The organism is Streptomyces sp. NPDC050546 (genome assembly GCF_044457425.1).
GTDB lineage: Bacteria > Actinomycetota > Actinomycetes > Streptomycetales > Streptomycetaceae > Streptomyces.
Genome location: NZ_JBITGX010000018.1, coordinates 112,642 through 195,533, shown reverse-complemented (window position 1 = coordinate 195,533; position 82,892 = coordinate 112,642). Strand labels below are relative to the sequence as shown.

Below are 82,892 nucleotides of genomic sequence, written 5' to 3'. Positions count from 1 at the left end.
CGGGCCTGGGCCCCCCCCTGGTCCGCCGCCCGCCTCAACACACCCCGCGCGCCCCCCCCCCCCCCCCCCACCCACCCCCCCCCCCCCCCCCCCCGGGGGGGGGCGGGCCCGGGGGGGGGGCGTGCGCCGCGCAACCACCCGCCACGGGCGATGCGCCCGCGGGACGACCGGGGTTCGCTGAGGTCCACCCGCACCACCCACGCAGCCGTGCGGCACCGCCCGGGCGGCTCGGAACGGGGGTACCTGCCATGTGCCGCTGGCTCGCCTACTCGGGCACCCCCGTGCTGCTCGACGACGTCCTCTACCGGCCGCAGCACTCGCTGATCGACCAGAGCCTGCACGCGCGGATGGGTGTCGAGACCACCAACGGCGACGGCTTCGGGATCGGCTGGTACGCGTGGCACCTGCGGACGCCCGCCGTCATCCGCGACACCGGTCCGGCATGGAGCAACCGCAATCTGCGGGAGATCGCCGACCATGTCCGCTCGTCGCTGTTCTTCGCCCATGTGCGCGCCTCCACCGGGACGACCGTGCAGCAGACCAACTGCCATCCCTTCCGCCACGGACGCTGGCTGTGGATGCACAACGGGGCGATCTCCGGGTTCCACGACCTGCGCCGGGATCTCATGCTGACCGTGGACCCGGCGCTGTTCCCGGCGCTGGAGGGCACGACGGACTCCGAGGTGATGTTCCACGTGGCCCTCACGTTCGGGCTCGACAGCGACCCGCCGGGCGCGGTGGCCCGGATGGCGGGGCTCGTCGAGCGGCTCGGACACGAGCACGGGGTGCCGCAGCCGCTGCAGATGACGATCGCGGTGACCGACGGCGAACGGGTGTGGTTCTTCCGGTACTCCAGCGGCGGGGACTCGCGGTCGCTGTACTACAGCAGCCGGGTGGACGACGTGCGTGCCCTCCACCCCGACCTCGCGTTCCTGAGGCATGTCTCCGAGGAGACCCGGCTGGTCGTGTCGGAGCCGCTGGGCGATCTGCCCGGGGTCTGGAACGCCGTACCGGAGAGCAGCTACGGCGTGGTCCAGCCGGGCCGGGACCTGCTGCGGCACTTCGAGCCCGAGCCGGTCTGAATGCGCGGGTGCCTCAGCGGAGCCGCGCGGCGAACACCTCGTACGCCGGGGCGTCGAAGAGGACGAACCGGACCTCCTCGACATCGGTCCGCGCGGTGCGCACCGTGTCCACCGCGATTCCCGCGGCCTCCTCCATCGGATAGCCGTAGACGCCGGTGGAGATCGCCGGGAAGGCGACGGTGCGGGCGCCGAGTCCGTCGGCGACGCGGAGGGACTCGCGTTGACGCCCTCTCCTGCCCGAGGGCAGGAGATTCCGGTCCGTACCGCTACGCGGTACCACCATGGGTTCCTGTTTCACGGGCCACCGCCGACCGGTGAGGGTCGGTCTTACACGGCCTCCGCAGGCCTGACTTCCCGCCCGTCCGGCGGTAGGTCCGACAACTCTGTTGTCGGACAAAGCGATCCTAGCCATACCGCTGCGCCTCTCCAGGCCACTACGGGCAGGATGCCCTGCACCTCCGCCCTGAAGAGTGGAGCACTGAGCAAGTGTTCGGCATTGGGTCATGACTGCCTCAGTCGCCTCCAGACCGCCTTCGCCGCGTTGTGCCCGGACATGCCGTGCACCCCGGGGCCGGGCGGGGTCGCCGACGAGCAGATGAAGACGGCCGGGTGAGGCGTGTGGTACGGGAACGGGGTCACTTTGGGGCGCAGTAGGAGCTGGAGTCCGGAGACCGCGCCGGAGGCGATGTCTCCGCCTACGTAATTGGCGTTGCGGGCGGCGAGTTCGCGCGGGCCGGCGGTGGCGCGGGCCAGGACACGGTCGCGGAACCCTGGGGCGAAGCGCTCCAGTTGGCGTTCGATGGCGTCGGTGAGGTCGCCGGTCCAGCCGTGCGGGACATGGCCGTAGGCCCAGAAGACGTGCTTGCCCGCGGGGGCCCGGGTGGGGTCGACGACGCTCGGCTGGACCGTGATCAGGAACGGTTTGGCGGGGGCCCGGCCCTCCCGGGACGCCGCGCGCAGTGCGGCGCCGATCTCCGCGCTGTTCGCGCCGATCTGGACCGTGCCGGCGACGCGGGCCTCCTTCGCGGTCCACGGCACGGGCCCGTCCAGCGCGTAGTCGATCTTGAAGACGCCCGGGCCGTAGCGGTAGTCGGCGTAGTAGTCGCCGAAACCGGCGATGCGGGCCAGGGCGGTGGGCGAGGTGTCGAAGACGTACGCCCGGGCCGGGGGCAGGTCGTCGAGGCGCTTGACCTCGTAGTCGGTGTGGACGCTGCCGCCGAGGTCGCGCAGATAGGCGGCGAGGGCGTCGGAGAGGGTCTGGGAGCCGCCGCGGGCGACGGGCCAGCCGCGGGCGTGCGCCGCGAGGGCGAAGACCAGGCCGATGGCGCCGGTGGCGAAGCCGCCGAGCGGTGCCATGACATGGGCGACGAGCCCGGCGAACAGCGTCCTGGCCGGCTCGTCGCGGAAGCGGCGCGTCAGCAGGGTCGACGGGGGCAGGCCCACGAGCCCGAAGCGGGCGAGGGTGACCGGGTCGCGGGGCAGCGCGGTGAGCGGCAGGGACATGAAGTCCCGGGCCAGGGTGTCCCACTTGGGCAGGAAGGGCTCGACGAGCCTGCGGTACGCCCCGGCGTCGCGCGGCCCGAAGGAGGCGGCCGTCTCGCCCACCGACCGGGACAGCACGGCCGCCGTGCCGTCCGGGAAGGGGTGCGCCATGGGCAGCTCGGCGTGCAGCCACTCCAGGCCGTATCTCTCGAGCGGCAGGGCGCGGAACGCCGGTGAGTTGATGCCCAGCGGGTGCGCCGCCGAGCACGGGTCGTGCCGGAAGCCGGGCAGGGTGAGCTCCTCGGTGCGGGCTCCGCCGCCCACGGTGCCCCGGGCCTCGAAGACGGCCACGGAGAAACCGCGGCGGGCCAGCTCCACGGCCGCGGTCAGTCCGTTCGGCCCCGCACCCACTACGACGGCATCGAGCATCGACGGCACCTCGGACCCCTTCGTCAGCCGACGGCCACTGAAGGTCAGGATATGCCCGGGGACTGACAGTCACCGGCCGCGGGTGATTTCCGGCCAGGACAACGCCTGGGAGACGCCCGGAGGACGCCTGGAGGGCGTCTGGAGCGCCTGTCGAGCGACCAGCCGTGTACGGTCGGTGACCGTCACGCCCCGCCCGACAGCAGTCCCGCCACATGGCGGGCGGTGGCCGCGTCGCGGGCCGCGGTGAAGGGAAGGTCGTTGCCGCCGGTGATGCGGAACGGCTCGCCCGTGCGGGTCAGGTGGGTGCCGCCCGCCTCCTCGACCAGGAGCAGCCCGGCGGCGTGGTCCCAGGCGGCTTCCCAGGAGAAGGCCGTGGCGTCCAACTCGCCGCGGGCGATGGCGAGGTACTCCAGTCCGGCCGAGCCGCACGGGCGCGGCGCCACACCGTCGGCACGCAGGCCGAGCAGGGCGTGCTTCTGTTCGTCCGTCGTGTAGTACGGGTGGGAGGTGGCCACGCGGAGGTCGCGGCCGGGCTCCGGCACACCGGCGAACAGCCGCTCGCCGTCGAGGTAGGCGCCCTTGCCGCGCCGGGCGGTGGCGAACTGCTCGCGGGCGGGGGCGTAGGTCCAGGAGGCGAGCACGGTGCCGCCGTGCGCCAGCGCGACCAGGGTGCAGAACCCGGCGTCGCCGTGCACGAACTGCCGTGTCCCGTCGACCGGGTCGACGATCCAGACCGGGGCGTCGCCGCGTATCGCCTCGTACGACGCCGGGTTGGCGTGGACCGCCTCCTCGCCGACCACGACCGAGCCGGGCAGCAGGTCGGCCAGAACGTCGGTCAGGTACAGCTCGGCCTTGCGGTCGGCGTCCGTCACCAGGTCGTGCGGGCCGTTCTTCTCGTCGACCTCGTGCGCGGCGAGCCGGCGCCAGCGGGGCATGATCTCGGTGGCGGCGGCCTTGCGGATCGCCTCCTCGACGTCGGAGGCGATGTCTACGAGAAACTCTTCGATGGTTTCGTTGCTGTCGATCACCCCTCCATGACAACACGTGCCACTGACAGCCCCCACCCTCCGGGTGCACCCCGGATGGCATCGCGATGAACGATGAACAGCGGCGGGTCCGTGCGGACCGGACGGCGCCGGGCCCTCCGGGTCACCTGCCGACGGCGTAGCCCTGCATGCCGCGCGGGTTCGCCGCCGCCGACAGGACGCCGGTCTCCGGGTCCCGCGCGACCGCGCACAGCCGGCCCTCCGACCAGGGGCCGCCGACGGTCACCTCGTGGCCGCGCCGCCGCAGCTCCGCGACGACCTCCGGGTCGAAGCGGGACTCCACGGTGAGGCTCCCCGGGCGCATGCCGCGCGGGTAGAAGGAACCGGGGAAGCTGTCGTTGTGCCAGTTGGGGGCGTCGATCGCGCCTTGCAGGTCGAGGCCGCCGCGGACCCGGGCGCGCAGGGCGACGGCGAGGAGGAAGTGCAGCTGCCACTGGTCCTGCTGGTCCCCGCCCGGGGTGCCGAACGCCATCACGGGCACGCCCTCGCGCAGGGCGATCGAGGGCGTCAGCGTGGTGCGGGGGCGACGGCCGGGAGTGAGGGAGTCGGGCAGTCCCTCCTCCAGCCAGGTCATCTGGAGCCGGGTGCCGAGCGGGAAGCCCAGTTCGGGCACGACGGGGTTGGACTGGAGCCAGCCGCCGCTGGGCGTGGCCGAGACCATGTTGCCCCAGCGGTCGACGACGTCGAGGTGGCAGGTGTCGCCCCGGGTGGTCCCGTCGCCGAGGATCTCCGGTTCGCCCGGCACGGGGGACGCCGGGCTCTTGGCGACGGTCGGTTCGCCGGCGCCCAGGGCGTCGAAGCCCTCCTGGGCGGCGGCCGCCACGCGCGCGTGCGCGCACAGCCTGGGGGTGCGTCCGCCGGGGCCGCCGGGCCGCAGGTCGTGGTCGGCCCGCTCGCCGACGAGGGCACGCCGGGCGGTGTTGTACTCGTCGGACAGCAGGTCGTCGAGCGGCACGTCGGCGGCGTCCCCGTACCAGGCCTCCCGGTCGGCCATGGCGAGTTTGCAGTTCTCGACCAGGAGGTGGACGTAGTCGGCCGAGCCGTACGGGGGCAGCTCGGGCGGGAGCAGGGCGAGCTGCTGGAGGAGGACCGGGCCCTGGCTCCAGGGGCCGGGCTTGCACACGGTCCAGCCGTTCCAGTCGTACGTCGTCGGCGTCTCGTAGGTCGCGGACCAGGAGGCGAGGTCGGCGGCCGTGAGGGTGCCGGTGTGGTGGGTGCCGCTGGTGTCCAGGGTGGGGCGCGCGGCCTGGCGGGCGAGGGCCTCGGCGATGAATCCGGTGCGCCACACCTGCCGCGCGGCCTCGATCCGGGTCTCCCGGTCGCCGGCCCCGGCGGTCTCGCCGAGCAGCCGCTTCCAGGTGGCGGCGAGCGCGGGGTTGCCGAAGAGCTCGCCGGGGCGGGGTGCCTTCCCACCGGGCAGGTACACGTCGGCCGACGAGGTCCACTCCGTCTCGAACAGCTCGCGCACGGTCTCGACGGTCTCCCCGACGCGCTCCACGGGCGCGTGCCCGTGCTCGGCGTACCCGATGGCGTACTTCAGGACGTCGGCGAGGGACTTGGTGCCGTGGTCGCGCAGCAGCAGCATCCAGGCGTCGAAAGCTCCCGGTACGGCGGCGGCGAGCGGCCCGGTGCCGGGCACGAGGTCCAAGCCGAGGCCCCGGTAGTGCGCGACGGTCGCCCCCGCCGGTGCGACGCCCTGCCCGCACAGCACCCGCACCTCGCCGCCGGCCGGGGCCAGCAGGATCGGCACCTCGCCGGCCGGACCGTTGAGGTGCGGCTCCACGACATGCAGCACGAACGCGCCCGCCACGGCCGCGTCGTAGGCGTTGCCGCCGTCCTCCAGCACGGCCATCGCCGACTGCGAGGCGAGCCAGTGGGTGGAGGACACCATGCCGAAGGTGCCGCTCAGCGTGGGACGAGTCGTGAATTGCATACCTGACCTCGGTGTTTGTGTACGTCGACGGGCCTACGCGAGAGCGAAATGGGCCCGCGGGGAGAATCTGGGGAGAACGAGCGCGAGACCATCTCCTCCAGGTAGCCCTATCTCCACCGCCAGCTGGGGCAGACTGTCGATGTCGGCCACTGCCGCACGCAGCGTAGATGCGCGCTACCGACCGACACCACCCTTCTCACCAGGCCGAATAGATCCCCGGGTAAGCAGCAGGACCGCCTCGCACACGGGCCACCTCCATGAGAGCGGCGCTGTGTTCATCGCCTACTCGCGATGCTCCGCACCCGTGCGACCGAAACAATGGTGGAGGACAACGGGCTTCGTCTCCTCCAGGTCGGCATCGGTTGCGACCTCGTACGCCATTGGCGCCGGACAGCCGGTGTCGCCGCCTACCGCTCGGTGCAAAGACGCTGCGACCGGCTCCGGTCCTCAGCTCGACCGCCCTTCACCTCTCGAGCACGACGGCGAGACCTTGGCCGACGCCGATGCAGATCGCCACGACTGCGATACGACCACCCCGGCGGGCGAGTTCGTGGGCCGCGCGACCGATGATGCGCCCTCCGGACGCTCCGAGCGGATGCCCCATCGCGATCGCACCTCCGTACGCGTTCACCTTCTGTGGGTCGAGGTCGCTCCACAGCCGCAGACAGGCGAGCGACTGCGCAGCGAATGCTTCGTTCAGCTCGACCAAGTCGACGTCGGCCCATGTGCGCCCGGCACGGGCGAGTGCCCGGTTGGCCGCCTCGACGGGAGCGACTCCGAAGACGTCAGGGTCATTGCCGAAGGCCGCGCGGCCGGCGATGCGGGCGAGGGGTTCACCGTCGAGCACACCCTCGCGGGCGACGAGCACGGCGGAGGCGCCGTCGTTGATGGGTGACGAGTTCCCGGCGGTCACCGTGCCATGGGCGGAGAACGCCGGGCGCAGGTCGGCGAGTACTTCGACAGTCGATTCGTCGCGGATGCTTTCGTCGCGGGCGAGGTGGTGGCCGTCGACCTGGACGATCTCGCGGTCGAAGATGCCGTCCGCCCATGCTCGGGCGGCCAGACGATGGCTGCGCGCCGCGAACGCGTCCTGCTCCTCACGTGAGATCCGGTGGATTCCGGCAAGCTTCTCGGCACTCTCGCCGTTGGAGATCGTCCATTCCTTCGGCAAGCGAGGGTTGACCATGCGCCATCCGATCGACGTGTTCCACATCGTCTGGTTACCTGCGGGGAACGGCTTGGTGCTCTTCTCGACGACGTACGGCGCGCGGCTCATCGACTCCACGCCGCCCGCGAGCACGATGTCGGCGTCTCCGGCCTCGACGGCTCGTGACGCCTGGATGACGGCTTCGACCGAGGACCCGCACAGGCGGTTGACGGTGACTCCCGGGACGGAGGTGGGGAAGTCGGCGAGCAGCGCGCCGAAGCGTGCCACGTCGCGGTTGTCCTCGCCTGCCTGGTTCGCATCACCGAAGATCACGTCGTCGATGCGCACGGGATCAAGGCCCGTGCGCTCGGCGGTCGCGCGCATGACGATCGCGGCGAGGTCGTCGGGGCGCACGTCGGCGAGGGCTTTGCCGTACCGTCCGAAGGGGGTGCGAACGGCGTCGTACACGAAGCTCGCAGGCATGTCAGATGCCTTCCAGGGATGCCGCAGCGTCGGTGACGTCGGCGAGGTTGAGGCCGGTCAGGGCGGCCAGGGAGTCCACCGTGTTGTCGCCGAACGTCTCGCGCACGCGCAGTCCGTCGGGCGTGACATCGAACACCGCGTGATCGGTGTAGACGCGGGTCACGCAGCGCACTCCGGTCAGCGGGTAGGTGCAGGCGGCGACGAGTTTCGGCGTGCCCTGTTTGGTGAGCAGGTCGGTCATCACGTAGACCGACTTCGCGCCGATCGCGAGATCCATCGCTCCGCCGACGGCGGGAATCGCGCCGGGCTCGCCGGTCGACCAGTTCGCGAGATCGCCGGTTTCTGATACTTGGAACGCGCCGAGCACGCATACGTCCAAGTGGCCGCCGCGCATCATCGCGAAGGAGTCGGCGTGGTGGAAGTACGCCGCCCCCTTGAGCGCGGTGACTGGCTGCTTGCCGGCGTTGATCAGGTCGGGGTCGACGGTTTCGGGCTCGGGTGCGGGCCCCATGCCGAGCATTCCGTTCTCGGTGTGCAGAACGACCTCCGTGTCGTCCGGCAGGTAGTTGGCCACCAGGGTGGGGGCGCCGATACCGAGGTTCACGACCGATCCCTCGGGGATGTCGGCCGCGATGCGACGAGCGAGGTCGGTGCGGCTGATGCGCGTGCTCATCGGCTCTCCTCCTGTGCCAGCGGGCTCCCCTCGATGCCGACGCCGCCGACGAACACGCCTTCGTCGAGCCAGCGGCGCTCTCCCACCGCGACGACGTGGTCGATGAAGATGCCGGGCGTCACAACGGTCTCGGGGTCGATGTCCCCGAGCGGCACGATCTGGTCGACCTGGGCGATGGTGGTGGCCGCCGCGGCCGCCATGATCGGGCCGAAGTTGCGGGCGGTCTCGCGGTAGACGAGGTTGCCCCAGCGGTCGTCCCGCAGGGCGCTGATCAAGGCGACATCAGCTCGGATCGGGTACTCGAGCACATAGCCGCGGCCGTCGATCGTGCGCACCTCCTTGCCCTCCGCGAGCTGCGTGCCGACGCCCGTGGGCGAGAAGAAGGCGCCGATGCCGGCGCCCGCGGCGCGGATGCGTTCGGCGAGGTTCCCCTGTGGCACGAGCTCCAGCTCGATTTCTCCGGCGCGGTAGAGGCCGTCGAACACCCACGAGTCGCTCTGCCTCGGGAACGAGCAGATGATCTTCCGTACCCGTCGCGCCGCGAGAAGCGCGGCAAGACCCGTGTCGCCGTTGCCCGCGTTGTTGTTGACGACGGTCAGGTCGCGTGCGCCGTGGGAAATGAGTGCGTCGATCAGCTCCACCGGCTGGCCCGCGCGGCCGAACCCACCGATCATCACGGTGGCGCCATCACGGATCCCCGAGACGGCGGCTGCGGTGTCCTCGACGGTCTTGTCGATCATTGTTCCTCCACGCGTTCGGGCATCGCGCGACCTCTCAAGCGATTTCACATGGCCGGCCCGCATGGTGACAGTGCACGACGATCGACACCATCTAACGTAGGCATAACCTCTATGCTTACGTCATACCACACCACGGTCGCCTCGGGCAGGCTCAATGAGCGTGGAGTGCAGCGCCCCCGCTCTTACCGTCACCGCGCGGTGCCGCACACCCGCCGGCGCGTCGAACGCACGGCATCGCCGTTAGGGTCTCTTCAGCGGCGATCCCGCTCTCCTCGCCAATGAAGACTGGAGCTAATAAGCTATGCCTATGTCTGAACTCGCGAGCGAGCGCTACACCGACCGCATCGCCACCGGACCGCTCATCCTCGTCCAGGAGGTGCTGAACACTCGCGCCGCCGGCAAGCCCGCGCTCGAGGACCTGCTCTCGACGCCGGAATTTGCGACGTCATGGCTCACCAGCGCACTGGACGAATGGAGTCGACGTACCGGGGCGGAGGCGCCGGCGATCGAGGTCGATGAACCGGGGCTGGTGCGGCTTCAGCAGCTACGCGCGTCGCTGCAGATGACGGTGTCGGGTGCGGTGCGCGACGCTCCGGTCCGACCCGCGCCGAAGGGGGTGAGCGGCACGCTCGAGGTGCGGATCGACGCCGATGGCGTCTTCTCGCTGGCGCCGCGCGGCAAGGATGTCGGGTGGGTAGTCGCGGCCGTGCTAAACGAGATCACGAACGCGCAACTGACGGGTACGTGGCGCCGTCTGAAGATGTGCCGTAACCGGGTCTGCTCAGTCGCGTTCTATGACGGCACGAACCCCAACAACGGCGTCTGGCATGACGTGCGCATCTGCGGTAACGCCGTGAACCTGCGGGCCTCGCGGCAGCGTCGGGCGGCCGCGCGCGCGTAGCGCGCCGCAGGCCGCCCGCCCGACGCTCCGCCTGCTCAGCCTTTCGCTGCCCGGCAGGAGCCCCACAGCGCACCGGGATTGATGCGCGACGGGTGACGCTCCAGCATGTACTCGTAGAGTTCGAGGGTGCTGCCGGTGCGGCGCACCCCGCTGTTGAAATCGAGGATGTAGCGGCGGGTCTCCTCGATATGACGGGGATCGTCATCGGCGGTCTGATCCTTGTGCCCCGCGACGATCGCGGTCGGCGCCAGCGCCTCGACCGTGTCGAGGGCCCTCAGCCACTCGTCTCGCCCGTCTGCGTCCGATGCCGCGAGCATGAGGTGCACGTTGTTGTAGATCACGTCGCCCGCGACGACCAGCCCCAGGTCGGGGACGTGCAGGCAGGTGGTGTTGTCGCTGTCGGTGTGTCCCAGGCGGACCGGGCGGACCTCCGCCCCGCCCACGGTCAGGACTTCACCCTCAAGCGGTTCGGCGAGCACCAGTTGCTCAGGGATCTGCTCGGGGAACCATGCGCGCCAGACCGCCTTGAGGACCTCGGGCGAGGACTGGTAGGCCATGTCCTCGACGACCTCGGGCAGCGCGTAGGCGCGCGCGCCGGGGTACTGCTGCAGAACGGCTCCGAGACCGAACCAGTGGTCTCCGTGGCCGTGTGTGACGTACACGCTCGTCAGCGGAGCGTCACGCTCGCTGAGCCACTGCAGCAGGCGCTCCGACTGCGCGATCGTGAAGAGCGGATCCACCAGCAGCGCCTCTCCCCCGTTCGAGACGAGGGTGCTCGACGTCGGCGACCAGGAACGCTCGGTGAGATCGGGCGGCACGTCGGAGTTGGTGGTCGGCATGCCGTCCGCGATGTGCACGGCGTAAGTCAATGCGTTCGACGTCATTGGTGGACTCCTCGGAATCTCGGATGGTCGCTCCCACTCCGGCCGGAACGCAGAGGAAGCCGGCAGGCCCGGGCCTCGTTCCGTCGATCACAGAGCGATGACATTGACGCAAGCATAGACCCTATGCTTACGTCATAGAGCTCGCGTCGGCCAAGAATCTCGAGAGCCACTGGCTCCGATTCGTCGCCGCAGGAGAGCGATCGTCAAAGGAGACACGAGATGAACAGCCCAGCGACGCAGGCACCGACCGCGGTACTCGTCCACGGATACCTGGACGACAGCGCCATCTGGAACAGCGTCCGCACAGTCCTCGATGAGCGGTCGATCCGCTCGATCACGTTCGAGCTCGCCGGCATGGGGGCGCGCGCCTCGGATCAAGGGCCGTTCACGCTCGCCCGCTGGGCCGATGACCTCGAGAGCGTCGTGCGCGCGACGGAGGGCCCCGTCGTGCTCGTCGGCCACAGTATGGGAAGCCAGATCGCCGAGCTCGTCGCCGCCCGCCTGGCCGATCAGGTGCGCTCGCTCGTCCTGGTCAATCCGATCCCGCTGGCGGGCACTCACCTGCCCCCGGAGCAGATCGCCCCCTTCCAGGCACCGGATCTCGGACTCGACGCACAGCGCGCCTTCCGCAGTGCGCTCGCCACCGCGTTCCCGCCCGAGGAGAACGACCGGCTCGCCCAAGTGACGCTGCATATCGCCCCGTCGACGATCTCCGACACGGCGACGGCGTGGAACAACGGCCATCCGGACGGGCAGCAGCCCAGCAAGTTCCACGGGAGTGTCACCGTCCTGCGCGGCGAGAACGACCCCTTCGTCACGGAAGAGATCGTCTCCGCGTATGTCGCGCCCCGCTTCCCCGGCGCCGCCTCGCAGACGATCGCCGGTGCGGGTCACTGGGCGCACGTCGAGAACCCGGCGGCGGTCGCCGCCGTCATCACCACGGTCGTCGAGGAGATCGCGTCGGAATCCGCCGACGGCCGCTCTGCCAAGGCCTGGACGGCCGCGTTCGAGCAGCGCACCCAGGACTCCTTCGCGGCGGCGCTCTCGCCGAACGTGCGGATGGAGGCGAGCGCACTCGTCAAGCCGGTCGAGCGCAAGGAGCACGTCGAGGCCCTCATGGCCGCGGTGAGCTCCGTGTACGAACGGCTCGAGTTCGTCCGGAAGGTGCAGGACGGCCCGCGGACGTATCTGGAGTGGGAGGCCGCCGCGTTCGGCGGGTTCGAGATGAAGGGGATCACGATCCTCACGCGTGATGACGAAGGGCTCATCACAGAGATCGCCATCCACCACCGGCCCCTCGGTGCCGTGGTGCAGATCAACGCGAAGGTCGGGGGACCACTCATCGAGGCCGGCCTCATCCCCGCCGAGTACTTCAGCTTCACGGAAGGCGAATAACCATGACAGAACGCATCGACGTAGAGTTCACGGCGGACGGGGGCGTGACTCTGCGCGGCTGGCTCTTCCTGCCGGACGCCGAGGGCCCGCGCCCGGCGATCACGATGGCGCACGGATTCGGCGGCAACCGCGAGATGGGCCTCGCCCCGTACGCGCGCAAGTTCGCCGACGCCGGGTTCGTGGTGCTCGTCCACGATCACCGCACGTTTGGCGCCAGCGACGGCGAGCCCCGCAACGACATCGAGCCGTGGCGTCAGATCGCGGACTGGCGCCGCGCGATCAGCTTCCTGGAGGCCCGGCCGGAGGTCGACGCGGACCGCATCGGGGTGTGGGGCACGAGCTTCGCGGGCGGTCATGCGATCGTGCTCGGCGCTACCGACGTGCGGATCAAGGCCGTGGTGTCGCAGGTGCCCACCATCAGCGGATTCGAGCAGTGGCAGCGCAAGGTCCCGCCGGAGCGAATCGCCGCCTTCGAGCTCGCCCAGGCCGAGGACGAACGCGCCCTGGCCGCCGGCGGCGAACTGCGATACCAGACCTCCATCGGCGACGACCCGGCCGACCCGGCCCTGTACACCAGCCCGGACGCGCTGCGGTTCTACCGTGACCTGGTTCCGCCGGGCCGCGAGAACAACACGGTGACGGCGCGCTCCAGCCGGGCCGCGCGGCTGTACGAGCCGGGCGTATGGATCACTCGGGTCTCGCCCAAGCCGCTCATGATGATCGTCGGGACCGGTGAGACGGTCATCCCGGCCGACATCCAGCTGGCCGCGTTCGAGCGGGCGCTGGCCCCGAAGGAGCTGGTGCTGCTGCCCGGTGGGCACTTCGACGCCTACAAGGTGCACTTCGAGGAATCCAGCGGCGCCGCGCTCTCATGGTTCCGCACCCACCTCGACCCGGACGCGGCCTCGACCGGCTTGTGAAATAGAGGCGGTTCCGGCTGCTGCTGGAACCGCCTCCCCAGGCGGGTGACCGCGACCTGTCACGGTCGGTTACACCACCGAGGTGCCGCAGTCTGGACGCGGTACCCGCCGTCGACCGGGTGGTCGTCGGGCAGTACGTGGCCGTCGTACAGGGGGCACCGGTATCCGGTCGAGGTGATCTCCCACTGCGCATGGTGTACCACCGCATCCCGCTCAGCTTCCGCTACGTCGAGGGGCTGATGCGACTTCTGCCCTCATGATCGTCGGCCACGACGACCACCTCATCCCCCACCGACCTCGCGCTGACGTCCCACGAACGAGCCCTGGAACCCGAGCGGCTGACGTTCATCGGCGGTGGCCACTACGCCCCGCGCAGCACGCAGTCCCCCATCGCCGCGCAGTCCGCCCTGGACTGGTCCGGCAAGCACCTCACCTGACTGACAGCGACCCCGTCCGCACTGTCCCGAGCCAAGGAAGTCCCATGTCCGTACTCACCCACTCCCTCGACGGCGACGTCGCCACGATCGTCCTCGACAACCCCCCGCAGAACCGCTTCGCGCCCGAGTTCACCCGGGAACTAAGCGACACCGTCGACGCCATCACCCGCAGCCCGGCCCGCGCCGTCGTACTGCGGGCCGAGGGGCCCGACTTCAGTCACGGCGGCGACTTCCGCCCCTGGGTCGGCGCCGACCGCGCCGGCCTGCAGGCCGATTTCGACCACGCCCTGGCGGTGATCAACCGGTTCGAACAGCTTCCGATCCCGGTCGTGGCCGCGGTGCAGGGGCTGTGCTATGGCGGCGGCTTCGAGCTCGCGCTGCGGGCCGACATCATCCTCGCCGGTGAAAGCGCCCGCTTCGGCCATCCCGAGCAGTCGCTCGGCATCGTCACGATCCTCGGCGGGATCCAGCGTGTCGCCGAGCGGGCCGGCCGGGCCCGCGCCTACGAATGGGCACTGACCTCCGAGCAGGTACCCGCCACGGTCATGGCCGAGGCCGGCGTCATCAACCGCATCGTCCCGGACGACGAACTCCGCGCCGAAGCCGAGTCCTTCGCCCGCAAGATCGCCGCAGGCCCCACCCGGGCGCACGTGGCGCACAAGGCGCTGCTGCGCTCCTGGACCACGGGCGGCATCCCGGCCGCCGACCAGCAACTGTCCGACCTCGCCGTCCCGCTCTTCGAGACCGAGGACGTCAAGGACGGCCTGGACTCCGCCGCCAAGGCCCTCAAGGAGGGCCGCCCCCGCCCCGTACTGCCCTTCAAGGGCCGCTGACCCGCAACTCTCCCCCTACACTCACCGCCAAGGGACACCACATGATCATCGACTCGGCCGACCTGGACGCGAAGTCCGCCTACAAGCTGCTCATCGGCAGTGTCATTCCTCGCCCCATCGCGTGGGTGAGCACCCTGTCCACCGAAGGCGTGGGCAACCTGGCCCCCGTCTCCTTCTTCACGGTCGTCGGGCGCAAACCGCCCCGGATCTCCCTGTCGTTCCAGCCTCGCTCGGACGGGGCCACACTCAAGGACAGTTTCGTCAACATCCGTGACACCGGCGAGTTCGTCACCAACATGGCCACTCTGCCGCAGATCGAGGGACTGAACCGCAGCGCCTTCGAGTTCGAGCCCGATGTGGACGAGTTCGACGCGGTCGGGCTGGAAAAGGTGCCGTCCGAAGCCGTTAGTCCGCCGCGTATCAAGGGCGCGCCCATCGCGTTCGAGTGCACCGTCGAGCACATCTTCTCGTCGCCCGACGGCCTCAACAACGTCGTCTGGGGCAACGTGGTGCGCTTCTACGTCCGTGACGACCTCTATGTGGGCGGCCGGATCGACTTCGGTGCCATCGCTCCGGTGGGACGACTCGCCGCCGAATACACCGTCGTGGACAACGCGTTCGAGACGCCGCTCGACGCGGAAGTGGTCCAGGAGCGCGCCAGTCGCCGAATGCTGCGTCTGGATCGCAAGGACGCGTACTACTCGCCGATCGACACGCCCGCCTGGTCGCCGTCCGGCTCCACAACGACACTCGACTAAACCGTCAGGACGTGACGAGGTGACACCCCTCACGGGTCCGGCAGACCGCCTGTCCGGCACCCCGAGTCCGGTGCGGACCGCGCCCACCCGCCGGTGTGTCACCTCGCACCCGTCCGCTCGATAAGGAGAGTTGAAGCCCTACTACGACCAGGCCCGGCGCATGCTCGCATGGTTTGAGGTCAACTCAGCTCCAACCAAAGAAAACCGATCGGTTTCCGGTGTGGAGCTCGGGCGACGGCGGGTGCCGAACATCATGACCGAAGGGCATCCCAGCCCGAGCGAGGCTTCGGCGGCGGCTGCGTGAGCACCGCCGCAGAACCCTTGGGGTGTGCACGCCTCCCGTCCCCACGCAGCGACGCGCACCAAGGGCCGCTCTGCACAATGGCCCCGTCTGGTGTGCGTGAGTACGGTCCGCTACGCCTTGACGGCAGGTTCCTTGTGCTGCGTCTCCGCGGGGGTACGGTGCAGCCCCTTGCGGTCGTACCAGCCCGTCATGCCGAAGCCGAACAGTGCGGCTGCCGCGAGGCCGGCGGCCATCATGACCCAGCCCCGGGTCAAGCCCGCGTCGCCCTGTGCGTCGTAGTAGAGGATCGAGCGGACTCCGCCGACGATCTGGCGCATCGGCTCGAACTCCGCGAGGAAGCGGTAGAAGCCGGGCAGCGACTCGATCGGGGTGGTAGCGCCGGCCGTCGGCACGGCCATCGCAATGAAGACCAGCGTGACCACCAGCATGCCGGGGGTGCCGAAGACGGCGAGCAGGGCAAGGGCGCCGATCCCGGAGACGGCGATGGCGGCCACCGAGTACAACCACAGCAGCGGCAGGTGGGAGGCGTCCATCTCCATGATGCCGATCGTTCCCACCATGACCAGGGTGCCCATCAGCAGGGACAGGGCCGCCATGAGGGTGCTGCTCATGGCTAGGCTCTGCACGCGCGTGGCCTTGATCAGCGGGCGGTGGATGCGCAGCGGGCCCATGTCGTTGTGGGTGTAACCGAGGGCGTGGTCGACCTGACCGCTGATGACGTTGGCGGAGAGCATGCCGCAGACCACGAGGACGAGCGCGTAGTAGAACGCCGACAGGCCCAGGCCACTGTGTGAGTAGAGTGGATGCCCGTCCTTGACGGTCACCGCGGCCGGATCGGCCAGCAGGACGCGGGCCGCCGTCGGCGACTTGACCTGCTGAGCTTGGGTCTGCGCGGTCAACTGCTTGCCCAGTTGGAGCGAGGTGCCCTGGGCCGCCGTCGTCGTCGCCTGCCGGGCGACGTTGGAGCCTATGCTGCCTGCGGACTGGTTGGTAAGCACCGTCAGCTGCGGACGGACCGGATTATCGGCTGCCGAGGATCCGGTCAGCGAGGCGACGGAGGAGGTGAAGTCAGCGGGGACGACCAGCGCGCCGTACAGCTTGCCTTTGCCGAGTTCCTCCGTCACCTCCTTCTCGTCCATCACCCTCCAGTCGATCTTGCCGCCACTCGCGGTGGACGTCTTGATCGACCCGGTGATCTGCGCCCCGAGATTGACCTGCTTGCCGCCAACACTGGCCCCCTTGTCGGAGTTGACCAGGCCGACCGGCAGATTCTTCGTATGTCCGGCCGGATCGATATTGGGGCCGACGTAGAAGATGCCGAACAGGATCGCGAGGACACCTGTGATGACGCCGCTTGCCATCCAGAGGGGTCTGGCACGCAGCACGCGGAAGGGGTGGATTCCATTCATGACTTACTCCGGTCTGGACAGCACAGTTACATCAGTGAGGTGACCGGACGGCGCCATTGCAGGCCCGGGAGCTCTCTGGGGTTCAAGCCTCGGTTTGCACAACCGCAGGGGAACACGGTGACCACTCGGCAACCCCCTGGATCACTGTCGTGACCGCCCCCTGTGGGGAACCAGCCGGTCGCCCGTGGTCAGGTCGCGGTCTCGCCGATGCGGCAGAAGTCGGGGCCCTCCAATTGACAGTGGTCCGGAGAGTGTCAGTGATTAGGCCGACGCGAGCGCATCTGCCACTGGGTCATCGCGCCGAAGGCCAAAACGTTGGCTCGGCGGGTGGTGAAGCGCGAGGTCAGGGTCATCACCCAGTTGAAGGTGCCGGAGACGACGCTGGGCGGCGGGTTGCGCCGGTCCAGCGTGCGCAGTGCGGTGGTGACCACCTGACGCGGGGTCTGCAGCCGGACACCGCGGGCCATGTCGTCGGAGCCGGCCGTGTCGAAGAACTCGGTGCGGGTCGGGCCCGGGGAGAGGGCGAGCACGCGCAGGCCGGTTCCTCGCGATTCCTGCCACAGCGCCTCGGTGAAGTTCAGCACGAACGCCTTGGTCGCCCCGTAGACGGCGGCATTCGGCCACGGCTGGTACCCGAGGGAGCTGGCGACGTTGACCAGGACACCGGTCAGCTGGTCGATGAACGCCCTGGTGACGTCGACCAGGCTGGCCACGTTCAGGCCGATCTCCTGCTGGACGCGTGCCGGGTCCTCCTGGCGGAACGGGCTGTGGGTGCCGAAGCCGGCGTTGTTGACGAGGCTGGTGACGGTGATCCCGCGCCGGGCCACCTCCTTGGCCAGCGCTTCACCCGCGGCCGGCGCGGTGAGGTCGAAGGGCACCACCGTGGCAGTGATCTGGTACTTTGCGGACAGTTCGTCGGCCAGGGCCTGAAGCCGGTCCGCGCGGCGGGCGACCAGCACGAGGTTCGAGCCGCGCTCGGCGAACTGGCGGGCGAACTCCGCGCCGAGGCCGGCACTCGCGCCGGTGATCAATGTGGTCTGGGTGCGGTAGTCGATCTTGTTCATGGCGGTCGGGGACACGGTGCCCTTGCAGGTACCTCCTCCCCTTCTCCTTTCAATTTTGCGACGGTTGGCAACCGTCATCGGGTGCTCATCTGTTGCCGAGGCGAGCTCGGAGCCCGGCTGGGCGATGGTCGTGACGATTGAGGTGCCCCCGGCGACGACCTCGGCGCCCCATGCCCGCACCTCGGCCGCGCGGTCGTCCTCACGGCGAATCCACGCGGACCGGCACGTTCTTGGCGCACAGCCGCTCGGTGACGAGGCGGTCTATGCCGCCGGCGACGTGACGAGAACGAGGTCATGATCAGCCATCGGTGGCCTCCTTGCGGAGGTGTGCATCTCGGCCAGGCCCTGCCGCTGCACGGGCGGTCGTGCGTCCTGGTGCTCGACGTTGCCGCTCGGGGTGAACCCCTTCCCGCCGATCCTCTGATCGGTCTCGACAAAGGGGCGGCCGCACCTGCGTGTAGGGGGCTCAGGGGTGGCGGGCGCCTGCTGCCCCCATTTACCGGAGCAGGAAGTTAAGGAGGGTTTCGGTGCGCTTGTTGAAGGGTGCGCGCAGCAGGCGGGTGGCGTTCCAGCGCCCTTGGACGTAGATGCCCTTGGGGTGGCTGAGCGTGCGGAATCCCTCGATGCCGTGGTACTTGCCCATCCCGGAGGCGCCGACGCCGCCGAAGGGGAGGTCGTCCTGCGCGACGTGCATGATGGTGCCGTTGATGGTGACGTTTCCGGAGGTCGTGCGGTCAAGGACCTTGCGCCGCTCTGGGCCGTTGTCTCCGAAGTAGTAGAGCGCGAGCGGCCGCGGTCGTGCGTTGACGTAGTTGATGGCGTCGTCGATGTCGCGGTAACCAAAGATCGGCAGGATGGGACCGAAGATCTCCTCATGGGCGATGCGCATGTCGTCGGTGACGCCGAGCACGACGGTCGGTGCGAGGGTGTGCGGACGGCGGGCCGCGTCGCCCGGCCGGTGTCCGACCTCGATGATCCGCGCTCCGTGAGCGCGGGCGTCATCTATCAGGCCGGTGAGGATCTTGTACTGCTTGTCGTCGATGATCGAGGTGTAATCGTCGCTGGTGGGACCGTCGGGGTAGGCGGTCTTCACGAGTCTGTCGTAGGTGGCAATGAAGGCGTCGATCTCGGATTCGTGCACCAGAGCGTAGTCGGGCGCGATGCAGGTTTGCCCGCCGCTGAGAAGCTTGCCGAAGACGATGTCGGACACGGCCTGGTCCCGGACGTGTCCCTTGGCCACGATGGTCGGCGACTTGCCGCCGAGTTCCAGCGTGACGGGGACGAGGTTGTCGCCGGCCGCCTTCATCACGGCTCGCCCGACCTCGGTGCTGCCGGTGAAGACGAGATGGTCGAACGGCAGAGAGGAGAACGCGGAGCCGTCGCCGCTGACCATCGTGACCTGCTCCGGCGGGAAGAGTTCGCTGAGTATTGACGCGAGCACCGCGTTTGTCGCCGGGGTCAGCTTCGACGGCTTGAGCATCACGCGGTTGCCGGCCGCGATCGCGGTGACGACAGGCATCAGCGACAGGTTGACGGGATAGTTCCATGGCGAGATGACGCCGACCACACCGAGCGGCTGGTACTCGATGCGGTTGCTGCCGAAACGCAGCAGCAGCTCGATGTGGCGGCGGGTCGGACGCATGAACCGCCGAAGGTTGCGCTGCAGGTAGTCGATGCCCTGCACGACGCCCACGACTTCCATCAGCGCGCTCTCGTGTCGCGAGCGATGTCCGAAGTCGGCGTTGATCGCCTCCTCGATGGCGCCGCGCCGGGCGATCAGCGCCGCCCTGAACCTGGTCAGATCGCTGCGCCGCGCCTCCAGGGAGGGCGCTCCGTCGCGGAGGTAGGCGGCGCGCTGAGTATGGAGGATGTGAAGGAAGCGCTCCGCGTCGGTGGGCTGGCTGGTGACGTCGGTGATGGTCATGATCGTGTTCCTTAGCTGTTGACGAGGGCGGCGGGCGCGGGGTGCTGCGGGCGCTGGCGGCGGTCCATCCAGCCCATGAGCCGGACCATCGAGCGGCGCGACAGGAGCCTTCCGAGGAGAGCGACCGGCCGGCCGTTGGTGACCACCGACGGGGGCGCGGATCGGCGGTCGAGCGTGTCGAGGGCGATCTTCACGACCTGCTCGGGGGTGGCCCGCTTCGTGCCGTAGTCGGCGGTGCTGCCGGCGACGTCGTAGAACTCGGTCCGGGTCGCGCCGGGGTTCACGGCCAGGACGCGCAGGTTGGTGCCGCGGGTCTCCTCCCACAGCGATTCGGTGAAGTTGAGGACGAAGGCCTTGGTGGCGCCGTAGACACCCATGTACGGGGTCGGCTGGAAGCCCAGCAGGCTCGCGACGTTGATCAGGACGCCGGTGTCGGCGGAGGTCAGCGGGTCGATGTAGGCACGGGTGAGGTCGACCAGCGCGCTGACGTTCAGCGCGATCATGCTTTGCAGGCGGTCGGGATCCTCGTCGGTGAACGCGTCGTGGGTGCCGAAGCCGGCGTTGTTGACCAGGCCGGTGGCGTAGATGCCGCGGGACTCGAGTTCGGCGCGCAGGGTGCGGCCGGCGTCGGGCCGGCCGAGGTCGCGGGCGACGGCGGTCACCGTGATGCCGTGGGCGCGGGTGAGTTCGGCGGCCAGGCTCTCCAGCCGGTCCGCCCGGCGGGCCACGAGTACGAGGTTCGCGCCACGGCGGGCCAGCTGGCGGGCGAATTCGGCGCCGAGGCCGGAGCTGGCGCCGGTGACGATGACGGTCTGTCGGTGGTAGTCGATTTTGCTCATGGGTTCACTCTACGCACGCTTTTGCACTGAGTGCAAGTGGCTGCATCAAGTGCGACGAAGTACCATTGGTGCATGCCTCAGAAACCAGCCCCCATCCGGGAACAGACCCGCTCCGTGGTCCGGTCACTGCTCGCCCGTACCGCTATCGAGCTGTTCGGCGCCAAGGGCTTCGACAACACGACCCTCGATGAGGTCGCCGCTGCCGCGGGCGTCTCCCGGCGGACCCTGTTCAACTACTTCCGCAACAAGGAAGACCTCGCACTCAGCGGCCTGGACGAACAGGGCGAACTGATCGCCGCGCGCCTCGCCGAGCGCCCGGCCGACGAGGATGCCTGGGCGGCGCTGCGCGCGGCGTTCCAGGTGCTCGAGGAGATCGACATAACGGCCGAAGGGCGCCTGGAGTTCATCACGCTGCTCTTCGGCAACGACTCCCTGCGTGCCGGACACGCCGAGAAGCAAGCCCGCTGGCAAGACCTGTTCGCTCCGCTGATCGAGCGGCGCCTGCCCGACTCCGACCGGCGCACCCTGCAGGCCCGCGCGATCGCGGCCGCAGCGATCGTCTGCATGCAGGCGGCCAACGAGGAATGGGTACGCCTGGGCGGACAGGTCGACATGTTCGACCTCTACGACACCGCCGTGCAGGCCATCCGTCGCACCACCTGAATACGGCCGCATCCAGCTCCACCACGCTCGTCGGCGTGGGGATCACGGCCCCGAACCGCCTGACCACGCCGGCAAGACCGAACAATGCGGCCTGGGTGCCGTAAAAGGGTTGACGTTGGCGTGGCGGCTGGGCCAGATGTGTGCCAGCAGGTCGTCACCAACAGGTCGGCCGGCCCGGCGCAGCGCGGTGACTGCGAGGCCGTAGTGCTCGGTGGTCCAGGTGACGATCGCGGCGGAGGCCACCATCAGGCACCACATCTGCTCGGATCGCTGCTCGCAGTGCTGGCGCCGGACCCGCACCCTCTCCGACGTAGGCGAATTCCCGGTGCAGGACGTGCAGGTTCTCGCCCTTGTTCAGCTGCCGGGCGATTCGCCGCCGATACGACTCGCCGCAGGCCGACAGCGATCGGCCGGATCCTCCCCAGCCGCTCTCCCTGGGGAGCGGCTGGGGAGTTTCTCGTCCCTCGGGGAGGCTCTGGGGAGTTTGAGCGACACAAGCCAGAACCCCTCTGAAAGACGCCGAAAGACACGTTCCCACAGGTCAGAGACTCAATAGGTTCCGAAAGCCCAGGTCAGCGCCCGAACCCCGGGGCCTCCATGCCGAAGGTGCCCTGGAGGGTGGGGCGGGTCGTGAACATACGGGCTGTCACCTCTCGTGGTCGTACACCACCCGTCCCCTCCCCCTGTCGTGGTCCCGCCAAAACTCAGCCGCCGCTCGGCACGCTGCGTACTCACCCCGCCTGGGCAAATCGCCCACCCGATACCGAACCAACCGATACTCAGGCGGCGAACAGTGAGGCACCGTCACCACGTGAGCACGGAGCGAGTTCGCACTTCCGCCCCACAGGGAGTCGTGTGACACTGTCGTCCGTCCGCCGTGCGGGCCCGCTCCGCACCGTCCGTCCCCCACAGAAGGGCGCCGTGCGTTCCCTACCTCTGCCCCTGGCCCTGACCGCACGCCTGTCCCCGGTGGTCGTGCTCGCGACCATGGGCTGGGCGCTGTCGTCCGGTCCGCTCGCCGCGCCGCAGGCCCCCGAGCACACGTCGGCCGACGAGAAGACCGAGACCCAGTCCGCGTCCGGCCCGTCGACGGAGACGGTGTCGAAGGCGTACTCGGCCGCGCCCGCGCCGTGCGAGAGCGTCGCCAAGAAGACGGTCGAGTCGCTGGTGCCGGGCGCCAAGACGGCCGGCAAGGAGATCCCGTCCACGGACTCGGAACTGCGCCGCACCTGCTCCTGGAACGCGCTCGACGGGTACGACTACCGCTGGCTCGATGTGTCCTACGAGGTCATGGCGTCGGACGAGGCGGCGCAGAAGGCCTACAAGAAGCACACCGAGGAGAAGAGCGGCGGCGGCGCCGTCCCGGGCCTCGGCGACACCGCGTACTCCATCGTCAACCTCGCCACCGAGGACAAGCAGGAGACCCGCGAGGGCCAGGTGTTCGTCAGCGCCTCCAACGCGCTGGTGACCATCACGTACAACGGCAGTGACTTCGAGTCGAAGAAGGCGCCCAGCACGGAAACGATCAACAAGGGCGCCATCAAGGCCGCCAAGGAAGCGGTGGCCGCGCTGGAGGCCGAGGGCGGCAAGGACTGATCGCCCTCCAGCGCACCCACCCGGGTCAGACCGTGGTGCGGTGCCGGCCCCGTGGCGCCATCAGCACCAGGTACAGCACCATCGACGTCCCCAGGCCCACCGCCCAGCCGTAGTCGGCCAGGTCGGCGAGCGCCGGGATCGGGCGGCCGTCGATCAGCGGCTTGAAGCTCGCGCCGCCGACGGCCAGGATGCCGCCTGCCGCGAAGGCGACCACGGCCCGCCAGTTCCAGCCGCCCTCGTACCAGTAGCGGCCGCCCGTGCGGTACAGGTCGGCCAGGTCCAGCCGGGCGCGGCGCAGGATCCAGTAGTCGGCGATGAGGATGCCCGCGACGGTGCCGAGCAGTCCGCCGACCAGGCCGAGCCAGGTGAAGATGTAGCCCTGCGGGTCGGAGTACAGCTTCCACGGGAAGATCAGCACACCGAGGACGCAGGTGGCGAGGGCACCGGCCCGGAAGCTGATCCTGCGGGGCGCGATGTTGGAGAAGTCGAAGGCCGGTGAGACCAGGTTGGCCGCGACGTTGACGGACAGGGTCGCCACCAGGACGGTGACCAGCGCGAAGAGCAGGCCCACCGTGTTGTCCGTCTTGGCCGCGAGCTGTACCGGGTCCCAGATCGCCTCTCCGTAGACGGCCTGCGAGCCCGAGGTGACCATCACGGACAGGAACGCGAAGAGCGTCATGGTCGTGGGCAGACCGAGCGCCTGGCCCCGGGTCTGCGCCTTCTGGCTCCTGCCGTAGCGGGTGAAGTCGGGGATGTTCAGCGACAGCGTGGACCAGAAGCCGATCATGCCCATCAGGGCGGGGGCGAAGAGCTTCCAGAAGTCGGCGCCCCAGCCGAGCTTGGAGGGCTGGTCGAACAGCGGGCCGAAGCCGCCCGCCTTGTCGCTCATCCACCACAGCATCACGAACGCGCCGACGAGCACGAAGGGCGCCGCCCAGTTCTCGAAGCGGCGGATCGTCTCCATGCCCCGGTAGATGATGACGACCTGCAGCGCCCAGAAGATCGCGAACGACAGCCACATGGTCCAGGCGTAGCCGCCGACCTTGGCGGCGTCCGTCCAGCCGCTCCCGATGAGCTTGCCGGCCAGGAAGTAGATGGCCTCGCCGCCGATCCAGGTCTGGATCCCGAACCAGCCGCACGCCACCAACGCCCTCACGACGGCAGGCAGGTTGGCCCCGCGGATGCCGAAGGAGGCACGGGCGAAGACCGGGAAGGGTATGCCGTACTTCGGCCCGGCGTGCCCGGTGAGCAGCATCGGTATCAGCACGATGACGTTGGCCAGGGCGATGGTGAGCACCGCCTGCTTCCAGTCCATGCCGACGGCTATGAGCCCGGAGGCCAGGGTCCAGGAGGCCGTGTTGTGGGCCATGCCGACCCACAGCGCGGAGAAGTTGTACGTGGTCCAGGTGCGCTTCTCGACGGGGACCGGCAGCAGGTCCTCGTTGGCGTAGGGACCGGTCGGTGCGGGGGCGCCCGGGGCGATCTCCACCCGGCCGTCGGCGAGGGTGACTTGGGAGGTCGGCGGTGGGGCCGTGGGAGCGGTATCGGTCATGTGCCAGGCCAATCAGGGGAGGTGGGACGGGAAAGGCCATGCGGGTGACGCCGATGGGGGGGTGCGCTCGGGAGCGTCCTGGGCCCCCTTCCCGGGCCGCCGGGAAGGGGGAGTTCGAGGAGAGATGGTGCCGGGCGGGTGCGTCAGGAGTTGACGGCCGGGATGACCCGCGTCCCGTACGCGTCGATCACGGCCTCCTGCGCGTCGTGCATGTCGTAGACGGCGAACTGGTCCACGCCCAGCGCGCGCAGCGCGTTCAGCTTCTCGATGTGCCGCTCGGGCGGGCCGATCAGGCAGAACCGGTCGACGATCTCGTCGGGCACGAACTGGGTGTCGGGGTTTCCGCTGCGCCCGTGGTGGGAGTAGTCGTAGCCCTGGCGCGCCTTGATGTAGTCGGTGAGTTCCTCGGGCACCTGGGAGGAGTGCTCGCCGTACTTGGAGACCAGGTCGGCGACGTGGTTGCCGACCATGCCGCCGAACCACCGGCACTGCTCCCGCGCGTGGGCGAGCGCCTCGGGCGAGTCGTCCTCGGTGACATAGGCCGGGGCGGCCACGCAGATGGTCACCGCGTCGGGGTCCCGGCCGGCGGCGACGGCCGCGTCCTTCACTGCCTTGACCATGTACTCGGTGAGATACAGGTCGGCCAGCTGGAGGATGAACCCGTCCGCCTCCTCGCCGGTCATCTTCAGGGCCTTGGGGCCGTACGCGGCCATCCACACGGGCAGTTCGGCACCCGGCTGGATCCACGGGAAGCGGACGACGGTGCCGCCGCCGAGATCGGCCTCCTGGCCACTGCCCAGGGCCCGGATGACCTTCATGGCCTCGCTGATCCGGGCCAGGGTGTTGGGCTTGCGGCCGGCCACGCGCATCGCGGAGTCGCCGCGGCCGATGCCGCAGACGGTGCGGTTGCCGAACATGTCGTTGAGGGTGGCGAAGGTGGAGGCGGTGACCTCCCAGGTACGGGTGCCCGGGTTGGTCACCATCGGCCCGACCTTCAGTTTCGTCGTGTTGGCCAGGATCTGGCTGTAGATCACGAACGGTTCCTGCCACAGCACGGCGGAGTCGAAGGTCCAGCCGTACGAGAAGCCGTTGCGCTCCGCGCGTTTCATCAGGCTGATCACCCGCGAGGCCGGCGGGTCGGTCTGCAGGACGAGTCCGAAGTCCATCCGCACCACTCCCTAGTTGAGGTACTGACAGGTGGAACGCGGGGTGAAGACGCCGTGCCCGGCGTGTCCGGTGTACTCCCGCTCGGTGATGACGAGTTCGCCGCGCGAGAGGACCGTCTCGACCCGGCCGGTGGTGCGCTTGCCCTCGTACGCCGAGTAGTCGACGTTCATGTGGTGCGTCTCGGCCGACATGACCTGCTCGGCGTGCGGGTCGTAGATGACGACGTCGGCGTCGGCGCCCGGCGCGATGGTGCCCTTCTTCGGGTACATGCCGAACATCCGGGCCGGGGAGGCGCAGGCGATCTCGATCCAGCGGCGGCGGGAGATGTGCCCGTCGAGCACCGCCTGGTGGAGCAGGTCCATTCGGTTCTCCACGCCCGGGAGGCCGTTGGGGATCTTGGAGAAGTCGCCGCGGCCGAGTTCCTTCTGGCCCACGAAGCAGAAGGGGCAGTGGTCCGTCGAGACGACCTGGAGGTCGTTCGTGCGCAGGCCCCGCCACAGCGCGGCCTGGTGCTCCCGGGGCCTGAGCGGTGTGCTGCACACGTACTTGGCGCCCTCGAAGTCCGGCTCGGCGAGGTTGTCCGTGGACAGGAACAGATACTGCGGGCAGGTCTCGCCGAAGACGGGCAGCCCCTCGTCGCGGGCCCGGGCCAGCTCGGCGACCGCCTCCGTCGCCGAGACGTGCACGACGTACAGGGGCGCGCCGGCCACCTGCGCGAGCTTGATGGCGCGGTGGGTGGCCTCGGCCTCCAGCAGGGCCTTGCGGACCTCGCCGTGGTAGCGCGGGTCGGTCTCGCCGCGGGCCAGGGCCTGTTCGACCAGGACGTCGATCGCGATGCCGTTCTCGGCGTGCATCATGATCAGGCCGCCGTTGTCGGCGGAGCGCTGCATGGCGCGCAGGATCTGGCCGTCGTCGCTGTAGAAGACGCCCGGGTAGGCCATGAACTGCTTGAAGGAGGTGACGCCCTCCTCGACCAGGTGGTCCATCTCCTTGAGCGTGTGCTCGTTGACGTCGGAGATGATCATGTGGAAGCCGTAGTCGATGGCGCAGTTGCCGTCGGCCTTGGCGTGCCAGGCGTCCAGGCCCTCGCGGAGGCTGTGCCCGACGCTCTGCACGGCGAAGTCGACGATCGTCGTCGTGCCGCCCCAGGCGGCGGCGCGGGTGCCGGTCTCGAAGGTGTCGGAGGCGAAGGTGCCGCCGAAGGGCAGCTCCATGTGGGTGTGGGCGTCGACGCCGCCGGGGATGACGTACTTTCCGGTGGCGTCGATCGTGCGGTCCGCGGCGAAGGACTCCGCCGCGGGGGTGTTGGAGGCGGCGAGGGCGGCGATGCGGCCGTCCTCGATCAGGACGTCGGCGTGCAGTTCGTCTGAGGCGGTGATGACCAGGCCGCCTCGGATGACGGTTCGGGTGCTCATGATCTGTCGCTCCTCGCCGTTTGAACGTGACGGTTGTGTGTGGCTGGTCGCGCAGTTCCCCGCGCCCCTGGGTTCCTTACGGTGCTGTCAGTGGCCCGTACGCCCCCGGTGCGCGGTCCCGGTAGAACTGCCAGCGGTCGCGGACCTCTCGGAGTTTGGCCATGTCCAGGTCGCGGACGACGAGTTCGGGCTCCTTGTCGCTCGCCACCTCGCCGACGAACTGGGCCTCCGGGTCCACGAAGTACGACGTTCCGTAGAAGTCGTTGTCGCCGTACTCCTCGACGCCGACCCGGTTGATCGCGCCGACGAAGTACTCGTTGGCGACGGCCGCCGCCGGCTGTTCCAGCTGCCAGAGGTAGGCCGAGAGGCCGCGCGAGGTGGCGGAGGGGTTGAAGACGATCTCGGCGCCCGCGAGGCCGAGGGCGCGCCAGCCCTCCGGGAAGTGGCGGTCGTAGCAGATGTAGACGCCCACCTTGCCCACGGCCGTCTCGAAGACCGGCCAGCCGGAGTTGCCCGGGCGGAAGTAGAACTTCTCCCAGAAGCCGCGCACCTGGGGGATGTGGGTCTTGCGGTACTTGCCGAGGTAGGAGCCGTCCGCGTCGATCACGGCCGCGGTGTTGTAGAGGACCCCGGGCTGCTCCTCCTCGTACATCGGCAGCACCAGGACGATGCCGAGTTCCTTCGCGAGTGCCTGGAAGCGCCGGACGATGGGGCCCTCGGGGATCTGCTCGGCGTACTCGTAGAAGGCCGGGTCCTGGACCTGGCAGAAGTACGGTCCGTAGAACAGCTCCTGGAAGCACAGGACTTGAGCACCCTGCGCGGCCGCGTCGCGGGCCGCCTGCTCGTGGACCTGGATCATCGACTCCTTGTCGCCCGTCCAGGCGGTCTGGAAGACGGCGGCACGGATCACTCTGCTCATCGGGACCTCCGGTCGCTCGGTGTGCCGTGAGCCTAGGAACCGGGAAAGCCGTCTTTGAGTTGCACCGTGTCACGTCTGAGGGCGTGCGGCGTGCCACCGTGTCACTCCGCAGTGGGTTCATGTTTCACCGCCGTTTTCCCAGGTGGTCACGTGTTTCACTGCTGTTGCGCATCGTGCGCGAGGAGTGCGATGTGCACGGAGGCGGCCTGCTCGAAGTCGTCGAGGTCCACCCCGAGGCGGCCCTGTATGGCCTCCAGACGGCGGTACAGGGCCGGCCGGGAGACGTGGTGGAGCTGGGCCGTGCGGGACTTGTTGCGGCCGGTGGCGAGGTAGGTGCGCAGAACGGACAGCAGGTCCTCGTCGGACTCGCACAACAGCCCGTCCAGCTCCCGCTCCGCGAAGGACTGCACCTGCGGATCGTCCCGCAGGAGACGGATCAGACCGCGCAGATGGACATCCCTCAGGCGGACGACCGGCGGGAGGTCGAGGGCCGCCGCGGAGTCGGCGACCGCGTCCGCCACGTGCTGGGCCTCGCGCAGTCCCGCGGGGACGTCGTCCCAGACGGCCCGGGGCTCGGCGGCGGCGACGATCACGCGGGCCGCCGACCCCGGCTCGGTCCGCAGCCTGGTCGCGAAGTGGGCGGCGAGGGCGTCCGCGTCCTGGTCGCGGGCGAGGCTGAGGAGTACGGCGGTGGCGCCGTCGGCGAGTTCGGCGACGAGACCGGGCAGGCCCAGCAGCCGCAGCAGCCGGTCGAGCCGGCCGGTGTCGCCGTCGCGGACGACCAGCGGCACGAAGGTCCGCCGGTTGACGGGCAGCCCGGCCGCTCGGGCCCGGGGCAGCAGTTGCCGTGCCGGTACGACACCGCTGACCAGGTCGGTCAGCAGGCTCTGCGCGGACTGCTCCTCCCAGGAACAGGCCGCGCCGCCGCCGAGCATGCGGTGCAGGACGAGGGCCTCGGCCGCGCGGTCGGCCAGCAGCCGCCCGGTGGCGGTGTCGCCGCGGTAGCCGCACAGCACGATGCGGCCCCAGCGCTCCCCGCGCCCGCCCAGTTCGGCCCGGATCCAGCCGTCGCCCTCGGTACCTCCGGCCTGGCGGGCGATGCGTTCCCAGTCGCGCAGGACGTCGTCGACCGCGGACCGCTCCCCCGCCGTGCCGAGGACGCGGTGGGCGAGGTTGGTGACGACGACCGGGCAGGCGGCGTGCCGGGCGATGTCGTCGAGCAGGCGTTGCAGCGGGGCGCCCGCGGTGATGAGGGCGGTGAGTTCGGTGCGGACGGCCTCGGAGAGGCTGACGGCGGCGAACTTGCGCCGCACGAGCCGCGACTGGACCTCCTCGGTGAGGTCGGCGAAGGGGAAGGGCCGGTGCAGGACGACCATCGGCAGCCCGCACCGCTCGGCCGCCCGGCGCATCACGTCCGGGGCTGCGGGGAAGGCGCGGCCGAGTCCGAGGACGACGGCGGCGGCCTCCGCGCGGTGCAGCGACCGGACGTACTCGGCCTGCTTGTCCTCGTCGCCGGCGAGCAGCACACCGGTGGTGAGGACCATCTCGCCGCCGCTGAGCATCACACCGACGTCGGCGGCCTCGGCGACGTGCACCCAGCGCACCGGCCGGTCCAGGTGCCTCGCTCCGGCCACCACCTCGGGCTCCCCGGCGAGCACCCGCTCCAGGGTGAGGACCTGCCGGACCGACAGGGCGGGTTCCCAGGTGTCCAGAGTGGTGGCCATGGCGACTTCCCTTGCCTCGGTGCGCTGCTACCGGATGCTCCGCAGAGCGTTCTCGAGGATCTCGGCGCCCTCCTCGGCCTCCGCGACGTTGAGGGACAGCGGCGGGGCGACGCGCAGACAGCTGGTGTTGTGGCCACCGCCCTTGCCGAGCAGCAGACCGCCCTCCCGGGCCGCCTCCAGGACGGCCGCGGCGGCCTGCGGATCGGCCTCGTCGGTGCCGGGCCTGGTCACCTCGATGCCGATCATCAGCCCGCGTCCGCGGACCTCGCGAACGGCCGGCACCTGCGCGGCGGCGGACCGCAGCCGCTCGATGAGCAGGCCGCCGACGCGCCGCGAGTTGCCCTGGAGGTCGTGCTCCACCAGGTAGTTGAGGTTGGCGAGGCCCGCCGCCATGGTGATCTGGGTGCCGCCGAACGTGGAGATGCTGTTGGAGTCCAGGCAGTTCATGATCTCGGAGCGGGCGACGACTCCGCCGATGGACATGCCGTTGCCGATGCCCTTGGCGAAGGTCATGATGTCCGGCGGTCCGTTGCGCCCGTGGGCCTGCCAGCCCCAGAAGTGATCGCCGGTGCGGCCCCAGCCGGTCTGCACCTCGTCGGCGATCCACAGGATGCCGCGCTCGTTCAGCACCTCGCGGAAGGCGGCGTACAGCCCGTCCGGCGGCGAGGTGAAGCCGCCGACACCCTGGATGGGCTCGGCGATCAGCGCGGCGGGCGGGCGGGTGTGGCCGAGCAGGTCCTCCAGGTCCTCGAGGCAGGCCGCGATGAACTCGCCGTCGCTCAGGGCCGCGTAGGGGCCGCGGGTGCGCACGCCGCCGTGCACGTAGAGCGTCTGCAGCGGGGACAGCGAGGTCGGGGACCAGCCGCTGTTGCCGGTGATGCCGACCGAACTGAAGGAGCGGCCGTGGTAGCTGTTGCGCATCGCCAGGATCGTGTTGCTGCGCCGGTACGTGGTGGCCAGCAGCAGGGCGGTGTCGTTGGCCTCGGTGCCGGAGGTGGTGAAGAAGACCCGGGCGTCCGGGATGCCGCTCAACTGGGCGATGCGCTCGGCGAGTTCGACCATCGGCCGGTTGAGATACAGGGTCGAGGAGTGGATGATCCGCGCGGACTGCTCGCTCACCGCCTTGGTGATCTCGGGCAGCGCGTGGGCGGTCATCGTGGTGAGGATGCCGCCGAAGAAGTCGAGATACCGGTTGCCCTGGGCGTCCCAGACGTGGCGGCCCTCGCCGTGGGTGATCTCGATGGGCTCCTCGTAGTAGAGGGCGAGCCAGTCGGGGAGCACGGTCCGGTGGCGGCCCAGCAGGTCGTCGGTCACGGCCGCACCAGCCCTTCGTAGGCGTCGGGGCGGCGGTCGCGGTAGAAGGCCCACTGCTGCCGCACCTCCTCGACGAGGCCGAGGTCCAGGTCGCGGACGACGAGTTCCTCCTTGCTGTCACTGGCGACGTCGCCGACGAACTGTCCGCGCGGGTCGACGAAGTACGACGTCCCGTAGAAGTCGTTGTCCCCGTACTCCTCCTGGCCGACGCGGTTGATCGCGGCGACGAAGTACTCGTTGGCGACGGCCGCGGCGGGCTGCTCGAGACGCCACAGGTGGGACGACAGGCCCCGGTGGGTGGCGGAGGGGTTGTAGACCAGCTGGGCGCCCCTCAGGCCGAGCTCGCGCCAGCCCTCCGGGAAGTGGCGGTCGTAGCAGATGTAGACGCCGACCTTGCCGACGGCGGTGTCGAAGACGGGCCAGCCGAGGTTGCCGGGTTTGAAGTAGTACTTCTCCCAGAAGCCCTTGACCTGCGGGATGTGGTGCTTGCGGTACTTGCCGAGGTAGCTGCCGTCGGAGTCGATCACGGCCGCGGTGTTGTAGTAGAAGCCGGACTGCTCGACCTCGAACACCGGCACGACGATCACCATGCCGGTCTCGCGTGCGAGGGCCTGCATGCGCTGGACGGTCGGGCCGTCCGGGACGGGTTCGGCCCAGCGGTAGTGCTCGGGCTCCTGGACCTGACAGAAGTAGGGGCTGTTGAAGACTTCCTGGAAGCCGATGATCTGCGCGCCCCGGCGGGCCGCCTCGCGGGCGTGCTCCTCGTGTTTCGCCACCATGGACTCGGTGTCGCCGGTCCAGGTGGCCTGGACCAGAGCGGCACGTACGACGTTGGCCATGAGCTGCTCCTTCGACGCGACGTCTGCGTCTCTACGCCCGTAGAAACGGGCGTAGAGCCACGAACGTAAGCCTCCGGCTCGGGCTTGCCAAGACCATCGTCCCCAACCCGCGGGGCTGAGCGCGATTCGCACTCCTGTGGGTGAGCCGCCCGGGGCACGGCGGCGCCGGTCAGGCGGCGAACCCGGCGACCCGGAGCGCGTGCACCAGATCCCAGCGGCGCTCGTCCGACACGCCCTGGGCGGCCTGGAGCAGAAGTGGTACGAGGCGCTGCGGATCAGGCTCGGCGCTGCGGGCGGCCTCCTCGGGGGTGCGGGCCCTGACGTACGCGTCGAGCAGCGCGCGCACCTCGCGATGACGGCCCTCGGCGGCCAGCCCGAGGACGGCCGCACCGACCTCGGCCGGGGGCCGGGCGACGCCCTGCCGCAGGATCTGCTGCCCGTCGGCCACGCGCCCGGCCGCGCCCAGTGCGTCGGCCGCGGCGACCAGCCGCCCCGCGGGCAGCGAGGCGGCCTCCCACAGCAGGGTCTGCCAGTCCGCGCCCAGCCCGGCCCGTTCCAGCTCGCCCGCGAGCAGCGGGAAGCGGGCGGGGGCCGAGGAGGTGAGTTCGACCAGCAGCACGTGCGCCTCCCCGCTGCGCCCCTCGGCACGCAGCCGTGCCAGTGTCTCGACGGTCCGCGCGACCTCCGTCCGGTCCGTCGCGCCGCCTGCCTCGCCGTGCGGCTCCACGTGCTGGACCGCGGCTTCCTCGGCGGCCCCGGCGAAACGGGCACCGCGCCGGGTGCGGCCGGTGGCGGGGGCGGGTTCCGGAAGCGTCGGTACGGCGGCGGGCGGCATGACCACGGGCGCGGCCTCCTCCTCGTCCATCCCGGCGAAACGGGCGCTGCCGCGCCGGCGTTTGCGCTGCTTGGGGGCGGGCTGCTGGGAGACGGTGGGCTCCGGGGCGGGGCTTGGCGCCGGGACCGGGGCGGCGAAGGTTCCGGGCCCCGGGGCAGGGCTTGGCGCCGGGACCGGGGCGGCGAAGGTTCCGGGCCCCGGGGCAGGGCTTGGCGCCGGGACCGGGGCGGCGAAGGTTCCGGGCGTGCCGCCCGCGACGGCTTCCCGGGGCGCGGCCCGGCCTGTCTGATGCTCGTGCGCAGGGCGCTCCGGCTCCGGGCCGGCCGACGCATGCCGGATGTCGTGCCGGCCGGCATCATCGACCACGCCGGACGCCGACCGGGCGGGGCGCCACGGCATGGCGGGCGCCCCAGGGTCGTACGGCCCGCCCGGGGCACGCTGAGCCCGGGGAGCCACCCCGGCCGCAGGCCCGTCGCCGTACGCACGAGCGGCCCCGGCCCCTCCCCCGCTGCCGAACGCCCCCGGCGCGTCCACCGGTGCCCCCGCGCTCCTCGCACCCGGGACACCCCCCGGCGCGACACCGCGCCTCTCGAAGAAGGCGGCGTCGCCGCGGTCGTGGCGGTCCAGGCGGGACATCCGGTCGCGCAGCTCCGCGCAGCGGGCCGTCGCACGTTCGTGGTCGTCGCGGGCCCAGGCGAGGTCGAGGCGGAGGGTGTCGGCCTGTTCGCGGGTGGGGGCGGAGGCGAGGAGGCGGGTCAGGTCCGCCTGGCGTTCGGCGGCGTACTTCTGCTCGCGGAGCATGACGTCCAGCCGGTCCCCGAGGGCGTCGCGGCCGCCCGGCCGGGCATCGTACGCCGCGAGCGCGGCGGCATGCAGGGACCGGGCGCGTTCCGTCTCCGGGCCCGTGCCCCCGGGGCCGTACTGCCCGGCGAGGTCCTGGAGGAGCGCCTCCACCACGTCCCAGGGCGGCAGCTCATGCCCGTCGAGGCAGGCCCGCATGCCCTCCGGGTCACGCTGCCAGAACACCGCGCACCAGCCGCCGGACGGGTCCAGCCGTGCCAGCAGGCCGTCCAGGTAGTTCGCGAACTCCCGGACCCTGCCCGGGAGTTGATCCGCCGCCATCGCTCAACTCCCGCCAGACCGGAGCGCTCCGCCCAGTAGGCAACACCAGTCGTGTTACAGGAGTGCTACGGGGAGTTTTCGCGCGCGACGCGGGAGCCTCAGTGCCAGGACATCGGACCGGTGCAGGCGTTCAGACCGGTGCGGGCACGCACCGCTGAGCCACTTCGTCCATGGACAGCCCGAGCACGCCGGCCAGCGCGGCCACGGTGAAGAAGGCGGGCGTGGGGGCCCGCCCGGTCTCGATCTTCCGGAGGGTCTCGGCGGAGATGCCCGCGTTCGCGGCGATCTCCGTCATGCTCCGGCCGCCACGCGCCTCACGCAGCAGCCGGCCCAGCCGTTCGCCGCGTTCGCGCTCTTCGGGGGTGAGAGGGGTGCGCACCATGCCCCCCATTCTAATACCGGTATAGTAATTGGCATGGTGGAACTCAAGACCGACACATCGATCGATGCCATGTACGAGGCGGGCCAGGTCGTCGGCCGCGCCCTGACGGCAGCACGAAAGGCGGCCGACGTGGGCGTCTCCCTGCTGGAACTGGACGAGGTGGCGCACGACGTGCTGCGCGAGGCGGGCGCGATCTCGCCTTTCCTGGGGTACCGGCCCTCCTTCGCCCCGACCCCCTTCCCCGCCGTCCTGTGCGCCTCGGTCAACGACGCGATCGTGCACGGCGTCCCGGGCCCCTACCGCCTGCGCGACGGCGACCTCGTGTCCCTGGACTTCGGCGCCGAACTGGGCGGCTGGGTCGGCGACTCGGCTCTCAGTTTCATCGTCGGCACCCCGCGCAAGGGCGATCCGCGCCTGGTCGAGACCGCCGAGCGGGCGCTCGCCGCGGGCATCGAGGCGGCCGTCGTGGGCAACCGCATCGGCGACATCGCCCACGCGATCGGCACGGTGTGCCGCGGCGCCGGCTACGGCATCCCGGACGGCTTCGGCGGCCACGGCATCGGCCGCCGTATGCACGAGGACCCCGGGGTGCCCAACGAGGGCCGGCCGGGGCGGGGCATGCGCCTGCGGCACGGCATGGTGCTGGCGATCGAGCCCATGGTCATCGGGGGCGGTACGGACGCCTACCATGCGGCACCCGACGGCTGGACCCTGAAGACGAACGACGGCTCCCGCGCGGCCCACGCGGAGCACACGGTGGCGATCACGGATTCCGGACCGAGGATCCTGACGGCACGCTGAACCACACCGGCCGGTCCGAATCCCCCGGAATGTCCCGAAGGTGCCCGCTGCCGACGATCGTGCGAAGGTGTTCTACGAGCGCGCCCCAGGTGTAACCGGCTGCCACCCGGGTTACCCGACCCCGGCACGTCGACCAGCGAGGGCGTCCCCCCGCGCGGGCGCCGGGGACGCCGGGAACGGAAGGCCCATGAGCAGCGGCTTCACCAGCCCGGAGGGCGGCTACGGCTCGGACCCCTTCGGAGAATTCCTCGCACGCTTCTTCGGCGGACCGCGTCCCGGTCCGCGGCAGATCGACCTCGGACGGCTGCTCAGCCAGCCGGCCCGGGAGCTCGTCCGCGGCGCCGCCCAGTACGCCGCCGAGCACGGCAGCCGGGACCTCGACACGGAGCATCTGCTGCGGGCGGCGCTCGCCACCGAGCCCACCCGGACCCTGCTCAGCAAGGCCGGGGCCAATCCCGACTCGCTGGCGTCGGAGATCGACGACCGCTCGGGCCCGGCCCAGCACGGCCCGGAGGACGCGCCGCCGCCGACCACGCTGTCCCTCACGCCGGCCGCCAAACGGGCCCTGCTGGACGCGCACGACATGGCCAGGGCCCGCGGCTACGGCTACATCGGCCCCGAGCACGTGCTCAGCGCCCTGGCCTCGAACCCCGACTCGGCCGCGGGGCACATCCTGAACGCGGCCCGCTTCGCGCCCTCCAGCCCGCCCGAGGCGCCGGAGGTCCCCCAGGCCGAGCGGCCGCGCCCGACGAACACGCCGACCCTGGACAAGTACGGCCGCGACCTCACCGAACTGGCCCGGCAGGGCCGTATCGACCCGGTGATCGGCCGGGACGGAGAGATCGAGCAGACCGTCGAGGTCCTCTCCCGCCGCGGCAAGAACAACCCGGTGCTGATCGGTGACGCGGGCGTCGGCAAGACCGCCGTCGTGGAGGGGCTGGCGCAGCGCATCTCCGAGGGAGACGTGCCCGACATCCTGATCGGGCGCCGCGTGGTCGCCCTGGACCTGACGGCCGTCGTCGCGGGCACCCGCTACCGGGGTGACTTCGAGGAGCGGATGAACAACATCGTCAGCGAGATCCGCGCCCACTCCGAGCAGTTGATCATCTTCATCGACGAGCTGCACACGGTCGTGGGCGCCGGTTCCGGTGGGGGAGACGGCAGTTCGATGGACGCCGGCAACATCCTCAAGCCCGCCCTCGCCCGCGGCGAGCTGCACATCGTGGGCGCCACCACCCTGGAGGAGTACCGCCGGATCGAGAAGGACGCGGCGCTGGCCCGCCGCTTCCAGCCGATCATGGTCCCGGAGCCGACCGCCGCGGACACGATCGAGATCCTGCGCGGCCTGCGGGACCGCTACGAGGCCCACCACCAGGTCCGCTACACCGACGGGGCGCTGGTCGCGGCCGTCGAACTGTCGGACCGCTATCTCACCGACCGCCGCCTGCCGGACAAGGCCATCGACCTCATCGACCAGGCCGGTGCCCGGGTGCGGCTGCGGGCCCGGACCAAGGGCACGGACGTACGGGCCCTGGAGCGGGAGCTGGAGCAGCTGACCCTGGACAAGGACCAGGCGGTCGCGGACGAGCAGTACGAGCAGGCCACCCAGTTGCGCGACCGGATCCTGGACGTGAAGCAGCGGATCGCCCAGGCCGGCGGTGACAGCGAGATCGACGAGGGCCAGGACCTCGTCGTCGAGGCCGAGTCGATCGCCGAGGTGGTGTCACGCCAGACCGGCATCCCGGTCAGCAGCCTCACCCAGGAGGAGAAGGACCGGCTGCTCGGCCTGGAGGAGCATCTGCACCAGCGGGTGGTCGGCCAGGACGAGGCCGTGCGGGTCGTCTCCGACGCGGTGCTGCGCTCCCGGGCCGGCCTGGCCAGCCCGGACCGGCCGATCGGCAGCTTCCTCTTCCTCGGCCCGACCGGGGTCGGCAAGACCGAGCTGGCCCGGGCGCTCGCCGAGGCGCTGTTCGGCAGCGAGGACCGCATGGTCCGCCTCGACATGAGCGAGTACCAGGAGCGGCACACCGTCAGCCGCCTGGTCGGCGCCCCGCCCGGTTACGTCGGCCACGAGGAGGCCGGTCAGCTGACCGAGGTCGTCCGCCGCCACCCGTACTCGCTGCTCCTCCTCGACGAGGTGGAGAAGGCGCACCCGGACGTCTTCAACATCCTGCTCCAGGTCCTCGACGACGGCCGGCTGACCGACTCCCAGGGCCGCACGGTGGACTTCACCAACACCGTCATCACGATGACCAGCAACCTCGGCTCCGAGGCGATCACCCGCCGCGGCGCCACGCTGGGCTTCGCGTCGGGCGGCGACGACGCGGACGAGGAGGCCCGGCGCGAGCAGATCCTGCGCCCGCTGCGCGAGCACTTCCGCCCCGAGTTCCTCAACCGCATCGACGAGATCGTCGTCTTCCGCCAGCTCACCACCGAACAGCTGCGCCGGATCACCAACCTCCTCCTGGACCGCACCCGTTCCCTGGTGCAGGACAAGGGCATCACGGTGACCTTCACCGACCGAGCGGTGGAATGGCTGGCCGACCACGGCTACCAGCCGGAGTACGGCGCCCGCCCACTGCGCCGCACGATCCAGCGCGAGGTGGACAACGAGCTGTCCCGGCTGCTGCTGGACGGCAGGGTGGAGGAGAACGGCCAGGTGACCGTGGACGTGGAGGACGGTCATCTCGCGTTCAGTACGGCGCCCCGATAGGGGCGCGGGGCTGTATCGATGTGCGGCTCCGCCGCGTGGGCGCGACCAGCCCCCACGCACCCACGGACGAAACCCCTCAGCGAACCGGCCGCACCACCATCGCCGATCCCCCACCCCGCCGAACGGTCTCAGCGGCTGCCAGCCACTTCCCACCGGGCAGCCGCTGCACAGCCGTAGCCGCCCCGATCTCCGGATTCACCTTGAACGAATGCCCGATCGCCTCAAGCCGCTTCCTCAACTCGGCGTTGTCGTACAACCCCGGCTCCAGCTCGGTCTGCGCGGCATTCCGCTGACTCGCCCGAGGCGCGGCGATCGCGTCGACCAGCGGCAACCCCCGGTCGACAAACCCGGTGAGCGTCTGCAGAACGGTCGTGATGATCGTCGCCCCGCCCGGCGACCCCAGCGCCACCACGGGCTTGTCGTGCCGGTCGAGCACGATCGTCGGCGAGATCGACGACCGCGGCCGCTTCCCGGGCCCGGGCAGGTTCGGGTCGTGCACGGCGGGGTTCGCCGGCGTGAAGGAGAAGTCCGTCAGCTCGTTGTTGAGGATGAACCCCCGCCCCGGCACGGTGATCCCGCTGCCACCGGTCTGCTCGATGGTGAGCGTATAGGCGACGACGTTGCCCCACTTGTCGGCCACCGTCAGATGCGTGGTGCTGTCACCCTCGTACGTCGTCGGAGCGGCCTTGCCGCCCGAGCCGCAGCGCGCGGGGTTGCGCGGATCGCCCGGCGCCACCGGACTCGTGAGCACCGCGTCGTCCTTGATCAGGCACTCGCGCGAGTCGGCGAACCTCTGCGACAACAGCTCCTTCGTCGGCACGTCCTCGAAGGCGGGGTCGCCCACCCACCGCCCCCGGTCCGCGAACGCGATCCGGCTGGCCTCGATGAAGCGGTGCAGGTACTTCGCCTTGCTCGCCTTCGACAGGTCGGTCCGCTCCAGGATGTTGAGCGCCTCGCCGACCGTCGTGCCGCCGGAGGACGACGGCGCCATGGAGTAGACGCCGAGGCCCCGGTACGAGGTCTTGGTGGGTGCCTGGAGCTTGGTGCGGTAGGCGGCCAGGTCCTTGACGGACAGGTCGCCGGGGCGGGCGTTCCAGCCGGAGGCCGGGTCGACCGGCGGTTTGTCGACCGTGTCGACGATCTCCCGGCCGAGGCCACCGCGGTAGAGCGTGCCGACGCCCTTGCTCCCCAGCTCCGCGTAGGTGCGGGCGAGGTCGGGGTTCTTGAAGGTGGAGCCGACGACCGGGAGTTGCCCGCCCGGCAGGAACAGCTCGGCGGTGTCCGGGAAGTAGCGGAAGCGGGTCTCGTTGGACGCCGTCTGCGAGCGGAAGGTCTCGTCGACCGTGAAACCGTCGCGCGCCAGCCGCTCGGCCGGCTTCAGGAGACTGGCGAGCCGCTTGCTGCCCCACTGGTCCAGTGCCGTCTGCCAGGTGGCGGGCGTACCGGGCGTGCCGACGCTGAGGCCACTGCTGACGGCTTCGGCGAACGGGATGGGCTTGCCGTTCTCGGTGAACAGGTTCTTGTCGGCGGACAGCGGGGCGGTCTCGCGGCCGTCGATGGTGCGCACCTTGCGGGACTTGGCGTCGTAGTAGACGAAGTAGCCGCCCCCGCCGATGCCGGCGGAGTAGGGCTCGGTGACGCCGAGCGCGGCGGCCGTGGCGACGGCCGCGTCGACGGCGTTGCCGCCCTTGCGCAGGACCTCGATCCCGGCGGCCGAGGCGTCCGGGTCGACGCTGGAGACGGCGCCGCCGTAGCCGACGGCCAGGGGGGTTTTCTCACCGCCGGTGGTCTGCGCGGCGGGTGGCGCCGTCGCCCCCACCGACATCACCACGGCGGCCGAAACCGCCAGGACCGTCAGATTCCGTGCGACAGGGCGACGCATCCGCACCTCCAGTCAAAGGCCGTCCGCGCAGCTTAATTGATGGCCACCGCCGCGTCAGGCACGCGTCGAACACCGGTGCGTCGGGCCCGCTACCATGCGCGCCCATGAACGACGACGTGCGCAACATAGTCCTGGGTGTGGTCGCGGCGGGCATCAGCGCCGCGCTGGGCTGGCTCGCCCGTACGCTTCTGTGGAAGCGGAAACTCCGGCGCAAGCAGGCCTTCTTCGGGCTGCCCGAGAACTCCGAGTCGCTGCTGGTCGTCAACCGCGATCCGGCCGCCACCGAGCCGGCGGTGCACCGCTTCGACGTGTACGCGCTCCTGGAACTCTCCGCGCTGATCAAGAGCTGCGGGGCGCACCTCCACGTGGTCACCCAGGACTCGGCCCATCAGGGCTTCGGTGAGCGTACCGAGTTCTGCGTCGGCGGCCCGGGGTCCAACCGGCGCATGATGGCGCACATGGCGGCCATGCTGCCCGGCGTGCGCGTCAACATCGACGCCGAACCGGGGCCGGACCGGGGCGCCTTCCAGATCGGCGAAGAGCGCTACCGCCTGGATCCGGGCATCACGGAGTACGTCCTGCTGGCCCGGCTCACCGCCGGCGACCGCCGCGACGCACGTCCCGTGTTCCTCTTCTGCGGCCAGCGGGCCATCACCAACCAGGCCGCCACCCGCTACCTGGCCCGCAACCACGAGCGGCTGGCCCGCAAGCACGGCGATTCCTTCGTGCTGCTGCTGAAGGTCATCAACTCGCAGGCATACGGCCCGGACGTCGTCGAACTGGTGGAGGACGTGACACGAGCGGCACAGACCCCGCTGCCCGCGCCTGCCACTCCACGCAACAGCCACCGGGCCTCCTGAAGTCCTCCACCTCTCAACAATCGTTACTGGCACGTAACTTACCGACGGGTTACCACTGGTAAGGGGGCGAGGTTACCGTCTGGTCACTTTGCACTTACACGAGTGAGGAGTGACCCGTGGGACACGCCCGCAAGGCCCTGCGCACCACCGCCGTCGGAGCGGTCTCGGCGACCCTGGTCGCCGGTACGGCCCTCGGACTCGCCCCCACCGCACAGGCGGCGCCGAACCCCGTACGCTTCGTCGACATCACCGGTGACGGCGGCACCGTCCTCAAGGCCAACGTCGTCACCCCGGCCGGGGCCGACGGCACGCACCGCTACCCGCTGCTCGTCATGCCCACGAGCTGGGGCCTCCCCCAGATCGAGTATCTGGCCCAGGCGCAGAAACTCGCGGACTCCGGGTACGTCGTGGTCACGTACAACGTGCGCGGCTTCTGGCAGTCGGGCGGCGAGATAGAAGTAGCGGGCCCACCCGACATCGCCGACGCGTCGAAGGTCATCGACTGGGCGATCGCGAACACCCCCTCGGACGCCGGGCACATCGGCATGGCGGGTGTCTCCTACGGCGCCGGCATCAGCCTGCTCACCGCCGCGCGGGACAAGCGCGTCAAGGCGGTCGCCTCGCTGAGCGGCTGGGCGGACCTGATCGGCTCCATCTACGCCGGGCGCACCCAGCACCTCCAGGCGGCCGCCCTGCTGGACGGCGCGAGCATCGTCACGGGCCGACAGAGCGCCGAACTCCGGCAGACGTTCGACGACTTCTACGGCTCCAACCTGGCGAAGGAGCCGGAGCTCATCGCCTGGGGGAAGAAACGTTCCGCTGCTACCTATGTCGACCAGATCAACAAGAACGGCGCGGCGATCATGCTCGCCAACGCCTGGGGCGACTCGATCTTCCCGCCCAACCAGTACGCCGACTTCTACGAGAAGCTGACCGGCCCGAAGCGGCTGGAGATGCGGCCCGGGGACCACGCCACGGCGGAGATGACCGGCCTGTTCGGGCTGCCCAACGACGTGTGGAAGGACACCACGCGCTGGTTCGACCACTACCTCAGGGGCGAGGACAACGGCATCGACCGCGAGCAGCCGGTCCAGCTCAAGCCCCGTTCCTCGGGCGGCTACGAGGGCTATCCGGACTGGAAGTCGGTCGCCGCGACCGAACGGAAGATCGCCCTCGGGGGCACGACCACCATCCGCGCGAACGTGAACTCGGGGGCGGACGGCGGAGTCGTCTTCCTGTCCAGCATCCTCGACCAGGTGGCCCAGCTGCCCCCGATGGCCTCGATCCCGCTGCTCCCCCGCCGCTGGGCCGCCGTCTGGCAGTCGGAGAAGTACGCGGCGGCCCAACAGGTGCGTGGGACGGCCAAGTTGCACACGACGCTCACCCCGACCAAGGAGAGCGGCACCCTCGTCGCCTATCTCTACGACGTGGGGCCGCTCGGCCTCGGCAAGCTGGTCTCCAACGCGCCGTACACCTTCCACGGGCGCACCCCCGGAAAGCCGTTCGGCGTCGACCTGGAGCTGTACTCCACTGCCTACGACGTCCCGGCCGGGCATCGCCTCGCCCTGGTCGTCGACACGGTCGACCCGCTCTACATCGAGCACAACCCGTCCGGCGCGCAGCTGACCTTCTCCTCGCCTGCGAACGACCCGTCGTACGTGTCGGTCCCGCTGCGCGAGCAGTGATCTCCGGCTGCCGCCGGACGGGCCTGGCCGATGTGAACCGCCGCCCCCGTGGCCGGAAGGGCCGTGGGGGCCGCACCCGGCGGGAACGCCCCGCGGACCGGGCCGGCGGTCTGTTCACCCCCGGCGGGATCGGCGGGCTTCGGCGAAGTCCCCCTCTCCGACAGGGATGAAGGGCACATCGTAGTCGAGGTCCGATCCGATGAGCCGTCCGGTGCCTGCCCGTTCAGTGCTTGAGGATCTTGGAGAGGAAGTCCTTGGCGCGGTCGCTGGTGGGGTTGGTGAAGAACTCGTCGGGGGTGCGGTCCTCGACGATCCCGCCGTCGGACATGAAGACGACACGGTTGGCGGCCGAGCGGGCGAAGCCCATCTCGTGCGTGACGACGATCATGGTCATGCCGTCGCGGGCCAGTTGCTTCATGACCTCCAGAACCTCGTTGATCATCTCCGGGTCGAGGGCCGAGGTCGGCTCGTCGAAGAGCATCGCCTTGGGCTCCATGGCCAGGGCACGGGCGATGGCCACGCGCTGCTGCTGACCGCCGGAGAGCTGCGCGGGGTACTTGTCCGCCTGGTTGGCGACGCCGACCCGGTCGAGGAGTTCACGGGAGCGCTTGTCGGCGTCCTCCTTCCGGCGCCCGCGGACCTTGACCTGCCCCAGGGAGACGTTCTGCAGGACGGTCTTGTGGGCGAAGAGGTTGAACGACTGGAAGACCATGCCGACGTCGGCGCGCAGCCGGGCCAGCGGCTTGCCCTCCTCGGGCAGCGGCTGTCCGTCGAGGACGATCGACCCCGACTCGATGGTCTCCAGCCGGTTGATCGCCCGGCACAGTGTCGACTTTCCCGACCCCGAGGGGCCGATGACCACGACCACCTCCCCCTTGCCCACGGTGAGGTTGATGTCCCGCAGGACATGCAGCTCCCCGAAGTGCTTGTTGACGTCACGCAGCTCGATCAGCGGATCTACGGCCATACTCAGCCCTACTCACTCTCAGCTGTGTGGTGGTTGCCGCAACGTATCCAGGCAAGATCGGACTTGTCGGGCGACACGCACTTTTCGATCATTAGCCGTATTTACATCGCACTTTGGCTCAAAGAGTACGACCAAGGGTACGGTCATGGGCCTCACGCCTCCGCGACTTCCGCGTACAGCTGCGACAGCTCGGGCACGCCGTAGGCGGCCCACTCGTGCCCGGAGTCCACGACGTCGAACTCCCTGCCGGAGGTGAGCCGCACGACGGGCTGCCCGTCGGACCTGATCTCCCAGGCGGCTCCCGGCACGGTGCGCACGATGACGGTGCCCAGGTAGAGACCGGCGTCGTTGCCGAGCCAGGCCAGGGTCTCCTCGTCGTCCCGCCAGCGCGGCAGCAGCTGGTCCAGCGCCTCCAGCGAGGCCGCCGAGTCGTCCAGCCGGACCCCCGCCCGGGACGCCTGGGAGCGGAGCAGTTCGCACTCGGCGAGCAGATCCGCGATGCCCGCGGGGTCGGGGAACCCGACCTTCTGGCGCCGGTTGCCCAGGAAAGGGATGTTCATACGTCCAGCGTGTCATTCGTACCGCCGTACGCACCACAGGCGCGCGGGCCGTCGATGACGGTCGAGTTCACGCCGAGTTCGCGCATGGCGCGTTGACGAGTCCCTGTTGTCTCCCTAGCTTCACCGTGCGTCTTGCGTCTCTGCGTTCATGGTGTCTTCTGTTCCGTCCCTGCGTTTGGTGTTGTCGCGTCGTGTGTCGATGAGCGGGAGGAGTCGGCCGTGCGCCGATGTGTCCGGGGGGTCCTGGTCGTCCTGGCCCTGTGCGGGTCCTTGTTGTCCACGGCGCCGGCGGTTCCGGCGCAGGCCGTCGGGGAGGGACGGGCCGCGCCGGTGCCGCTTGAGCGGCTGTTCGACAACATCGCCGTCAGCGACGACGGCCGGCCCGCGGCGGCCGACTTCGACGGCGCAGGCGCCTCCCTGTCGGCGCGGGACCTCACGGCGGCGGGCTGGGTGCCCGGGCGCACCCTGACCGTCCAGGGGGCCCGGCTGACCTGGCCGCGGCGGCAGCCGGGCGAGCCGGACAACGTCCGTGCCGCCGGGCAGGACGTCCGCGTCACGGGGCGCGGCGACGCCCTCGCCTTCCTGGTGGCGGGCACGGCCGGCACGGAGACGGGCGGCCCGGGCACGATCGTGTACGCGAACGGCACCCGTTCCGGATACCGGCTGACCGCACCCGACTGGCGCACCGGGCCGCTCGCCACGAAGGCGGTGGCCCTGCCGCACATCAACACGCCCGGCGGACAACTCGCCGAGCAGGCCCGCCTGTACGTCGTGACGGTGCCGCTGACGCCGGGGCGCGAGCTCGCCTCGGTCCGGCTGCCGCGCGCCGCCGGGCTGCATGTCTTCGCGGTCTCGGTGCGGACCGCCACGCAGGGCTGGACGGGGAGCTGGACGACGTCGACGGGCGGCTATGCCGCCGTGGGGCCCTGGACGGACCGGACGCTGCGGCTGGTGGTGCGCACCTCGGCGGGCGGGCCCCGGGTGCGGATGCGGTTCGACAACACCTTCGCGGCGGCCCCGGTGCGGATCGGCGGCGCCACGGTCGCCGTGCGGGCCTCGGGCGCGGCGGCACGCGGGACGCCGGTGCCGCTGTCCTTCGCCGGTGAGGAAAGCGTGGAGATCCCGGCCGGCGCCCAGGCGTACAGCGATCCGCTGGGCTTCGCGGTACCGGCGGACGCCGATCTGCTGGTCAGCTTCCATCTGCCCGGCCCGGTGCCGGCGGCGCCCCTGCACCGGCTCGCGCAGCAGCGGTCGTACGTCAGCGAGCCCGGCGACCACACGGCGGACGGTACCGCCGTTGCCTACACCTCGGTGATCACCAGCTGGCCGCTGCTCGCCGGCGTCGACGTGGGCGGCGGGCCCGGGTCCGTGGTGCTGCTCGGGGACTCGATCACCGACGGCGACAAGTCCACCGTGGACGCGAACCGGCGGTGGCCGAACGTGCTGGCCGGCCGGCTGCTGCGGCAGAGCGCCGTGCCGCGCTACGGGGTGCTGAACCAGGGCGTCTCGGGCAACCGTGTGGTCACCGACCGGTATCCCGGCGACGGGGTGTCCACGGACACGGCCGGGGTGAGCGCCCTGCACCGGTTCGACCGGGACGTCCTCGCCCAGCCGTCGGCCCGTACGGCGATCGTCTTCGAGGGCGTGAACGACCTGCGCTGGGACACCTCGGCGGAGCAGGTGATCGCGGGGCTGCGGGAGCTGGCGGCGCGCGGGCGGGCCCGGGGCCTGCGGATGCTCGCGGCGACGATCCTGCCGTGCGAGGGCGAGACGCGGTGCACGGCGGCCGTCGACGCCGAGCGGGTCGCGGTGAACGAGTGGATCCGCACGGGCGGTGTCTTCGACGGCGTGCTCGACTTCGACGCCGTCGTACGCGACCCGGCCGACCCCGCGCGGATCCTGCCCGTGTACGACAGCGGCGACCATCTGCATCCCGGGGACGCGGGTCTTGCGGCGCTGGCGGAGTCGGTCGACCTGCGGTTGCTGTGAGCCGGTCGTCCGCGGCCGCTGTGAGCTGCCGTCCGGCGCCGCGGTGGGCTACACGTCCAGGTCGACCACGACCGGGGCGTGGTCCGACGCGCCCTTGCCCTTGCGCTCCTCACGGTCCACGTACGCGTCCTTGACCGCCTGGGTGAACGGCGCGTTGGCGTACACCAGGTCGATGCGCATGCCGCGGTTCTTCGGGAAGCAGAGCTGGCGGTAGTCCCAGTACGTGAAGGGGTGCTCGTACTTCAGGGGCCGCGGGACCACGTCGGACAGGCCCGCCTCGCGCAGGGAGGCCAGGGCGGCGCGCTCGGCGGGGGTGACGTGGGTCGCGCCTTCGAAGGCCGCGCGGTCGTAGACGTCGTCGTCCGTCGGCGCCACGTTGTAGTCGCCCATCACCGCGAAGGGGCGGCTGCCGGCCGCGTCGCCCGCGACGGCGGCCTTGAGGGCCTCGAACCACTGGAGCTTGTAGGCGTAGTGCGGGTGGTCCACCTCGCGGCCGTTCGGCACGTAGACCGACCAGACGCGGAGCGGGCCGCAGGTCGCCGAGATGGCGCGGGGCTCCACCGAGCCGTCGAACCCGGGGTCGCCGGGCAGGCCCTTGACGACATCCTCGATGCCGACGCGGGAGAGCACCGCCACGCCGTTCCACCGGCCGGTCGCGTGGACCGCCGACTCGTAGCCCAGCTCGCGCAGCTGCTCCACGGGGAACTGCTCCTCGCCGACCTTGGCCTCCTGGAGGCACAGCACGTCCGTGCCGCTGCTTTCCAGCCAGGCCAGGAGCCTCGGCAGGCGGGCGGTGATCGAGTTCACGTTCCAGGTCGCGATGCGCATGTCCCACAACCTACCCGGAGGGTCTGACAACGCCGCCCGGGCCTCAGAGGTCGGCCGACGACCCGGGAGCGAGCCGCAGGTGCTCGGCCCCGGCGAGGCCGCCGATCTGGTGGTCGTAGATCGGGCGGGCGATATCGGTGAGGTAGGCGTCGTGGATGTCGTAGGCGCGCTGCGGGCCGAGTTCGCGGACGTAGTCGATGACCTCGGAGATCTTGCTCCACGGCGCCATGACCGGGAGCATCAGCGTCTCCACCGGATGGTCGGGGACGGTGAGCGCGTCGCCGGGGTGGAAGACCTTGCCGCCGTCGACGAGGTAGCCGACGTTGGTGATGCGCGGGATGTCCGGGTGGATCACCGCGTGGAGTTCGCCGTGGACCTGGACGTCGAAGCCGGCGGCCGTGAACGTGTCGCCGTGGCCGACGGTGTGCACACGGCCGGGGAAGGCGGACGAGATCTTGTCCGCGACCGCCTTGAGGGTCCAGATCTCCGCGGCCGGGTTGTTCTCCATCGCGGCGCGCAGCCGGAGCTCGTCGAAGTGGTCGGGGTGCTCGTGGGTGACGAGGATGGCGTCCGCGCCGAGCGCGGCGTCCTCCTCGCTGAATCCGCCGGGGTCCAGGACGAGGGTCCGGCCGTCCTTCTCGAGGCGGACGCAGGCGTGCGACATCTTCGTGAGCTTCATGACTCCATCCTGCCCCTCCGGGTCGCGCCCGCCCTCACTCCTGGGGCGTGGTCTCCTCGCGGATGACCTGCTGGGCGACCTTGAACGCGCTGTTCGCGGCCGGGACGCCGCAGTAGACGGCCGCCTGGAGCAGCACCTCCTTGATCTCGCCCGGGGTGAGGCCGTTGCGCAGGGCGGCCCGGATGTGGAAGGCCAGCTCGTCCAGGTGGCCGCCGGCGACCAGGGCGGTGAGGGTGACGCAGGAGCGGGTGCGCCGGTCGAGCCCGGGGCGGTCCCAGATCTCGCCCCAGGCGTAGCGGGTGATGAACTCCTGGAAGTCCCCGGAGAACTCGTCGGCCTGCGCCAGCGCCCGGTCGACATGCGCGTCGCCCAGCACCTCGCGGCGGACCTTGAGCCCGGCGTCGTAGGGGTCGGGGCGTCCCTGCGCCGAGGGCACCGCGACCGGGGCGATCTCGGCGACGGGCCCGGTCTGGAGGGGCTGCGGTACCGGGGACAGGGCCGGCTTCACGGCGGCCGCGGGCAGGGCCGTATGGCCTGTGGAGGTGTCGAAGCCCGGCTGCCAGGCGGTGGAGAAGTGCCGCACCAGGAGGTCGGTGACCGCCGCGGGCTGCTCCACCGGCACCAGGTGGGATGCGCCGGGGACGACGGCGAGGCGGGCGTCCGGGATGCCGGCGACCAGGGTGCGGGCCTCGGCAGGTCCGGTGACCTGGTCGTCGGAGCCGACGAGGACCAGGGTGGGCACGCCGACGCGGCCCAGTTCGGCCCGGACGTCGAACGAGGCGAGCGCCTCGCAGGCGGCGATGTAGCAGCCGGGGTCGGTGGTGCGGACCATCTGCACGGCCCACTCGGTGATCGCGGGCTGCGCGGCGGCGAACCCGCCGGTGAACCAGCGCTCGGGCGACGTGCGGGCGATGGGGTCGAGGCCATTGGTGCGGACGATCACGCCTCTCTGCCGGAACTCGTCGGCCGTGCCGAAGCGGGGCGAGGCCGCGATCAGCGCCAGGGAGGCGAGCCGCTCGGGGTGGCGCAGGGCCAGCTCGATGCCGACCGCACCGCCGAGCGCGCAGCCCGCGTAGCCGAAGCGCTGCACGCCGAGCCCCTCGAGGGTGGTCAGCAGCCGTGTGGTGAGGTCGTTGACCGAGCCCGCCGGGTACGCGGGAGCGCCGCCGTGTCCCGGCAGGTCGAACCGGAAGACGCGCCAGTGCTTGATCAACTCGGGGATCTGGCGGTCCCACATGTGCCAGGTCGTACCGAGTGACGGACCGAGGATCAGGACGGGCGCGTCCTCTGGCCCGTCAAAGCGGTATTGAAGGGTGTTGGTCGTACTCTCACTCACCCGACTCACGCTCCCACATCTCACGATTTCTCACGTACCTGGGGCGCAACCCCGTGCAAGCCGTCCCACTTTGTGGCGGCTCCGCGAAGATCTTCGACATCCGGCTTCACGTACCGCCCCTGGGTGGCCGCCACCCCCGTTGCCCAGGTACGTGAGGCATGACGCGCGAGCATCGTACCGACGCGCCTGAGCTGTCCCGGTTGTCAGGGGTTCCAGAAGACGTGGGCGAAGGCACTGACACCGCCGGTGAGGGGTTCGTGCGGTGTGTTCAGGGCGCACCCATGAGGCGGTCCAGCGTTGGCGCGAGAAGCGGGGCGAGTGCGGCGGCGTAGGCCTCCGAGAGGTGGCTGTCGTCGCGGTAGACGGCGGTGTCGGCCACGACCACGGGGCAGGTGCCGGTGCGCGGGGCGCAGAGCCAGGGGGTGGGGTCGATGACTGTGGTGGCCGTGGTGGACGCGGCGGCGCGGAGGGCGGTGCCGCGGTCGGCGTCGTAGGTCGCGTCCGGCAAGTGGTTGGCGCAGGCGCGCAGTTGCAGGGAGTTGCGGGCGGCGCAGTCGATCGGGTCGCCCTTCGGCCATGGGGTGTCGAGCAGGGCGGCGACCCGGACTCCGGAGGCGCCCAGGCCGCGGAAGGTGTTCTCGAAGCCGCTCGTCCACTGGTGCAGGAGGTCGGCGGCGGGGCGGGCCGGGTCTCCGGCGTCCGAGGAGGAGACGACGACCAGGTCGGGGCGCAGGGTCCGGATCCTGGCCATGGCGTTGGAGCGCCAGGTGTCGCACGCGGTGTACGGCTTGTGGCCGCTGTTGATGGTGACCTCGGCGACCTTGCAGGAGGCCTTCGTCAGCGAGACCAGCTTCCAGCCCCGGGTGGTCGCCAGTCGTTGCAGGGCCGGGAACCACTGGGCGGCGTGGGAGTCGCCGAACAGCACGACCGTGCGGGAGGAGGTCCTGTCGCCGTAGACGCAGGGCCCGGTGCGGGTGGCGGCGTAGTCGACGTGGCAGCCGTCCCGGTAGACCGCGGAGCGGGAGGACTTCACTCTGGGCAGGGGCGGGGCGAGGTTGCTCGGCAGGGCGGTGGGGGACGACGCGAGGAGCTCGGCCAGGCGTGCCTGCGGGGCCGGTGCGTCGGAGAGAGCCCGCGCCAGCCCGGGCGCGGGGCCGCCCACCTCGATCGTCGGCGGGACGGCGGTCGCCGTCAGGGACAGCGCCGAGGTGCCGGCCGACAGCGCCGCCCCGAGCACCAGGGCGCGGCGGGGGCGCCTGCGGAAGGCCCGGTGGAAGCGGACCGGGTTCTCGACGAGGCGCAATGTCAGCCACGCCAGGCCCAGTGCCGCCGCGGACAGCCCGAGCGCGAGCGGCACGTCGGCTGTGCCGTCTGCGCGGCCCAGCGCCGCCGGGGCTATGACCAGCAGCGGCCAGTGCCACAGGTACCAGCCGTACGAGAGTCCGCCGAGCCACACCAGCGGTCGCCGCCCCAGCAGCCACCCCGCGCCGTGCCGGGTGGGCGCGCAACCGCCGGCCAGGACGAGCACGGTACCGGCGACCGGCAGAAGAGCGTGGTAGCCGGGGAAGGGTGTCTCGTCGTCGTACCAGACGGCTGCCAGCGTGACGCAGGTCAGGCCGAGCCAGGTCAGCGGGGCCGCGAGGGCGGCGGGCAGCCGTTCCAGCCGGCCGGTGCCCAGTGCCAGGAGCGCTCCGGCACCCAGTTCCCAGGCCCGGGTGAGGGAGCCGAAGTACGCCCAGGGGGCCGAGGAGTTCGTCACGAGGAGGCCCGCCGCGAACGACCCCAGGCACAGGACCCCGAGCGGCACCGCGACCAGTCGGCGCCGGCCGCGGGCGAGGCGCCAGGTCAGCAGCAGGAGCAGCGGCCACACCAGGTAGAACTGCTCCTCCACGGCGAGCGACCAGAAGTGCTGGAACGGCGACGGCGGGCTGTTCTGGGCGAGATAGTCCGTACCGGCCGCCGCCAGCCGGAAGTTGACCGCGTACAGCGCCGCGGCGAGGGCGTCGCCCGCGTACTCGGCGAGCCGCGCCTTCGACAGGAACAGCCACGCTCCGCCCAGCGTGACGGCGATGACCAGGGACGACACGGGAAGCAGCCGCAGTGCCCGGCGGGCGTAGAAGGCACGGACCGATATCCGGCCGGTGCGGGAGAGTTCGCGCAGCAGCAGCGACGTGATGAGGAAGCCGGAGATCACGAAGAAGACGTCGACGCCGATGTAGCCGCCGCTGACCTGGGTCACTCCGGCGTGGGCGAGCACCACCAGCCCGACGGCCACCGCGCGCAGCCCCTGGATGTCGAGCCGCAGAGCGTGGCCCTCGGGCGGTGCGGATGGGCCGCTCGCCGGGACGGTACGTATCTCGGCGGACATGACGCTCGGCATCAGGTGACTCCTCGGGGAACCGACATGCTTCGGATAGAAAGATCGGTCCGGCCCCCGCATGCGGTTCCGCTGCTGTCGCCCCGGTTCGCCTCAGCTGCGAAGATTCAACCGTACGAAACCATCGGTTCACCCGCGTTCAGCCCGGTGACAAGAGACGCGACGGTGCTCAGAGGTCGCCCGGCAGGCCGAGTCCGGTCAGTGCCCCCACCGGGTCCAGGTCGGGGGTGCCTCTCGGCCACCAGTCGTCGTGGCCCGGCTCGGACTCGTAGGCGTACCACAGGCCGTCGCGGCCCAGACGGAGCTGGACGTGGCCATGGGGGTGGGTGAGGTGGTTGCGCCGGGGGCGGAAGGCGGGCAGGTCGGCGGCGAGGAGGAGCGGGCGGGCCCGGTCGAACCGGCCGGCCGGCGGGTCCCACGGCTCCTCCAGTACGGCGAGGCCCTCCAGTCCGCCCTGCCGCCAGGCGGCGACCGCGCGGGCCAGCTCGGACCGCGTGCGGCCCGCCGCGGCGGCGAGGGAGGCGTAGAGCGCCCGGGTGCCCGCGGTGAGTCCCGAGCCGGGGCGGGCCGCGGCCAGGCGGACCGCGTCCTGCCAGAGGGTCAACTGCCCCACCGGGTCACGGCCGGTGGCGAGCAGGGCGTGTGCCCGGGCGGCGGCGTCCGTGGCCAGCTGGTCCAGCGCGAAGGGGTCGGGACCGCCGGGGGACGCCGGGTAGGCCGGGGGCTGCTCGGGATGCGCGGGCGTGGGCAGCGGCGTCGGCAGGGGCGGAAGGGCGCGCGGTGCGAGGGCGTCACCGGCCCGTACGCCGGGGAGCGGCTCCGGTTCCCTGTCCTGGGCGGCACGCGCCGCGCGGGTGGCGCTCAGCCGGGACAGCGCGTCGAGCAGGTCCCGTTCGCCCCGGCCGCGCAGCAGGAGCAGGACGAAGGGGTCGGCGTCGAGCAGCCGGGCGGTCTGGTAGCAGAGGGCGGCGGCGTGCTTGCAGGGGTGGCCCCGGTCGGGGCAGCTGCACCGCGGTTCCAGGTCGCCGGGACCCGGCAGCAGGGGCACGCCGCAGTCCGCGAGCGACTGGGGCATCTCCTTGTCGAGGAGGGCCGCGATATGCGCGGGCCGGTCGACGGCGGCGTCCAGGAACCGCTCCCAGTCGGCGTCGTCGAGCGTGCGCAGCCGCACCTGTACGCGGTAAGGGCGCGGGCGGCTGCCCTGTACGTAGGCCAGCACCAGTCCGGGCGTCACGGTGATGGCGTCGACATGCCCCTGCCCCGCGTAACCCCGCCCGCGCTCCAGCCGCTTGGCGTCCAGCGCGCCCTGCTCCAGCGCCGCGACCCACGCGTTTCCCCACCAGCTCTCGGCGAACCCCTTGCCGTCGGGCTCCCGGGGCGGGGAGGCCGGGAAAGTACGGCGGAGTTCGCTGTCGCGGCTGGGGGCGGCCATGGAGCGGGGGTTCTGGGGGACGGTGTGCGGGCGTACCGCTTCTCGGGGGGTTGTGGGCGGCGTGGGCCAGGGGTTGGAGGTCGCGGGGTGGTCGGGAGTCGGCGGGTCAGGGGGCGAGGTGCCGGGGGGCGGCGGGCTGTGCGGCGCGTCGGCCCTGGGGTGAGGCGAGCGGCCGGGGCCCGTTTCGTCGGAGTCCTCAGGCTCCGCGTCCGGCTCGTCCGCGTCCGTAGGCATCCGGAAGAGGTCGCCCAGCAACTGCCGTACGTCACGCGCTCCCCCGCCGACGGTGTGCTCGCCCGCCCTCCGCTCAGACTCCGGCCTCTCGTGCGCGGCGCCCTGCCGGGCAGCCCGGCGCCCGCGCCCGGCCGCTTCGCGCGCGCTCTCTTCCCGTGCCCGCCGCGCGTCGTCCCGTGCCGCGCGCAGCGCCTCACGCGCGACGTCCCCCGCGCGCGGACCGGGCTGCTCGGCGGCGCCGCCGGGAGCATCGTCGAGGGCGCCTCCCGGCACGTCGGCGGGCGCGCTCCCGCCCTCGTCCTCGGGCGGCCCGCCGGACGGAGCCGCCCCCGGCCCACTACCGCCGCCGTCGCCCGCGGTGCTTCCGCTGAGGGCCCCGCTGCCGCCACCGCGGCTCGACGGGTCACTCGGCACCCCCTTCACCGCGTCATTGGCCGCAGGCACGTCCCCCGGGGAGCCCGCCTCACCCCCGTCGGCCCCGCGACGCTCGGACACCGCCCTGCGCAGTGCCTCGCGGGCCGCGTCCCCGGGTCGCGCGGTCTCCTGGTCGGCGGCTTCCCGGGCCGGGGACGGTGCCGTGCGAGGAGCGGACGCCGGGCTGGGAGCGGCTGCCGGGTCCGGGTCCCGGTTCGCCTGCTCCCGGGCGGCACGCAACGCCCGGCGGGCCTCGTCGGCCCCGCTGTGGGTCATGACGTCCTCCGCAGGGAGACCAGGTCGGACAGCTCGCGGTCCGTCAGTTCGGTGAGGGCCGACTCGCCGGAGCCGAGGACGGCGTCGGCCAGGGCGCGCTTGGCCTGGAGCATCTCGGCGATACGGTCCTCGACCGTGCCCTCGGTGATGAGGCGGTGGACCTGGACGGGCTGGGTCTGGCCGATGCGGTAGGCGCGGTCGGTGGCCTGTTCCTCGACGGCCGGGTTCCACCAGCGGTCGAAGTGGACGACATGGCCCGCGCGGGTGAGGTTGAGGCCGGTGCCCGCGGCCTTCAGCGACAGGACGAGGACGGGGGTCGAGCCGGCCTGGAAACGGTCCACCATGCGCTCCCGCTCGGGGACCGGTGTGCCGCCGTGCAGGAGGTCGACCGGGACGGCCCGGGTGGCCAGGTGAGTGGTGATCAGCCGGGCCATCCCCACGTACTGGGTGAAGACGAGCGCGGAGCCGTCCTCGGCTAGCAGTGTGTCCAACAGCTCGTCCAGCAGGGCGAGTTTGCCGGAGCGGGTGGCGAACCGGTCGCCGCCGGGCCGGGCGTGCTCCGGCGCGTGGTCCTCCTTCAGGTACAGCGCGGGGTGGTTGCAGATCTGCTTCAGCGAGGTGAGGAGCTTCAGCACCAGGCCCCGGCGGGCCATGCCCTCGGAGGTCTCGATGGCGAGCATCGACTCGCGGACCACCGCCTCGTACAGCGCGGCCTGTTCCCGGGTGAGCGGGACCGGGTGGTCGGTCTCCGTCTTGGGCGGCAGCTCGGGGACGATGCCCGGGTCGGACTTCTTCCGGCGCAGGAGGAAGGGGCGGACCAGGCGGGCCAGGCGCTCCACGGCCTGTTCGTCCTCGCCGGTCTCGACGGCCCGGGCGTGCCGGGCGCGGAAGGACTTCAGCGGGCCGAGGAGGCCCGGTGTCGTCCAGTCGAGCAGCGCCCACAGCTCCGACAGGTTGTTCTCGACGGGTGTGCCGGTCAGGGCGACCCGGGCGGGGGACGGGATCGTGCGCAGCGCCTTGGCCGTGGCCGAGTAGGGGTTCTTGACGTGCTGGGCCTCGTCGGCGACGACCATGCCCCAGGTCCGCTCGGCCAGGGCGGGGGCCGCCGAGCGCATCGTGCCGTAGGTGGTGAGGACGAAACCGCCCTCCAGGCCTGCCAGGCTGCGGTCCGGGCCGTGGAAGCGGCGGACGGGGACACCGGGCGCGAAGCGGGTGATCTCCCGCTGCCAGTTGCCCAGCAGCGAGGCCGGGCAGATCACCAGGGTCGGCTCGGAGCGGGCCCGCTTCAGATGCAGGGCGATGAGGGTGACGGTCTTGCCGAGGCCCATGTCGTCGGCGAGACAGCCGCCGAGGCCCAGGGAGGTCATCAGCTCCAGCCAGGCCAGGCCCCGGAGCTGGTAGTCGCGGAGGGTGGCGTGCAGGTCCGGCGGCGGCTCGGCCGGGCCGATGCCCGCGGTCATGCGGTCGCGCAGGCTCGCCAGGGCGCCGACCGGGACCGCCTCGACCGTCTCGCCGTCCACGTCGGCCGTACCGGTGAGGGCGACGGACAGCGCGTCGACCGGGTCGAGCAGGCCCAGGTCCCGCTTGCGGGCCTTGCGGACGAGGGCCGGGTCGACCAGCACCCACTGGTCGCGCAGCCGGACGACCGGACGGTGTGCCTCGGCCAGGGCGTCCATCTCGGTGTCGGTGAGCGGATCGCCCCCGAGTGCCAGCTGCCAGCTGAACCGGAGCAGGTCCTCGCTCTCGAAGAAGCCGGTGCCGTCCTTCGCCGAGCCGGGGGCCGCGTGGACCACCGCCGTGGCGGACAGGTCCTGGGCCAGGTCCCTCGGCCAGTGCACGGCTACCCCGGCCGCGGCGAGCCGGGTGGCCGCGACCCCGAGCAGGTCGTTCAGCTCCTCCTCCGTCAGCGCCAGCACGTCGGGCACGTCCTGGTCGGAGAGCCGGTCGAGCGGGGGCCAGACCCGGGCCGCCCGGCGGACCGCCAGGGCCGCGTCCACCCGCGCGCGGGGACCGAAGGCGTCGTCGGCCCCGCCCGCCCAGAGGGAGGCCGCGTCGGCCATGAGGGTCGGGTCGGCGAGGCTGTGCACCTGGACGATCGCGGCGCCGGCGCTGCGTACGCCGCCGGAGGAGTCGTCGAAGAGGTCGTACGCCGACAGGTCCAGGCGGAGCGAGATCCGCACCCCGGCGTCCATGCCGGCGGCGACCTCGGCGGCCCAGTCGTGGGCGTCGGGCAGGCGCTGGGCCTCCCGGGCGGCGAAGGGCCTGCCGGAGGTGTGGGGCGCGGCCGGGGTACGGGGCAGGGTGTCGGCGACCGCGTCCAGGAAGGCACGCACCAGCGCTTCCGGTTCGGGGAGGCGGATCGGGCCCGGGCCGGGCAGCGGGACGGCGTGCCCCTCGTACGGGAGGGCGGCGGCCACGGCGCGCAGGTGCGCGATGTCGTCCGGGTCGAGAGGGCCGGCACGCCACGCGTCGTGCCCCGTCGCGGTCAGGCCGGGCAGCAGCCGGCCTCGCGCGGTCAGCCGCAGGGCGTGCAGGGCGGCCGCTCCCCAGCAGGCGGTGGCGGGGTGCGCCGCGGGGTCGTGCCGGGCGCGCACCAGGAGCGGCAGGGCCGCCTCCAGCGGGAGGGACAGCGCCGGGGTGGTCCGCCGCCGCACACCGGCGCCGTGCCGTCGTACGACGGTCAGCTCGGTGGCCGGGGCCTCCTCCGGGTCCTCCGTGTCCCCGGTGCGCAGGGGCTCGCCCTCGGGGTCCCAGAAGGCGATCCGCCCGTCGCGCGGGAGGGGCGCGGGCAGGAAGACGGCCGGGAGCCGGACCGGGACCGCCGGCTCCCCCACCCGCGCGGCCACCGCGGCCGTGTCGCCCATCGCCCTGCCACCTCCCGTCCCGCGTGTCGGATCAGTTGTCTCCGACTCTACGGGCGGGGTCTGACAACCGGCCCCCGCGGCCGCACCGGCCCGCTGGACTGCGGGTCAGGGCACCGTCCGGGAGACCACGAACACCCAGGGGTACGCCGGGTTGGACAGGTCCACGACCACGTCATGCGTGGGGGCGGGATTCTTCTGCCGGTGTACGACGCCCGACCACAGGCCGTTGTCGGCGAACTTCCAGCCGGTGACCTTCCGGTCGCGGGCGCCGATGGTGACGTTGTCCTTCTTCAGGTCGTCCCGGGTCAGGCCGAGGCCCGTCAGATACGCGTCCAGACCGGCCGAGTTGGTCTCGAACTGGGCGTACAGGCGGCTGGTCTTCCAGTTGTTGGTCTCGTAGTACGCCACGTGCCAGGCCGGGTGCGGGACGGGCACCTGGTAGATCCGGCGCTGGAGCTTGGAGGGCCAGCCCTCGGTGAGGCCGGTCGCGGAGTACTTGGCCTCCTTGTCCTTGCCGCTGTCCCGGCTCTGGTTCGCGGAGATCACCAGGTAGCCGGCCGGGATGCCGATGAGCAGCACGATGATCAGCAGGGTGAGCGCCCTGCGGCGGATCATGTGGCCGCGGTCCTCGACGGGACGCTCCGGCTCGTCGGGCCAGGGGCCCTGGTGGGGCAGCGAAGCGGTCACGGCGTCTCCTGGGTGCTGCGGAGCGACTGTGCGTACCGCTCGTAGCGCTCGTGCCGCTCCACCCGGCGGCGCTTGGCGCGGCGGAAGCGGCGGGCGACCAGCCGGGCCAGGTCGGCGGCGCCGACCATGCCGGCCTCGGGGCCGAGCTGGGCCCGGGTGATACGGGCCTCGGGGCGGTAGCCGCGGCCCGTCAGATGCCGGCGGAAGGCGTCCCGCGCGGGGCCGATCAGCAGGTCGTCGGCGGCCGAGACACCGCCGCCGATCACGAAGCAGGAGGGGTCGAGGGCGGCCGCGAGGTTGGCGATGCCGACGCCGAGCCACTGGCCGATGTCCTGGAGCAGCTCGATGCACATGGCGTCGCCGTCGCGGGCCAGCTCGGTGATCATCGGGCCGCTGATCTCGGAGATGTTGCCCTTGACGTGCTCGATGATCCCGTACGCCACCGGCGAGTCGGCGGCGGCCAGCTCGCGTGCCTCGCGGACCAGGGCGTTTCCGGAGCTGTACTGCTCCCAGCAGCCGCGGTTGCCGCACGGGCAGCGGTGGCCGCCGGGTACGACCTGCATATGGCCGAACTCGCCGGCGACGCCGTACTTGCCGCGCTTGACCTGGCCGTCCTCCAGGATCGCGCCGCCGATGCCGGTGCCCAGCGTGATCATGACGAGGTGGTCCTCGCCGCGGCCGGCGCCGAAGCGCCATTCCGCCCAGGCCGCGGTGTTGGCGTCGTTGTCCACGAGGACCGGTACGGAGAGCCGGCCCGAGAGGCGGTCGCGGAGCGGTTCGTTGCGCCAGGACAGGTGGGGGGCGAACAGCACGCGGTTGCGGTCGGCGTCGACCCAGCCGGCGGCGCCGATGCCGACGGCGTGCACGTCGTGCCGGTCGGAGAGGTCCAGGACCAGTTCGGCGATGGTGTCCTCGACGACCTTGGGGCTCTTGGACTTGTCCGGGGTCTCCGTGCGGAGCTTCTCCAGGATGTTGCCGTCGGCGTCGACGACGCCCGCCATCACCTTCGTACCGCCGATGTCGATGCCGACCGTCGGCACGCGGGGTGCCGTCAGGTGCGAGCGGCGCTCCCGGGTGCCGACGGTGCGCAGGGCCGTGGCACGGCGGGAGCCGATGGGGGCGGTGAAGTCGCGATAGGTGCTCATCGGGCCCGATTCTGCCTCACGGTGGGGGTGTGTGCGGAGCGGGGCAGGGGCGGGGTGGTGCGGGTCATCGCCGGGTGCGGGTGGGGTGGGGGCTGAGCGCGCAGTTCCCCGCGCCCCTGAAAAACCTAGGTCCGCACCAGGAGCTGGAACTCGAACGAGTAGCGGGTCGGGCGGTACGTGTGTGTGCCGTATTCCACTGCTCGGCCCGTGTCGTCGAACGTGACGCGTTGCATGGTGAGCAGGGGCGCGCCGGTCTGCTCCGCCAGGCGGTCCGCCTCCTCCGTCGTCGCCGCCCGGGCGCCGATGGACTGGCGGGCGCTGTGGAGGGTGATGCCGGCGGCTCGCATCAGGCGGTAGAGGCCGGTGGTCTCCAGCTGGTCGGTGTCGAGGTCGATGAGGCCGGGGGGCAGGAAGTTGCAGAGGTAGGCCATGGGCTCGCCGTGGGCGAGGCGGAGGCGTTCCACGCGGTGGACGTCGCTGTCCTCGGCGACGCCGAGTGCGGCGGCGACCTCGGCGGAGGCGGGCACGAGTGTGTTGACCAGGACCTTGGTGGCCGGGCGCTGGCCCGCAGCCTCCAGGTCGTCGTAGAGGCTGCTGAGCTCCAGCGGGCGCTTGACCTGGCTGTGCACGACCTGGGTGCCCACGCCGCGGCGGCGGACGAGGAGGCCCTTGTCGACGAGCGACTGGATGGCCTGGCGGACGGTCGGCCGGGACAGGCCGAGCCGGGCCGCGAGCTCGATCTCGTTGCCCAGCAGGCTGCCGGGGGTCAGCGTGCCGTGCTCGATCGCGGCCTCCAGCTGCTGGGACAGCTGGAAGTACAACGGCACGGGAGAGCTGCGGTCCACGCTCAGCTCGAGCTGCACGGTCGGGTCCACTTCTGGTTTCGGCACGGGCCGAGCGTAGCTCCGTGCGTTGTTGACGGGAAGTTGTGTAGTCAGATTGTCCGGACAAACAGATTGACAGCGGCGGCCTGTGCACGCACTTTGTTCACATGCGCATCGGGGTCATCGGTACGGGCCGCATCGGCACGATCCACGCGAACACGCTCAGTAGGCACCGCGACGTCGGGTCCTTGATCCTCACGGACGCGGACCCCACGCGGGCCCAGGATCTGGCGCACCGGCTGCGTGAGACGGCGGCGCCGGGCGTGGAGGAGATCTTCCGCTGGGGGGTCGACGCCGTGGTGATCACGACGAACACGTCCGCCCACGCCGAACTGATCGGTCGGGCAGCACGCTCGGGCCTTCCGGTGTTCTGCGAGAAGCCCATCGCGCTGGACCTGCCGGGGACCTTGAGCGCGATCGCCGAGGTCGAGACGGTGGGGACGGTCCTCCAGATGGGCTTCCAGCGCCGCTTCGACACGGGCTACACGGGCGCCCGCGAGGCCGTGCGGTCCGGCAGGCTGGGGCGGCTGCACACCGTCCGGGCGCTGACCAGTGACCAGTCGCCGCCGTCCGCCGCCTGGCTGCCGCTGTCCGGCGGGCTGTACCGGGACACGCTGATCCACGACTTCGACGTACTGCGCTGGGTGACGGGCCGGGAGGTGGCCGACGTGTACGCGGCCGGGTCCGACGCGGGGCCCGCGATGTTCCGCGAGGCCGGCGACGTCGACACCGCCGCCGCGCTCCTCACCCTCGACGACGGCACGCTCGCCACGATCACCGGCTCCCGGATGAACGGGGCCGGCTACGACGTGCGCATGGAGCTCGCCGGGGAGCGCGACCAGATCGTGGTCGGCCTGGACGACCGTACGCCGATCGCGTCCACGGAACCGACCGGGCCGCCGGCCGCGGACAAGCCCTGGACGGGCTTCCTGGAGCGCTTCGGCCCGGCCTACGAGGCGGAGCTGAACGCGTTCGTCGAGGTCGTCCGGGGCGAGCGGGCCAACCCCTGTGACGGGCGCGAGGCGCTGCAGGCGCTGCGCGTCGCCGAGGCGTGCGAGCTGTCCCGACGCGAGCGCAGGGCGGTGCGGCTTGCGGAGATCCCCGGCGGTGCCGCCCAGACGTTCGCGTGACGGCGGGCCCGTACGAGGACGACCGGGCGCCGGGGGTCAGTGCCCCGTGCGTTCCTCCCCCTCGTCCTCCAGGAGCCCCGCGTCGTACGCCAGCAGCGCGATCTGCACCCGGTTGTTGAGGTCGAGCTTGGCCAGGATGCGTGAGACGTGTGTCTTGACGGTGGCGACGCTCATGAAGAGGCCGGTGGCGATCTCGGCGTTGGCCAGGCCCCGGCCGACCGCGACGGCCACCTCGCGCTCGCGGTCGTTGAGGACGGCCATGCGGGCTCGCGCGCGTGCGCGGCGCGTGTCGGCGGCGGTGCCGACCGCGTGCCGCATCAGCTGACGGGTGACGGTGGGCGACAGGACCGGGTCGCCGGCCGCGACCCGGCGCACGGCCGCGAGGATCTCGGCGGGCGGGGTGTCCTTGAGGACGAAGCCGGCGGCACCCACGCGCAGCGCCCGCAGCACCTGTTCGTCGGCGTGGAAGGTGGTGAGCACCACCACCTGCGGGGCGTCCTCGCGGGCGCGCAGCCGCTCCGTGGCCGTGAGACCGTCCACCGTCGGCATCCGGATGTCCATGAGCACGACGTCCGGGCGGGTGCGGTCGACGAGCGCCTCCACCTCTCCGCCGTCGGCGGCCTCCCCGACGATCTCGATGTCGTCGGCGCCGCCCATCATGAAGGACAGTCCGGCCCGCACCAGCGGGTCGTCGTCGACGAGGAGAAGTCTGATCGCAGTCATGGGCGTTACGTAATCACGGCCGCGCTCAGGCGCGCAGCGTCACTCCGTACAGGGTGCGCAGGCGACGGATCTCCCACCAGACCACCGCCGTCACCGAGGCGGGGCCGCCGAGGACGGCGAGGCCCTGGATCACCGGCGGGCCGGGCGGCAGACCGCCCGCGACCAGGCTGATGACCGCGAACTCCCACACCAGGGTGCCGGTCAGCAGGGCGGGGAGCGCCGCGTGCACGGTCGAGGTGTTGAAGCCGGTGCGGATGGCCGGGCCGGTGGCGAAGCCGATGAAGAACAGGAGCCAGACCAGGGGCAGGGCCGCCGCGATGATCAGCCAGGGGGCGGGGTCCGTCGCCGCGGCGGAGGACGACATGTTCCGGCCGAGCAGGATGATCGCCCCGCCGAGCAGCGGAAGGGCCGTCACGGCGCCGACGTACCACCCGGCCGACCGCAGGGCGGCCCGCACGCTGGCGCGCATCGCCGACCGCCGCTCCGCCGACGCCCAGCGGAAGAGCACCGCGATCACGACGGGCGCGCTCAGCAGCAGCAGCGGCGGGGTGACCGCCAGCCGCATCATGTACTGCTCCTGGGCCTCGGCGACGTCCTCCGGTTTGCCGTAGACGGCGAGCAGCATCAGGGACATGGCGGCCGCGGTCCAGGCCCGCACCTTCTGCACGCGCGTGACGTGCCGGTCGTCGACGGCCCGGTGCCCGTACCCCGGGAAGAGCCGGTGGGCGCGGTTGCGGGCCGAGCGCGCCAACGAGTAGCCGACCACGAGCGGCAGGAACGCGAACCAGGTGCACGAGCCGAGCAGCACCAGCCACAGGCAGCCGGAGGTGTTCGACCGCCCCTGCCGCAGCAGCTGGCGCAGCGAGGGCCATTCGCCGGCGCGCGGACCGCCCTGCCCCGCCCCCGGGTGAGGCTGCGGCGGATAGGGATGGGGATGGGGGTAGGGATACGGCTGCGGCTGCGGCGGGTAGCCGTACGGGGCCGGGGCCGGCTGCGGGGGTACATAGGGGCCCGCGGCCGGCGGCGGCGGATAGGGGCCCGTGGCCGGAGGCGGCGGATAGGGGCCCCCGGCCGGTGGACCGGGCGGCTGGTACGGATGGGCGGGTCCCCCGAAACTCACGTGGTGTTCCTTCCGTTACTCGCGGTGCTGAAGGCGGCACAAACATCAGCCATCTCCGCAGTCAAGTCAACTGGCTTCGGCGCGCGGGGTCATGAGGTTGCGCGCGGGCGCCCGGCATGCGCCCCGGAAACGCCCTGCCCGCGCCCGGCGGACCTGGAAGGATCACCGTATGCGCACCGTGTACGCCCTGTTCGTGGGCATCGACGACTACCCCGGCGCGCCGCTGCGCGGCTGCGTCAACGACGTACGGGCGGCGGAGAACTGGCTGCGCGGCAGGAGGGGTCCGGAACCTCGCGTCCGGACGCTGTACGACGCCCGGGCGACCCGGGCGGCCGTGCTCGCGGGCCTGGAGGAGCACTTGGGGCGCGGCGGCCCCGGCGACACCGCCCTGCTGTGGTTCAGCGGGCACGGCAGCCAGAGCCCGACCACCGACCCGGGCGAGGCCACGGGCTGGTCCCAGGCGCTGGTGTGCCACGACAGCCTCGTCCCGGGTGGGCAGCCGGTGCTGCGGGACACCGAACTGGGCGCGCTCCTGGACCGCGTCGCCGCCCGTGGCACCCATGTCGTCGCGGTGCTGGACTGCTGCCACTCGGGCGGGGCGACACGGGAGGACACAGGCGGTGCGACGGTCCGGGGCGTGCCCTGGCAGTCGTGGTGGCACTCGGGGTCACGCGAGGGCGGCGGCCCGGGGCCCGAGCAGGCTCGGCATGTCCTGCTGGCCGCGTGCCGTCCGCAGGAGCTCGCGCACGAGAAGGTCATCGACGGGCGGACCCGGGGCCTGTTCAGTCATGCGCTGCTGAGCGCGCTCGACGGTCTCGGTCCCTCGACCACGTACGGGGAGGTGCACGCGCTCGCCCACGCGCGCGTGCGCGTCCGGGGCCACGTCCAGCATCCCGAGCTGCGCGGCCCGGAGGACGGCGGTTTTCTGTCCGGCGAGCCGGTGCCGGCCTCGCCGTTCCTGCTGCGGCACACGGCGTGGGGATGGGAGGTCAACTGCGGCGCGGCGCACGGGCTGCGGTCGGCGGGCGCCGAGTTCACCCTGGCCGGGGACGCCGTGGAGCGCACGGTCGTGGTCCGGGAGGTGCGGGCCGAGTCGGCTGTGGTGGACCCGGTCGACTGGCGGCCGACCCCTGAGGACGAGCGGGTGGCGCACGCCGTCACCCCGTCGGCCATGGCGTTCCCCCCGGCGGTCGTGACGCTGTCCGGTGAGCCGGCCGCCGTACGCCTGGTCGCGGAGGCCGTCGCGGCGGTGCACGCGCTGGCCCTGGAGGCGGACGGGCCGCCCGCGGCGGAAGGGGTGCTGCGCCTGCGTGTGGAGGCCGGGTACGGCAGGGCCCGGGTGTCGGGCGGCGCCGGGCATCCCGTGCCCGAACTGCCGCTGGAGTCCCCCGCGGACGCGGCCGGCGTCACCGACTGCCTCGCCCACATCGCCCGTTGGCACCACATCCGGGACCTGGCCAATCCCGATCCACTCCTGTCGTCGCTGGTACGGATCACCGTCGAGGAGACGCCGGTGGGCAGTCTGCGTCACTCGGCGGACGGCGAGATCGTCTGCGCCTACACACCTGACGGCCGTGAACCGCAGGTGCGGGTCGGGGTCCACAACTTCTCCGGACGTGACCTGTGGGCGGTGCTCCTCGATCTGACGGACGGCTACGGCTCGTCCCCGCACCTGTTCGAGGGTGAGTTCATCGGGGACGGCAGGGCCGGGTGGGCCCGGCGCGGGCAGCCCGTGTGGATGCGGCTGCCGCCGGGGCGTTCGAAGGTGCGGGGTGCCTTCACCCGGGACTGGCTGAAGGTGATCGTCGCGGAGGAGGAGCTGAACCTAGCGCCCTTCCGGCTGCCCGCCTGGTCCTCCGCCGACCCCTCCGGCGCACGCCTCAGCCCGGCCCCGACCGGTGGAGGCGGCCTGCTGCGAGTGATCGGGGCGGGCGTCAAGGACGGCCGGGACGCGGGCGGTCCGGCCCTCGGGGCGGCCCGGTGGGGGACTGCACAGGTGGTCGTACGCACGGAGGTGTGAGGAGCACGGAGGTGTGAGGGGCACGGAGGTGTGAGGCGCACGGAAGTGTGAGGAGCCGTCACCAGCCCAGGTGGGTGAAGCCCGCCCACGCGGTCAGGTCGGTGCCGTCGATGTGCCGTACCCGTGCCCGCAGCCGGTCCGGCATGCCGGGCGGCACCTCGCGGCGGTCGTTCAGCATCCACGACTGGGCGCTGCGCAGCGCCGCTCCGGGCGGCAGGCCCTCGTGGCTCATGAAGTGGTGGGTCATGTACATCAGCAGGGACGTCGCCTCGTCGGGCACGGGCCACAGGGAGCCGATGACCGAGCGGGCGCCCGCGACGAGGAACGCGGTGGACAGGCTGTACGCCTCGTCGTAGCCGTGCCCGGAGACGTTGGTACGGCAGGCCGCGAGCACGACCAGGTCCAGGCCGCGGTAGCGGGTCGCGCCCTCGGTCAGCTCCTCGGCGGCCAACCGCCCTCCGGACAGGGCGAGATAGGCGCTGTGCCGCTCCCCCTGGCGTACCACTCCGTGGCAGGCGAGGTGCAGCAGTCCGCCCTGCTGCCGGTGCAGCCAGTCGGTGACGGCGGCGGGCGTGGCGGCGCCGGGGCCGAGCAGGTCGCCGTCCGGGTGGAAGACGCTGTGGACGGCCTCGGCCTCTTCACCGGCGTGGTGCAGGTCGTGGGTCGGGTTGCCGACGACCAGGGTCCTGCGGGTGCCGGCGGCGGGCCGGGCGGCCACATCGCACAGCAGCCGGGCGGAGGGCAGGTAGGAGATGTCCACCTCCTCGCAGGCGTACGTCCGCGCCTTGCGCCGACCACGCACGCGTGCCGCGTGCCAGGGCACGACGCCCAGGGCACCCATGGGGACGAGCACCACCGAGGGCACCCGGCCGTAGCCGCGCGGGAGCCGGCTGAGCAGCGGTTCCATCACCGCCGTACCGGCCCAGGCGCACACCTGTTCAAGGGCGGCGCGGCTCGTAGCGGGGCTCGGGGCCGGCCCGGGCGGGGCGTCGTCCCCGGGCGGGCCGCCGGCGTCGCGGCCGGGGGTGCCGGTGGCACGGCCGGGGGTGCCGGTGGCGCGGCCGGGGGTGCCGGTGGCGCGGTAGGCGGTGAGCGGGGGTGCGTCGAGGGTGAGGCCGGGCAGGTCGAGGGCGTCCGTGGCGCCGTCGGCGGTGACGACGACTGCGGCGCCGGAGCCGTGCCGGGGGCCGAGGAGTCCGGGCACCTCCTCGTCACCGGGCACCAGGTAGACCAGCGCGGTCGCGCCCATCGCGCGCAGCGCCGAGCCGATGTCCCCGGGTGAGGGCACATCCAGCAGACCCTGCTGCCGAGGGGAGCCGGCCAGCGCCTCCAGGACCCGCCGGCGCAGTCGGCTGGAGGGCCCAGCGACCGCGGCCTGAGCGGCCATCAGCAGCTCCTCCCCCGGCTCGGGCACACTGCCCGCCGCCTGCCATTCCCGCGCGAGTTCCGCCCGGCCCAGCTCCCTCAGCATGTCGGGCACGGTGACGGCCACGGTCGCCGCGTGCAGGACGAGGCCGCGACCCGCGTCCAGGGCCTGTACGGCATCGGCGTGGGCGCCGTCGGCCAGACACCAGCGCGCCACGTCGAGGGCCTGGCCGCCCGCCAGCCGGGCGGTCTGCGCGGCGTGGGCCGTACCGGACTGGAGCAGGGAGCTCCAGGCCGCCGCCCGCAGGCAGTCGAGGCCGACGCGGCGGGAGGCGTCGTAGTTCAGGCGTCTCGTGCGGGCGTCGTGCGTGTGCTCGTCGCCGCGCTGGCGGTAGGCCCTGGCCAGCGACATGCCGGTGCCGCCCCACAGGGGGTGGTGGGGGCCGCCCGTGAGCTTCAGGGTGTGCCGCAGCCAGGCGATGCCCTGGTCCAGGTGGTCGAGTCGGTCGGCAGCGGGTGCGATGGGGAGGCCGGCCAGGGTGCAGTGGGCGACTCCCAGCGTGCCCGTGCTCCGGATCCATCGCTCGTCGTCCGGTTCGAGCAGCTCCAGTGTGGCTTCCTGGAGTTCTATGGCGTCCAGCATTCCCTGGTGGTCCATCGCCGGCAGGGCGCGTGCTCCGACCGCGAAGGCCGCCTCGGCCAGTTTGTCGGCCTGGGCGTTGCGCGGCAGCCCCGCGATCCGGCGGCGGATCTCGTGCGGCGGCGTCGCGGCGCCCGCCCCTTCGGCAGCGGGTTCGAAGCGTCCGGTGCGTTGTGCTCGCAGGAGTCCCAGGTGACTCCGGGCGCCTTCCAGATTCGATTCGAACGCGAGCATGTCGACGTGTTCGGCGGGCAGTTCCTCCAAGGCCCGTTCGAGCACGCGGATCTGCTCGGCCAGGGCCTCCTCGTCGGCGCTGCGGGCCGCCTGGTGCACACGGAACAGGGCGATCTGCGCGTTCAGGGCCACCCGCTCGTCCGGTCGCAGTGCCGCGGTCTCGACGACGCGCGCCATGTCGTCCACGGCGGTGTCGAAGTCATCCTCGCCGCCGCCCAGTTGGGCGAGATAGGTCCGCAGGATGGCACGGGCGAAGTCGAGATTCTCGTGGGTCCGGGTGCCGGACGGAACCACGGCCCGGGCCCGTTCGATCCGGGCGATGGCACGCTCGATGTCGGCGGGGTCGGTGAGGTGCCGCAGGCCGAACGCGCTGTTCTTGACCACGACGTCGGCCTGCCAGATCTCGTCCGCCGGCCCGTGGTCGCGCACCTCCTGCCAGAGTTCCTCCTCGCGCACGGGGTCGAAGAGCGGCTGTTCGAGCCGCAGGATCGGCAGCACGCTCAGCACATGTCCCGCGCGCAGGCCGGACATGACGGTGCCCTGGGGCAGCGCCGCCCAGTCCCCGATCAGCCGGTCGTACGCTTGCCGCGCCGTCGTACAGCCCAGCCGGTCCAGTACCAGCTGGGTCATCCCGGCCAGCTCCTGGCCGTTCACGACGCCCTCGATCCGTCGCTCGATCTCCCAGCGCAGCGCCTGAAGGTCGTACGGAGTCGTCATCCCACATCCCCCGCTCTCGCGGACCGCGGCGCGGTTCGCGTCCGGTACGGCGCCAGCACCCCGTTGAGCCAGCGCTCGCCCTCCTCGGTCCCGAAGTCGACGCCGGGAGCGCCCGTGGGTTCCAGCACCGGCGGCCCGCCCCGGTCGTCGAAGAGGATCGCGACCCGGTCGGCGGGCTCGCGCTTGGACGGCCAGACGAAACCCTGGGCCCAGGGCTCGGTGTGCCGGCGGATCCAGTGGCCCCAGTCGCGGGTCTGCGGGTAGTCCGCGCCCTCGGTGTGCACCAGCCACGCGTCCTGCGCCACCGCCGCGAGATCCGCGCCGGACATCAGCGAGACGACCTCGATGTCGGTGGCCAGCCTGAGGAAGGAGAGGCTGCGGCGTTCGAACGCCACGCGGGGCAGCAGCCGGTGGCCCGCGTCGGAGTCGAAGGGCAGTGAGCGCAGCAGCACCTCGCAGACGGCGGCGCCGACGCCGAAGCCGACATAGAGGTAGCCGTAGCGGTCGTAGGGGGTGCTGTCGAAGCGGCCGCCGTAGTAGAAGGCGTGCGAGGGGCGGGCGTTGTACGCGGCCGGCGGACGGTGGGTGGAGTGCACGCGGTAGACCGGTGTGCCGGCGCGCAGGACGGCGCGGGTCGGTTCGCCCGGCAGGGCCTCGGGCGGCGGGTACTTGCCCATGGCTATTCCTCCCCCTCCGGACCGGCCAGTTCCCGGGCCGCGCCGAGCAGTTCGGCGTCGCGGCCACGGCCCAGCAGGGCTGCGGGGGTGCCGTCCCACCAGGTCGTACGGGACAGCCACCAGTCGGCGGCGCCCCAGGGGTCGGTGGCGGCGCGCAGCACGGAGTTGACCTCCAGGACGATCCGCCAGGGCATGGCCCCGGCCTCCAACTGGAAGAGGGGCAGCCGTCCGCGGCCGTCCGGGCCGGAGAGGACGATCAGCCGTGGGTCGGCGCTCTCGGTCCAGGGCGTGGACGGCTCGCTCAGCAGGCGTTCGCGGACGGGACCCAGGACGGGTCCGACCATGGGGTTGCCGTCGAGGACGAGCATGCACAGGTCGGCCGCCGCGTATCCCTCGTACGACTGGGCCTGGGGCTGCGTGAACCGCCCGGTGTCGCCGTGCTGCCGGAGCCGGGCGGACTCGTCGGCGGGGAGGGCGTCGAGGAGGGTCTCGGCGGCGGCCAGGACGGCGGCCGGGTCCGGGGCGCCCGCCCCGGCTCGCAGTCGGGACAGCCGCTCGCTCAGCGTCCGGCGTGTGCCCGGTTCGAGCAGGCCGGACAGTCTCCGCCAGTCGGCCGCGGCGGCCGCGAGCACCATGAAGGGGTTCACCCGCACCTGCGCCCCTTCTCCTCGGTGTCGGCTGACGCGGGTACGGCCGGGGGTCGTTCGCGCGCGCCCAGCGTCTCGGCCAGCAGGTCGGCGACCAGCGGGCGGCGGACGACGAGGTGGAGGTCCGTGTCCGTGCCGGTGCCGGCGTCCAGCGCGGCCCACAGGGCACTGACGCCGGTCTGCGGGGGCAGTCCGCCACGGCCCGAGCCGAGCAGGGGGAAGCAGATCGACCGCAACGGCGGTGTGAAGGCGGCGCGTTCCTCGGACAGCAGATCCAGGGCGCGGGCCGCGGCCGTGACGACGTCCCGGGCGGCGACGTCGTAGTCGTTGGTGCCGGGCCTGGGAACGGCGACGGCGGCGTGGTACAGACGGCGGATGCCCCGGGCCGCGAGGGCGCCCGGCTCGGTGGGGGCGACCGTGCCGGGCAGTGCGGGGCGGCCCAGCAGCCCGTGCGCCGTGCGCCAGCCGAGCAGCGCGTCGTGCACGGGGTCGGCGGTGACGTCCCCTGCCGTGCCGCGCACGGCGCCCGCGCGGCGCAGGGACGCGGACACGGAGGCCTTGAACATCGCGGGCAGGGAGAGATGCGTGTTGGTCGGGGAGACGATGACGTCGACGTTCCGGAGGAGTTCGACGGGGTGCACGTGCAGCAGTACGTCGCGGGATCCGACACGAAGGGAGCGATGCTGCAAGTGCGGGGCGAGGAGGGGTGGTTGAGGCGTGGCCGCGCGCTGTGGGGCGATACCGGCCAGCCAGCACACCTGTTCGGCGATCTGGGCCAGGACCATTTCCTCCTGGCTCTTGCGGAAGCGCTCCACGCTGACGCTGTACACCTGGGCGGCGAGCCGGCGCCGGTCCGCCGCCGGGCGGTCGCGCAGCCCGGGCGCCAGGCCGAGCGAGTAGCCTGCCGCCTGCTCCAGGTCGCCACCGCCGAGCCGGGACACGGCCGTGCGCAGCAGGTTCTCCACCTCGACGGGCCAGGCGTCGGTGACGGCGGCGGAGTGCGCGGCGGCCGCCCGGCGGAGCAGCGGGACGTGGAGCTCCCGGATCCGGACCAGGCCCTCGATGCGGACCGTCTTCACCTCCCTCAACACGGACGCGACCTCGAACTGCGGTGCACCAGGCGACATATGCCCATGATCCGCCGCCCGCCTCACCGGCCACAAGGGCTGTAGGTACATGAGGGCCGAAGGCCCATGAGGGCCGTGGGGCCTGTCCCCGGTCGGGCCGTATGCCCATGAGGGCCGTAGGCACATCGGGGCCATGGGTCCCTGGGGGCCGTGGGTCCCTGGGGGCCGTGGGGTCCGCCCCGGGTCAGCCGGGGCGGACCTTCATCCCCACGGCAGCCACGCCCGCACCTCGAACCCGCCCTCCGGCGTGTGCCCGTGCTCCAGGCGGCCGCCCGCCAGGGTCGCCCGTTCCGTCAGGCCGATCAGGCCCTGGCCGGAGCCGGGTACGGGGGGCACGTCGCCCTCGGGGGCCGGGTTGTGCACGGAGACGGTGAGGCCGTCGCCCGGTGCGCCGGTGACGGACACCGTGACCTCCGTGCCGGGCGCGTGCTTGCGGGCGTTGGTGAGGCCCTCCTGGGCGACGCGGTAGGCGGTGCGGCCGACGGAGGACGGGACGGCGGCGGGGTCGCCGGCACGCTGGTCCAGGGAGACCTTCATGCCGGCCTGGCGGGACTCGGCGACCAGTGTGTCCAGTGCCCCGAGGGTCGGCAGCGGCCTGCCCGTGTCGTCGGGCTCGCCCGCCCGCAGCACTCCGATGATCTCCCGCAGGTCCTGGAGGGCCTCGTGCGCGCTCTCCCGGATCACACCCGCGGCCCTCGCCGTCTCCGCGGCGGGCGCGTCGGGCCGGAACTCCAGGGCCCCCGCGTGCACGCTCAGCAGCGTCAGCCGGTGGGCGAGTACGTCGTGCATCTCCCGCGCGATGGCCTCTCGGGCGAGCCGCTGCGCCTGCTCGGCCCGCAGCCGCGCCTCCGTCTCGGCCCGCCGGGCACGGTCCCTGAGGCTCACCAGCAACTGCCGCTTGGCCCGTACGAACATGCCCCAGCCGACGATCGCCACCGTGAGCAGCACGGCGAAGACCACGCTCACCAGATAGCGGATGTCCCCGTCCGGGCGCACCCAGTAGAACAGCGGGACCAGCGCCAGGTTGGCGCCGCCCACCCAGGCCACGTACCGGAAGGGGCGGTGCACGGCGAGCGTGAACAGGGCGATCATGCACGCGCCGCCCGCGGTGTCCGAGACGAACGTGACGGGGGTCAGCGCCGCCGCGAGGCCCAGCGGCCAGCGCCGCCGCAGCCAGACCGTCGCACAGGCCAGCGCGCCGATCACCTGGTCGACGACGGCCAGCCCTTGGGGGACATGGGGGTTCTTGACGAGCGCCTCTACGGCGATCATCCCCACCAGCACGGCGAGCAGGAAGCAGCAGAAGTCGACGGCCCAGTCGCGCGCGGTGCGCCGGGGCCGCCCGCCCCGCTCGGTGTCGGGGTCGAGTTCGTACAGCAGGGCGGACGGGATGAACCATCTGCGCCCGGTGAACAGCGAGGGCGGCTCCCCCGGCAGCACCGGGGCGGCCTGCCCCGCCTTGTCACCACTCACGGTCGACAAATCTACGCAGCCCGGTCCCGTTCCACCGCCTCCTGGGCGGGATCGTCGACCAAAGTCGTCACACCGGCGACTTTCGACGCGGCCGGCCGAGCCCGGACAGGGACTTCGGTCCCCGGATGCCCGCCCCGCGGCCGATGCGCTCGGGGGGTCCGCGGGGCGAGGCTCATGGCATGAAGCAGGTACTGGAGATTCTCGGCTTTCTCGCCCTCGTGCAGGGCGTGGCGGGTCTGGTGCACGAGTTCACCGACTGGGACTGGGGTCTCGTGCAACGACTGGGGTTCCTCGACGGCTACGAGATCTACGCGAGCGTCACCCTGCTCGTGCTGGGTGTCGCCCTGTTCGCGGCGGCCGGGAGCCGGAAGTCCGTCTGAGCGTCCGGGCGGACTTCCGGCCCGCGTTCACCGCAGGGGCCGTCCGGCTCAGCAGCCGTAGTCGACCAGGTCGAACGACTCGTAGTGGTCGGCCGTGTAGTAGTCCTCCTGGTTCTCCTCACCGGTGACGATGCGCCGCGCACCGCGGTTGGAGGAGCCGGGGGTGATGACCGTGTACTCGTGGTAGTACCCGGTCGACTGCTGGGGCAGGATGCGCTCCCGGTTCTGGAAGACGGTGCCGTCCTGGTCGAACGGGTAGGGGCCGCCCTGCTCGATCAGGTCGAGCGTGTCGTGGGCCTGGGACGGCAGTTTGCTGTAGCAGATGTCACCGACGGCGGTGGGGGCCGCGTCGGCCGTCGTGGCGGAGACGGTCCCGCCGATGAGGAGAGCGGACACGAGGGCGGCTGCTGCGCCGAGCCGCGAGGCGCGTGGGGGGAAATTCATGCCCTCATGATGACGCGCGTAGACAGTGGCATGTCAATGTCAAGCGCGGAGATTTTCCCGTCAAGTCCGATGAGTTCGCGGGAAGTTAACCCGGGCCGCTACGCGTCCTCCGGCAGCTTGTACTCGCCGTATTCCGGACGGCCCGCCAGTTCGTACGTCTGCATCGAGACGCCCGCGCCGGAGACGCTCCCTCCCGTGTGCCGGAACGCGGTCGGTACGGCGCCCTCCGGGAACAGCCGGAACCCGGTGCCGAGCACGACCGGGAAGGTCAGCAGGTGGAGGGTGTCGACGAGGTCGAGCGACAGCAGGGAGCGGACGAGGGCACCGCTGCCGTGCACCTGGAGTTCGCCGTCGGTGCGCTCCTTCAGGGCGGTGACCTCCTTGCCGAGGTCACCGGAGAGCACGGTGGTGCCCGTCCAGCCGGGGTCCTTGAGGGTCGAGGAAGGGACGTACTTCGGCAGTGAGTTGAGTTTCGAGGCGACCGGATCGGCCGGGTCGGTCACCTTCGGCCAGTACGAGGAGAAGATGTCGTACGTACGGCGCCCGAGCAGGAAGGCGGCCGGGCGCGCGAAGACGTCGTTGACGAACCGGCCGAAGTCCTCGTCGGCGTACCAGAAGCTCCAGCCGCCGTGGGTGAAGCCCCCTCGGGTGTCCTCCTTCGGCCCGCCGGGGGCCTGGTAGACGCCGTCGAGGGTGACGAAGAGGGTGGAGACGAGCTTGCCCATGGCGGGTGCTCCTTCCGCGATCGATGCGCTGGGGTTTCCTTTCATCGGTTCAGACCCCTGCGGCACCCGCAACTCATCGCTGGGCCGTACGCCACGCGCGCGTCTCGCCGGGGACCTCGATGTCCGTTCGCCGCCAGCGTCGCCGTCGGGCGGCCGCTGGGATGGAGACATGACTTCACAAGGAACTTCTCGAGCGGCTTCTCTGGCGACTTCTCAGGAAACCCTGCACAGCAAGGTGGCTCTCGTGACCGGCGGGAGCCGGGGCATCGGGGCGGCCACGGCGCTGCGGCTGGCCCAGGAGGGCGCGGACGTGGCCGTCGGCTATGTGAACGGCAAGGAGGCGGCCGAGGAGGTCGTACGGGCCGTGGAGGCGCTGGGGCGCCGGTCGGTGGCGCTGCGGGCGGACGCCGGGGACGCCACCGACGCGACCGAGGTGGTGGACGCGGCGGCCGAGGCGCTCGGCGGGCTCGACGTACTGGTGAACAACGCGGGCGTGGGGGTTCTCGGACCGCTGGAGACGCTGTCCCTGGAGGACGTCGACCGGGTCCTCGACATCAACGTACGAGGTGTCTTCCTGACGTCCCGGGCAGCGGCCGCGTGGCTGCCCGAGGGCGGGCGCATCATCACGATCGGCAGTTGCATGGCACAACGCGTGCCTGGGCCCGGCGGGACGCTCTACGCGATGAGCAAGGCCGCCCTGGCCGGTCTGACGAAGGCCCTGGCCAGGGAGCTGGGCGGGCGCGGGATCACGGCGAACCTGGTCCTGCCCGGCCCGATCGACACGGACATGAATCCGGCGGACGGTCCGTATGCGGAGAGCCAGGCGGCGATGACCGCGCTGGGGCGGTACGGGACGGCGGACGAGGTGGCGTCGATGGTCGCCTACCTCGCGGGGGCTACGTATGTGACCGGTGCGGAGTTCTCGGTGGACGGCGGGCACGCGGCGTGAGGGCCACGGGGCGCACGTGAGGCACATGGGGCGCACCGGTGCTGTCAGGCCGGTACGCCCCATGGGTCGGTTCGGCTCAGCCGCCCAGTTCCTGGTGACGCGCCGCCAGGCGGGACGCGCCCTCCTGGGTGAGGGAGCCGAAGAGGCGCAGCCGGGAGATGCCACCGTCCGGGAAGATGTCCACGCGCGCGTGCGTGCCGACGGCCGGCTCCGGGAGGACGAAGCGGTGGTTGGTGTCGGGCTGGAGGCGGGTGCGCGGCAGGATCTCCCGCCACTCGCCGTCCTCGCCGTCCCTGACCGACACGGACGCCCAGCCCGCGCTGTTGCCCTTGAGGTAGGCGGTGTCGATCTCCAGGGCGCGGATCCGCGCCTGGGAGGCCAGCCGGTAGCTGATCCAGTCGTTCCCCTGGTCGCGGCGGCGCCGGGTCTCCCAGCCGTCGTCCATCTTGCGGGAACGGCCCGGCTGGATGGTGTTGGAGGCCGGCGAGTAGAAGAGGTTGGAGGCGTCCTCCGCCCGGCCGCCGTTCTCCAGGGCGACGACGTCGAAGGTGCCCAGCGTCTCCAGCCACTCGGGGTCCGGGACGACCTCGCCGTGGACGCGCAGGCGTGCGATGCCGCCGTCGGGGTGCTGGTTCACCCGCAGGTGGGTGAAGCGCTGTTCGGCCGCGACGGCGAAGCCGTTCGCCGCGTGGCCGCCGACCGGGGTGCGCGGGACCAGGGTCGTCCACTTCACGTCGTCCCCGAGGAGTTCCTCCGGCGACGGGGAGCCGGGCACGGAGGTGCCCTCGACGGACACCGCCTGCGGGTAGTTGCCCCGGAAGTGGGCCGTGTCGACGACGATCCCGCGGATCACCCCGGGTGCGCCGAGACGTACCAGCGCCCAGTCGTGGTCCTCGGCGGTCGGCCACGGGTGCCCGGCGGAGGCACCGCGCCGCCGCCGCGTCTCCCAGCCGTCCATGATCTTGCCCTTGTGCCCGAAGTGCTCGGGGTCGAACTCGGCGGGCCCGGGCACCAGCAGGTTCTCGCGCTGGGCGAAGAACTCGTCGTTGGCGGCGATGACACCGGCTCCGAGGCGCCGGTCGGCGAGGTCGGTGTACTGGGTGAAGGGGAAGTCGGCGGTGCGGTAGTCCGCGAACGGGTCGCCGCCTCCGTAGGGGTTCGCGTCGCCGGTGAAGCTGGGAATCGCCGTCACGGTGATCAGATCTGCCTTTCGAGGTCCGGTATGGGCTTCAGTGGGTCCGGGTGAGGAGTCGCCCCTTCGGTTCGGTGAACTCGCCGTCCGCGACGATGCGCTGCCCGCGCAGCCAGGTGGACTTCACGACGCCGTACAGGGTCTTGCCCGAGTACGCCGTGACGTGGTTGCGGTGCTGGAGGGCCGCCGGGTCGACGGTGAAGGTCTCGTCGGGTGCGAGGACGGCGAAGTCGGCGTCGCGGCCCGCCGCGATGGCGCCCTTGCGGGTGTCGAGCCCGACCAGTTCGGAGGTCCGCGCGGACATCCAGCGGACCACGTCCTCCAGGCCGTGACCGCGCTCGCGGGCCGCTGTCCACACCGCCGCGAGGCTCAGCTGGAGTCCGGAGATGCCGCCCCACGCCGTCGCGAAGTCGTCCGTCTTCAGGTCGGCGGTGGACGGGGAGTGGTCGGTGACGACGCAGTCGACGGTGCCGTCGGCCAGCGCCTGCCAGAGCAGGTCCTGGTTGGCGGACTCGCGGATGGGCGGGCAGCACTTGAACTCGCTGGCGCCGTCCGGGACTTCCTCTGCGGTGAGGGTCAGGTAGTGAGGGCACGTCTCCACGGTCAGGCGGACGCCCTCCGCCTTCGCCTCGGCGATCATCGGCAGGGCGTCGCTGGAGGACAGGTGCAGGATGTGCACGCGCGCGTGGAGGGCCTTCGCCTCGCGGATGAGCTGGGCGATGGCGGTGTCCTCGGCGTCCCGGGGGCGGGAGGCGAGGAAGTCGGCGTAGCGGGGGCCGGGCCGCTGCGGGGCGGAGGCGAGGAGGTGGGGGTCCTCGGCGTGCACGATGAGCAGTCCGTCGAGGGCGGCGATCTCGGCCATGGTGCGGGCGAGCGGGTCGCGGTCGAGGTGCGGGAACTCGTCCACTCCGGACGGCGAAAGGAACGCCTTGAAGCCGAAGACTCCGGCCTCGTGCAGCGGGCGCAGGTCCTTGATGTTGTCGGGCAGGGCGCCGCCCCAGAAGCCGACGTCGATGTGCGCCTTGCCGGCGGCGACCCGCTGCTTCGTACGGAGGTGCGCGACGGTCGTGGTCGGCGGGAGGGAGTTGAGGGGCATGTCGACGAGGGTCGTGATGCCGCCGGCCGCCGCGGCGCGGGTGGCGGTCCAGAAGCCCTCCCACTCGGTGCGGCCGGGGTCGTTCACATGCACATGGGTGTCGACCAGGCCGGGCAGCAGGACGTGGTCGCCCAGGTCCTCCAGGCGGGCGCCCTCCGGGACGGGCGCGTCGTACGGGAGGACGGCCGTGATCGTGCCGTCGGCGACGGCGACCGAGGCGGCGCGCGTCCCCTCGGGAGTGATGACACGCGTCGAGCGGAGCACCAGTTCAGCGTCGGACACCCGAACCCCTTACTTCCACCTACCGGAATTCAACTTTCTGTTGAAGGAGTTTCACTCCCTCTCTTACGCCAGTCAAGGGCACACTGGACCTCGGCGCCTTTCACATGGCTACTCCTGGACGTTTCCACAAAGCGGAATTAGACTTCCAGTACGCAGAACGTAGCTACGTACGAGCGGGGAGTCAACCGACTGCCGGGTAGGCTTCTGCTCTTCCGCCGCCAGTCCCGAAAGGAACGCGCCGTGCCGACGTCCAGCGCCAGCACCACCGACTCCGCCCGGTCCTCCGCCAACGGCGGCGTACAGTCCCTGGAGCGCGCCTTCGACCTGCTCGAACGGATGGCGGACGCGGGTGGCGAGGTCGGCCTCAGCGAGTTGTCCGCGAGCAGCGGGCTGCCCCTGCCGACCATCCACCGCCTGATGCGCACCCTGGTGGCCTGCGGCTACGTACGTCAGCAGCCGAACCGGCGGTACGCGCTCGGCCCACGCCTGATCCGTCTCGGCGAGTCGGCCTCCCGGCTGCTGGGCACCTGGGCGCGGCCCTACCTCGCCCGGCTGGTCGAGGAGACCGGCGAGACGGCGAACATGGCGCTGCTGGACGGGGACGAGATCGTGTACGTGGCGCAGGTGCCCTCGAAGCACTCGATGCGCATGTTCACGGAGGTCGGCCGGCGCGTCCTGCCGCACTCCACGGGTGTGGGCAAGGCCCTGCTCGCGAGCTTCCCGGCGGAGGAGGTGCGCGCCCTGCTCCACCGCACGGGCATGCCCGCCGCGACGGAGAAGACGATCACGACGCCGGACGGGTTCATCGCCGCGCTGGAGGACGTGCGCCGGCAGGGCTACGCGATCGACGACAACGAGCAGGAGATCGGGGTCCGCTGCCTGGCCGTCTCGGTGCCCGACTCCCCCACCGCCGCGGCCATCTCCATCTCGGGCCCGGCGGGCCGGGTCACGGAGGCGGCGACGGACAAGATCGTGCCGGTGCTCCAGCAGGTCGCCGCGGAACTGTCGGAGGCCCTGGCCAACCAGAGCCCCGCGTCCTGACGGCACACCAACCGGCCGAGGCCGGTCCCGCGTCCTGACGGCACACCGACCGGCCCGGGCCGGTCCCACGCCCTGACGGCACACCGGCCGACCGGGGCCGGTCAGCACACTCAGCCCTCCCCGCGCACCGGCCCTCCGAAGAGGTCCACGGCCCGGCGGACCTCCGCCAAGCCGGGGGACAGCGCGCTCACCGAGCCGATCGCGCCGGCGATCAGCAGCAGGGAGCGGCGCAGCCGCGGGATCTCGGGGATACCGGCGACGGCCATCGCGTCCAGCGCGGCCAGTTCCTCCTCGGCGATGGTCCGGTCGGCGAAATCGCCGGGGTGGGCGGCGAGCCGGCGGCGCAACCCGGACACGGCGGAGCGCAGCTCCGTCACGCGCGGGTCCTCGTCGCCGCTGGTCACAGGCCCCTGCCGCTTCTGCTCCACGCTCCGCAACACAGTCCTCCCCCTCGCACCTCGTCGTGCGCGTGCCATTCCGACGCGAAGTCCCCCACACCGGGCGGCGATCGGACGCCCGGACGGTCGGTGCGGGCGAGATTAAACGACGGGGCCCACCAGGCGCCAGTCCATTGCGTCATCGACTTGCTCCGCTGCGTTACTTCTCGGCCCCGGATCGTGCGGTATGCAGGATCCATGACGACACGGAAGACGCCGGAAGAGGCCCAGGAGGTTGCCGGGGTACTGCTCGCCGCCGGGGGCGGGCGACGACTCGGAGGGCGGCCCAAGGCGCTGCTCCCCCATCGGGGACGGCCGCTCGTGGAGCACGCGGTACGGGTGCTCCGGGAGGGCGGTTGCTCACGGGTCCATGTGGTACTGGGCGCCCGGTCCGAAGAGGTGCGTGAACGAGCCGCCCTGCCGGACTGCGTCCTCGTCGACAACCCCGACTGGGAGCGGGGCATGGGCACGTCCCTGCGGGCCGGGCTCGACTCCCTCGCCGGCACGGGCGCCCGGGCCGCCCTGGTCTCGCTCGTCGACCAGCCCGGCATCGGCGCGGAGGCGGTGGCCCGGGTCCTCGGGGCGTACAAGGGCGAGAAGTCGCTGGTGTCGGCCGCGTACTCCGGAGTGCGGGGCCATCCGGTGCTGTTCGGTGCCGCCCACTGGGCGGGCATCGCCGCGACTGCCACCGGTGACCGGGGGGCACGCGCCTATCTGAGGGAACACGAGCCGGCGATCGCGCTCGTCGAGTGCGGGGACGTGGCCCGGCCCTTCGACATCGACACCGAGGCCGATCTGGCCCACCTTGAGTGAGCGGGGTGGCACGGAGCGCCACCTTTCCTCGATCCGAAGAGTCTCGACATCAACACACGATTGAACTTCCACTATGAGGAAACTAGTATCCACAGTTCAGAAGCGCCCGAGGGCTCCGTGGGCGCCGAAACGCCGTATCCGGGAAGACTGGCACCCGGTGCCGAACCGCCGCCTCGTCTTCACAGCTCGCTGAAGGAAGTGACCGTTCATGTCCGCACCAGCGCCGTCACCGCTGGCCATCGTCGACGCCGAGCCCCTGCCCCGGCAGGAGGAGGTCCTCACCGAAGCGGCACTGGCCTTCGTGGCCGAGCTGCACCGGCGGTTCACGCCCCGGCGTGACGAACTCCTCGCCCGCCGCGCCGAGCGCCGCGCCGAGATCGCCCGCACCTCCACCCTCGACTTCCTCCCCGAGACCGCCGCGATCCGCGCCGACGACTCCTGGAAGGTCGCCCCGAGTCCGGACGCGCTGAACGACCGCCGGGTCGAGATCACCGGCCCCACCGACCGCAAGATGACCATCAACGCCCTCAACTCGGGCGCCAGGGTGTGGCTCGCGGACTTCGAGGACGCCTCCGCGCCCACCTGGGAGAACGTGGTCCTCGGCCAGCTCAACCTGAGCGACGCCTACACCCGGAACATCGACTTCACGGACGAGAGGTCCGGCAAGTCGTACGCCCTGAAGGCGAACGAGGAACTCGCCACGGTCGTCATGCGCCCGCGCGGCTGGCACCTGAACGAGCGTCACCTCGTCGACGCGGACGGCACCCCGGTGCCCGGCGCGCTGGTCGACTTCGGCCTGTACTTCTTCCACAACGCCAAGCGCCTGCTGGGCCTCGGCAAGGGTCCGTACTTCTACCTCCCCAAGACGGAGTCGCACCTGGAGGCCCGCCTCTGGAACGAGGTCTTCGTCTTCGCGCAGGAGTACGTCGGCATCCCGCAGGGCACCGTCCGCGCGACCGTCCTGATCGAGACGATCACGGCGGCGTACGAGATGGAGGAGATCCTCTACGAGCTGCGCGACCACGCCTCCGGGCTGAACGCGGGCCGCTGGGACTACCTGTTCTCGATCGTCAAGAACTTCCGTGACGGCGGCGCCAAGTTCGTCCTGCCGGACCGCAACGCGGTGACGATGACGGCCCCGTTCATGCGCGCCTACACCGAACTCCTCGTCCGCACCTGCCACAAGCGCGGCGCGCACGCGATCGGCGGCATGGCGGCCTTCATCCCGTCCCGCCGGGACGCGGAGGTCAACAAGGTCGCCTTCGAGAAGGTCCGCGCCGACAAGGACCGCGAGGCGAACGACGGTTTCGACGGCTCCTGGGTCGCCCACCCCGACCTGGTGCCGATCGCCATGGAGTCCTTCGACAAGGTCCTCGGCGAGAAGCCCAACCAGAAGGACCGGCTGCGCGAGGACGTCGACGTCGAGGCGGCCGATCTGATCGCCGTCGACTCCCTCGACGCCAAGCCCTCGTACGCGGGCCTGGTGAACGCCGTGCAGGTCGGCATCCGTTACATCGAGGCCTGGCTGCGCGGGCTCGGCGCGGTCGCGATCTTCAACCTGATGGAGGACGCGGCCACCGCCGAGATCTCCCGCTCGCAGATCTGGCAGTGGATCAACGCGGAGGTCGTCCTCGACAACGGCGAGCAGGTCACCGCCGAGCTGGCCCGCAAGGTCGCCGCCGAGGAACTCGCGAACATCCGCGCCGAGATCGGCGACGAGGCCTTCGCGGCCGGCAACTGGCAGCAGGCGCACGACCTGCTGCTGACGGTCTCCCTCGACGAGGACTACGCCGACTTCCTCACGCTGCCGGCGTACGAGCAGCTCAAGGGCTGAACAGTCACCGCTCCGAGTGGCCCAGGGTCTTCCCCGGGGCCACTCGGTCGCGTACGGCCTTCTTCACGGCGGTCGGTTCGGGGAAGCCCTGTTCGCGCCGGTCCCAGACGACCTCGTCGCCGACGCGGACGACGAACACGCCGCCCTTGCCCGGCTTCAGCGCCAGTTCCGTCAGCTCCGCCTCGAAGGTCGTGAGCAGTTCCTGCGCCAGCCATGCCGCCCGGGGCAGCCAGCGGCACTGGGTACAGTACTCGATCTCCACACGGCCACTCATCCGAGGTGCACCGACCAATCCTGTTGGGCCGCGGGTTTGCCGTGCAGGTCGGGGACCTGCTTGAGCCACGCGGGTCGTCCTTGCTGTGTTCTCTCCGCCCGGACGGCCTCCTCGGCGGCGAGTTCCTCCCGGGTGGGGAAGCCGGTGGGCAGCCAGGCCTCGGAGGACCGCACGCGCGCGTGGAGGTACGTCACATACGCCTCGCGTGCCGCGTCCGGCGTGGCGAAGCCGGGCTCCTGCGCGAGCCAGGCGTCGGGGACCTCCGCGAGGATGCCGCGCAGCAGCTCCTCGGTCACCCGCGGAGCCAGCTCGGCGTCGGCGGCCCGCACATCGGGCCCGTAGTGGCCGAGGGCGTGGTGCCGGAAGTCATAGGCCTTGGCCGGGTCGGCGCCGTCCCAGCGGTGGTGGAAGACGAGGGCGGCGCCGTGATCGATCAGCCACAGGCGCGGGGGCGCGACGCCCAGAGTGGGCCAGACCATCAGGTTGGAGCTGTGCACCGTGCGGTCGACGTTCACGGTCAGGGCGTCCAGCCAGACGATCCTGCCCGCCTCCAGGGGGTCGACCGGGAAGACCCGGGCGATCTCCGGCGTGAAGTCCCGGGCGCCCGGCAGATAGTCCATGCCGAGATTGACGCCCGCGCTGGCCGCGTGCAGCTCCCGCACCTCCTGGTGGGGCTCGGCGTCGGCGACCTCCGGGTCGAAGTGGACGAGGACCAGTTCCGGGAACCGCAGCCCGAGGGCGCGGGCCAGCTCGCCGACGATCACCTCGGCGACGAGCGCCTTGCGGCCCTGCGCTGAGCCGGTGAACTTCACGACGTAGGTGCCCAGGTCGTCCGCCTCGACCACGCCGGGGACGGAGCCGCCGGAGTGCAGGGGTGCGACATAGCGGGTGGCGGTGACCTCTCTCAGCATGTGCGCCCCTCGCTTCCGGTCTCCGGGATGACCTGAGCATTGTAGGAAGTGATCGCCCCCGCGCGGGTGCGCAGGTCGGCGAGGACCGGGGCGTCCGTGCCGTCCAGGGCGGTCAGCGCGCCGCGCCACCGGGCCAGGGCCGCCCGCTCGTCCCCGAGCTCCCTCAGGACATGGCCGAGCTCGTACTCGGCGAGGCCCCGCCCGTAGGAGTCGCCGCGTGCGGCGGCTTCCCGGATCAGTGCCTCGCACGCCTCCCGGGCGGGTCCGGGTCGGCCGAGCGCCCGCAGGGCCTGTGAGCGGCCCAGGCGGGTCTCCCGCTCGGCGTTCCAGTGGCCGGCGCCGGAGGCCGTGGCGCTCAGCGCCTCGTCGAAGCTCCGCAGGGCCCGGTCCGGCTCGCCGAGGGCCAGGTGGGCGCGGCCCGCGTTGCACAGGGCGACCTGTTCGAGCACGGCACTGCCGCCCTGCCGGGCGAGGTCACGGCTGCGCAGGTGGAACGAGAGGGCCGAGCGCGGGTCGCCGAGTTCGGCGACGTTCCCCTGGTGGCCTGCGAGCGTCGCCTCCTCGTCCGGCGCGAGGGTGTCGGGACGCAGTGCGAGACATCGTGCGAGTGTCGCCCGGGCCTCGGCGCCGCGGCCGAGTTCCCGCAGCAGCGCGGCCCGGTTGCCGAGGTGCCGCATCCGGGCGGCGTCGTCGGCGAGGTGCCCGCTGAGCTCCACGGCTTCGTCCAGCAGGAGCAGCGCCTGGCGGACCCGTCCGGCCGAGTAGTGCGCGGTGGCGAGCTGGCCGAGGGCCCGTGCCTCGGCCGCGGCGTCGCCGCCCGATCGGGCGAGGGCGATGGCGTGCCGCGTCAGGCGTTCGAGGTCCCGCGCCCGGCCGCGGTCATGCAGATAGGGGACCAGGGAGTTGATCAGTTCCAGGGTGCGGCCGGGTCCCAGGCGTCCGTGGCCGCCGGAGTCGGCCAGGAAGAGCAGGTTCGCGGCCTCCGTGTCGCCCCAGGCGAGTGCCGCCGCCGCGTCGGCGAAGGCCGGGGCGTCCCCGGGCTGTCCGGGCGCTCGGCCGGGCCCCGGCCGGAGAGCGGCGGCGCACCGTGCGAGCCGCTGCCGGTACCAGCGCAGGGCTCGTTCGACGGCGTCGGTGTTCCCGGCCCGGGCGTCCGGCCGGTCGGCGACTTCCCGGGCGAAGTCGCGGACCAGGTCGTGCGGGACGTAGCGGCCCCAGCGCGTCTCCTGGAGCAGCGCCACCTCGACCAGGCGGTCCAGGGCCTGTTCGGCAACGCGTTCGGAGGAGCCCGTCGCGACGGCCATCAGCGGTGCGCCGTACTCGGGCAGGTCCAGTGCGCCGACGAGGGTGAGGGCCGTGGCGGCGTCACGGTCGCGGGGGTCGCCCGAGCCGGTGAGTGCCTCGTGGGCCGCCGTCAGGGAGCGGCGGACGCTGAGGTCCTCGAGTTCGAGGTGGTCCAGGCGGTCTTCCACCCGGGCCAGGCGTTCCACCAGTTTCTCCACCGACAGCGCCGTCCGGCTCCTGAGGCGGGCCGCGCAGACGCGCAGCGCCAGGGGCAGGTGGCCGCACAGGTCCGCGAGCCGGGCGACGGGCCGGGCGTCGGCCGCGGCCCAGGTACGGCCCGCCGCCCGCTCCAGCAGGAGGGCGCCGTCCTGCGGCGGGAGCGGTTCGAGCCGGACGTGCGTGGCGGCTCCGAGGGTGGCCAGCGGCTGTCTGCTGGTCAGCAGTACGGCACAGCCGGCGCCTGCCGGGAGCAGGGGACGTACCTGGCTCACCGATGCCGCGTCGTCGAGGACGAGGAGGGTGCGGGTGGCGGC

At 71.8% G+C, this 82,892-nt stretch carries 70 protein-coding genes and 1 pseudogene (1 of these 71 running past the window's edge); 22 read left to right on the top strand and 49 right to left on the bottom strand.

The window, feature by feature from the left end; translation table 11 throughout:
• Positions 1–248 precede the first annotated feature (248 nt).
• Entirely contained in the window at positions 249–1,082 is an 834-nt protein-coding gene (locus ACIBK5_RS35595) for a class II glutamine amidotransferase (protein WP_399026256.1), read from the top strand.
• Positions 1,083–1,095: 13 nt separating this feature from the next.
• On the opposite strand, the gene ACIBK5_RS35590 is transcribed toward ACIBK5_RS35595, so the two are convergent.
• From ACIBK5_RS35590 to ACIBK5_RS35560, 7 genes are all read right to left on the bottom strand, one after another.
• The gene (locus ACIBK5_RS35590; RefSeq protein ID WP_399026254.1) at positions 1,096–1,365 is read right to left on the bottom strand and encodes a macro domain-containing protein; all 270 of its coding nucleotides are present in this window, start codon (positions 1,363–1,365) and stop codon (positions 1,096–1,098) included.
• Between the two features lie 218 nt (positions 1,366–1,583).
• Positions 1,584–2,993, bottom strand: coding sequence for a phytoene desaturase family protein (locus tag ACIBK5_RS35585; RefSeq protein ID WP_399026252.1), 1,410 nt, complete (start codon positions 2,991–2,993; stop codon positions 1,584–1,586).
• Between the two features lie 182 nt (positions 2,994–3,175).
• Positions 3,176–4,021: an inositol monophosphatase family protein gene (locus ACIBK5_RS35580; protein WP_399026250.1), complete on the bottom strand. Its 846-nt coding sequence runs from the start codon at positions 4,019–4,021 to the stop codon at positions 3,176–3,178.
• A gap of 121 nt (positions 4,022–4,142) precedes the next feature.
• Entirely contained in the window at positions 4,143–5,972 is a 1,830-nt protein-coding gene (locus tag ACIBK5_RS35575; protein ID WP_399026247.1) for a gamma-glutamyltransferase family protein, read from the bottom strand.
• A 463-nt stretch (positions 5,973–6,435) separates the two neighbouring features.
• Positions 6,436–7,602, bottom strand: a complete 1,167-nt coding sequence (locus ACIBK5_RS35570; protein WP_399026245.1) for a thiolase family protein — start codon at positions 7,600–7,602, stop codon at positions 6,436–6,438.
• Position 7,603: 1 nt separating this feature from the next.
• Positions 7,604–8,275: a 3-oxoacid CoA-transferase subunit B gene (locus tag ACIBK5_RS35565; RefSeq protein WP_399026243.1), complete on the bottom strand. Its 672-nt coding sequence runs from the start codon at positions 8,273–8,275 to the stop codon at positions 7,604–7,606.
• Positions 8,272–9,015, bottom strand: a complete 744-nt coding sequence (locus ACIBK5_RS35560; RefSeq protein WP_399026241.1) for a 3-oxoacid CoA-transferase subunit A — start codon at positions 9,013–9,015, stop codon at positions 8,272–8,274. The genes ACIBK5_RS35565 and ACIBK5_RS35560 overlap by 4 nt, the downstream gene beginning before the upstream one ends.
• 307 nt (positions 9,016–9,322) lie before the next feature.
• Here ACIBK5_RS35560 and ACIBK5_RS35555 point away from each other — a divergent pair, with 307 nt between their 5' ends.
• Positions 9,323–9,916, top strand: coding sequence for a CGNR zinc finger domain-containing protein (locus ACIBK5_RS35555; protein ID WP_399026239.1), 594 nt, complete (start codon positions 9,323–9,325; stop codon positions 9,914–9,916).
• A 35-nt stretch (positions 9,917–9,951) separates the two neighbouring features.
• Here ACIBK5_RS35555 and ACIBK5_RS35550 read toward each other — a convergent pair whose 3' ends face one another.
• Positions 9,952–10,800: an MBL fold metallo-hydrolase gene (locus ACIBK5_RS35550; RefSeq protein ID WP_399026237.1), complete on the bottom strand. Its 849-nt coding sequence runs from the start codon at positions 10,798–10,800 to the stop codon at positions 9,952–9,954.
• Positions 10,801–11,019: 219 nt separating this feature from the next.
• Between ACIBK5_RS35550 and ACIBK5_RS35545 the strand changes: the two genes are divergently transcribed.
• The 6 genes and pseudogenes from ACIBK5_RS35545 (at position 11,020) to ACIBK5_RS35520 (ending at position 15,447) form a co-directional block, all read left to right on the top strand.
• On the top strand, positions 11,020–12,195 hold the full coding sequence (locus ACIBK5_RS35545) for an alpha/beta fold hydrolase (protein ID WP_399026236.1): 1,176 nt from the start codon (positions 11,020–11,022) through the stop codon (positions 12,193–12,195).
• Between the two features lie 2 nt (positions 12,196–12,197).
• Positions 12,198–13,115, top strand: coding sequence for an alpha/beta hydrolase (locus ACIBK5_RS35540; protein WP_399026234.1), 918 nt, complete (start codon positions 12,198–12,200; stop codon positions 13,113–13,115).
• A gap of 141 nt (positions 13,116–13,256) precedes the next feature.
• A pseudogene (locus tag ACIBK5_RS35535) lies at positions 13,257–13,357 on the top strand (IS6 family transposase); the annotation flags it as partial.
• A gap of 239 nt (positions 13,358–13,596) precedes the next feature.
• Positions 13,597–14,385, top strand: a complete 789-nt coding sequence (locus ACIBK5_RS35530) for an enoyl-CoA hydratase/isomerase family protein (RefSeq protein ID WP_399026231.1) — start codon at positions 13,597–13,599, stop codon at positions 14,383–14,385.
• 41 nt (positions 14,386–14,426) lie between these two features.
• Positions 14,427–15,143 (top strand): flavin reductase family protein, encoded by a 717-nt coding sequence (locus ACIBK5_RS35525; RefSeq protein WP_399026229.1) that lies wholly within the window; start codon positions 14,427–14,429, stop codon positions 15,141–15,143.
• 130 nt (positions 15,144–15,273) lie between these two features.
• The gene (locus ACIBK5_RS35520) at positions 15,274–15,447 is read left to right on the top strand and encodes a hypothetical protein (protein WP_399026228.1); all 174 of its coding nucleotides are present in this window, start codon (positions 15,274–15,276) and stop codon (positions 15,445–15,447) included.
• Positions 15,448–15,557: 110 nt separating this feature from the next.
• On the opposite strand, the gene ACIBK5_RS35515 is transcribed toward ACIBK5_RS35520, so the two are convergent.
• The 4 genes from ACIBK5_RS35515 to ACIBK5_RS35500 form a co-directional block, all read right to left on the bottom strand.
• Entirely contained in the window at positions 15,558–16,856 is a 1,299-nt protein-coding gene (locus ACIBK5_RS35515; RefSeq protein ID WP_399026226.1) for a DUF3533 domain-containing protein, read from the bottom strand.
• 254 nt (positions 16,857–17,110) lie between these two features.
• Positions 17,111–17,920: an SDR family NAD(P)-dependent oxidoreductase gene (locus tag ACIBK5_RS35510; protein ID WP_399026225.1), complete on the bottom strand. Its 810-nt coding sequence runs from the start codon at positions 17,918–17,920 to the stop codon at positions 17,111–17,113.
• Positions 17,921–18,416: 496 nt separating this feature from the next.
• Positions 18,417–19,844 (bottom strand): coniferyl aldehyde dehydrogenase, encoded by a 1,428-nt coding sequence (locus ACIBK5_RS35505; RefSeq protein WP_399026224.1) that lies wholly within the window; start codon positions 19,842–19,844, stop codon positions 18,417–18,419.
• 11 nt (positions 19,845–19,855) lie between these two features.
• The gene (locus ACIBK5_RS35500; protein ID WP_399026222.1) at positions 19,856–20,683 is read right to left on the bottom strand and encodes an SDR family NAD(P)-dependent oxidoreductase; all 828 of its coding nucleotides are present in this window, start codon (positions 20,681–20,683) and stop codon (positions 19,856–19,858) included.
• A 72-nt stretch (positions 20,684–20,755) separates the two neighbouring features.
• On the opposite strand from ACIBK5_RS35500, the gene ACIBK5_RS35495 reads away from it, so the two are divergent.
• Positions 20,756–21,346: a TetR family transcriptional regulator gene (locus ACIBK5_RS35495; RefSeq protein WP_399026220.1), complete on the top strand. Its 591-nt coding sequence runs from the start codon at positions 20,756–20,758 to the stop codon at positions 21,344–21,346.
• A gap of 42 nt (positions 21,347–21,388) precedes the next feature.
• Here the strand turns inward: ACIBK5_RS35495 and ACIBK5_RS35490 are convergent, their stop codons facing one another.
• The gene (locus ACIBK5_RS35490) at positions 21,389–21,646 is read right to left on the bottom strand and encodes a Tn3 family transposase (RefSeq protein ID WP_399026218.1); all 258 of its coding nucleotides are present in this window, start codon (positions 21,644–21,646) and stop codon (positions 21,389–21,391) included.
• Between the two features lie 621 nt (positions 21,647–22,267).
• On the opposite strand from ACIBK5_RS35490, the gene ACIBK5_RS35485 reads away from it, so the two are divergent.
• Complete coding sequence (locus ACIBK5_RS35485) at positions 22,268–22,942, top strand: hypothetical protein (RefSeq protein ID WP_399026216.1); 675 nt, start codon at positions 22,268–22,270, stop codon at positions 22,940–22,942.
• Positions 22,943–22,967: 25 nt separating this feature from the next.
• Here the strand turns inward: ACIBK5_RS35485 and ACIBK5_RS35480 are convergent, their stop codons facing one another.
• The 9 genes from ACIBK5_RS35480 to ACIBK5_RS35440 all read right to left on the bottom strand — a co-directional run bounded on the left by ACIBK5_RS35480 (position 22,968) and on the right by ACIBK5_RS35440 (position 34,211).
• Positions 22,968–24,494: an NCS1 family nucleobase:cation symporter-1 gene (locus tag ACIBK5_RS35480; protein WP_399026215.1), complete on the bottom strand. Its 1,527-nt coding sequence runs from the start codon at positions 24,492–24,494 to the stop codon at positions 22,968–22,970.
• A gap of 143 nt (positions 24,495–24,637) precedes the next feature.
• Entirely contained in the window at positions 24,638–25,660 is a 1,023-nt protein-coding gene (locus ACIBK5_RS35475; RefSeq protein ID WP_399026213.1) for a TIGR03842 family LLM class F420-dependent oxidoreductase, read from the bottom strand.
• A gap of 12 nt (positions 25,661–25,672) precedes the next feature.
• Entirely contained in the window at positions 25,673–27,076 is a 1,404-nt protein-coding gene (gene hydA, locus ACIBK5_RS35470) for a dihydropyrimidinase (RefSeq protein WP_399026211.1), read from the bottom strand.
• Between the two features lie 76 nt (positions 27,077–27,152).
• Entirely contained in the window at positions 27,153–27,995 is an 843-nt protein-coding gene (locus ACIBK5_RS35465) for a nitrilase-related carbon-nitrogen hydrolase (protein ID WP_399026209.1), read from the bottom strand.
• 155 nt (positions 27,996–28,150) lie between these two features.
• Entirely contained in the window at positions 28,151–29,719 is a 1,569-nt protein-coding gene (locus ACIBK5_RS35460; RefSeq protein WP_399026206.1) for a PucR family transcriptional regulator, read from the bottom strand.
• Between the two features lie 27 nt (positions 29,720–29,746).
• Positions 29,747–31,033, bottom strand: coding sequence for an aspartate aminotransferase family protein (locus tag ACIBK5_RS35455; RefSeq protein ID WP_399026204.1), 1,287 nt, complete (start codon positions 31,031–31,033; stop codon positions 29,747–29,749).
• The gene (locus ACIBK5_RS35450; RefSeq protein WP_399026202.1) at positions 31,030–31,872 is read right to left on the bottom strand and encodes a nitrilase-related carbon-nitrogen hydrolase; all 843 of its coding nucleotides are present in this window, start codon (positions 31,870–31,872) and stop codon (positions 31,030–31,032) included. Before ACIBK5_RS35450 ends, ACIBK5_RS35455 begins: the two co-directional genes overlap by 4 nt.
• A gap of 169 nt (positions 31,873–32,041) precedes the next feature.
• Positions 32,042–33,829, bottom strand: a complete 1,788-nt coding sequence (locus ACIBK5_RS35445; RefSeq protein ID WP_399026200.1) for a hypothetical protein — start codon at positions 33,827–33,829, stop codon at positions 32,042–32,044.
• A gap of 130 nt (positions 33,830–33,959) precedes the next feature.
• Positions 33,960–34,211, bottom strand: a complete 252-nt coding sequence (locus ACIBK5_RS35440) for a helix-turn-helix domain-containing protein (RefSeq protein WP_399026198.1) — start codon at positions 34,209–34,211, stop codon at positions 33,960–33,962.
• Positions 34,212–34,244: 33 nt separating this feature from the next.
• Between ACIBK5_RS35440 and map the strand changes: the two genes are divergently transcribed.
• Both map and ACIBK5_RS35430 read left to right on the top strand, forming a co-directional pair.
• Positions 34,245–35,012 carry a type I methionyl aminopeptidase gene (gene map / locus ACIBK5_RS35435; RefSeq protein WP_399026196.1) on the top strand — a complete coding sequence of 256 codons (768 nt, stop codon included), beginning with the start codon at positions 34,245–34,247 and terminating at the stop codon, positions 35,010–35,012.
• Between the two features lie 187 nt (positions 35,013–35,199).
• Positions 35,200–37,725: an ATP-dependent Clp protease ATP-binding subunit gene (locus tag ACIBK5_RS35430; RefSeq protein WP_399026194.1), complete on the top strand. Its 2,526-nt coding sequence runs from the start codon at positions 35,200–35,202 to the stop codon at positions 37,723–37,725.
• Between the two features lie 76 nt (positions 37,726–37,801).
• Here ACIBK5_RS35430 and ggt read toward each other — a convergent pair whose 3' ends face one another.
• Positions 37,802–39,607, bottom strand: a complete 1,806-nt coding sequence (gene ggt / locus ACIBK5_RS35425) for a gamma-glutamyltransferase (protein ID WP_399026192.1) — start codon at positions 39,605–39,607, stop codon at positions 37,802–37,804.
• A 104-nt stretch (positions 39,608–39,711) separates the two neighbouring features.
• Here ggt and ACIBK5_RS35420 point away from each other — a divergent pair, with 104 nt between their 5' ends.
• Positions 39,712–40,467, top strand: coding sequence for a hypothetical protein (locus tag ACIBK5_RS35420; RefSeq protein WP_399026190.1), 756 nt, complete (start codon positions 39,712–39,714; stop codon positions 40,465–40,467).
• A gap of 116 nt (positions 40,468–40,583) precedes the next feature.
• On the top strand, positions 40,584–42,152 hold the full coding sequence (locus ACIBK5_RS35415) for a CocE/NonD family hydrolase (protein ID WP_399026189.1): 1,569 nt from the start codon (positions 40,584–40,586) through the stop codon (positions 42,150–42,152).
• A gap of 223 nt (positions 42,153–42,375) precedes the next feature.
• On the opposite strand, the gene ACIBK5_RS35410 is transcribed toward ACIBK5_RS35415, so the two are convergent.
• Positions 42,376–43,119, bottom strand: a complete 744-nt coding sequence (locus ACIBK5_RS35410; RefSeq protein ID WP_399026188.1) for an amino acid ABC transporter ATP-binding protein — start codon at positions 43,117–43,119, stop codon at positions 42,376–42,378.
• 152 nt (positions 43,120–43,271) lie between these two features.
• Positions 43,272–43,679 (bottom strand): DUF6278 family protein, encoded by a 408-nt coding sequence (locus ACIBK5_RS35405; protein ID WP_184588678.1) that lies wholly within the window; start codon positions 43,677–43,679, stop codon positions 43,272–43,274.
• 219 nt (positions 43,680–43,898) lie between these two features.
• Here ACIBK5_RS35405 and ACIBK5_RS35400 point away from each other — a divergent pair, with 219 nt between their 5' ends.
• Positions 43,899–45,668, top strand: a complete 1,770-nt coding sequence (locus ACIBK5_RS35400) for an SGNH/GDSL hydrolase family protein (protein ID WP_399026187.1) — start codon at positions 43,899–43,901, stop codon at positions 45,666–45,668.
• A gap of 48 nt (positions 45,669–45,716) precedes the next feature.
• Here the strand turns inward: ACIBK5_RS35400 and ACIBK5_RS35395 are convergent, their stop codons facing one another.
• From ACIBK5_RS35395 to ACIBK5_RS35355, 9 genes are all read right to left on the bottom strand, one after another.
• A complete protein-coding gene (locus tag ACIBK5_RS35395) occupies positions 45,717–46,496 on the bottom strand; it encodes an exodeoxyribonuclease III (protein WP_399026186.1) in 780 nt (259 codons plus the stop codon).
• A 43-nt stretch (positions 46,497–46,539) separates the two neighbouring features.
• Entirely contained in the window at positions 46,540–47,175 is a 636-nt protein-coding gene (locus ACIBK5_RS35390) for an MBL fold metallo-hydrolase (RefSeq protein ID WP_399026185.1), read from the bottom strand.
• A 34-nt stretch (positions 47,176–47,209) separates the two neighbouring features.
• Positions 47,210–48,511 carry a 4-carboxymuconolactone decarboxylase gene (pcaC, locus tag ACIBK5_RS35385; RefSeq protein ID WP_399026183.1) on the bottom strand — a complete coding sequence of 434 codons (1,302 nt, stop codon included), beginning with the start codon at positions 48,509–48,511 and terminating at the stop codon, positions 47,210–47,212.
• Positions 48,512–48,779: 268 nt separating this feature from the next.
• A complete protein-coding gene (locus ACIBK5_RS35380; protein ID WP_399026181.1) occupies positions 48,780–50,891 on the bottom strand; it encodes an acyltransferase family protein in 2,112 nt (703 codons plus the stop codon).
• 166 nt (positions 50,892–51,057) lie between these two features.
• On the bottom strand, positions 51,058–53,244 hold the full coding sequence (locus ACIBK5_RS35375) for an SWIM zinc finger family protein (RefSeq protein WP_399026179.1): 2,187 nt from the start codon (positions 53,242–53,244) through the stop codon (positions 51,058–51,060).
• On the bottom strand, positions 53,241–56,108 hold the full coding sequence (locus ACIBK5_RS35370) for an SNF2-related protein (protein ID WP_399026177.1): 2,868 nt from the start codon (positions 56,106–56,108) through the stop codon (positions 53,241–53,243). Before ACIBK5_RS35370 ends, ACIBK5_RS35375 begins: the two co-directional genes overlap by 4 nt.
• 105 nt (positions 56,109–56,213) lie before the next feature.
• Positions 56,214–56,795: a sugar kinase gene (locus ACIBK5_RS35365; RefSeq protein ID WP_399026175.1), complete on the bottom strand. Its 582-nt coding sequence runs from the start codon at positions 56,793–56,795 to the stop codon at positions 56,214–56,216.
• Complete coding sequence (locus ACIBK5_RS35360; RefSeq protein WP_399026173.1) at positions 56,792–57,940, bottom strand: ROK family glucokinase; 1,149 nt, start codon at positions 57,938–57,940, stop codon at positions 56,792–56,794. Before ACIBK5_RS35360 ends, ACIBK5_RS35365 begins: the two co-directional genes overlap by 4 nt.
• 125 nt (positions 57,941–58,065) lie before the next feature.
• A complete protein-coding gene (locus ACIBK5_RS35355) occupies positions 58,066–58,803 on the bottom strand; it encodes a GntR family transcriptional regulator (protein WP_399026268.1) in 738 nt (245 codons plus the stop codon).
• A gap of 128 nt (positions 58,804–58,931) precedes the next feature.
• On the opposite strand from ACIBK5_RS35355, the gene ACIBK5_RS35350 reads away from it, so the two are divergent.
• Positions 58,932–59,954, top strand: coding sequence for a Gfo/Idh/MocA family oxidoreductase (locus ACIBK5_RS35350; protein ID WP_399026172.1), 1,023 nt, complete (start codon positions 58,932–58,934; stop codon positions 59,952–59,954).
• A 36-nt stretch (positions 59,955–59,990) separates the two neighbouring features.
• Here the strand turns inward: ACIBK5_RS35350 and ACIBK5_RS35345 are convergent, their stop codons facing one another.
• Both ACIBK5_RS35345 and ACIBK5_RS35340 read right to left on the bottom strand, forming a co-directional pair.
• Positions 59,991–60,677, bottom strand: coding sequence for a response regulator (locus tag ACIBK5_RS35345; protein ID WP_399026171.1), 687 nt, complete (start codon positions 60,675–60,677; stop codon positions 59,991–59,993).
• Positions 60,678–60,702: 25 nt separating this feature from the next.
• A complete protein-coding gene (locus ACIBK5_RS35340) occupies positions 60,703–61,797 on the bottom strand; it encodes a hypothetical protein (RefSeq protein ID WP_399026169.1) in 1,095 nt (364 codons plus the stop codon).
• A gap of 169 nt (positions 61,798–61,966) precedes the next feature.
• Between ACIBK5_RS35340 and ACIBK5_RS35335 the strand changes: the two genes are divergently transcribed.
• Entirely contained in the window at positions 61,967–63,817 is a 1,851-nt protein-coding gene (locus tag ACIBK5_RS35335; RefSeq protein ID WP_399026167.1) for a caspase domain-containing protein, read from the top strand.
• A 58-nt stretch (positions 63,818–63,875) separates the two neighbouring features.
• On the opposite strand, the gene ACIBK5_RS35330 is transcribed toward ACIBK5_RS35335, so the two are convergent.
• The 5 genes from ACIBK5_RS35330 to ACIBK5_RS35310 form a co-directional block, all read right to left on the bottom strand.
• Positions 63,876–66,773, bottom strand: coding sequence for a CHAT domain-containing protein (locus tag ACIBK5_RS35330; RefSeq protein ID WP_399026165.1), 2,898 nt, complete (start codon positions 66,771–66,773; stop codon positions 63,876–63,878).
• Positions 66,770–67,450, bottom strand: a complete 681-nt coding sequence (locus ACIBK5_RS35325; RefSeq protein WP_399026163.1) for an RES family NAD+ phosphorylase — start codon at positions 67,448–67,450, stop codon at positions 66,770–66,772. Before ACIBK5_RS35325 ends, ACIBK5_RS35330 begins: the two co-directional genes overlap by 4 nt.
• Positions 67,451–67,452: 2 nt before the next feature.
• Positions 67,453–68,103: a hypothetical protein gene (locus tag ACIBK5_RS35320; protein ID WP_399026161.1), complete on the bottom strand. Its 651-nt coding sequence runs from the start codon at positions 68,101–68,103 to the stop codon at positions 67,453–67,455.
• The gene (locus ACIBK5_RS35315; protein WP_399026159.1) at positions 68,094–69,224 is read right to left on the bottom strand and encodes a hypothetical protein; all 1,131 of its coding nucleotides are present in this window, start codon (positions 69,222–69,224) and stop codon (positions 68,094–68,096) included. Before ACIBK5_RS35315 ends, ACIBK5_RS35320 begins: the two co-directional genes overlap by 10 nt.
• Positions 69,225–69,425: 201 nt before the next feature.
• On the bottom strand, positions 69,426–70,697 hold the full coding sequence (locus ACIBK5_RS35310; RefSeq protein WP_399026157.1) for a histidine kinase: 1,272 nt from the start codon (positions 70,695–70,697) through the stop codon (positions 69,426–69,428).
• Positions 70,698–70,876: 179 nt separating this feature from the next.
• Here ACIBK5_RS35310 and ACIBK5_RS35305 point away from each other — a divergent pair, with 179 nt between their 5' ends.
• Positions 70,877–71,077 (top strand): hypothetical protein, encoded by a 201-nt coding sequence (locus ACIBK5_RS35305; RefSeq protein WP_215117650.1) that lies wholly within the window; start codon positions 70,877–70,879, stop codon positions 71,075–71,077.
• 48 nt (positions 71,078–71,125) lie between these two features.
• Here ACIBK5_RS35305 and ACIBK5_RS35300 read toward each other — a convergent pair whose 3' ends face one another.
• Positions 71,126–71,521, bottom strand: a complete 396-nt coding sequence (locus ACIBK5_RS35300; protein WP_399026153.1) for a ribonuclease domain-containing protein — start codon at positions 71,519–71,521, stop codon at positions 71,126–71,128.
• 98 nt (positions 71,522–71,619) lie between these two features.
• Positions 71,620–72,246 (bottom strand): dihydrofolate reductase family protein, encoded by a 627-nt coding sequence (locus ACIBK5_RS35295; protein ID WP_399026151.1) that lies wholly within the window; start codon positions 72,244–72,246, stop codon positions 71,620–71,622.
• Positions 72,247–72,415: 169 nt separating this feature from the next.
• Between ACIBK5_RS35295 and ACIBK5_RS35290 the strand changes: the two genes are divergently transcribed.
• The gene (locus ACIBK5_RS35290) at positions 72,416–73,195 is read left to right on the top strand and encodes a 3-oxoacyl-ACP reductase family protein (RefSeq protein WP_399026149.1); all 780 of its coding nucleotides are present in this window, start codon (positions 72,416–72,418) and stop codon (positions 73,193–73,195) included.
• Positions 73,196–73,271: 76 nt separating this feature from the next.
• On the opposite strand, the gene alc is transcribed toward ACIBK5_RS35290, so the two are convergent.
• Together alc and allB are read right to left on the bottom strand one after the other, a co-directional pair.
• Positions 73,272–74,387 (bottom strand): allantoicase, encoded by a 1,116-nt coding sequence (alc, locus tag ACIBK5_RS35285; protein WP_399026147.1) that lies wholly within the window; start codon positions 74,385–74,387, stop codon positions 73,272–73,274.
• Between the two features lie 37 nt (positions 74,388–74,424).
• Positions 74,425–75,765: an allantoinase AllB gene (gene allB, locus ACIBK5_RS35280; protein ID WP_399026145.1), complete on the bottom strand. Its 1,341-nt coding sequence runs from the start codon at positions 75,763–75,765 to the stop codon at positions 74,425–74,427.
• 240 nt (positions 75,766–76,005) lie between these two features.
• Between allB and ACIBK5_RS35275 the strand changes: the two genes are divergently transcribed.
• On the top strand, positions 76,006–76,806 hold the full coding sequence (locus tag ACIBK5_RS35275; RefSeq protein WP_399026143.1) for an IclR family transcriptional regulator: 801 nt from the start codon (positions 76,006–76,008) through the stop codon (positions 76,804–76,806).
• 110 nt (positions 76,807–76,916) lie between these two features.
• On the opposite strand, the gene ACIBK5_RS35270 is transcribed toward ACIBK5_RS35275, so the two are convergent.
• The gene (locus ACIBK5_RS35270) at positions 76,917–77,210 is read right to left on the bottom strand and encodes a DUF5955 family protein (RefSeq protein WP_399026266.1); all 294 of its coding nucleotides are present in this window, start codon (positions 77,208–77,210) and stop codon (positions 76,917–76,919) included.
• A 231-nt stretch (positions 77,211–77,441) separates the two neighbouring features.
• Between ACIBK5_RS35270 and ACIBK5_RS35265 the strand changes: the two genes are divergently transcribed.
• Both ACIBK5_RS35265 and aceB read left to right on the top strand, forming a co-directional pair.
• A complete protein-coding gene (locus tag ACIBK5_RS35265) occupies positions 77,442–78,056 on the top strand; it encodes an NTP transferase domain-containing protein (RefSeq protein WP_399026141.1) in 615 nt (204 codons plus the stop codon).
• A 208-nt stretch (positions 78,057–78,264) separates the two neighbouring features.
• Positions 78,265–79,890, top strand: coding sequence for a malate synthase A (gene aceB / locus ACIBK5_RS35260; protein WP_399026139.1), 1,626 nt, complete (start codon positions 78,265–78,267; stop codon positions 79,888–79,890).
• A gap of 4 nt (positions 79,891–79,894) precedes the next feature.
• On the opposite strand, the gene ACIBK5_RS35255 is transcribed toward aceB, so the two are convergent.
• The 3 genes in view from ACIBK5_RS35255 to ACIBK5_RS35245 are tightly spaced (each overlapping or abutting the next) and all read right to left on the bottom strand, a layout consistent with a single transcriptional unit that may run on beyond the window.
• Positions 79,895–80,164 (bottom strand): SelT/SelW/SelH family protein, encoded by a 270-nt coding sequence (locus tag ACIBK5_RS35255; protein ID WP_184588795.1) that lies wholly within the window; start codon positions 80,162–80,164, stop codon positions 79,895–79,897.
• On the bottom strand, positions 80,161–81,075 hold the full coding sequence (locus tag ACIBK5_RS35250; RefSeq protein ID WP_399026137.1) for a HipA family kinase: 915 nt from the start codon (positions 81,073–81,075) through the stop codon (positions 80,161–80,163). Before ACIBK5_RS35250 ends, ACIBK5_RS35255 begins: the two co-directional genes overlap by 4 nt.
• Positions 81,069–82,892: the 3' portion of a BTAD domain-containing putative transcriptional regulator gene (locus ACIBK5_RS35245; RefSeq protein ID WP_399026135.1), read on the bottom strand. 1,161 nt of this gene lie beyond the right edge of the window; only the last 1,824 of its 2,985 coding nucleotides appear in the window; its start codon lies beyond the right edge, outside the window — the gene reads right to left on this strand; its stop codon occupies positions 81,069–81,071. Before ACIBK5_RS35245 ends, ACIBK5_RS35250 begins: the two co-directional genes overlap by 7 nt.

Coding starts and splice junctions, on each gene's coding strand:
- ACIBK5_RS35540 (WP_399026234.1), top strand. CDS start 12,198: ATGACAGAACGCATCGACGTAGAGTTCACGGCGGACGGGGGCGTGACT.
- ACIBK5_RS35335 (WP_399026167.1), top strand. CDS start 61,967: ATGCGCACCGTGTACGCCCTGTTCGTGGGCATCGACGACTACCCCGGC.
- ACIBK5_RS35500 (WP_399026222.1), bottom strand. CDS start 20,683: ATGAGCAAAATCGACTACCACCGACAGACCGTCATCGTCACCGGCGCC.
- ACIBK5_RS35325 (WP_399026163.1), bottom strand. CDS start 67,450: ATGGGCAAGTACCCGCCGCCCGAGGCCCTGCCGGGCGAACCGACCCGC.
- ACIBK5_RS35445 (WP_399026200.1), bottom strand. CDS start 33,829: ATGGCGGCGGATCAACTCCCGGGCAGGGTCCGGGAGTTCGCGAACTAC.
- ACIBK5_RS35390 (WP_399026185.1), bottom strand. CDS start 47,175: ATGAAGCTCACGAAGATGTCGCACGCCTGCGTCCGCCTCGAGAAGGAC.
- ACIBK5_RS35410 (WP_399026188.1), bottom strand. CDS start 43,119: ATGGCCGTAGATCCGCTGATCGAGCTGCGTGACGTCAACAAGCACTTC.
- ACIBK5_RS35350 (WP_399026172.1), top strand. CDS start 58,932: ATGCGCATCGGGGTCATCGGTACGGGCCGCATCGGCACGATCCACGCG.
- ACIBK5_RS35510 (WP_399026225.1), bottom strand. CDS start 17,920: ATGAACAAGATCGACTACCGCACCCAGACCACATTGATCACCGGCGCG.
- ACIBK5_RS35265 (WP_399026141.1), top strand. CDS start 77,442: ATGACGACACGGAAGACGCCGGAAGAGGCCCAGGAGGTTGCCGGGGTA.
- ACIBK5_RS35550 (WP_399026237.1), bottom strand. CDS start 10,800: ATGACGTCGAACGCATTGACTTACGCCGTGCACATCGCGGACGGCATG.
- ACIBK5_RS35480 (WP_399026215.1), bottom strand. CDS start 24,494: ATGACCGATACCGCTCCCACGGCCCCACCGCCGACCTCCCAAGTCACC.
- ACIBK5_RS35395 (WP_399026186.1), bottom strand. CDS start 46,496: ATGCGCATCGCGACCTGGAACGTGAACTCGATCACCGCCCGCCTGCCG.
- aceB (WP_399026139.1), top strand. CDS start 78,265: ATGTCCGCACCAGCGCCGTCACCGCTGGCCATCGTCGACGCCGAGCCC.
- ACIBK5_RS35555 (WP_399026239.1), top strand. CDS start 9,323: ATGTCTGAACTCGCGAGCGAGCGCTACACCGACCGCATCGCCACCGGA.
- ggt (WP_399026192.1), bottom strand. CDS start 39,607: ATGCGTCGCCCTGTCGCACGGAATCTGACGGTCCTGGCGGTTTCGGCC.
- ACIBK5_RS35345 (WP_399026171.1), bottom strand. CDS start 60,677: ATGACTGCGATCAGACTTCTCCTCGTCGACGACGACCCGCTGGTGCGG.
- ACIBK5_RS35595 (WP_399026256.1), top strand. CDS start 249: ATGTGCCGCTGGCTCGCCTACTCGGGCACCCCCGTGCTGCTCGACGAC.
- ACIBK5_RS35465 (WP_399026209.1), bottom strand. CDS start 27,995: ATGAGCAGAGTGATCCGTGCCGCCGTCTTCCAGACCGCCTGGACGGGC.
- ACIBK5_RS35505 (WP_399026224.1), bottom strand. CDS start 19,844: ATGACCATCACCGACGTCACCAGCCAGCCCACCGACGCGGAGCGCTTC.
- ACIBK5_RS35300 (WP_399026153.1), bottom strand. CDS start 71,521: ATGAATTTCCCCCCACGCGCCTCGCGGCTCGGCGCAGCAGCCGCCCTC.
- ACIBK5_RS35440 (WP_399026198.1), bottom strand. CDS start 34,211: ATGGTGCGCACCCCTCTCACCCCCGAAGAGCGCGAACGCGGCGAACGG.
- ACIBK5_RS35575 (WP_399026247.1), bottom strand. CDS start 5,972: ATGCAATTCACGACTCGTCCCACGCTGAGCGGCACCTTCGGCATGGTG.
- ACIBK5_RS35570 (WP_399026245.1), bottom strand. CDS start 7,602: ATGCCTGCGAGCTTCGTGTACGACGCCGTTCGCACCCCCTTCGGACGG.
- ACIBK5_RS35250 (WP_399026137.1), bottom strand. CDS start 81,075: ATGCTGAGAGAGGTCACCGCCACCCGCTATGTCGCACCCCTGCACTCC.
- ACIBK5_RS35305 (WP_215117650.1), top strand. CDS start 70,877: ATGAAGCAGGTACTGGAGATTCTCGGCTTTCTCGCCCTCGTGCAGGGC.
- ACIBK5_RS35295 (WP_399026151.1), bottom strand. CDS start 72,246: ATGGGCAAGCTCGTCTCCACCCTCTTCGTCACCCTCGACGGCGTCTAC.
- ACIBK5_RS35380 (WP_399026181.1), bottom strand. CDS start 50,891: ATGCCGAGCGTCATGTCCGCCGAGATACGTACCGTCCCGGCGAGCGGC.
- ACIBK5_RS35560 (WP_399026241.1), bottom strand. CDS start 9,015: ATGATCGACAAGACCGTCGAGGACACCGCAGCCGCCGTCTCGGGGATC.
- ACIBK5_RS35545 (WP_399026236.1), top strand. CDS start 11,020: ATGAACAGCCCAGCGACGCAGGCACCGACCGCGGTACTCGTCCACGGA.
- ACIBK5_RS35315 (WP_399026159.1), bottom strand. CDS start 69,224: ATGTCGCCTGGTGCACCGCAGTTCGAGGTCGCGTCCGTGTTGAGGGAG.
- ACIBK5_RS35450 (WP_399026202.1), bottom strand. CDS start 31,872: ATGGCCAACGTCGTACGTGCCGCTCTGGTCCAGGCCACCTGGACCGGC.
- ACIBK5_RS35565 (WP_399026243.1), bottom strand. CDS start 8,275: ATGAGCACGCGCATCAGCCGCACCGACCTCGCTCGTCGCATCGCGGCC.
- ACIBK5_RS35515 (WP_399026226.1), bottom strand. CDS start 16,856: ATGAATGGAATCCACCCCTTCCGCGTGCTGCGTGCCAGACCCCTCTGG.
- ACIBK5_RS35430 (WP_399026194.1), top strand. CDS start 35,200: ATGAGCAGCGGCTTCACCAGCCCGGAGGGCGGCTACGGCTCGGACCCC.
- ACIBK5_RS35290 (WP_399026149.1), top strand. CDS start 72,416: ATGACTTCACAAGGAACTTCTCGAGCGGCTTCTCTGGCGACTTCTCAG.
- ACIBK5_RS35590 (WP_399026254.1), bottom strand. CDS start 1,365: ATGGTGGTACCGCGTAGCGGTACGGACCGGAATCTCCTGCCCTCGGGC.
- hydA (WP_399026211.1), bottom strand. CDS start 27,076: ATGAGCACCCGAACCGTCATCCGAGGCGGCCTGGTCATCACCGCCTCA.
- ACIBK5_RS35255 (WP_184588795.1), bottom strand. CDS start 80,164: ATGAGTGGCCGTGTGGAGATCGAGTACTGTACCCAGTGCCGCTGGCTG.
- ACIBK5_RS35360 (WP_399026173.1), bottom strand. CDS start 57,940: ATGAGCACCTATCGCGACTTCACCGCCCCCATCGGCTCCCGCCGTGCC.
- ACIBK5_RS35585 (WP_399026252.1), bottom strand. CDS start 2,993: ATGCTCGATGCCGTCGTAGTGGGTGCGGGGCCGAACGGACTGACCGCG.
- ACIBK5_RS35330 (WP_399026165.1), bottom strand. CDS start 66,773: ATGACGACTCCGTACGACCTTCAGGCGCTGCGCTGGGAGATCGAGCGA.
- ACIBK5_RS35530 (WP_399026231.1), top strand. CDS start 13,597: ATGTCCGTACTCACCCACTCCCTCGACGGCGACGTCGCCACGATCGTC.
- ACIBK5_RS35405 (WP_184588678.1), bottom strand. CDS start 43,679: ATGAACATCCCTTTCCTGGGCAACCGGCGCCAGAAGGTCGGGTTCCCC.
- ACIBK5_RS35460 (WP_399026206.1), bottom strand. CDS start 29,719: ATGGCCACCACTCTGGACACCTGGGAACCCGCCCTGTCGGTCCGGCAG.
- ACIBK5_RS35420 (WP_399026190.1), top strand. CDS start 39,712: ATGAACGACGACGTGCGCAACATAGTCCTGGGTGTGGTCGCGGCGGGC.
- ACIBK5_RS35525 (WP_399026229.1), top strand. CDS start 14,427: ATGATCATCGACTCGGCCGACCTGGACGCGAAGTCCGCCTACAAGCTG.
- ACIBK5_RS35370 (WP_399026177.1), bottom strand. CDS start 56,108: ATGGGCGACACGGCCGCGGTGGCCGCGCGGGTGGGGGAGCCGGCGGTC.
- ACIBK5_RS35495 (WP_399026220.1), top strand. CDS start 20,756: ATGCCTCAGAAACCAGCCCCCATCCGGGAACAGACCCGCTCCGTGGTC.
- map (WP_399026196.1), top strand. CDS start 34,245: ATGGTGGAACTCAAGACCGACACATCGATCGATGCCATGTACGAGGCG.
- ACIBK5_RS35375 (WP_399026179.1), bottom strand. CDS start 53,244: ATGACCCACAGCGGGGCCGACGAGGCCCGCCGGGCGTTGCGTGCCGCC.
- ACIBK5_RS35475 (WP_399026213.1), bottom strand. CDS start 25,660: ATGGACTTCGGACTCGTCCTGCAGACCGACCCGCCGGCCTCGCGGGTG.